Origin of the sequence: Wolbachia endosymbiont of Menacanthus eurysternus, assembly GCA_029715105.1 — a bacterium.
Taxonomy (GTDB): Bacteria; Pseudomonadota; Alphaproteobacteria; order Rickettsiales; family Anaplasmataceae; genus Wolbachia.
Genome location: CP085695.1, coordinates 403,701 through 519,043, shown reverse-complemented (window position 1 = coordinate 519,043; position 115,343 = coordinate 403,701). Strand labels below are relative to the sequence as shown.

At 29.3% G+C, this 115,343-nt stretch carries 102 protein-coding genes and 8 tRNA genes (2 of these 110 cut by a window edge); 81 read left to right on the top strand and 29 right to left on the bottom strand.

Translation table 11 applies throughout. From position 1 onward, the window contains the following. The 10 genes from fusA to LJI21_02110 form a co-directional block, all read left to right on the top strand. On the top strand, positions 1 to 383 hold the end of the coding sequence (gene fusA / locus LJI21_02155) for an elongation factor G (protein WFW29565.1). Its footprint begins 1,675 nt before the window's first position; the window shows 383 of its 2,058 coding nt (coding positions 1,676-2,058); its start codon lies off the left edge, out of view; its stop codon occupies positions 381 to 383. Between the two features lie 133 nt (positions 384 to 516). Continuing rightward, on the top strand, positions 517 to 708 hold the full coding sequence (locus tag LJI21_02150) for a hypothetical protein (GenBank protein WFW29564.1): 192 nt from the start codon (positions 517 to 519) through the stop codon (positions 706 to 708). A 90-nt stretch (positions 709 to 798) separates the two neighbouring features. Beyond that, positions 799 to 871 (top strand) — tRNA-Trp (locus tag LJI21_02145). A 22-nt stretch (positions 872 to 893) separates the two neighbouring features. Further along, the gene (gene secE / locus LJI21_02140) at positions 894 to 1,094 is read left to right on the top strand and encodes a preprotein translocase subunit SecE (GenBank protein WFW29970.1); all 201 of its coding nucleotides are present in this window, start codon (positions 894 to 896) and stop codon (positions 1,092 to 1,094) included. Beyond that, positions 1,084 to 1,920 carry a transcription termination/antitermination protein NusG gene (gene nusG, locus LJI21_02135; GenBank protein ID WFW29563.1) on the top strand — a complete coding sequence of 279 codons (837 nt, stop codon included), beginning with the start codon at positions 1,084 to 1,086 and terminating at the stop codon, positions 1,918 to 1,920. Before secE ends, nusG begins: the two co-directional genes overlap by 11 nt. A 5-nt stretch (positions 1,921 to 1,925) precedes the next feature. Next, positions 1,926 to 2,363: a 50S ribosomal protein L11 gene (locus LJI21_02130; protein ID WFW29562.1), complete on the top strand. Its 438-nt coding sequence runs from the start codon at positions 1,926 to 1,928 to the stop codon at positions 2,361 to 2,363. 23 nt (positions 2,364 to 2,386) lie between these two features. Continuing rightward, a complete protein-coding gene (rplA, locus tag LJI21_02125) occupies positions 2,387 to 3,043 on the top strand; it encodes a 50S ribosomal protein L1 (protein WFW29561.1) in 657 nt (218 codons plus the stop codon). A gap of 11 nt (positions 3,044 to 3,054) precedes the next feature. Beyond that, complete coding sequence (rplJ, locus tag LJI21_02120; GenBank protein ID WFW29560.1) at positions 3,055 to 3,597, top strand: 50S ribosomal protein L10; 543 nt, start codon at positions 3,055 to 3,057, stop codon at positions 3,595 to 3,597. Between the two features lie 10 nt (positions 3,598 to 3,607). Continuing rightward, entirely contained in the window at positions 3,608 to 4,009 is a 402-nt protein-coding gene (gene rplL / locus LJI21_02115; protein WFW29559.1) for a 50S ribosomal protein L7/L12, read from the top strand. Between the two features lie 79 nt (positions 4,010 to 4,088). Next, positions 4,089 to 12,569, top strand: coding sequence for a DNA-directed RNA polymerase subunit beta/beta' (locus LJI21_02110; GenBank protein WFW29558.1), 8,481 nt, complete (start codon positions 4,089 to 4,091; stop codon positions 12,567 to 12,569). 211 nt (positions 12,570 to 12,780) lie between these two features. On the opposite strand, the gene LJI21_02105 is transcribed toward LJI21_02110, so the two are convergent. Together LJI21_02105 and LJI21_02100 are read right to left on the bottom strand one after the other, a co-directional pair. Further along, positions 12,781 to 14,277 carry a UbiD family decarboxylase gene (locus LJI21_02105; protein WFW29969.1) on the bottom strand — a complete coding sequence of 499 codons (1,497 nt, stop codon included), beginning with the start codon at positions 14,275 to 14,277 and terminating at the stop codon, positions 12,781 to 12,783. A gap of 750 nt (positions 14,278 to 15,027) precedes the next feature. Next, positions 15,028 to 16,194: a SurA N-terminal domain-containing protein gene (locus tag LJI21_02100; GenBank protein ID WFW29557.1), complete on the bottom strand. Its 1,167-nt coding sequence runs from the start codon at positions 16,192 to 16,194 to the stop codon at positions 15,028 to 15,030. Between the two features lie 182 nt (positions 16,195 to 16,376). Between LJI21_02100 and mnmE the strand changes: the two genes are divergently transcribed. From mnmE to rplQ, 39 genes are all read left to right on the top strand, one after another. After that, positions 16,377 to 17,711, top strand: coding sequence for a tRNA uridine-5-carboxymethylaminomethyl(34) synthesis GTPase MnmE (mnmE, locus tag LJI21_02095; GenBank protein WFW29556.1), 1,335 nt, complete (start codon positions 16,377 to 16,379; stop codon positions 17,709 to 17,711). 55 nt (positions 17,712 to 17,766) lie between these two features. Next, positions 17,767 to 17,854: transfer RNA gene (locus LJI21_02090), tRNA-Ser, on the top strand. Positions 17,855 to 18,122: 268 nt separating this feature from the next. Beyond that, positions 18,123 to 18,425 (top strand): 50S ribosomal protein L21, encoded by a 303-nt coding sequence (gene rplU, locus LJI21_02085; protein ID WFW29555.1) that lies wholly within the window; start codon positions 18,123 to 18,125, stop codon positions 18,423 to 18,425. A 12-nt stretch (positions 18,426 to 18,437) separates the two neighbouring features. Continuing rightward, positions 18,438 to 18,707: a 50S ribosomal protein L27 gene (gene rpmA, locus LJI21_02080; GenBank protein WFW29554.1), complete on the top strand. Its 270-nt coding sequence runs from the start codon at positions 18,438 to 18,440 to the stop codon at positions 18,705 to 18,707. A gap of 2 nt (positions 18,708 to 18,709) precedes the next feature. Then, positions 18,710 to 18,783, top strand: a tRNA-Ile gene (locus LJI21_02075). A 66-nt stretch (positions 18,784 to 18,849) separates the two neighbouring features. After that, on the top strand, positions 18,850 to 19,992 hold the full coding sequence (gene metK / locus LJI21_02070; GenBank protein WFW29553.1) for a methionine adenosyltransferase: 1,143 nt from the start codon (positions 18,850 to 18,852) through the stop codon (positions 19,990 to 19,992). A 694-nt stretch (positions 19,993 to 20,686) separates the two neighbouring features. Then, positions 20,687 to 20,884 carry a 50S ribosomal protein L35 gene (rpmI, locus tag LJI21_02065; protein ID WFW29968.1) on the top strand — a complete coding sequence of 66 codons (198 nt, stop codon included), beginning with the start codon at positions 20,687 to 20,689 and terminating at the stop codon, positions 20,882 to 20,884. 29 nt (positions 20,885 to 20,913) lie between these two features. After that, the gene (rplT, locus tag LJI21_02060; GenBank protein WFW29552.1) at positions 20,914 to 21,303 is read left to right on the top strand and encodes a 50S ribosomal protein L20; all 390 of its coding nucleotides are present in this window, start codon (positions 20,914 to 20,916) and stop codon (positions 21,301 to 21,303) included. 1 nt (position 21,304) lies between these two features. Beyond that, positions 21,305 to 22,216 (top strand): methionyl-tRNA formyltransferase, encoded by a 912-nt coding sequence (gene fmt, locus LJI21_02055; GenBank protein ID WFW29551.1) that lies wholly within the window; start codon positions 21,305 to 21,307, stop codon positions 22,214 to 22,216. Between the two features lie 419 nt (positions 22,217 to 22,635). After that, complete coding sequence (gene carA / locus LJI21_02050; GenBank protein WFW29550.1) at positions 22,636 to 23,769, top strand: glutamine-hydrolyzing carbamoyl-phosphate synthase small subunit; 1,134 nt, start codon at positions 22,636 to 22,638, stop codon at positions 23,767 to 23,769. A gap of 148 nt (positions 23,770 to 23,917) precedes the next feature. Next, positions 23,918 to 24,000, top strand: a tRNA-Tyr gene (locus LJI21_02045). Positions 24,001 to 24,003: 3 nt separating this feature from the next. Next, positions 24,004 to 24,075 (top strand) — tRNA-Gly (locus tag LJI21_02040). A gap of 68 nt (positions 24,076 to 24,143) precedes the next feature. Beyond that, positions 24,144 to 25,319: an elongation factor Tu gene (gene tuf, locus LJI21_02035; protein WFW29549.1), complete on the top strand. Its 1,176-nt coding sequence runs from the start codon at positions 24,144 to 24,146 to the stop codon at positions 25,317 to 25,319. Positions 25,320 to 25,325: 6 nt separating this feature from the next. Beyond that, positions 25,326 to 25,691, top strand: coding sequence for a 30S ribosomal protein S10 (gene rpsJ, locus LJI21_02030; GenBank protein WFW29548.1), 366 nt, complete (start codon positions 25,326 to 25,328; stop codon positions 25,689 to 25,691). After that, on the top strand, positions 25,691 to 26,407 hold the full coding sequence (gene rplC / locus LJI21_02025; protein WFW29547.1) for a 50S ribosomal protein L3: 717 nt from the start codon (positions 25,691 to 25,693) through the stop codon (positions 26,405 to 26,407). Before rpsJ ends, rplC begins: the two co-directional genes overlap by 1 nt. An 8-nt stretch (positions 26,408 to 26,415) precedes the next feature. Next, on the top strand, positions 26,416 to 27,030 hold the full coding sequence (gene rplD / locus LJI21_02020) for a 50S ribosomal protein L4 (protein WFW29546.1): 615 nt from the start codon (positions 26,416 to 26,418) through the stop codon (positions 27,028 to 27,030). Then, positions 27,027 to 27,317, top strand: coding sequence for a 50S ribosomal protein L23 (locus LJI21_02015; GenBank protein ID WFW29545.1), 291 nt, complete (start codon positions 27,027 to 27,029; stop codon positions 27,315 to 27,317). Before rplD ends, LJI21_02015 begins: the two co-directional genes overlap by 4 nt. An 8-nt stretch (positions 27,318 to 27,325) precedes the next feature. Further along, positions 27,326 to 28,141, top strand: a complete 816-nt coding sequence (gene rplB, locus LJI21_02010) for a 50S ribosomal protein L2 (GenBank protein ID WFW29967.1) — start codon at positions 27,326 to 27,328, stop codon at positions 28,139 to 28,141. 3 nt (positions 28,142 to 28,144) lie between these two features. Beyond that, the gene (gene rpsS, locus LJI21_02005) at positions 28,145 to 28,429 is read left to right on the top strand and encodes a 30S ribosomal protein S19 (protein ID WFW29544.1); all 285 of its coding nucleotides are present in this window, start codon (positions 28,145 to 28,147) and stop codon (positions 28,427 to 28,429) included. Positions 28,430 to 28,443: 14 nt separating this feature from the next. Continuing rightward, on the top strand, positions 28,444 to 28,791 hold the full coding sequence (gene rplV, locus LJI21_02000) for a 50S ribosomal protein L22 (GenBank protein WFW29543.1): 348 nt from the start codon (positions 28,444 to 28,446) through the stop codon (positions 28,789 to 28,791). Between the two features lie 42 nt (positions 28,792 to 28,833). Further along, on the top strand, positions 28,834 to 29,457 hold the full coding sequence (gene rpsC / locus LJI21_01995) for a 30S ribosomal protein S3 (protein WFW29542.1): 624 nt from the start codon (positions 28,834 to 28,836) through the stop codon (positions 29,455 to 29,457). Between the two features lie 18 nt (positions 29,458 to 29,475). Next, positions 29,476 to 29,889, top strand: a complete 414-nt coding sequence (rplP, locus tag LJI21_01990) for a 50S ribosomal protein L16 (protein ID WFW29541.1) — start codon at positions 29,476 to 29,478, stop codon at positions 29,887 to 29,889. A 16-nt stretch (positions 29,890 to 29,905) separates the two neighbouring features. Next, positions 29,906 to 30,133: a 50S ribosomal protein L29 gene (gene rpmC, locus LJI21_01985; protein WFW29540.1), complete on the top strand. Its 228-nt coding sequence runs from the start codon at positions 29,906 to 29,908 to the stop codon at positions 30,131 to 30,133. A 2-nt stretch (positions 30,134 to 30,135) separates the two neighbouring features. Further along, complete coding sequence (rpsQ, locus tag LJI21_01980; protein ID WFW29539.1) at positions 30,136 to 30,366, top strand: 30S ribosomal protein S17; 231 nt, start codon at positions 30,136 to 30,138, stop codon at positions 30,364 to 30,366. A gap of 7 nt (positions 30,367 to 30,373) precedes the next feature. Further along, complete coding sequence (gene rplN, locus LJI21_01975) at positions 30,374 to 30,733, top strand: 50S ribosomal protein L14 (protein WFW29538.1); 360 nt, start codon at positions 30,374 to 30,376, stop codon at positions 30,731 to 30,733. Positions 30,734 to 30,741: 8 nt separating this feature from the next. Next, positions 30,742 to 31,059: a 50S ribosomal protein L24 gene (rplX, locus tag LJI21_01970; GenBank protein WFW29537.1), complete on the top strand. Its 318-nt coding sequence runs from the start codon at positions 30,742 to 30,744 to the stop codon at positions 31,057 to 31,059. Positions 31,060 to 31,068: 9 nt separating this feature from the next. Then, positions 31,069 to 31,602, top strand: coding sequence for a 50S ribosomal protein L5 (gene rplE / locus LJI21_01965; GenBank protein WFW29536.1), 534 nt, complete (start codon positions 31,069 to 31,071; stop codon positions 31,600 to 31,602). A 23-nt stretch (positions 31,603 to 31,625) separates the two neighbouring features. Beyond that, on the top strand, positions 31,626 to 31,934 hold the full coding sequence (gene rpsN / locus LJI21_01960) for a 30S ribosomal protein S14 (GenBank protein ID WFW29535.1): 309 nt from the start codon (positions 31,626 to 31,628) through the stop codon (positions 31,932 to 31,934). Between the two features lie 39 nt (positions 31,935 to 31,973). Next, on the top strand, positions 31,974 to 32,369 hold the full coding sequence (gene rpsH, locus LJI21_01955; protein WFW29534.1) for a 30S ribosomal protein S8: 396 nt from the start codon (positions 31,974 to 31,976) through the stop codon (positions 32,367 to 32,369). 36 nt (positions 32,370 to 32,405) lie between these two features. Continuing rightward, complete coding sequence (gene rplF, locus LJI21_01950) at positions 32,406 to 32,954, top strand: 50S ribosomal protein L6 (GenBank protein ID WFW29533.1); 549 nt, start codon at positions 32,406 to 32,408, stop codon at positions 32,952 to 32,954. 5 nt (positions 32,955 to 32,959) lie between these two features. Beyond that, positions 32,960 to 33,334, top strand: coding sequence for a 50S ribosomal protein L18 (locus LJI21_01945; protein WFW29532.1), 375 nt, complete (start codon positions 32,960 to 32,962; stop codon positions 33,332 to 33,334). 11 nt (positions 33,335 to 33,345) lie between these two features. After that, positions 33,346 to 33,858, top strand: coding sequence for a 30S ribosomal protein S5 (rpsE, locus tag LJI21_01940; GenBank protein ID WFW29531.1), 513 nt, complete (start codon positions 33,346 to 33,348; stop codon positions 33,856 to 33,858). Between the two features lie 7 nt (positions 33,859 to 33,865). Continuing rightward, positions 33,866 to 34,348, top strand: a complete 483-nt coding sequence (gene rplO, locus LJI21_01935; GenBank protein ID WFW29530.1) for a 50S ribosomal protein L15 — start codon at positions 33,866 to 33,868, stop codon at positions 34,346 to 34,348. A gap of 9 nt (positions 34,349 to 34,357) precedes the next feature. Then, positions 34,358 to 35,680, top strand: coding sequence for a preprotein translocase subunit SecY (gene secY, locus LJI21_01930; GenBank protein ID WFW29966.1), 1,323 nt, complete (start codon positions 34,358 to 34,360; stop codon positions 35,678 to 35,680). 1 nt (position 35,681) lies between these two features. Continuing rightward, positions 35,682 to 36,320 (top strand): nucleoside monophosphate kinase, encoded by a 639-nt coding sequence (locus tag LJI21_01925; GenBank protein WFW29529.1) that lies wholly within the window; start codon positions 35,682 to 35,684, stop codon positions 36,318 to 36,320. A 72-nt stretch (positions 36,321 to 36,392) separates the two neighbouring features. Next, positions 36,393 to 36,773, top strand: coding sequence for a 30S ribosomal protein S13 (rpsM, locus tag LJI21_01920; protein ID WFW29965.1), 381 nt, complete (start codon positions 36,393 to 36,395; stop codon positions 36,771 to 36,773). 53 nt (positions 36,774 to 36,826) lie between these two features. After that, positions 36,827 to 37,216, top strand: coding sequence for a 30S ribosomal protein S11 (gene rpsK / locus LJI21_01915; GenBank protein WFW29528.1), 390 nt, complete (start codon positions 36,827 to 36,829; stop codon positions 37,214 to 37,216). An 80-nt stretch (positions 37,217 to 37,296) separates the two neighbouring features. Continuing rightward, complete coding sequence (locus LJI21_01910) at positions 37,297 to 38,400, top strand: DNA-directed RNA polymerase subunit alpha (GenBank protein WFW29527.1); 1,104 nt, start codon at positions 37,297 to 37,299, stop codon at positions 38,398 to 38,400. 24 nt (positions 38,401 to 38,424) lie between these two features. Beyond that, positions 38,425 to 38,868 (top strand): 50S ribosomal protein L17, encoded by a 444-nt coding sequence (gene rplQ, locus LJI21_01905; GenBank protein WFW29526.1) that lies wholly within the window; start codon positions 38,425 to 38,427, stop codon positions 38,866 to 38,868. 203 nt (positions 38,869 to 39,071) lie between these two features. Here rplQ and groL read toward each other — a convergent pair whose 3' ends face one another. Further along, entirely contained in the window at positions 39,072 to 40,730 is a 1,659-nt protein-coding gene (gene groL / locus LJI21_01900) for a chaperonin GroEL (protein ID WFW29525.1), read from the bottom strand. 84 nt (positions 40,731 to 40,814) lie between these two features. Continuing rightward, positions 40,815 to 41,096: a co-chaperone GroES gene (locus tag LJI21_01895; protein ID WFW29964.1), complete on the bottom strand. Its 282-nt coding sequence runs from the start codon at positions 41,094 to 41,096 to the stop codon at positions 40,815 to 40,817. A 292-nt stretch (positions 41,097 to 41,388) separates the two neighbouring features. Here LJI21_01895 and LJI21_01890 point away from each other — a divergent pair, with 292 nt between their 5' ends. Next, a complete protein-coding gene (locus tag LJI21_01890) occupies positions 41,389 to 42,207 on the top strand; it encodes a folate-binding protein (GenBank protein ID WFW29524.1) in 819 nt (272 codons plus the stop codon). Positions 42,208 to 42,410: 203 nt separating this feature from the next. On the opposite strand, the gene guaB is transcribed toward LJI21_01890, so the two are convergent. Together guaB and LJI21_01880 are read right to left on the bottom strand one after the other, a co-directional pair. Next, positions 42,411 to 43,907 carry an IMP dehydrogenase gene (gene guaB, locus LJI21_01885; protein ID WFW29963.1) on the bottom strand — a complete coding sequence of 499 codons (1,497 nt, stop codon included), beginning with the start codon at positions 43,905 to 43,907 and terminating at the stop codon, positions 42,411 to 42,413. A gap of 577 nt (positions 43,908 to 44,484) precedes the next feature. After that, on the bottom strand, positions 44,485 to 45,687 hold the full coding sequence (locus tag LJI21_01880) for an aspartate aminotransferase family protein (GenBank protein WFW29523.1): 1,203 nt from the start codon (positions 45,685 to 45,687) through the stop codon (positions 44,485 to 44,487). A gap of 1,493 nt (positions 45,688 to 47,180) precedes the next feature. On the opposite strand from LJI21_01880, the gene LJI21_01875 reads away from it, so the two are divergent. Together LJI21_01875 and pyrF are read left to right on the top strand one after the other, a co-directional pair. After that, positions 47,181 to 49,655, top strand: a complete 2,475-nt coding sequence (locus tag LJI21_01875; GenBank protein ID WFW29522.1) for a valine--tRNA ligase — start codon at positions 47,181 to 47,183, stop codon at positions 49,653 to 49,655. Positions 49,656 to 50,311: 656 nt separating this feature from the next. Beyond that, the gene (gene pyrF / locus LJI21_01870) at positions 50,312 to 50,986 is read left to right on the top strand and encodes an orotidine-5'-phosphate decarboxylase (protein WFW29521.1); all 675 of its coding nucleotides are present in this window, start codon (positions 50,312 to 50,314) and stop codon (positions 50,984 to 50,986) included. Positions 50,987 to 51,391: 405 nt separating this feature from the next. Here the strand turns inward: pyrF and ubiG are convergent, their stop codons facing one another. Next, positions 51,392 to 52,567: a bifunctional 2-polyprenyl-6-hydroxyphenol methylase/3-demethylubiquinol 3-O-methyltransferase UbiG gene (ubiG, locus tag LJI21_01865; GenBank protein WFW29520.1), complete on the bottom strand. Its 1,176-nt coding sequence runs from the start codon at positions 52,565 to 52,567 to the stop codon at positions 51,392 to 51,394. Positions 52,568 to 52,712: 145 nt separating this feature from the next. On the opposite strand from ubiG, the gene dnaG reads away from it, so the two are divergent. The 5 genes from dnaG to glpX all read left to right on the top strand — a co-directional run bounded on the left by dnaG (position 52,713) and on the right by glpX (position 60,964). Then, the gene (gene dnaG / locus LJI21_01860) at positions 52,713 to 54,461 is read left to right on the top strand and encodes a DNA primase (GenBank protein ID WFW29519.1); all 1,749 of its coding nucleotides are present in this window, start codon (positions 52,713 to 52,715) and stop codon (positions 54,459 to 54,461) included. A gap of 492 nt (positions 54,462 to 54,953) precedes the next feature. Further along, a complete protein-coding gene (locus LJI21_01855) occupies positions 54,954 to 55,859 on the top strand; it encodes a class I fructose-bisphosphate aldolase (GenBank protein WFW29518.1) in 906 nt (301 codons plus the stop codon). 1 nt (position 55,860) lies between these two features. After that, a tRNA-Cys gene (locus LJI21_01850) sits at positions 55,861 to 55,933 on the top strand. 950 nt (positions 55,934 to 56,883) lie between these two features. Further along, a complete protein-coding gene (ppdK, locus tag LJI21_01845; GenBank protein WFW29517.1) occupies positions 56,884 to 59,556 on the top strand; it encodes a pyruvate, phosphate dikinase in 2,673 nt (890 codons plus the stop codon). A gap of 466 nt (positions 59,557 to 60,022) precedes the next feature. Continuing rightward, positions 60,023 to 60,964, top strand: coding sequence for a class II fructose-bisphosphatase (glpX, locus tag LJI21_01840; protein WFW29516.1), 942 nt, complete (start codon positions 60,023 to 60,025; stop codon positions 60,962 to 60,964). A gap of 755 nt (positions 60,965 to 61,719) precedes the next feature. Here glpX and ychF read toward each other — a convergent pair. Further along, positions 61,720 to 62,814: a redox-regulated ATPase YchF gene (ychF, locus tag LJI21_01835; protein WFW29515.1), complete on the bottom strand. Its 1,095-nt coding sequence runs from the start codon at positions 62,812 to 62,814 to the stop codon at positions 61,720 to 61,722. Between the two features lie 120 nt (positions 62,815 to 62,934). On the opposite strand from ychF, the gene LJI21_01830 reads away from it, so the two are divergent. Beyond that, positions 62,935 to 63,813 carry a hypothetical protein gene (locus LJI21_01830; protein ID WFW29514.1) on the top strand — a complete coding sequence of 293 codons (879 nt, stop codon included), beginning with the start codon at positions 62,935 to 62,937 and terminating at the stop codon, positions 63,811 to 63,813. Positions 63,814 to 63,870: 57 nt separating this feature from the next. Further along, a complete protein-coding gene (locus tag LJI21_01825) occupies positions 63,871 to 65,040 on the top strand; it encodes a CCA tRNA nucleotidyltransferase (GenBank protein WFW29513.1) in 1,170 nt (389 codons plus the stop codon). Positions 65,041 to 65,680: 640 nt separating this feature from the next. Here LJI21_01825 and LJI21_01820 read toward each other — a convergent pair. The 3 genes from LJI21_01820 to rpmB form a co-directional block, all read right to left on the bottom strand. Next, on the bottom strand, positions 65,681 to 66,703 hold the full coding sequence (locus LJI21_01820; protein WFW29512.1) for a substrate-binding domain-containing protein: 1,023 nt from the start codon (positions 66,701 to 66,703) through the stop codon (positions 65,681 to 65,683). 500 nt (positions 66,704 to 67,203) lie between these two features. Beyond that, entirely contained in the window at positions 67,204 to 68,067 is an 864-nt protein-coding gene (lipA, locus tag LJI21_01815) for a lipoyl synthase (GenBank protein WFW29511.1), read from the bottom strand. Further along, positions 68,060 to 68,374 carry a 50S ribosomal protein L28 gene (gene rpmB, locus LJI21_01810; GenBank protein ID WFW29510.1) on the bottom strand — a complete coding sequence of 105 codons (315 nt, stop codon included), beginning with the start codon at positions 68,372 to 68,374 and terminating at the stop codon, positions 68,060 to 68,062. Before rpmB ends, lipA begins: the two co-directional genes overlap by 8 nt. 582 nt (positions 68,375 to 68,956) lie before the next feature. Between rpmB and purB the strand changes: the two genes are divergently transcribed. Both purB and LJI21_01800 read left to right on the top strand, forming a co-directional pair. Next, positions 68,957 to 70,279, top strand: a complete 1,323-nt coding sequence (gene purB, locus LJI21_01805; GenBank protein WFW29509.1) for an adenylosuccinate lyase — start codon at positions 68,957 to 68,959, stop codon at positions 70,277 to 70,279. Continuing rightward, positions 70,270 to 70,342, top strand: a tRNA-Met gene (locus tag LJI21_01800). Before purB ends, LJI21_01800 begins: the two co-directional genes overlap by 10 nt. A gap of 189 nt (positions 70,343 to 70,531) precedes the next feature. Here the strand turns inward: LJI21_01800 and rpmG are convergent. Continuing rightward, positions 70,532 to 70,732 carry a 50S ribosomal protein L33 gene (gene rpmG, locus LJI21_01795; protein ID WFW29508.1) on the bottom strand — a complete coding sequence of 67 codons (201 nt, stop codon included), beginning with the start codon at positions 70,730 to 70,732 and terminating at the stop codon, positions 70,532 to 70,534. Between the two features lie 287 nt (positions 70,733 to 71,019). On the opposite strand from rpmG, the gene LJI21_01790 reads away from it, so the two are divergent. The 5 genes from LJI21_01790 to LJI21_01770 all read left to right on the top strand — a co-directional run bounded on the left by LJI21_01790 (position 71,020) and on the right by LJI21_01770 (position 77,918). Further along, positions 71,020 to 72,777 carry an Rne/Rng family ribonuclease gene (locus tag LJI21_01790; GenBank protein WFW29507.1) on the top strand — a complete coding sequence of 586 codons (1,758 nt, stop codon included), beginning with the start codon at positions 71,020 to 71,022 and terminating at the stop codon, positions 72,775 to 72,777. An 89-nt stretch (positions 72,778 to 72,866) separates the two neighbouring features. Continuing rightward, a complete protein-coding gene (dnaK, locus tag LJI21_01785) occupies positions 72,867 to 74,795 on the top strand; it encodes a molecular chaperone DnaK (protein WFW29506.1) in 1,929 nt (642 codons plus the stop codon). Between the two features lie 122 nt (positions 74,796 to 74,917). After that, positions 74,918 to 75,217, top strand: a complete 300-nt coding sequence (locus LJI21_01780) for a BolA family transcriptional regulator (protein ID WFW29505.1) — start codon at positions 74,918 to 74,920, stop codon at positions 75,215 to 75,217. A 31-nt stretch (positions 75,218 to 75,248) separates the two neighbouring features. After that, positions 75,249 to 76,439, top strand: a complete 1,191-nt coding sequence (gene metC, locus LJI21_01775; protein WFW29504.1) for a cystathionine beta-lyase — start codon at positions 75,249 to 75,251, stop codon at positions 76,437 to 76,439. 27 nt (positions 76,440 to 76,466) lie between these two features. After that, a complete protein-coding gene (locus tag LJI21_01770) occupies positions 76,467 to 77,918 on the top strand; it encodes a UDP-N-acetylmuramoyl-L-alanyl-D-glutamate--2,6-diaminopimelate ligase (GenBank protein ID WFW29503.1) in 1,452 nt (483 codons plus the stop codon). Positions 77,919 to 78,413: 495 nt separating this feature from the next. Here LJI21_01770 and LJI21_01765 read toward each other — a convergent pair whose 3' ends face one another. From LJI21_01765 to rlmB, 3 genes are all read right to left on the bottom strand, one after another. After that, positions 78,414 to 78,899 (bottom strand): cytochrome c oxidase assembly protein, encoded by a 486-nt coding sequence (locus tag LJI21_01765; GenBank protein WFW29502.1) that lies wholly within the window; start codon positions 78,897 to 78,899, stop codon positions 78,414 to 78,416. 68 nt (positions 78,900 to 78,967) lie between these two features. Further along, entirely contained in the window at positions 78,968 to 79,693 is a 726-nt protein-coding gene (locus LJI21_01760) for a Bax inhibitor-1/YccA family protein (protein ID WFW29501.1), read from the bottom strand. 96 nt (positions 79,694 to 79,789) lie between these two features. After that, on the bottom strand, positions 79,790 to 80,557 hold the full coding sequence (gene rlmB / locus LJI21_01755) for a 23S rRNA (guanosine(2251)-2'-O)-methyltransferase RlmB (GenBank protein ID WFW29962.1): 768 nt from the start codon (positions 80,555 to 80,557) through the stop codon (positions 79,790 to 79,792). A gap of 1,116 nt (positions 80,558 to 81,673) precedes the next feature. Between rlmB and mnmG the strand changes: the two genes are divergently transcribed. From mnmG to LJI21_01740, 3 genes are all read left to right on the top strand, one after another. After that, positions 81,674 to 83,578, top strand: coding sequence for a tRNA uridine-5-carboxymethylaminomethyl(34) synthesis enzyme MnmG (gene mnmG / locus LJI21_01750; GenBank protein WFW29500.1), 1,905 nt, complete (start codon positions 81,674 to 81,676; stop codon positions 83,576 to 83,578). 22 nt (positions 83,579 to 83,600) lie between these two features. Then, positions 83,601 to 85,268 carry an aminopeptidase P family protein gene (locus LJI21_01745; GenBank protein WFW29499.1) on the top strand — a complete coding sequence of 556 codons (1,668 nt, stop codon included), beginning with the start codon at positions 83,601 to 83,603 and terminating at the stop codon, positions 85,266 to 85,268. Positions 85,269 to 85,435: 167 nt separating this feature from the next. After that, positions 85,436 to 85,807 carry a hypothetical protein gene (locus LJI21_01740; GenBank protein WFW29498.1) on the top strand — a complete coding sequence of 124 codons (372 nt, stop codon included), beginning with the start codon at positions 85,436 to 85,438 and terminating at the stop codon, positions 85,805 to 85,807. Between the two features lie 75 nt (positions 85,808 to 85,882). Here the strand turns inward: LJI21_01740 and LJI21_01735 are convergent, their stop codons facing one another. The 3 genes from LJI21_01735 to rpmF are packed head-to-tail and all read right to left on the bottom strand — an operon-like array spanning position 85,883 to position 88,094. Beyond that, positions 85,883 to 86,869 carry a ketoacyl-ACP synthase III gene (locus LJI21_01735; protein WFW29497.1) on the bottom strand — a complete coding sequence of 329 codons (987 nt, stop codon included), beginning with the start codon at positions 86,867 to 86,869 and terminating at the stop codon, positions 85,883 to 85,885. Then, on the bottom strand, positions 86,862 to 87,896 hold the full coding sequence (gene plsX, locus LJI21_01730) for a phosphate acyltransferase PlsX (protein WFW29496.1): 1,035 nt from the start codon (positions 87,894 to 87,896) through the stop codon (positions 86,862 to 86,864). The genes LJI21_01735 and plsX overlap by 8 nt, the downstream gene beginning before the upstream one ends. 12 nt (positions 87,897 to 87,908) lie before the next feature. Further along, positions 87,909 to 88,094: a 50S ribosomal protein L32 gene (gene rpmF, locus LJI21_01725; protein ID WFW29961.1), complete on the bottom strand. Its 186-nt coding sequence runs from the start codon at positions 88,092 to 88,094 to the stop codon at positions 87,909 to 87,911. Between the two features lie 457 nt (positions 88,095 to 88,551). Between rpmF and LJI21_01720 the strand changes: the two genes are divergently transcribed. From LJI21_01720 to LJI21_01700, 5 genes are all read left to right on the top strand, one after another. Continuing rightward, a complete protein-coding gene (locus LJI21_01720; GenBank protein WFW29495.1) occupies positions 88,552 to 89,517 on the top strand; it encodes a D-alanine--D-alanine ligase in 966 nt (321 codons plus the stop codon). Between the two features lie 100 nt (positions 89,518 to 89,617). Then, positions 89,618 to 89,944, top strand: a complete 327-nt coding sequence (locus tag LJI21_01715; protein WFW29494.1) for an FtsQ-type POTRA domain-containing protein — start codon at positions 89,618 to 89,620, stop codon at positions 89,942 to 89,944. Positions 89,945 to 90,357: 413 nt separating this feature from the next. Next, a complete protein-coding gene (secF, locus tag LJI21_01710; protein WFW29493.1) occupies positions 90,358 to 91,230 on the top strand; it encodes a protein translocase subunit SecF in 873 nt (290 codons plus the stop codon). Between the two features lie 711 nt (positions 91,231 to 91,941). Then, positions 91,942 to 92,634, top strand: coding sequence for an outer membrane protein assembly factor BamD (gene bamD / locus LJI21_01705; GenBank protein WFW29492.1), 693 nt, complete (start codon positions 91,942 to 91,944; stop codon positions 92,632 to 92,634). A gap of 143 nt (positions 92,635 to 92,777) precedes the next feature. Beyond that, a complete protein-coding gene (locus tag LJI21_01700) occupies positions 92,778 to 93,509 on the top strand; it encodes a YebC/PmpR family DNA-binding transcriptional regulator (GenBank protein WFW29491.1) in 732 nt (243 codons plus the stop codon). A gap of 242 nt (positions 93,510 to 93,751) precedes the next feature. Here LJI21_01700 and LJI21_01695 read toward each other — a convergent pair whose 3' ends face one another. The 6 genes from LJI21_01695 to LJI21_01670 form a co-directional block, all read right to left on the bottom strand. Further along, positions 93,752 to 94,393: a hypothetical protein gene (locus LJI21_01695; GenBank protein WFW29490.1), complete on the bottom strand. Its 642-nt coding sequence runs from the start codon at positions 94,391 to 94,393 to the stop codon at positions 93,752 to 93,754. A gap of 121 nt (positions 94,394 to 94,514) precedes the next feature. Continuing rightward, entirely contained in the window at positions 94,515 to 94,979 is a 465-nt protein-coding gene (gene dut, locus LJI21_01690) for a dUTP diphosphatase (protein ID WFW29489.1), read from the bottom strand. A gap of 121 nt (positions 94,980 to 95,100) precedes the next feature. After that, positions 95,101 to 95,442 (bottom strand): hypothetical protein, encoded by a 342-nt coding sequence (locus tag LJI21_01685; protein ID WFW29488.1) that lies wholly within the window; start codon positions 95,440 to 95,442, stop codon positions 95,101 to 95,103. Positions 95,443 to 95,494: 52 nt separating this feature from the next. Beyond that, entirely contained in the window at positions 95,495 to 96,115 is a 621-nt protein-coding gene (locus LJI21_01680) for a hypothetical protein (GenBank protein ID WFW29487.1), read from the bottom strand. Positions 96,116 to 96,368: 253 nt separating this feature from the next. Beyond that, a complete protein-coding gene (locus LJI21_01675) occupies positions 96,369 to 97,178 on the bottom strand; it encodes a metal ABC transporter permease (GenBank protein ID WFW29486.1) in 810 nt (269 codons plus the stop codon). A gap of 216 nt (positions 97,179 to 97,394) precedes the next feature. After that, entirely contained in the window at positions 97,395 to 98,264 is an 870-nt protein-coding gene (locus LJI21_01670) for a 4-(cytidine 5'-diphospho)-2-C-methyl-D-erythritol kinase (GenBank protein WFW29485.1), read from the bottom strand. An 82-nt stretch (positions 98,265 to 98,346) separates the two neighbouring features. Here LJI21_01670 and LJI21_01665 point away from each other — a divergent pair, with 82 nt between their 5' ends. Continuing rightward, complete coding sequence (locus tag LJI21_01665; GenBank protein WFW29960.1) at positions 98,347 to 101,628, top strand: UvrD-helicase domain-containing protein; 3,282 nt, start codon at positions 98,347 to 98,349, stop codon at positions 101,626 to 101,628. 296 nt (positions 101,629 to 101,924) lie between these two features. Here the strand turns inward: LJI21_01665 and LJI21_01660 are convergent, their stop codons facing one another. Next, positions 101,925 to 103,742, bottom strand: coding sequence for a hypothetical protein (locus tag LJI21_01660; protein ID WFW29484.1), 1,818 nt, complete (start codon positions 103,740 to 103,742; stop codon positions 101,925 to 101,927). Between the two features lie 433 nt (positions 103,743 to 104,175). On the opposite strand from LJI21_01660, the gene LJI21_01655 reads away from it, so the two are divergent. From LJI21_01655 to lepA, 3 genes are all read left to right on the top strand, one after another. After that, positions 104,176 to 104,249 (top strand) — tRNA-Met (locus tag LJI21_01655). 434 nt (positions 104,250 to 104,683) lie between these two features. After that, positions 104,684 to 106,051, top strand: a complete 1,368-nt coding sequence (locus tag LJI21_01650; GenBank protein WFW29483.1) for a malonyl-CoA decarboxylase — start codon at positions 104,684 to 104,686, stop codon at positions 106,049 to 106,051. Between the two features lie 42 nt (positions 106,052 to 106,093). After that, positions 106,094 to 107,893, top strand: a complete 1,800-nt coding sequence (gene lepA, locus LJI21_01645; GenBank protein ID WFW29482.1) for a translation elongation factor 4 — start codon at positions 106,094 to 106,096, stop codon at positions 107,891 to 107,893. Between the two features lie 29 nt (positions 107,894 to 107,922). On the opposite strand, the gene LJI21_01640 is transcribed toward lepA, so the two are convergent. From LJI21_01640 to LJI21_01630, 3 genes are all read right to left on the bottom strand, one after another. Further along, positions 107,923 to 108,672 carry an SDR family oxidoreductase gene (locus tag LJI21_01640; protein WFW29481.1) on the bottom strand — a complete coding sequence of 250 codons (750 nt, stop codon included), beginning with the start codon at positions 108,670 to 108,672 and terminating at the stop codon, positions 107,923 to 107,925. Further along, on the bottom strand, positions 108,665 to 109,504 hold the full coding sequence (locus LJI21_01635; protein ID WFW29480.1) for a YihY/virulence factor BrkB family protein: 840 nt from the start codon (positions 109,502 to 109,504) through the stop codon (positions 108,665 to 108,667). Before LJI21_01635 ends, LJI21_01640 begins: the two co-directional genes overlap by 8 nt. A gap of 671 nt (positions 109,505 to 110,175) precedes the next feature. Further along, the gene (locus LJI21_01630) at positions 110,176 to 111,087 is read right to left on the bottom strand and encodes an FKBP-type peptidyl-prolyl cis-trans isomerase (protein ID WFW29479.1); all 912 of its coding nucleotides are present in this window, start codon (positions 111,085 to 111,087) and stop codon (positions 110,176 to 110,178) included. Positions 111,088 to 111,610: 523 nt separating this feature from the next. Here LJI21_01630 and acpP point away from each other — a divergent pair. The 3 genes from acpP to LJI21_01615 all read left to right on the top strand — a co-directional run bounded on the left by acpP (position 111,611) and on the right by LJI21_01615 (position 114,310). After that, on the top strand, positions 111,611 to 111,880 hold the full coding sequence (acpP, locus tag LJI21_01625; GenBank protein ID WFW29478.1) for an acyl carrier protein: 270 nt from the start codon (positions 111,611 to 111,613) through the stop codon (positions 111,878 to 111,880). Next, positions 111,876 to 113,144: a beta-ketoacyl-ACP synthase II gene (gene fabF, locus LJI21_01620; protein WFW29959.1), complete on the top strand. Its 1,269-nt coding sequence runs from the start codon at positions 111,876 to 111,878 to the stop codon at positions 113,142 to 113,144. The genes acpP and fabF overlap by 5 nt, the downstream gene beginning before the upstream one ends. A 212-nt stretch (positions 113,145 to 113,356) precedes the next feature. Then, positions 113,357 to 114,310 carry an AEC family transporter gene (locus tag LJI21_01615; protein WFW29477.1) on the top strand — a complete coding sequence of 318 codons (954 nt, stop codon included), beginning with the start codon at positions 113,357 to 113,359 and terminating at the stop codon, positions 114,308 to 114,310. 51 nt (positions 114,311 to 114,361) lie between these two features. Here LJI21_01615 and gatA read toward each other — a convergent pair whose 3' ends face one another. Then, positions 114,362 to 115,343: the 3' portion of an Asp-tRNA(Asn)/Glu-tRNA(Gln) amidotransferase subunit GatA gene (gene gatA, locus LJI21_01610; GenBank protein ID WFW29476.1), read on the bottom strand. 488 nt of this gene lie beyond the right edge of the window; only the last 982 of its 1,470 coding nucleotides appear in the window; its start codon lies beyond the right edge, outside the window; its stop codon occupies positions 114,362 to 114,364.

The following is a 115,343-nucleotide window of genomic DNA, read 5'->3' as shown; positions in this document are numbered from 1 at the left end:
TTAGAGCTACCCTTGTTGATGGTTCCTTTCATGAAGTTGACTCAAGTCCTTTGGCTTTTGAATTAGCAGCAAAAGGTGCTTTTAAAGAAATGGCAAACAAGGCTGGTCCGAAGATGTTAGAACCTATAATGAAAGTTGAAATTGTTACCCCTGAAGAGTATATGGGTGGTATTGTGGGTGATATAAATGGTAGAAGGGGACAAATTCTAACTATAGAAACGTGTTGTAATAATAGTGCTATAATTTCTGCTTTAATACCTCTTGCTAGTATGTTTGGTTATGTAAATGTTTTGCGTTCTGTATCTAAGGGAAGAGCTCAATATAATATGCGTTTTTCTCGTTATGAACAAGTTCCTCAGTATGTGTTTAACGAGTTAAGGTAAATTATTAGGAAAAGGATGGAATTACGTAGTAGAAAAGTGAGTTTTTATTGTGTAAAGGTTATACTAAGGAAGCGTTGTTTAATAAATAAAAATAAAGAAAATAATATGGAAAGAAATTAAGGTTTTGTAGAGAGTGACTGCATTAGTTTGCGAATTAACATCTCTTTTGTTGATTGTTATAACTGGAAAATTAATTAAGAAGTGCTGGTGTAACGAAGGTGGAATTATGGGTGCCGAGAACAAGTGGGGGGTTAACAAGAAGAGAATAAGCAGGAGATTATGTTTCTTAGTAGGCTGTTTAATTTTAGTTAATTCTAGTAATTAATTTTATGTTGTATTCGGAATTTGAGATAGCTGTTTAGCAGTAAAAGTGGTAAATTAAAATAGTGAGTGAGTTTGTGTATAGGTGATTTATAGGAGTGTAGCTCAATCGGTAGAGCACTGGTCTCCAAAACCAGAGGTTGTAGGTTCAATTCCTATTGCTCCTGCGCGTTATTTATAGTGATAGCAATGTTAAAAAATTTTGGTGTGTTTTTATATGATATTAAGCAAGAAATACGTAGAGTTGCTTGGTTGAAGAAGCAAGAGATATTGTCATCTTTATTTATTGTGATGGTTGTTATGTTATGCTTTTCGATTTTTTTTTATTTAGTGGATTTTATACTTCTTTATGTGATTAAGGCTTTATACGGAATTGTTTATGGAATATAAATGGTATATTATTAAAATTAGTTACGGATGTGAGTGGCATATGCGTGAGTTAGTAAATCGTGCTATTTATTTTAAAGAAGTATTCATTCCTTATCAGACAATAAGTAATTCGAAATCTGATGTAAATATGGGAGATTTATGTCAGGTATATGTATATATGCATTTATGTAATGAGAGTAGAGATATTTTAAATAAAATACCTGGATTCTATAACGATGAGTCTGGTGATTTTGAGGTGGTTTTAAATGATGAAATGCTTCTGAAGCGTAAAGAGTTTGATAAATATAAGTGGTATATTTTAAGAGTTGCTTCTAATTATGAGGAAAAGGTACGTCAATATGTGTTAGAGAATTCTGTTAGGTTAGGAGTTAGAAACTATTTCAAAGAAGTTTTTATTCCTTACGAAGAACCTAGTGAATCAGGATTAAGATCTAAAAAAATTATTACGCGAAGGAAGTGTTTTCCTGGTTATCTGTTTTTATATGTGAATTTATGCGATGAAGTATTAAATTTTATTAATGGTATACCAAAATCTCTTAAAGTTTATGGATTTTTAAAAGATGGTAGTCTTCCTAAGGAGATTTCAGATAGTGAAATTCGATCGATGTGTAGTGCACTTTATAATGCTCAAGAGATAAAAAAATTGAGTTGTGGTTATGAAAAAGGAGAGAAGGTAAAAATCAATGATGGTCTTTTTCAGAATTTTACTGGTAAAGTTGATATGATCGATGATGATAAAAAAGTTGTTAATGTAGAGGTGTTAATTTTGGGTAAACCAACAATAATAGAGTTAGATTTGGCTCAAGTAGAAAAAGTAGAGGATTAAATTTTATGGGTGATACTATAGTTGCTAAAATTAACTTATTAATAGAAGCTGGAAAAGCGGCTCCTGGACCTAAAATTGCTTCTGTTCTTGGCCCACGTGGTATACCTATTCCTAGGTTTTGTGAGGCCTTTAACAAAATGACTAGCATTTCCAATGCTAATTATAAGGTAGGTGATTTGGTGACAGTACGAATTTTTATAAAAGACGATCGTTCCCATAATTTTACTATTAGTGGTCCTCCAGTTGCTTATTTGCTTAAGCAAGAAGCTAAGTTAGATAAAGGTTCTGGTAGTGCAGGTAAGGAATTAGTGGCGAAGTTGTCTATGTCTGCTATAATTAGAATAGCGAAACGTAAAATGATTGATATGAAAGTTGATAATGAGAGTTCTGCTGTAAAAATGGTTGTAGGTACTGCAAGATCCATGGGTATAGAAGTTTTATAGTTTATAAAAGGGTTAGATGTACAATGAATATGTATCACGATAATTTAAGGCAATGTTTAGAAAAGGTTATTAAATTTGCTTCGGCGCGATTTGATGAATCGGTTGATATTGTAGTTAATTTAGGCGTAGATTCACGTAAATCTGAAGAACAGTTGCGTGGTACAGTGATTTTGCCTAAGGGTATTGGGAAAAATATCAAAGTAGCTGTTTTTGCTGGAGATAGGTATTTATTAGAAGCTAAGAAGGTTGGTGCTGATATTTTAGGTGGAGAAGATCTTATTGAGGAAATAAGGAATGGTAGAAAATTAGATGTTGATTGGTGTATTGCTACTCCTGATTTTATGACAAAAATTGCTCCTATTGCTAAAATATTGGGTTCTAAAGGATTGATTCCAAATTCCAAATTTGGTACTGTAACTTTTGAGGTTGCAGAAGCTATAAGAGTTATTAAATCTGGTCAAATAAAGTTTAGAACAGATAAAAACGGTATTATTCATAGTAAATTAGGAAGTGTTAAGTTTAGTGTTGATGATTTACTGGAAAATTTAAGAGCTTTTCTTGTGGCTATTAAAAATATCAAGCCTCCTTCTTTCAGGGGAGTTTATTTTAAAAGTGTTTTTTTGAATTCAACTATGGGGAAAGCTTATAAAGTAGTAAATAAAATAGAAGATATAATTTAGGAGTTAGTGTTATGGATCGTAAAAAAAAAGATGATTTTGTGCAAAATATAATGGATGTATTTATGAATAATAATTTTTTGATATTAGTAAATTTTAAGTTTATGAGTGCTGGCGATTTGCTAACTATAAGGAGCGATTTGAGAGCTATAGCAGGTGGTGGGATGCTAGTGGTTAAAAATACTTTAGTACGTTTGGCATTAAAAAAAATTAATAAATATTCTTGTTTATTAGATAAATTTTTTGGTCCTGTTGCTGTTATATATTCTAGCGCTAGTACTTTAGTAGAGACATTAAAGTTGGTAGTCAATTTTATTGATACCAATAAAAGAAAAATGTCTTTGATTTGTGTAATTTATCTAAATCAGTTACTTTCCGTGGAAGATATTAATGAGCTAGTTAAGTTGCCTTCTTTGGGTGAATTACGCATTAAAATTATATATTTAATAGTGTCTTGTATTCTTGTTAGGTTAGGATTAACAATTAGATTACCTTTCATAAAACTTGCAAGAATATTAGATTCTTATAATTCTAAGAATAATTTGATTGTTAAGTAAGGTTTGTAATATGAGTAATATGACAGATGATTTAGTTGATAAAATATTATCTCTAAATCTATTGGAAGCTTCTGAACTTGTGAAAGTTTTAGAAGAAAAAATAGGATTATCCTCTAGTTCTTTTATTAGCGGTGGAGTTGGTGCCAGTGGTGTATCTACTAACAGTAGTGGCTCCTCTGCTATTCAGGAAAAAACTGAATGTAAGGTTGTAATTAAAGAAATTGATGTGAGCAGAAAAATGGAAGTTATTAGAATGGTGCGGAAGGTTAACTCTGCACTTGGTTTAAGAGAAGCTAAGGAGCTAGTTGAATCCTTGCCTAAGGATTTAGTTACTAATATTCCTAGAGATGAAGCAGAAAAAATTAGGCAACAGCTTACTGAAGCTGGGGCAATCAAAGTGGAGCTTGAATAAGAATTCATAATAAGTTTTGATTGTATTAAGTTTCGATATTAATGTGGTGTTTTAGTTAGTTTTAATTTTGGGTATTCAGATGGTTGTTTCTTCTTATATGTTTGCTTCTAATGCTTTCGTTCCTAGGATTTCTTATTCTAAATCAATTGACTTGAAGGATTCTCTATTAGATTTAGTTAAAGTTCAAAAGGAGTCATATAAATCATTTACTCCTGGAAGAAGTGATAATGAGAAACTTGAATCTATTTTTCATTCAGTTTTTCCAGTAAATGATCCTCTACATAGAGCTACTATTGAATTTATAAATTGCAGGATAGATCATCCTAAGTATGATGAGTTTGAATGTATAAAGCGTGGTATAACATTTTCTGCTCGGGTTATTGCATTTATACGTCTTGTTATTCTGCAAGATGGTATTTCTCTTGGTGAATATAAGTCTATTAAGGGCAGTAATAATAATGAGGAGGATCGTTTTAAGTTTACAGATAATATTCTAAAGTCCGTAGAAGAACAGGAAGTTCATTTTTGTGAGTTACCGATGATGACTGATAAAGGTACTTTTATTATTAATGGAGTGGAAAAGGTTATAGTTTCACAGATGCATAGATCTCCAGGTGTATTTTTTGATAGTGATAAAGGAAAAACTTATAATTCTGGTAAGTTAATTTATTCTGCTAGAATTATTCCTTATAGAGGTTCTTGGCTTGATATTGAGTTTGATGTTAAAGATCATTTATATTTTCGCATTGATAGAAAGAGAAAATTACCAATTTCAATTTTATTAAAAGCTTTAGGTTTTTCAAATATGGATATACTTGATAAGTTCTATGAAAAAATAAAGTATATAAAATATAAAAATAGTTGGAAGGTTCCATTCATTCCTGACAAATTTAAAGGGATTAGATTACCTTTTGATTTGGTAGATGTTGAAGGTAAAATCTTACTTAAAGCTAATATTCGTATTACTTCGAGATTAGCCAAAAAACTATATAATGATGGATTAAGAGAATATTTAGTGCCTTTTAATTCTATATGTGGATTGTTTCTTGCAGAAGATCTAATAGATAGTGTTAGTTCTATGAAAATTTTATCTGCTGGTGAGTCTATAAAAGTAGAGGATGTAAAGAAGCTTGAATTGTTATCTGTGGGTGAGATATCAGTTTTAAATATTGATAATATATATGTTGGGCCTTATATATTGAACACTCTTTTCTTAGATGCAAATATGTCTCACCAGGATGCGTTATATGAGATATATAAAGTTTTACGTCCAGGTGAGGTTCCAGTTTTAGAAATAGTGGAAGAGTTTTTTCATAATCTTTTTTTTAATCCTGAATATTATGATTTATCTAATATTGGTAGATTAAAACTTAATTCTTATCTTGGATTAAATTGCAGTGAAGATTTAACTATTTTAACACATGAAGACATTATTGAAATAATAAGAAAAATAGTACTATTACGTGATGATCAAGGGTCTGTAGATGATATTGATCATCTAGGAAATAGAAGGGTAAGGTCAGTTGGAGAATTTGTAGAAAATCAGTTTAGATCTGGATTGCTGAAGTTAGAACGTGTAATAATTGATTCTATGTCTACCTCTAATTTGGAGGGAGTTTCTCCATCTGATTTTATCAATCCAAAAGTGTTAACTAATGTTTTAAGGGATTTTTTTAATTCTTCTCAACTATCTCAGTTTATGGATCAAACTAATCCATTATCTGAGATAACACATAAGAGAAGGTTATCAGCATTAGGTCCTGGTGGTTTAACTAGAGATCGTGCAGGATTTGAAGTGCGTGATGTTCATCCAACCCATTATGGAAGAATTTGTCCCATTGAAACGCCTGAGGGGCAAAATATAGGGTTAATTAATAGTTTAGCTATATATGCGCGCGTTAATAAATATGGTTTTATCGAAAGTCCTTATAGAAAAGTAGTAGATAAGGTTGTTACTAATGAAATTGAATATCTGTCTGCAATAGATGAAGGTTTGTATTATATAGCTGATACTAGCGCAAGGCTTGATGAAAATAACCGTTTTATCGATGACATGCTGTATTGTAGATATGGTGGTAGTTTTGTTATGGTAAGTAGTGATCAGGTAAGTTATATTGATGTATCTCCCAAGCAGGTCATATCGGTTGCGGCTTCATTGATACCATTTTTAGAAAATGATGATGCAAATAGAGCATTAATGGGCTCAAATATGCAACGTCAAGCTGTGCCCTTATTAAAGCCTACTGCTCCTTTAGTTGCAACTGGTATGGAATCTTTTGTTGCCTCTGGTTCTGGTGCTGTAATTTTGGCAAGACGTGATGGTGTAGTTGATAATTCTGATAGTAATTCTATAGTTATACGTGCTTTTGATGAGGAAAGAATTAATTACCTTGGTGTTGATATTTATCATTTGAAAAAATTTCAGCGTTCTAATCATAATACTTGTATAAACCAGAGACCACTAGTGTTTATAGGTGATTCTGTTAAAGAAGGTGATGTAATAGCTGATGGTCCTGCAGTTAACGTTGGCGAATTAGCGCTTGGTAAGAACTTACTGGTTGCCTTTATGTCGTGGCAAGGTTATAATTTCGAGGATTCTATTATTATTTCTAGTGAAGTTGTTAAAAAGGATTTGTTTACTTCTATTCATATAGAAGAATTTGAGTGCATTGTGCATGATACTCCTTTAGGTTCGGAAAAAATAACTCGTGCTATACCTGGCGTTAATGAAGAAAGTTTGTGTCATTTAGATAACAGTGGTATAGTAAAAATTGGCACAAGAGTAGGTCCTGGTTCTATTCTAGTTGGTAAGGTTACACCTAAACCTTCTCTTTCGCTACCTCCTGAAACAAAGTTATTAATGACGATTTTTGGTGAAAAGTCGTTTGATTGTACAGATTCTTCTTTATACACATCTCCAGATGTTGAGGGAACAGTAATTGATGTGAGAGTTTTTACTCGTAGAGGAATTGAAGAAAATGAAAGGGCGTTACTTATAAAACAGAAAGAAATAGATGATCTTAAAAAGGAGCGAGACTATGTCATTAATGTATCTAGTGATTATTTTTATGACACATTGAAAAAACTTTTCATGAGATTTGACCTTCAAGATCAAGAAAAAATTAATATTATTGAACGTGAACAATGGTGGAATATAGGATTAAAGAATAAGCATATTTCTGAACAAGTTAAAAATATAAAGAGAGATTTTGATGAAAAGGTATTGAATGCAAAAATGCAATTTAAGCAAAAAATGGAAAAATTAAATGAAGGTTATGATTTACCTCAGGGTGTTTCAATGTTAGTAAAGGTTTTTATTGCAGTAAAACATAGCTTGCAACCTGGAGATAAAATGGCTGGTAGGCATGGAAACAAGGGAGTGATTTCTCGAGTTGTGCCTGTAGAGGATATGCCGTATTTAGAAGATGGAACTCCTATTGATATTATTCTTAATCCTCTGGGTGTTCCATCAAGAATGAATGTAGGACAGATATTAGAAACTCATGTAGGTTGGGCTTGTAAGAAGTTAGGAGAAAAAGTAAAAAAGTTTCTTTACGAAATAAAGAAGGTTGAGAGTATTTTTTGTGATAAAATTAGGTCTCTTGATGAGAGTAGTTTTATAAAATTTACGGCAGTTTATCTAGATAATAATAAAAGACTTGAGGAAATTAGCGACAAAGAAATAACAGATTCTGTTCTTAATTTGCCTAAAAAATGTATATCAAATGATGATGAATTAGATGTATTGGTAGAGGCTTATTTAGATTCTTATAAAAGAGCACATAGTAATTTGCGTGATTTTCTTATTGAGGTATATAGTTGTGGTAACGATATGTCTGTTTGCGATGATATTCGTAGAATTACTAATGGTGGTTTGGTTTTATTTGCGGGAAGATTATGTGATGGTATTCCTGTTGCTGCTCCCGTGTTTGAAGGTCCAAAAGATGAAAAAATAACAAGATTATTTGAACTTGCCGGGTTAGATAGTTCCGGACAAACTGTGTTATACGATGGCTGCACTGGAGAGAGATTTGATCGCAAAATTACAGTAGGTTATATGTATATGCTTAAGTTACATCATTTAGTTGATGATAAAATTCATGCGCGTTCAGTTGGACCTTATAGTTTGGTTACTCAGCAACCCCTAGGAGGGAAATCTCATTTTGGCGGTCAGCGTTTTGGTGAAATGGAATGTTGGGCGTTACAGGCTTATGGCGCTGCCTATACTTTACAGGAAATGTTAACTGTGAAGTCTGATGATATTAATGGTAGGATTAAGATTTATGAGTCAATAATAAAAGGTGATAGTAATTTTGAGTGTGGAACTCCTGAATCTTTTAATGTGATGATAAAAGAGTTGCGTTCTTTGTGTTTAAATGTGACTTTAAAGCAAAATGAAGTAGTTGTTAAAGATATATCTTCTACTAACATTGCACAGTCTTTTGATAAAATTAGTATATCGATTGCTAGTCCCGAGAGCATTAAGTCTATGTCTTACGGAGAAATAAAGGATGTTTCAACTGCAAACTATCGTACATTTAAAGTTGAAAAAGGCGGTTTGTTCTGTCCTAAAGTTTTTGGTCCTGTTAATGACGATGAATGTTTATGTGGAAAATATAAGAAAAGGAGGCATAGAGGTCGTATATGCGAAAAGTGTGGAGTAGAAGTCACTTCTTCTAAGGTAAGGAGAGAGAGAATGGGTCATATAGAGCTTGCATCTCCTGTTGCTCATATATGGTTTTTAAAATCGCTTCCTTCAAGGATTGGGGCGTTATTAGATATGTCTTTAAGAGATATCGAAAATATTTTATATAGTGATAGTTATATTGTAATAGATCCAGTTATTTCTTCCTTTGAAAGAGGGGAGATTATTAGTGAAAAAGCTTACAATGAGGCTAAAGATAGTTATGGTATTGATGGGTTTGTTGCTATGCAGGGTGTTGAAGCTATAAGAGAATTGCTAGCTCGTCTTGATTTACATGAGATTAGAATAAGTCTGAGATCGGAATTAGAATCTGTTACTTCGGAAATAAGAAGGAAGAAGATTATAAAAAGATTACGTATTATCGAAAATTTTATTAAGTCAGGAAATAGGCCTGAGTGGATGATACTTACCACTATACCTATTTTGCCACCTGATTTGCGTCCGTTAGTCTCTCTTGAGAGTGGTCGTCCTGCAGTTTCTGATTTAAATCATCACTATAGGACTATCATTAATAGAAATAATAGATTGAGAAAATTATTAAGTTTGAATCCACCTGAAATTATGATTCGTAATGAAAAAAGAATGTTACAAGAAGCTGTTGATTCTCTTTTTGATAATAGTCGTCGTAATGCCCTTGTGAATAAGGTTGGTTCTGTTGGATATAAAAAATCTATTAGTGATATGTTAAAAGGAAAACAAGGTCGTTTTCGTCAGAATCTGTTGGGAAAAAGAGTAGATTATTCTGGGCGTTCTGTAATAGTTGTTGGTCCAACTCTAAAGTTAAATCAATGTGGATTACCAAAAAGAATGGCTCTTGAATTATTTAAACCTTTTGTTTATTCAAAGCTTAAGATGTACGGTGTGGCTCCGACAATTAAATTTGCTAGCAAGTTAATAAGAGCTGAAAAACCAGAAGTTTGGGATATGCTTGAGGAGGTAATAAAGGAACATCCTGTATTGTTAAATAGGGCACCTACCCTGCATAGGCTTGGTATACAAGCCTTTGAACCTATTTTGATTGAAGGTAAAGCAATACAATTGCATCCGCTTGTTTGTACGGCATTCAATGCTGATTTTGATGGTGATCAAATGGCTGTACATGTACCAATTTCATTGGAAGCTCAGCTTGAAGCTAGAATATTGATGATGTCTACTAATAATGTTTTAAGTCCTTCTAATGGTAGACCAATTATAGTTCCTAGTAAAGATATAGTACTTGGTATACATTATTTAACTCTACAAGAACAGACTGATGAAGAAAATAGTAATTTGCCGTTTTCGAGTACTTTTGGTGAAATTGAACATTCTTTAAGTAACGGTATTTTACATATTCATTCTAAAATAAGGTATAGAATAGAGTATATGAATAGTGATTATAAAATTGTTTACACGACTCCAGGTCGTTTGATACTATGGCAGATCTTTCCTAAGCATGAGAATTTAAGTTTTGATATTGTAAATCAAGTTTTGACAGTTAAGGAGATAACTAATATAGTTGATTTAGTATATCGTAATTGTGGTCAGAGTGCTACAGTAGAATTTTCTGATAAATTAATGGTATTAGGTTTTGAGTATGCTACATTTTCTGGTACTTCTTTTAGTCGCTGTGATTTGGTTATACCAAAAACCAAGGCTATACATGTTAATCATGCTAGAAACGAAATTAAGAAATTTTCCGTCCAATATCAAGATGGGCTAATTACTAGAAGTGAAAGATATAATAAGGTTATAGATGAATGGTCAAAATGTACGGATATGATAGCAAGTGATATGTTAAAAGCGATATCTATATACGACAGAGAGAGTAAATATAATTCGGTATATATGATGGTTAATTCTGGTGCAAGGGGTTCTACTTCTCAGATGAAACAATTAGCTGGGATGCGTGGACTTATGACTAAACCTTCTGGTGAGATTATAGAAACACCTATAATTTCTAATTTTCGTGAAGGATTAAATGTGTTTGAGTATTTTAATTCTACTCACGGTGCACGTAAAGGTCTTGCTGATACTGCGCTTAAAACTGCAAATTCTGGATATTTAACTCGTCGTTTGGTTGATGTCTCTCAGAATTGCATAGTTATTAAATATGATTGCAAAACACAAGATGGGTTAACTATGAGAGCTACAATTGAGAGAGGTACGATAGTTGCATCTTTGGAGAGTATCGTGCTTGGGAGAGTAGCCGCAAATAATATATATGATCCAGGAACGAATGAGTTATTGATAAAAGCAGGGGAATTGATTGATGAAAACAAGGCAAGGCAAATTAGTATTGCAGGCCTTGATACTGTAAAGATTAGATCTCCTTTAACTTGTAAATTAAATCCAGGTGTATGTGCTCTTTGTTATGGGAGAGACCTTGCGACTGGCAGAGTTGTTTCGATAGGTGAGGCAGTTGGTGTAATAGCTGCTCAGTCTGTTGGAGAGCCTGGTACTCAATTAACAATGCGTACTTTCCATATAGGTGGAGTAATGACTAGAGGAGTTGAATCTTCAAATATTGTAGCTTCTATTAATGCTAGAGTAAAATTGAACAATATTAATATAATTACAGATAAAAATGGAGATAAAATTGTAATAAGTCGTTCTTGTGAAGTTGTGTTGATTGACAGTTTTGGTAGTGAAAAATTAAAGCACAGTGTGCCTTATGGTGCTACTCTTTATGTAAATGAAGGTCAGCTAATAAAAGTTGGTGATAGAATTGCAGAATGGGATCCTTATACGTTACCTATTATTACTGAAAAGACTGGTATAGTATCTTATCGAGATTTAAAAGATGGGATATCAATCACTGAGGTTATGGATGAATCTACTGGTATATCAAGTAAAGTAGTGAAGGATTGGAAATTACATTCTGGTGGAATAAATTTGCGTCCTAGAATAGTGCTACTTGATGACAATGGTGAAGTAATAACACTTGCAAGTGGTGTTGAGGCATGCTATTTTATACCGATTGGTGCAGTGCTTAATGTACAAGATGGTCAAAAAATTCATGCAGGTGATATTATAACAAGAACACCAAGAGAATCGGTTAAAACTCGGGATATTACCGGCGGTTTACCTAGAGTTATAGAATTATTCGAAGCACGTTGCCCTAGAGAGCATGCAATTGTTAGTGAAGTAGATGGTTATGTAGCATTTTCTGAGAAAGATCGCAGGGGGAAACGTAGTATATTAATTAAGCCTGTGGACGATAAGATTTCTCCTATTGAGTATCTTGTTTCAAGGAGTAAGCATGTGATAGTTAATGAAGGTGATTTTGTGCGTAAGGGTGATTTATTAATGGATGGTGATCCTGATCTTCATGATATTTTACGTGTACTTGGACTTGAGGCTTTAGCACATTATATGATTTCCGAGATACAGCAGGTCTATAGGTTGCAGGGTGTTCGTATCGATAATAAGCATCTGGAGGTGATATTGAAACAGATGTTACAGAAAGTAGAGATTACTGATCCTGGTGATACTATGTATTTGATTGGTGAGAGTATTGATAAGTCAGAAGTTGATAGAGAGAATAATGCTATGAATAATTCCGGTAAACGACCTGCTAGTTATCTTTCTATTTTGCAGGGGATTACTAGAGCTAGTCTCGAAACTCATTCTTTTATTTCTGCTGCTTCTTTTCAAGAGACAACAAAAGTATTAACGGAAGCAGCGTTTTGCGGAAAAGAGGATTCTTTAAGTGGGTTGAAGGAAAATGTTATAGTAGGTAGATTGATTCCTGCTGGTACAGGTTTGATTATGAGCAAGATTAGGGCACTTTCGCTTTGTAGTAACGTAGATAAATATGAAAAGTATTTTGATATTGAAACTTATGATGAAAAACTATTAGAAAATAGCTTTTCATAGTTTATATGGATAAATAAACAATAAAAAGAGTGTCTTTTGTAGTAAAGATAGAAGTTAAAAAAGTTAAAATGGAGAAAAATGTGAGGGTTTTGCGTTTAGATTGTTATTCTCTAATTATTTAAATAATAGAAAGTAACTGTTAATTTTATTATTTATATTATTTGGTAAACAGTGCTTTCTTGGTGTGCTTACTTTTTAAGTAGTGTGACAACTAATTTTTAATGTTAAATCCGTATTTTTCCCATTTTTCTGTAACTTTTTTTATTATTTCTTGGCTCATTTCGATTTTTTTTCCCCATTTTCGTTTAGTTTCGGGAAAAATTTTATTTGTTGCGTCAAGTCCTATTTTACCTCCAAGTCCTTTTTCTGGAGAAGCAAAATCTAAGTAATCAATCGGCGTGTTTTTTATTGGAATTATATCTCGTATGGGGTCCATTCTTGTTGATATTGCCCACATTACTTCTTTCCAATTGCGTATATTTATATCGTCATCTACAATTATAATAAACTTTGTGTATAGAAATTGTTTAAGAAAGGAAAGTATACCCATAACGATTCTTTTTGCATGTCCAGGGTAGGATTTTTTAATTGATATTATTGCTATTCTGTAAGAACATCCTTCCGGTGGGAGATAAAAATCTACTATTTCTGGAAATTGATTGATAAGAATTGGTATGAAGATTTCATTAAGTGCTTCGCCGAGTATCGATGGTTCATCTGGAGGTTTGCCTGTAAAAGTACTAAGATATATTGGATTTTTGCGCATTGTAATTGCAGTAATATTGAATTCTGGAAATTTTTCGATAGAATTATAGTAACCAGTGTGATCTCCGTATGGTCCTTCGTTTTGATATTTATATAAGCTTACATAACCTTCTAAAACTATTTCTGCGTGAGCTGGTACTTGAAGTGGTATAGTTCTACATTTTACAAGTTCAAGAGGTTTTTTACGTAGTAATCCAGCAAATTGATATTCTGATAATGTTTCTGGAATTGGAGTTGCTGCAGCTATAAGTGTTGCAGGATCAATGCCTATTACAGCAGCAGCAGGAAAATTTATATTTTGCTTTTTATTTTTTTTCTTCCATTGTATATAATGGTTTGCTCCTCCTCGGTTTGCAAGCCAACGGATTAGAGTTGTTTTTTTATTTATAACTTGCATACGATATATTCCAAGATTAAAATTATCTTGTTCGTTCTCTGTTGATCCTTTTGTTACTATAATTGGCCAGGTAATGAGTGGTGCTGGTTCATTTGGCCAGCATGTTTGGATTGGTAGTAAGTTAAGGTCTATTTCATCGCCGGTTAATATTACTTCTTGACATGGAGCTTTACTTATAATTTTATTACGCATTGATAATATAATTTGTAATGTAGGAAATATTTTTATAGCATCTTTTAAATTTTTTGGTGGCTTTGGTGATTGTAAAAATGCTAGAAATTTACCGAGATCTTTCATTTTATTGCGATCTATATTTAATCCTAAGGCTATTCTATCAATAGTGCCAAATAGATTCACTAAAACTGAGATTGGATTTTTTCCGTTTTCTGTTATAACATTTTCAAAAATTATGGCTGATCCTTTATTCAAAAGAACTCTACGATGAATTTCTGTTATTTCAAGAATCGTTGAAACTTCTTCTTTAATTCTAATTAGGTCTTTTTTTTCTTCTAAAATAGATATAAAGTCACGTAAGTTGTTATATATCATCATATGATTCGAAATACAAATTTTTATGTGCGATTAAAATAGTGTAATTATACTTTTAAAATGCTGATTTTGAAACTTTTTGTTTTATTATGGCAGTAGTTAAAATATTTAGAAGTATTTATTTTTTGGTTTATAAATTGCTTTTTAATATTGTAGTTTAGAATTCATTCTTAATCTATATAAAAAAGTTAGAAGAGATACACTTATTAAGTTATTGTATTTAAGTTTAAAACTTTTACTAAATGATGGTTGCGTAAACTTTTATAAAAAGTTTGTTCAATTTTGAGTATTTCTAATTGAGATTAGACTGTTTTATTAATTGTGAAAATAATGTTCAATGATTCATTATTTTATATTTTGTGTTTTAGTTCTCTTATTTTTAGGTTATCTTCGATTATTGAATAATATATATAATATGATATATCAATTTTCTATATGAAATATTAAATGTTTTTAATTTTAATTTTATTTAAAAAACAAAGTAGAGATATTATTAAATATAATATTTTAGGTTGAATATTTAATTCAATTTCTAGAATAGAGATTTTATAGAAATTATATTTTAATTTTGATTAATTTTTAGTTAAAACGTCAGCTCTTAGTTAAGAAACATTTGTTGATTTTTAGCAATTTGTACTTTTGGAGCATTTTATATGAAAATAGAGTTTAAAAGGAAGAGATAAAGAGATAGAGATTTTAATCCTTCAAAATGGAAAATTTTAATAAAAAAAGCAAATTTAAGTAAATTTAATTAAAATAACTGATAGCTGTGCTTTTACGTATATTATCTAATAGTGAGTTACTTTGTATTAAAACTTTTTGTTGATATATTTGTTGCTTAATATCCTCTATAATATTTGATGTATTTTTTATGTCACATAGTAACATTAGTCTTATAGTGTCATCTTTTTTAAGCTCTATTAAGTCGTTTATTTTAGCGTTTTTAAATGAAATTTGTAAACTGGGGTTTAAATTTTGTATTTTCATTTCAAATTCTTTTATGTTCTTTAATTTAAAATTATTTACGATTTTATCGAAATTCAAGCAATCAACTTTTTGTTTTTTGAATTCATTTAATAAATTTTTATAATTTTTAATTATAACTTGTTTTACTTTTAAGGTACTTTTCAAAAATGAATAACTAAGTTGCACTTTATCTGTTATCCTTATAACGGAATAGTAATTTTTATTAAGTTTAATTGGACCTATTATATCACCAATTTTTGCATTCTCTAAAACATTCTTAAGATTTCTTTTTAGTTGGCTTAGATTAACTGTTAATTTATGTATTTTTATTGCAGGTTCTAAAATAAAATTGTTATCATTATTCAATAATCTTTCTGCAAAATTTTTAGCTGTCTCGTAAATATCCCAATTTTCTTGGTTAGAGTTAGGAATAAATTCTTCAAACGTGACAAGCCAATTTAGTTCTTCCATTTGTTTTTTTACATTGCAAATTTCTTCATCGCTTATTTTAATAAACGGTATGACTTTTGTTTCAATAATTTTAATCCATAATAGTTGGCATTTTATATGCCTTTTTAAGGCATTAAGGTCTATATTTTGTTTTTCTATATATTTAGAAACTTCATTATTTTTAATCTTAAAGTTCTTTGTCATAAATGATATGATGGCATCATTTAGATCCTTATCACTGAGTTTTATGTTTAAATTTTGTGCTTCATTTACAATGATGATTTCATCAATTAGCTGTTTTAGGGTTTGAAATTTTAATGTCTCGTTATTTTGGAGATAGAATAGCGAATTTATTAAACTAATACGTTTTTCAACATCTAAATTTGAAATCGGTTCACCATTTACATCTGCAAGAATTTCAATTTTATTTGCAAGTAACCTGACTGGTATTATTACTATTATCAATAGTAAAATCACTATTTTACATGGGTAGGTCATTATCCCTTAGTTTTAACATACTTCTTGGTGAGAATTACAAATTTTTTTATTTTGTCATATGTTATATATTAAATAATTAGTCAGTATACCATAATATTTATGGTAAAATATTTTTTTAGTGAACCCTAGTATAGGGGAAAAATTAAGAAATTCTATTAATAAATATAGATAGGTGATAGGAGATGTATGCGAGAACAAATGAAACTATTTTTGCTTTATCAACTGCATTTGGTAAATCAGGAATTGCAATAATTAGAGTTTCAGGTAATCATGCTCTTAAGACTTTAAATCATTTTTATATTAAAAAATATATTAAACCCAGATTTGCTACTTTAGTTAATTTATATGATGATGTAGGTCAACTTATAGATAATGGAGTAGTTATTTATTTTCCTGCTCCAAATAGTTTTACAGGTGAAGACATTGTAGAATTACAAGTACATGGAAGTAAAGCAGTTATAAATATTATTTTAGAAAAATTATCAGAAATTTTTGTTATGGCTAAACCTGGAGAGTTTTCACTCAGAGCATTTTTAAATGGTAAGTTTGATTTAACACAAATAGAAGGAATTGCTGATTTAATTGATGCTGAAACAAAAATGCAAGCTAAACAGGCAATTAGGCAAGTTTCAGGAGAATTGGAGAAGTTATATAATGATTGGAGGAGGAAATTAATAACAGTACAGTCTAAAATTGAAGCATATATAAATTTTCCAGAAGATATTTTAATAGAAAAAAATGAATTAGAAAAGATAAGTAGTGAAGTACAAATTCTTATACAGTCAATACAAGATCATTTAAATGATAATAGATGCGGTGAAAGACTACGTGAGGGTTTACATGTTGTTATAACTGGTAAACCTAATGTTGGTAAATCAACATTGTTTAATTTTCTTGCTAAACGTGATATAGCTATTGTTTCCAAATATGCAGGTACAACTAGAGATATACTTGAGGCTCATATTGATATTTGTGGATATCCTGTTATTCTTTTTGATACTGCTGGAATTTGTGAAAGCTTGGATCCTATAGAGTCTGAAGGTATAAGTCGTGCAAAAAAGAAGCATTGCGAAGCTGATTTAAGAATAGAGCTATTTTCTTTTGAAGAAAGAAGTAATATCAGCTGTGATACTGCGGATATTAATACTATTTATGTTTTGAGCAAAGCTGATGATGTGAATGATGATTATATTGTGAAGATTAATAACATAGATTTTTTACCTATTTCTATTTTAAAGGGAATAGGTTTAAAAAAACTTTTTTCTTCAATTGAAAAAAGGGTAGAAGAAAAGTTTTATTGCAGCAAAAATGTTCCTTTAATTACTCGACAAAGACATAGAAATTGCATGCAAAGAGCTATAAAGTATTTGCAATGTTTTAATAATATAGAGAATCCAATTGAGTTAATGTCTGAAGATTTAAAACTTGCAATAGTTGAACTTAGTGAAATAACAGGTATCATTAACGTTGAAGAGGTGTTAGATGAAATATTCAGTAATTTTTGTATTGGTAAGTAAATTTTATAGATTGTTCGAGATTAAATGTTGTGGTAAGAGTAATTAAAAATAGGGTGGACGGATGGCCGAGCGGTTTAAGGCATCAGTCTTGAAAACTGACGTACATAGTGAATGTACCATGGGTTCGAATCCCATTCCGTCCGTTTTGTGTTTGTAACTTTATTTTATAGTATATATCATAAGATTCTGTATCTCTTATAAAGATTTAATTGTTTTGTTTGTTTTGTGTTCTATTCTATACTTATAGAGCTGAGCTTATTTATAATGGAAAATATGCTTTCTATATTTTCAGTATTATATAATCTGTATTGTTATTGTTATTATATGTATTTTCTTCTAAAGAAGGGGGTTATCTTGACATTAATACGTTAGTTTTTTATACTTAAGGGGCTAAATAGTGGGAGTGCGTTTGTGTTTGCGGTAATTGAAACGGGTGGAAAGCAATATTTGGTGAAAGAGGGTAGTATTTTGAAAGTGGAGAGATTGAATGCTGAAGAAGGAAAAGAGGTAAAGATTGATAAAATTATTTATTTTTCCGGTAGTGGTTTATCTTGTTTACCTAATATTGCTGTTGAAGCTTGTGTACTTGAACAATGTAAGGGGAAGAAAATTTTAGTTTTCAAGAAAAAGAGGAGGAAAAATTATCGCAGGAAAATTGCTCATAGGCAGTGTATAACTGTTCTTCGTATTAATAAAATTAATATTCAAAATTAATGGTGACAAGGTATGGCAACTAAAAAATCTGGTGGTAGTTCTTGTAATGGAAGAGATTCAGTAGGTCGTAGACTAGGAATAAAGAAGAATGGGAAGGTTATTCCTGGAAATATAATTGTTCGTCAAAGAGGAACAAAATTTCTTCCCGGAAGGAATGTTGGTATCGGTAGAGATCATACTATTTTTGCTAAAGTAAAAGGTTGGGTTAAATTTAGAAGGTCAGTTAACAATAGGATTTTCATTGATGTTTTACCTATGGAGGATATACAAGTTTCAGTTTAGAAGGGTCTGTAGCTCAGGTGGTTAGAGTACACGCCTGATAAGCGTGAGGTCGGAGGTTCGATTCTTCCCAGGCCCACTCTCTCTATATTGATAATTATATCGTGTATATTTTATAAAAAGTTTTGAAACGAAAGATTAAAGCATGAATTTATATAAAAGCTTAATTACCAGCGAGTCTGTTGCAGCCGGTCATTCAGATAAAGTAGCAGATCAAATTTCTGATGCAGTGCTTGATGAATATCTTTTTGTTAATCCGTTTTCGAGAACTGCAATAGAAACTTTGGTTACTAAAGATAATGTTATTGTAGCTGGGGAAATATTTGGTTCCGATATAAAAAACGATAGAATTGAGAATATTGTGCGAAATGTAATAAGAAATATTGGTTATAATAAATGTGATGATTTTCACTGGAAAAAAGTAAAAGTAAATATATTGTTACATGAACAATCGCATGACATTGCATTAGGAGTGGATCAGGGTGCGGGAGATCAGGGAATTGTGTATGGCTATGCGACAATAGAGACGGAGAGTTTTATGCCAGCACCAATTTTTTATGCACATTTAATTTTAAGAAATATTATGGGTATAGCCAAAGAGGTAAAACTTGGTCCGGATGCAAAGTTACAAATTACTTTAAAATATGAAGGCAATTTACCGGTATATGCTGAAAGCATTGTTATTTCAATACAACATCCGGAAGATTTTGACAGATTTAAAGTGAAAGAAATAATTTATCCATGTATAGTTTCTTCTTTGCCTGAAGGATGGATGTGTTCTGAGGAGAATCTTTTAATTAATCCTGCTGGTAGATTTATAGTTGGTGGACCTGTTAGTGATTGTGGGTTAACTGGGAGAAAAATTATGGTTGATACTTATGGAGGTTATATTCCACATGGAGGGGGGGCATTTTCTGGAAAAGATGCAACAAAGGTTGATAGATCTGCAGCTTATATGGCGAGGTATCTTAGTAAAAATATTGTTTCTGCAGGTTTAGCTAAACGCTGTTTAGTACAGCTTTCTTATGCAATTGGTGTATCAAAGCCTACTTCATTTTACGTTAATACGTTTGGTACAAATATAGTAGATGAGAAGAGAGTTAAGAGGTTTATTGAAAATAATATAGATTTATCAATTAAAGGTATTATTAAATATTTATCGCTTAATCGTCCTATATATAAACGTACATCTTGTTATGGCCATTTTGGTAAGAAATTAGAAGAAGACGGTGGATTTTCTTGGGAAAATACAGATTTATCTGATGTTCTTGTAAAGACTTTATTATAAAGTAAAAGTTTAGTATAAGAGTAATTGAATAGTTTCGAATTGTTAGGGTTATGTTATTAATAAAGTTATAATAATAGTTTTTTGAATAAGCTTTATCGCTTAAAATAGTTACAGATGAATTGTAACGATAGGTGGAATTAGAATATAATAAAGGTGATGAGAGAGTTCAGATAAGAGATATTTTTTGATATTTCAAAATAAAATAAAGATAAAGAAAAGTTTCAAATAAAGAACAAGAACTATTATTATTCTAAATAATGTTGGAAAATATTTCATAGTTTTATAAAATAGTTTTTAAGCCTTAAAATAAGTGTAAGTTTAGTTATTGAATTTTATAATATACATGGGGAGGTTGAAATGGTGGCGAATATGTGCTGTTATCGAAATAAATTCAATGGAATTTAAAAGATGGTTAATATTAAAGTGTGTTTAAGTATACTTTAATTATATAATGTGAATGCATTCATATCAGAGAAAGGTAATAATATAATATTAAAGTGTGGATGTTGTTTATATATGTGTATAATGATATATGTTATGTATATAAATATTTTAAATTAGATATATGAGTTGCAATAAAAGTATCTTCAATCAAGTAGAGAGGTTATGATGCACATTTTAGTTTTATGTTTAAGTTAACTCTTTGTTATATTAGAGATATAACGTGGTTTATGGGATTATTTTATATGGTAATATGAAGTTAAAAACTAAGTCTTCTGTTAAAAAGCGCTTTAGTCTTACATCCAGAGGTAAAGTAATTTCTACTCAGTCTGGTAAAAGACATGGTATGATAAAAAGAAGTAAGTCTAATATTCGTAATCAGCGTGGTACGACTATTCTTGGTAAGTCTAGTTCGCGTATAGTTAAACTTTATATGCCTTATGGTGTTTAACATGATAAAATGAGGAGGTGAAATAAGGAATGACTCGAGTGAAACGTGGAGTAACTACTCGTGCTCGTCATAAAAAATTGTTGAAGTTATCAAAGGGATATAGGGGGCGTGCAAAAAATTGTTATAGAATTGCTTTACAGAGAGTTGAAAAGGCGCTTCTGTATGCTTACAGAGATAGAAGAAACCGTAAGCGTCATTTTCGTAGTTTGTGGATAATGCGTATTAATGCAGCAGCAAGAGAGCATGGGCTCACTTATAGTAAGTTAATGTACGGCCTTAATCTTATGGGGATTAGCTTAAATAGGAAAATTCTTGCAGAAATGGCTGTTAATTATAAAGATGCTTTTGTAAAGTTGATAGGATTTATTAATAATGATAGGAGGGTTGATGACAGAAAGTTGATTGTTAAAACGATATGAGATGAGAATTGTTTTTATGGGGTCGTCAAAATTTGCTGTCAGTGCGTTGAATTTATTGTTAAAATCTGAAAACAAAGTAGTAGCAGTATATACTAAAATCCCAAAGCCTTCGGGACGTGGGTATAAATTAGGAAAGTCTCCGATACATGTTATTGCTGAAGAAAATGGTGTGGAGGTGCGTATTCCTATATCTTTAAAAACTTCTTTAGAAGAAAGACGGTTTAAAGAATTAAAGCCAGATATTGCAGTTATTGCTGCGTATGGGTTAATAATTCCGAAAGAAATTTTATATATTCCTAGATATGGCTGTATCAATATTCATCCTTCACTCTTGCCTAGATGGCGAGGTGCAGCTCCAATACAACATACAATTTTAGCTGGAGATTATGAAACTGGAGTTAGTATTATGCGTCTGAACGAAAAATTAGATTCTGGTCCAATTTTAAAACAAGAAAAATTTCTTATTGAAAAAAGTGATAATTATAAAACTTTACATGATAGATTATCTATATTAGGTAGCTATCTATTGATAGAGGTATTAAATAATATTGAAAAACAAGTTCCCTTAGAGCAAAATGATAATAATGCTTGTTATGCTAATAAAGTAGAAGATTATAGAATTTATGCTAATGATACTTGTGAAGTTGCTTATAGAAAGGTTAAAGCTTTTTATCCTAAGGCATTTATTAAGATATGGAATAAACGCATTAGAGTACTGGATGCAGATTTTAAATTGGATTCTTCTTTAGTTCCTTTGATACGAGGCGAGATTATTAATAATGATATGCATATAAGTTTTACAGGTGGTACTTTAATCCCTAAAATTGTTCAAATGGAAGGAAGAAGTCCTTCTAATATTAAGGATTTTATTTGCGGATTAAGGTTTAATATATTAAAGAAGTTTATAGAGTAGGGTTGTATTGTATTTTCAGTAGTAAAAGAAGGTACACGGTAAAACGCAGCATATTTTATTAGTATGGGTTTTATATGAGTTTTTATATTTGCATATAATTAAGGATATCTATTTTTGTTCTAAAATATTATTGCGAATATATGTTGATTTGTTATATAGGTTTTGTTTCTTTTAAGAAGAGGATATTTAGTTTGGTTTGTTCAGATTTATTTCTCAAGTTTGATTCGGTTAAATTATAGAAATAAATATTATACTTTTCATTTTAAAGAGGAGAGATAGTATATTAAAAATTTTGTGTTATTTTCTATGATTCGCATTTGTTCAGGATAAAATTTAAAGTTTTAAATAGGTAGGGGTTTGTTATTAAAATTTTGTGTACTGCTATTTTAATAGAGAGAGGGGGAGGATATATATTTATAGTGCAAGATGCAATTTTAGTCTTACAAGATGGCAAATATTTTCTAGGAAGGTCAATAGGTAAAGAAGGTAAATGTATAGGTGAAATTTGTTTTACTACTGGTATTACTGGCTATCAGCATACTATAACTGATCCTTCTTTTGCCAATCAAATTATAATGTTTACTTTTCCTCATATTGGTAATATTGGGATAAATAAGAAAGATAATGAGGGAGGAAGAAAAATTGTTGCAAGTGGTATAATTGTACGTGAGCTTTCTTATGCATCTCATCCTTCATCGTGTATTAGTTTAGATGATTGGTTAAAGAGAAATGATGTAGTTGGAATATCAGGAGTTGATACAAGAGCCTTGACAAGGCATTTACAAAAGTACAGACCACAAAGTGGTATTATATGTAAATTTTCAGTATCTGATGCAGAAAGGATTTACAGTGATCGAATGACTTTTGTGATTAAATCTCTTTTAAATGAGTTAAGGGGATATAAACCATTAAATGGAATAGAGATAATTAATAAAGTTAGTTTGAGTAATAATATCATTAAAAATGATCTTAATGCAAAATATAAAGTTGTAGTAGTTGATTTTGGTGTAAAGACTAGTATAATTTCGCGTTTAATAGAACTTGGTTGTGCAATCGAACTAATTAAACCTGATGAAGGTCTTGCGAAAAAAGTATTGAGTATGAATCCAGATGGAGTAGTACTTTCAAATGGCCCAGGAAATCCACAAGAAATAGGAAAAAATGTGATTTCAGAGATAGATATTATTGTAAAATCTAAAGTACCAATTTTTGGTATATGTATGGGTCATCAATTACTTGCAATTACTTTTGGGGCAAAAACATTTAAAATGAAAGTTGGTCATCGAGGAAACAATCATCCAGTTTATAACATAAATAATAGAAGAATTGAAATTACCAGTCAAAATCATGGATTTGTTGTTGATCCTTCCTCTTTGCCAAGTGAAGTTGAGATTACTCATATTTCTTTATTTGATAATAGTGTAGAAGGAATTATGGTAAAAAATTATCCTGTTTTTTCTGTACAATATCATCCAGAGGAAGCTCCAGGTACGCATGATTCGCATTATTTATTTAGGGATTTTATTAAAAATATTGAGTTATATAAAATGTGATTTTATGGGATTTTATTTTAAATTTTTATTGCTTGATTTTTTAGTTTTAGATGCATATAATGCAACGATATTAGTTTTATATGATGATATCGAAATATTGGGTTTGTAAATTGGGTTGAGTAGTATTTATGTCTCGACTAGTTTTTGTGGAGGAGTGACCGAGTGGTTAAAGGTAACAGACTGTAAATCTGTCCGCTAATGCGTACGTAGGTTCGAATCCTACCTCCTTCATCTGCGGGTATAGCTCAATTGGTAGAGTTCTAGCCTTCCAAGCTAGCGAAGTGGGTTCGAATCCCACTATCCGCTCTTTTTTGTTGTATTTTGATAAAATCGTTTTAATATTAAGTATTGGGTTTTAGGTAGAATTTTTAGTTATGGCACGAGTAGTAGAAGCATTTGGTAAGCCGCATATAAATGTGGGAACGATAGGACATGTAGATCATGGAAAGACTACGTTGACAGCGGCAATAACGAAGTATTATGGGAGTTTTGTACCGTATGATCAAATAGATAAAGCACCGGAGGAAAGGAAAAGAGGAATAACGATAGCAACAGCGCACGTTGAATATCATACAGAGAAGAGACATTATGCGCACGTTGATTGTCCAGGACATGCTGATTATGTAAAAAATATGATAGTTGGTGCGGCACAAATGGATGCTGCAATATTAGTTGTGTCTGGTGTTGATGGTCCTATGCCGCAAACAAGAGAACATATATTGCTAGCGAAGCAGGTTGGTGTTAGAAATATTGTAGTGTATATTAATAAGGCTGATGTTGCTGATCATGATATGATTGGTTTAGTAGAAATGGAAATTAGAGAGTTATTAACGAAGTACGGTTTTCACGGAGATGAAGTGCCATTTGTTGTAGGTTCTGCGTTGAAAGTATTAGAAGGTGATGAAAGTGGTGAGTATGGAAAGAAATCAGTGGATAAATTGATGAGTGCATTGGATGAATATGTACCGGATCAACCAAGACCTGTAGATTTGCCATTTTTGATGCCAATAGAGGATGTGTTTTCGATATCTGGTCGTGGAACGGTAGTAACGGGGAGAATAGAAAAGGGAGAAATAAAGACTGGAGAGGAGGTGGAAATAATAGGATTAAAGACAACACAGAAAACCATATGTACAGGTGTTGAGATGTTTAAGAAGCTATTAGATAAAGGATGTGCAGGGTTGAATGTAGGGATATTGCTAAGAGGGACAAAAAGAGAAGAAGTTGAAAGGGGACAGGTATTAGCAAAACCAGGGACTATAACGCCTCACAGGAAGTTTAAGGCTGAGATATATGTCTTAAAGAAGGAGGAAGGAGGTAGACATACGCCGTTTTTTGCAAATTATCAACCTCAGTTTTATATAAGAACGACTGATGTAACTGGAAGTATAAGATTATTGGAGGGAAAAGAGATGGTAATGCCCGGGGATGATGTAAGAATAGAAGTAGAATTACAGGCACCGATAGCGATGGATAAGGGTTTACGTTTTGCGATAAGGGAGGGTGGTAAAACTGTTGGCTCTGGTATTGTATCTGAAATTTTGGAGTAAAGAGTTGTGGTAGATGAAGTAGAACAAGTTGCTTACATCGTAAGCAAGGCTTTCGATTGTTCAAAATTAGAGAAATATGTTAGGGAGTTTGTATGTGGATTTAAGGATAAGTTTAAACACTCTGATGCAAAGTTATCAGGTCCTGTTGCGCTTCCGAGAAGTGATTTTAAGTTTGATGTTGGTAGGTCTCCCCACGTTGATAAAAAGTCTCATGAGCAATTTGAAAAGAGGACTTCTGAGCGTTTGGTTGTTTTATATGGCCTTACTCCTGCTATGATGCAGATGCTTGGAGATTCGTCATTTTTTCCACCCCCACCTCCAGGTGTAGAGATTTATTTAAAGATTAAAAAAATTCTTAAAAAGGGAAAATGATGAGAAGAGTGGGTTCATCGAGAAGAATTGGTTTGCTGATGAGGAATGTTGGTCATACTTCTTTGTATTTTAATTTTAGTCGTATAGCTGTAACTTTATTATATCTTGATGAGACATATATTCTAGATATAAAGAAGCAGGACAAATGCGGTTATAATTCAGTCATTTTAGGTACAGGAGATTTGCAAAAAATTGCAAAACCTCAATTAGGATTCTTAAAGAAGAATGGGATAAGTGGTAAATATAAGTTATATGAATCTAGATTAAATGATCTTTCTGGAATAGAATGCGGTAAAAGAGTTGGGGTTAATCATTTTGTGATTGGTCAGTATCTTGATATTATTGGTTATTCTATAGGTAAGGGGTTTGCTGGTGTAATAAAGAGGCATGGTTTTAGTGGTCTTAGAGCGTCTCATGGTGTTTCTATTTCTCATAGAACGCAAGGTTCTACTGGTCAATGTCAAGATCCTGGTAGGGTGTTTAAGGGAAAGAAGATGGCTGGTCATTTAGGTAGCAGTAGGGTAACTGTTCATAACATGAAAGTGTTGTTTATCGATTATGAGGATAGCTTAATTGCTGTAAGAGGTAATAATATTCCTGGATTTAAAAACTCGTATGTTTTCGTGAGAGATGCAATTAAAAAACCATTACATAAAGATATTTGTTTTTCTATTGGTTTGTTTTCAGATGCAAATAATAATAGTATTAATGGGTGAATAGTTCTATGGAGTGTAAATTAGTAAATTTGTTTAATGATGATTTGGGTACTGTTAAGCTTAATCCTATGATTTTTTCTGTTAAACAGAAGTTGATCATTTTATATGATATAGTTAAATGGCAGTTATCGAAAAGAAGGGCTGGTACTCGTAAAGTTAAAGGGATTAGTGATGTTTCCGGTACTACGGCTAAGCCTTATAGTCAAAAGCGTACTGGTAGGGCGAGACATGGGAGTTTGCGTTCTCCTCAATTTAGAGGAGGTGGAATTGTTTTTGGTCCTGTTGTTAGGAGCCATGCTTATTTTCTTAATAAAAAGGTACGTAAATTTGGTTTAAAGATCGCTTTATCTTTAAAGTATTCTATTAATCAATTAGTAATTCTTGATAGTTTGAATGTTGATGTAAAAAAAACGTCTGAGATGCGCAAATATATTGAAAATTTTAAGTTTTCTTCTTTTTTAATAGTTGGTAACTATGGGGATAGTTTGTTACGTGCTACTAGAAATTTGAGCAATATAAGTTTAATCAAGCCTATTGGGTTAAATGTTTTTGATATATTAAATCATGAGTGTGTGATGTTGACAAATGATACTTTAAAGTATCTTGAAGGTAGGTTATTATGATTAAATATAATAGCGTGATAAAGTATCCTATAGTTACAGAAAAGTCTTCTTTTTTGAGAGAGAAGTTTAATAGGTATTCTTTGTATGTTTCTGTAAATGTAAATAAATATAAGATAAGGTTAACGATAGAATCTTTGTTTGGCGCTAAGGTTTCTTCTCTAAATGTTATTAGAGTTAAACCTAAACGTAGCTGCTTTAAGGGTATAATTGGTTATGAGAAACGAAGAAAAAAGGTCTATTTTTCTTTAATGAATCATCAAAAATTAGATATAATGGGTGGTGTTTAGCCATGGATATGATGAAATGTTTTAATCCCACTACTCCTTCCTCTCGTGGAACTGTATTGGTGAATAGGACTGGTTTATCAAAATATAAACCAGAGAAGCTTCTTACGTTTGGTAAAAAATCTAGTGGTGGGAGGAATAGTTATGGTAGAATTACAACTCGTCATAGAGGTGGTGGTCATAAAAGGAAATATAGAATTATAGATTTTAAACGTAACAGAGACGATCAGGGAATAATTGAGAAAATAGAGTATGATCCAAATAGGAGTGGTTTTTTAGCGCTGGTATCATATAGTGGTGTTAAGTCTTATATACTTGCACCACAGAATGTTAAGCCTGGTGATATTGTAGTGTCAGGTAATAATGCTGATATATTACCTGGTAATTGTTTACCATTAAGGTATATACCCGTTGGATCTTTCGTTCATGGTGTTGAGTTAAAACCCGGTAATGGTGCTGTAATCGCTAGGGCTGCTGGTTGTTATGCACAAATTGTAGGTCGTGATGGTGATTATGTTTTATTGCACCTGAGATCTGGTCAAGTTAGATTGGTTTTGTCTTCTTGTAAAGCTACTGTTGGTATGATGTCTAATCCTAATCATAAGAATAAAAAATTGGGTAAAGCGGGAAGAAATAGATGGTTAGGAATTAGGCCTACTGTTCGTGGTGTTGCTATGAATCCCGTTGATCATCCTCATGGTGGTGGAGAGGGAAGAACTTCTGGTGGTCGTCATCCTGTTACTCTTTGGGGAGTTGCAACAAAAGGAAAGAAAACTAGAAATAAAAATAAACTTAGTAATAAATATATAAAACAATTGAAAGGTTAAATTATGAGTAGATCTGTATGGAAGCCACCTTTTTGTCATCCATCTGTGTTAAAATTAGTAAATAGAGTTTTAAGAGAGGGTTCTATTAATAAGGTTATTAAGATTCACTCTAGAGCCTCTGTGATTCTTCCTAGCTGTTTAGGTTTGAAGTTTGCTGTTTATAATGGTAAAGATTATATTCCGGTTAATGTTAATAATCAAAATATGATAGGTCATAAGTTTGGTGAATTTTCTCCTACTCGTAAATTTATTGGACATAATAGCGATAAAAAAGTAGTGAGAAGGTAAAAATAGGGGTTAGTATGAAAGATAAATGTGCAGTGATTAAAGCTGGTTCTGAAGTATTAAAATCTACTCCTCGCAAGTTGAATTTGGTTGCTAATTTAATACGTAATAAGGATGTTTCTTTCGCTGTTATGCAGTTAAAGTTTTGTGAAAAGAAAGCTGCTGGTCTCATAGAGAAAGTACTGAATGCTGCAATTGCTAATGCTCAGTATAATTATGGATTAGATATTGATAATTTATATATAAAAGAAATTTTAATAGGTAAGTCTTTTACTTTGCGTAGAGTGCTGCCAAGGGCAATGGGCAGAACTAATAGGATTGTTAAGCGTTATAGTAATATAACTATAAAATTAGGAGAATTATAAAATTTCGAGGAACGAGGTTAATGGGGAGGAAAGTTTAGAGATATGGGGCAAAAAGTTAATCCTATAGGGTTTAGATTAAAGATAAATACTAGTAATACCTGGGATTCTATTTGGTATGCTACTAATAAAGATTATAAGGTAAAATTACATCAGGATTTGTATATACGTAGTTATATAAATGAATCCTTTAGAAATACTAGTCTTTCTAGGATAATCATAGAACGTAAGATTGATTTAGTATCTGTAACGATATATTCTTCTAGACCAGGAATAATAATAGGTAAGAAAGGTTTAGATGTTGAAAAGATAAAACGAAAGATAGCAGAAGAGATAAAGAATAATGTGGAAATAAATGTAGTAGGAATAAAAAGACCTGAAATAGATGCATCTTTAATATCGAGTAATATAGCGCAACAATTAGAGAAACGTATTTCATTTAGAAGAGCAATGAAGAAGGCTATTCAGAGTTGCTTGAGAATGGGAGGTGGTGGCATTAAAGTAAGTTGTTCTGGACGTCTAGGTGGAGTTGAAATAGCTCGTACTGAATGGTATAAAGAGGGTCGTTTGCCATTGCATACTTTACGTGCTAATATAGATTATGCCTTTTGCAAGGCAAAAACTATATATGGTATTATAGGAGTTAAGGTCTGGGTTTATGTTGTTTAATTGAGGAGGTAGTGTTAGATGTTTATCCCTAAAAAGAGTAAGTATAGAAAGGCATTTAAGGGAAGAGTTAGTGGCAATACAAAGGGTGGTAATGTTTTGTCTTTTGGTAGTTATGGATTAAAGGCTGTAGAAGCAGGTAGAGTTCAATCTAAACACATTGAAACTGTAAGGCGCGTGATATCTAGGACATTAAAGCGTTCTGGTAAAATATGGATAAGAATTTTTCCGGGTATTCCTGTTAGTAAAAAGCCTGCAGATGTACGTATGGGTAAGGGGAAGGGTAGTGTTGAATTTTGGATATTTAGAGTAAAGCCTGGCCGGGTGTTATTTGAGATTAGTGGTGATGTTTCAATGCATTTGGCAAAATTAGCGCTTGAGAAGGCAACTGCAAAGCTTCCTCTAAAATGTAGGTTTATATCTCATAGTTGTTGAGTATAGTGTTATTGTGATGGATATAAATGATATTAGATTAAAGTCTTCGCAAGAGTTATATGAAATTCTTATAAATTTGAGAAAAGAATTTGTTAATTTAGTTTTTCAAAAAAAAATAGGACAGTGTAATAATATTTTACGTTTTATTTTAATAAAAAAAAGTATAGCTCGTGTTTTAACTATTTTAAACGAGAGGAGAGTAGTAGAGAAAGAAAGAGCAAGGAGTAAAAGGAGAAAGAAATAAATATGTCTAGGAAATTTTATGGTATTGTAACTAGGGTTAAGTGTAATAAAACTATAAAGGTTTCTTTATTGCGTGTTTATAGGAATAAATTTTACAAGAAAATTATAAAGAGATATAAAAAGTATACCGTTCATGATGAAAATAACGTATGTAGAGAAGGAGATAGAGTTCTTATACAAGAACATAAACCCGTTTCTGCTACTAAAAAGTGGATTGCTACTCGAATTGAATGAGGTTGAAATGATTCAAAAAAATACATTATTAGATGTAGCAGATAATTCTGGTGCACGTGAAGCGCTTTGTATTGGTTTATTAGGTGGAAGAAGATTTGCATCCATAGGTGATATAATTGTTGTATCCGTTAAATCCATCAACCCGAAAGGGAAAGTAGAGAAGGGAGGAGTATACAGAGCTGTTGTTGTTAGAGTAAGAAGTCGTGTTAGAAAATTTGATAGCTCTGTAATTTATTTTTCTAGTAATGCTGTAGTTTTAATTGATAATCAGGGCGAGCCTATTGGTACTCGAGTATTTGGTCCAATTAAAAAGTTACAATCTAGTTTTTTTATGAAAATAATGTCATTAGCTGTTGAGGTTTTATAAAGGTATATATGAGCGCAAAAATAAGAAGCGGTGACGATGTTGTAATTTTAGTTGGTAAAGATAGGGGAAGAACTGGTAAGATAGTTAAGATCATTGTATGTGATTCTAAGAAAAAAGCTATTGTTTCTGGAATTAATATATGTAAGAGACATACAAAACCGAAAGCTGGTAGTAGTGGTGGTATAATTAGTAAAGAGTTAGCTATTGATGTATCTAATATTGCAATATTAGATCCTAGATATAAAGCTCCAACTAGGGTTGGATTTAAAATTTTAAATGGTAAAAAAGTGCGTTTTGCAAAGATTTCCGGGGATCTTTTAGATTAGGGGTTATAAATGTTTAAAGAATTATATAAAGATAATATAGTGAAGTGTTTAAAAAATAAGTTTAGTTATAGTAATTTGATGCAAGTACCTAAACTTGTTAAGATATGTATTAATATGGGTATTGGAGATGCTGCAATGAATAATAAAGTGATAAATGAGCCTTTTGATAATTTATATCTAATTGCAGGACAAAAGCCTGTATTAACATTTGCAAAAAAATCTATTTCTGGTTTTAAAATAAGAAAGGGTGTTGTAGTAGGCTGCAAGGTTACTTTGCGTAGAAATAGAATGTATGAATTTTTAGAAAGGTTAGTGTATATTGCTTTACCAAGAGAAAAAGATTTTAGAGGATTTAGCATGAAACAGTTTGACGGCAATGGTAATTTTTCCTTCGGAATAAAGGAATATATTTCATTTTTAGAAGTAGATTATGATAAAGTAAGTAAAATTAGAGGTATGGATATTAATATTGTAACAAGTACAACTAATGATAAAGAAGCAAAAGAGCTGTTGTTAGCTTTTAATTTTCCATTTTTTGATTAATTGATTGGAGTGTTTATAAAAATATGGCAAAAAAATCTATAGTACAAAGAAACCTCCGTAGAGTGAGATTATGTTCTCAGTATAAAGAACAAAGAAAAAGGTTGAAGTCTATAATAAATGATAGAAATATATCGATAAGTGAGAGGTTTGCGGCTCAGAATAAATTAGTTAAGAAATTACCTAGGGACTCCTCCCAAACAAGAATAAGAAATAGGTGTGCATTAACTGGGAGATCAAGAGGAGTATATAGAAAATTTGGTTTATGTAGGATTGTTTTGCGTGATTTGTGTTCTTTTGGGAAGATTCCAGGGGTTATAAAATCTAGTTGGTAGAAAATTTATATGTGATTAAGTATTTTAGGAGTGTGAATTGTGTCATTATCTGATAGTGTTGGTGATTTTTTAACAAGAATACGTAATGCTCAGTTGGCGATGCATAGAACAACAAGAGTTTTGTTTTCTAATATAAATTTTTCTATACTGAAAATTTTAAAAGATGAAGGATATATTCTTAGTTATAAGAAGGATATTGTGCGTGGTATGTCTACTTTTATAGTAGAGTTGAAGTATCATGAAAAGTTACCTGTAATTCATGATATAACGAGGATATCAAAACCAGGTTGTCGTAGTTATTTTAAATATAAGAATCTTGCTAAGGCGTATAATGGTCTTGGTATATATATTATATCTACTTCTAAGGGAGTAATGACTGATTATAATGCACATAAATTGAAAATCGGTGGAGAAGTATTATGTCGTGTATTTTAAAAATAAGTAAAATAAGTTGGAGTTAGAAGAAAAATTATGTCTCGTATTGGTGCTGCGCCTATTAATATTCCTGTTGGTATTTCAGTTGAGTGTAGTGATAATGGTAACGTATTGATAAAAAATGATAAAGTGGAAAAAAGAATTAGATTATGTAGTGGTATTATTTGTAATATTGTTAATAATCAATTGTTACTTTCCGTTGATCAAAATAAAGTCAATCTTAGTAAGGTAAAGTCTATATGGGGTGCTTATAGGAGTAATATTAAGAATATTATTAATGGTATGATTAATAATTTTTCTGTTGATCTTGAAGTTAGTGGTATTGGATATAAGGCAGAATGTAATGACAAGTATTTGACTTTATATCTTGGTTATAGTCATAATGTGAAATATAAAATACCTAGGGATATCGAGATTAAATGTATAAAACCAACTCAGTTAATAGTAAGCAGTATGGATAAACAAAAGGCCTATATGATAGCATCTGATATATGTAGAATTAGAAAATATGATCCATATAAGGGAAAAGGTATTACTATAAAAGGTAGATTTATATTACGTAAAGTTGTAACTAAGAAGAAGTAATTGGTATGAGAAAAAGAAAATTATTTAATTTTTTAGATAGTTTTGAAAAAAGAAAGCTACGTAATAGAAAGAAGTTGAATTATTCTAAATGTTTGCGTATATCTATATTTAAGTCTAACAGGCATTTTTATGTTCAATTAATTAATGATGAAAAAGGAGCGACTCTTGTTTCAGCTTCTACCTTGGATCCTGCGATTAGGAGTGTATGTAATGGTAGAATTAATTCTGAAGCTATAAAGCATGTTTCACATTTAATGATTGAACGTTTATCTAATATAAAATTGGAACAGAGATTAGTGTTAGATTGTGGGGCATATAAGTATTCTGGATTAATTTCTCAGTTTACTGAGAATTTGAGGAAATCTGGATTTATTTTTTAGAGATTTTAAATATGGCTGTAAAAAATTTACAAAATAATAGTGATTTATCAGAACTTTTGGTTTCAGTGCGAAGAGTGACAACTGTTACTAAAGGTGGTAGGAGATTTTCGTTTTCTATTTTAGTTGTTGTTGGAGATGAAAGAGGTAGAGTTGGATGTGGAATGGGAAAACACGCGGAAGTTGCTGAGGCAAGAATGAAAGCTGTGAGTGCTGCAAAAAAATCAATGATAAGGGTATATTTACGTGAAGGTAGAACTTTGCATCATGATATTAAAGCTAAATTTTGCTCTGGTGAAATAGTTTTAAGATCAGCTAAAGCTGGAACAGGTATTATTGCTGGTGGAGCAATTAGATCACTTTTTGAAGTGCTTGGTATAAAAGACGTAGTAGCCAAATCTACAAGATCAAATAATCCGCATAATGTTATATGTGCAGTATTTAAGGCTTTTGGTAGTATGTTGTCTCCTCGCCAAATAGCGGGAAAGAGGGGTAAGAAAGTCAGTGAAATAATTGGAAATAGGTAAAAATATTATGAGTAATATTGAAAAATTAAATTTTATATTTACTGGATTATCAAAAAAGAAGAAGTCTAAATTATTAGGTAGGGGTATTGGTTGCGGAAAAGGTAAAACATCTGGTAGAGGACATAAGGGACAAAAGGCTAGAAGTGGTGTTTCTATAAATGGATTTGAAGGAGGGCAGCAATCTATATATACTCGATTGCCTAAAAGGGGTTTTAATTCTATGCATAAAAAAGATATGCATTCTATTATTAATATTGGTGATATTCAACGTTTGATAGAAACCAAGAAAATAATAGTGAATGGCGATTCTATTATAATAGATAAGGTAATATTACATAAATTAGGTTTAATAAAGTCTATTAAAAGTAGAATTAAACTTCTTAATAGAGGTAAGTTGAATGAAAAGTGTATATTTTATGTTGATTCTGCATCGAGAGCTGCAAAAAATTCTGTAGTTTCAGTTAATGGTAGCGTGAATATTTTATTATAAAAATATATGGTGAGTAATAAATCTATATTTGGTAGCTTAGATTCTACTTTCTTGTATAAGAGTGATTTGTTAAAACGCATATTTTTTACGTTAATTGCTTTGATTTGTTATCGTATAGGTACTTATGTACCTATTCCAGGAATTAACCTTGATATAATTAATGATATATTTCCCAAGAGGGGTTTTGGTGTTTTTGGAGTATTTAATTTATTTTCCGGTGGTGCGTTAGCAAGAATTACAATTTTAGCTTTAAGTGTTATGCCATATATAGTTGCGTCTATAGTTATGCAATTGTTATCTTCTATTACTAAGGGGATTAATGAGGTAAAAAATGATGGTGAATTAGGGCGTCGGAGAATGAATTCTTATATACGATGTGTGACTATATTATTTTGTATATTTCAATCAATTCCTATCTTAATAGGATTAGAAAAAATGAATAGAGAGGGTGTATTAGTTGTAGTTGAACCTGGTTTTGTATTTCGTATAGTTGGTGTTTTTAGCCTTTTAGGTGGAACTATGTTTTTAATATGGTTAGGAGAACAAATTAGTATTAATGGCATAGGCAATGGTATTTCATTAATTATATTTACTGGTATAATATCTGAATTACATAGTGCTTTTTCATCTTTGTTAACATTAAACAAAAGCGGTAGTATATCGTTGCTTGTTATTCTTTTTATTTTATTAGTGTTTTTTTTATTATTGCTTTTAGTTATTTTTGTAGAGTCTTCTTATAGAAAAGTTATAGTTCAATATCCTAAAAGGCAGTTTAAAAAATTACATAATGATGATTTTACTTACATTCCATTAAAGATTAATTTATCTGGTGTAATACCAACTATTTTTGCTAATGCAATTTTACTTACACCTATTTCAATTGCAAATTTTTATAAGGGGAATGTTTTTTCTGATTTTATTTTGAATTTTTTTATGACGAATAAAGTAGTTTATATTGTAGTTTATTTAATACTTATAGTATTTTTTAATTTTTTTTATACTAATTTTGTATTTAGTCCAGAAGAAAATGCTGATTTTCTTAAGAAGAATGGTGGTTTTATACCTGGTAGGAGACCTGGAAAACATACTTCTAATTATCTTCAGGATATAGTTTTTAAATTGACTTTTATTGGTTCTGCATATTTAGTACTTATATGTGCTATACCTGAGGTTATAAGATATTGTTATGATATACCGTTTATTTTTGGTGGAACTAGTTTATTGATTATAGTTAATGTTATCACTGATACTATTATTCAAGTACAGTCTTATATTTTTTCAAGTAGATATGATAGTTGGATAAAAAAGTATGAGTCTAAAAAATTAAAGTGAGATGATTATTGTAATTTTTGGTCCTCCTGGTTCTGGTAAGGGTACTCAATCAAGTTTATTATCAGCGAGGTATAATTTGAAGTTGGTTTCAGTTGGAGATTTGTTGAGGGATATTATATCTAGTAATAGTGAATTAGGTAGGGAAATAAGGAATATTGTAGAATTAGGTAGCTTAGTTCAGGATAGAATTATGTATAGATTATTGTATAATCAACTTATGTTAGTGGATGATAATTTTTTACTGGATGGTTTTCCTAGAAATTTAAATCAAGCTCGTTTTTTGACTCGATTTCTTTTGAAAAAATACAATAGAGATGTAGATATTGTTATTGAATTGCAGCTTGATAATGAAGTTGTATCTAAAAGATTGAGGGATCGTTTTATATGTTTAAGTTGCAAAAGTATATATAGTATATCTTCATTTAAGAATGATTATTTTATTTGTGTAAAATGTGGAAGTACAAGATTAAAAAAGAGAATTGATGATTCCAATTTATTTTCAATTAATAAAAGAATTAGTGAATATCATATTCAAATAAAAAATTTGCGTGAGTATTATAAAGATAAATTGTTAATTGTTGATGCTAGTTTTAATATTGATCAAGTAAGACGAGAAATAGAAAGTAAAATATTTTTATAATTTAAGCTTGACTCTATTCTGTTTTATGATATGAATTAGGTTATTATTTTAAAATAAAGAGTGTTTTAGAATATTGGGGTACTAGTAGTGCGTATTGCGGGTGTAAATATTCCAACAAAGAAATGTATTCCTTTTGCGTTAACTTATATATATGGCATAGGTATTGCTACCGCAAATAAGATTTGTTGCATTTGTAAAGTAGATAAAAATAAGCGTGTTTCACACTTACAAGATAAAGATATAGAGAATATTAATAGTTTTATTAGGCAAAATTACTCTGTAGAAGGCGAGCTTAGAAAGGAAGTGGCTATGAACGTAAAGTTTTTGGTAGAAATGGGATGTTACAGAGGGATAAGACATAGGAGGAGTTTGCCTGTAAGAGGACAAAGAACTCACACTAATGCTAAAACGATTCGTAAAAGTAAGCTTTACTCTACTTCTGAAAGAAGGTAGGAGGTGGTGGTATAGTACACCTTTTAAAAAGGGAAAAGAAGGTATAAATTAAAATGAAAAGGATTAGAACAATCGATAAAAAAGATGTAAAGAAAAATGTTACTGGAGTTATTCGTATCCGTGCAACTTTTAATAATACATTTATAAATGTAACTGATGTTCAGGGTAATACTTTATATCAAACATCTGTAGGTGCACATGGTTTTTCGGGTTCAAGTAAGTCTACACCTTATGCTGCCGGTAAAGCTTCAGAATTTGCTGCAAAGGTTGCAGTAGAGAAATTTGGAATGAAAGTTGTTTCTGTAATTATTTGTGGTCCAGGTTTTGGCGCTGAAGCAGCGGTTAAGGCCCTTCAGATTTGTGGATTAACAGTAACATCAATTGCAGACAAGACCGCAATTCCTCATAATGGGTGTAGATTGAGAAAAAAAAGAAGAGTATGACAGAGTATATAGTAGAGGGTTGTGAATTTTTATATATGTGTGTGTGATAATAATGTGTTTTTGGGGGATTAGTTTTGTATATGCGTGATGATAGTGCTTCTATTTTTAGTAGTTCAAATAGATTAATTAAGCCTACTTCAGTTAAAGTAATACCTGGTGATTCAGATAAAAAAGGAGATATAGTATTGGAGCCATTGGAGAGTGGTTTTGCTTTGACGCTTGGTAATGCATTGAGACGGGTTATGTTGTCTTCTCTTATAGGTAGCGCTGTTTATGGAATAAAAATTGAAGGTATAACACATGAGTTTACTTCGATTAAAGGAGTAAGAGAAGATGTAACCGATATAGTGTTAAACATGAGTATGTTGAGGTGTAAATTAAATGGTGTCTCAAATAAATGTTTGAGTTTGAATGTTAAGGGACCTTGTCAAGTGTTTGCTGAAATGATAGAAACTGATGATCAGTGTTTTATTATTAACAAAGATTTATTGATATGTACACTTGGACAGAATGTAGAGCTTAATATGATTATATATATTGCCAGTGGAAAGGGATATCTTCCAGTTGCTAAGTATAAAGAAAATGAATTTTTAAAATTAATGAGCGAGCAAGATCTTGTTGGGTTCATTCCAGTTAATGCTTTGTATAGTCCTATTAATAGAGTTTCATATAAAGTAGAGAATAGTCGTGTTGGTCAAGTTACTGATAAGGATAGATTAGTATTATCGATTGAAACTGATGGTACACTTTCTCCAAGTCATGCTGTTGATTTTGCTGCAAGAATATTACAGGAGCAACTTCAGCCTTTTATTAGTAGTAGTTGTTCTGATATGGATCATAGAAGATCATCTCAATCTTTATCTAGTAGTAGTAGTGGTAGTTATTATAGTAATAATAAGGGAAGAGATTTGGGTTATGACCCTATATTATTACGTAAAGTAGATGAAATGGAACTTTCTGTTAGATCGCATAATTGTTTAAAAAATGAAAATATTATTTATATAGGTGATCTTGTACAGAGAACAGAAAGCGAAATGCTTAGGACTGCTAATTTTGGTAGAAAGTCTTTGAATGAAATTAAAGCGGTTTTAAATAATTTTGGTTTGTTTTTAGGGATGTCTATTCCTGATTGGCCTCCTAAAAATATAGATGAATTAGCTAGACATCATATTGATGAGGATTAAAATAATAAAAAATTGTAAAAAAATATGAAACATAGAATAAAAAAGCGTAAATTGTCCCGTTGTACAGGGCATAGATTATCGATGTTAAAGAATTTGTCTATTTCATTGATTAATCATGAACAAATTGTAACAACTTTAGCAAAAGCTAAAGAGCTTCGTCCATATGTAGAAAGACTTATTACGATTGCTAAAAAAAATAGTAATAAGAATAATGTTTTGTATGCTAGAAGGGTATTGCTTTCGCGTCTTTATAATAATAATCTAGTAGTTAATAAGTTATTGAATGTTTTAGTCGATCGTTATTGTAGTCGCAATGGTGGATATTCTAGAATAATAAGGCTTAACCCTAGGAGGGGGGATTGTGCTTCTATGGCAGTGATAGAATTAGTTGATAGAGATATTAAGGCAAAAGGATCATCATCCAAAAATGCGGATGTTGTAGAGAAGAAGAAGGAAATTCCTTCTTAAAAAAAGAACAAAAGAAAGAAAAAGGGGGGAATACTAGTTTTGATTCAATCAACCCGTTTTTATCGCATTCATGATGCATAGAGATATATTCAAAAAAATCACACTTCCAAAAGGTTAGGGAGGGCAAAGCCAAAGTGGGGAGGCCCCTTCCATTGGCTTTGCCTTGAGGCTCTTATTTGCTTTTAACAGAGAACGCTCACCTTTTAAAACCCGTTCATTCCTCCCATGCTGCCAGCACCTCCACCCATAGGAGATGAAGAACTTTCATCTTTACTTGGTAGATCAACTATCATGGATTCTGTGGTAATCAGTACACTTGCAACAGATATCGCTGTTTCAAAAGCAATACGGATTACTTTTGCTGGGTCAATAACACCTGCAGTAAATGCATTAGCATAGTTCATAGCTTCAACATTATATATAAGTTCCTTATCATTTTGTTTAACTAAATGATCAATTATAACAGCAGATTCAAGACCAGCATTTTTAACTAACCTATTAATAGGAGTGCTTAGAACTTTTTTAATAATATTTATACCTATTTGTTCTTCGTCACTTCCTCCTTTCAGCTTATCAAGAGCAGATGAGGTATAAAGAAGTGCAACTCCACCACCTGGGACTATACCTTCTTCAATTGCAGCTCTAGTCGCATGAAGCGCATCTTCAACTCTATCTCTACGCTCTTTAACCTCTACTTCAGTAGCACCACCAACTTTCAGAACCGCAACACCGCCTGATAATTTTGCTAAACGTTCTCTTAATTTTTCTTTATCGTAATCAGAAGTTGAGGTCTCGATTTGAGACTTAATTTGCTCAATTCTAGCTTTTACTCTTTCAGAATCACTATTTTCACTAACAATTGTAGTATTATCTTTAGTGATTTTAACATTTTTAGCAGTGCCTAAATCTTCTAGGGAAAGGTCTTCCATTTTAATTCCAAGCTCATCTTTTATAACATATTTAGCATTTGTCAAAGTCGCTATATCTTCAAGCATTTCTTTTCTTCTATCTCCGAAACCTGGAGCTTTTACTGCTGCAACTTTCAGCCCACCACGCAACTTGTTGATAACTAATGTGCTCAACGCTTCACCTTCAATATCTTCTGCAATGATAAGTAAGGATTTACCAGATTTAACAATAGCTTCAAGAATAGGAAGCAGTGGCTGAATAATATTCAGCTTTTTCTCAGTAATTAAGAGATATGGATCGTCAAGCTCTACGATCATTTTTTCGTTATTTGTAATAAAGTAAGGAGAAAGATAGCCACGATCAAATTGCATACCAGTAGTAAGTTCAACCTCCAATTCTTTTGAACCTTTACTTTCTTCAACAGTAATTACACCTTCCTTCCCAACTTTTTTAACAGCATCAGCAATGCTACTACCAATATCTCTATCGCCATTTGCGGAAATAATAGCAACTTGCGCTACTTCATCCATCTTTTCCAGAGAAATTGTACGAGACATTGATGAGATTTGTTTCAATACCAATTCTTTTGCTTTCTGCATTCCATTTTTAATACTGACACGATCATTTCCAGCAGCTATAGATTTTGAAGCCTCCATTACCATGCTACTAGTTAGTATTGAGCATGTTGTTGTACCGTCACCAACTTTATCATTACATTGGGAACAACTTTGAGCAAAGATACTTGTTATTGCAGCATTTAAAGGCTTTTCGGGTTTAATACCCTTCATTACTTTATAACCATCCTTTGTGATTTCAGGAGCTCCGTAAGGCTTATTAATTCCAACTGTTTTTCCCCTAGGTCCTGCAGTTACTGCTACTGTTGAATCTACTATCGATGCAACTTCACGGAAAGCCTCTTGCAACTGCTCGCCTGATACTACTACATTAGCCATTTTATCACCTCTCAAAAATAATAAAACTAAAACAAAATACAAATTAAAACATTTAAACAAAAACTTGAATTATAAACTATAAAACTACCTAACGATAGCAAGTATATCAGATTCTTTCATCACTATAAACTTTTCATCGCGGTGTTCTATTTCTGTGCCAGCCCATTGTCTGTAAAATACCTTATCGCCAATCTTTACAGTTAAAGCTACGCGCTCACCACTTGAATTACGTGAACCCTCACCGATTGCTATAACTTCACCTTTAGTAGGTTTTTTTTCGGCACTCGATGGGAGTACAATTCCACCTTGTTTTTCTTCAGTGATAGGTTTAATTAAAACACTATCATCTAATACACTTAAGTTTATACTTGACATTGCTCTCCCTCCAATAAATAGATCTAGGATCTATGTATGTATTTTTAAGTTTGATTTCAAGGGTTGGTTTTAAAAGAACTGGTGTATTAAAAGCAATATAAAATAATATGTTTGTGTACAACATGTTAGTTAAGGGTGTCCCACCTATATAGCGTTATAAATCAAATAAAAATGTTAAAAATATTAAAAATTAGTCAGAGAACATTTCTAGATAATACCTAAATAATATTTTGACAAATGGTGTATATATTTGCCATACTCAAGATTTTTATATAATTTGGTAGTGAGCTACTTGCCATTAGAGAGCCGCGGTGTAATAGCTTTATACGGTCCGGATACCGCAGATTTTTTACAGGGTATTATAACGAATGACATCAATAAATTGAATAATCAAAAAGCGATTTACTCCTTATTGCTTAGTCCTTACGGAAGGTACTTATATGATTTTTTTTTAATTAGATATGGTGAGTTTATTTTTTTGGAATGTGAAAATATATATTTACAACAAATAATTGAAAAATTAGTTCTACTTAAAACTTATTTGAGAGTGGAAGTCAAAGATGTTAGCACGATATATAAAGTGGGGATTTCACTTAGAGGTTCAGATGAGCCAGAAATATGCGATGAATCACAAGTTATTTTCCAAGATCCACGAAGTAAATCTCTTGGAATAAGAATTATATATAAACATAAAGATAATAAGGTGAAGCGGATTATTGGAGATTTCATTGAGTATGAGGAAATTAGAATTCAGAATCTTATTCCCGATGGGGCAAGGGATATGATACAGAACTTGTCGTTTCCTTTACAGTATTTGATTGATAAGGCTAATGGGATGAGCTTTAATAAAGGGTGTTATATAGGTCAAGAGATTGTAAATCGAATGAGAAGGCAAAAGGTACTTAGAAAAAGAATTTATTTTATTGAGGGAGATAGTAATATACTTCCAAATATTGGAACTAAGATAATAAATGAAAATAACAATAAAGAGGTAGGTGAGTTGCGCTCTAGTATAGGTAACATTGGGCTTGCATTGCTTTGCTCTGGAGAGAATTATAATAATTTATATGCTAATGGAGTTAAAATAATTGTTGTGCATTAGAGGGAGATGTAATTGCAAAATTACAGAAATTGTGGCGTTATTTTTAGTTAATTTATTTAATTAAGGCTTAAACTTTTTAATAATTTTTGGTATTGATTTTTATATTCCTCAAGAGTAAATGGGGGGGGATTTTGATTATATATTTTTATTTATTTGTTTAATGGAGGATATATTAAAAATATATTAACTAAGAGATGGGTTATTTACTTATTTTCGTCAGGATCGCTTGGTAAGCTGCTGCATATTTGAGAATAATTTGGTGCTTCTTGTGTGATGATTATGTCATGAGCATGGCTCTCTCTAAATCCGGATGCGGTAATAGTAATAAATTTACAGTTTTTCTTCATTTCCTCTATATTTCTATTTCCGGTATATCCCATTGCAGCCTGTAATCCTCCAATTAATTGGTGAATTACTCCCGAAGCTGGTCCTTTAAATGGAACTCTTCCTTCTACCCCTTGCGGTACTAATTTAGGTTTTGAGTTTTTATTTTGAAAGTAACGACTTGCTGAGCCTGATTTCATTGCGCTGATGGATCCCATTCCTCGGTAGCTTTTATATGCTCTACCTTTATACATTATTGTCTCACCTGGACTTTCGTCAGTACCCGCAAAGAGCGAACCAATCATTACAGAATCAGCACCTGCTGCTATAGCTTTTGCAACGTCTCCTGAGTACTTTATTCCACCGTCAGCAATTAATCTTACTTTTTTTACCTTACATACTTCTGCAACATTTTGAATTGCAGAAAATTGCGGTACACCAACACCTGTAACTATTCTAGTAGTGCAAATTGATCCGGGTCCTATACCGACCTTTACTGCATCAACGCCCGCATCGATTAATGCTTCAGCAGCTTCTTTTGTTGCAATATTACCACCTACTAGTTGTATATTTGGGTACATTGTTTTTATTTTTTTGATGGTATTAATAACATTTTCAGAATGACCATGAGCAGTATCAATAATAATTGCGTCAATTTCTTCTTGAATTAAAGCCTTACATCTTTCTATACCATCTTTCTTACCAATTCCAACTGCAGCAGCAACTCTAAGGCGTCCCTTATTATCTTTACATGAGTTTGGGTATTTATTATAATACTTTTCAATATCCTTGACGGTAATTAAACCTATACAACAAGAGTTTTCATCTACAACTAAAAGTTTTTCTATTTTATTTTTATGTAGTAATTTCATAGCTGATACGCTATTTACTTCATGCTCTCGTACAGTAATTAATTTACTTTTTGTCATTATTTCAGAAACTTTTATATTCATGTTTTTATTTTCAATAAATCTTACATCACGATTGGTTAAAATTCCTACTAATTTAGATTGATCGACTACAGGAATACCTGAGTAATTATATTTATTCATTAATGAAATTGCTTCTGCGATTGTTTTATTTGGAGAAATTGTAATTGGGTTATATACAATCCAGCTTTCATATTTTTTTACTTTTCTAACTTCTAAAACTTGCTCATCTATTGATAAGTTTTTATGTATACAACCTATTCCACCATGTTGTGCGATAGTTATTGCGAAATTTGATTTAGTGACAGTATCCATTGCAGAAGATATGAGGGGAATATTAAGCTTTATACTATTTGTTAGATAAGTTTTCGTGTCTGTATCGGAAGGTAGTATATCAGAGTGAGCTGGTAAGAGTAGTATGTCATCAAACGAATAACAAGCTTTCATTCTCATAAACGCTTTTATTTAGAGCTTATATACATCTCAATTGATTGAATTGCAACAGTGAATAATTGCAAAATTTAGCTAGTAGTTTTATTAAGGTATGTTTTTTTATGAAAATAATATGTGTTTTAATTACTTTTATAATTAATTTCAGTAGTAAGGCAAAAGGAAAAGCAAATTTATCAGTATATAATTTTTGTTCATAGTATGAAATATAAGTTTTATAAATCAGATAAAATTTTAAAATGGGCTTATTGAGCAAATTATTTAAGTTTATAATATAATAAGGTAAAAGGTCTCTTGTCGTGGGGATATTAATTCTAATTATCTTAAAAGATTTGCAATCTTTTATAAAAGTTTTATGATTATGAAATTTGGTTTTGCTTTTTATGAAGGTGATAAGTCTGTTTTATATTTTAAAATTACCAGAATAGGTTTTTGGTAGTTTTAAGTATAAAATTGTAGCTGGATTTCGGGGTAAAATTTTAATATCTTCTATATAGTAAAAAGTGAGTGAGGCTTTTTATATTAGAAGAAATTTTATCTACTTATCTGTTCAATAGATATTCCCTTAAATAAATTAGAAGGTTGTTCCATTAACATGAGAATTGATACTAGATAAACTAGATAAGTACTGAATTAGTATTTCAATTCCTTCGTCGATTTCTTTTTCTGTGATAGTGAGTGGAGGTAAAATTCTTACAACATTATCTAATGTTGCTCCTACAGTAAGTAGACCTCGGTAGCTTAATTCTTCTGAAAATTTTTTGCTATCCATTTTTACTTTTATTCCGAGCATTAGCCCTTTTCCTCTTACTTTTTCTATTATTGAAAATTTGTTTGCTAAATTTTCTAATTTATTTTTTAAATATTTACCTCTAATTTCAACTTTTTTTAGAAAGTTATAACTTAGTAATTCGTCTATAACAGTGTTACCTATTGAGGTTGCAAGTGGATTACCGCCAAAAGTAGAACCGTGCATACCAACCTTCATATATTTAGCAGCTTTTTTAGTTGCGAGACAAATTCCCAACGGGAATCCACCTCCTATTCCTTTCGCGAGAGCGCATATATCAGGTTCTATTCCTATATGTTCATATGCGAATAATTTTCCAGTTCTACCAGAGCCACATTGTACACAGTCAAAAAACAGTAATATGTCATGTTCATTGCATAGTTTTCTTAATTCTTTTATAAAGGTTTTGTCCATTATTTTAATACCACCTTGTCCTTGTATTGGTTCTATTAATATAACACATGTTTTATTAGAAATTGTTTCTTTTACGCTTTCGATGTTAGGTTCAACATTGTCACACCAATCAATATAGGGATTAATTAAACTAGAAAATTTTTGTTTGCTATTTATAGCACAGGTTATAAATGTTCTTCCATGAAATGCACCATAAAATGTTATAATTCTATGACGGTTTTTATTACCTTTTCCATTTTGATAAGCCATAGCAATTTTAAGTCCACACTCTACTGCCTCTGATCCAGAATTTGTAAAAAATACAGTATCTGCAAAACTATTATTTTTTAATTTTTTTGCAAAATTATTAGCAGTAGGTATGTTATAGGTGTTTGATATGTGCCATAATTTTTCTCCTTGTAGCTTAAGGGTGTTAATTAATTGTGGATTGGAGTGACCCAAACTATTAACTGCTATTCCAGAATGAAAATCTATGTAACGTTTATTATTAATGTCATATAAGTAGATACCTTTGCCATAAGAAAAATTTATGTTAATAGGAGAGTAAACTGGTAAGATATGAGAGATAGTCATGTAGATAATTAATTCTTAATTCAAAATGTAAAATTAATAATATAAAAAGTTATCGTCCCAATCAAAGATTTTTGTATTTTGGATATAATTTGTTTGTTTTAGATAGAACAGATAATAGCATAGAGTTATGTCAAATTTTAAGATTTTTAAAAATTAAAACTTTGTTAGTTTTATTGTGATTTTAGTTTTGAACAAAAGTAAATATAGATATGCGTAAGAAGCATTAAGAAAATATGTTTTAGCGTTAAGTAAAATATAAAAAATATTAGGGTAATTTAAGATATTTTGGTTGGGAGATGTTTGAAATGAAGTGCAATAAATTTATTTATAAATAAGCTTTTATAAAAAAGAAGTTGGTTACAAATTAAAGATTTTATAAGAAATATAGATAAATGAAAGTAAGTGAAGCAAATGAATAAGAAATTTCAATTTTAGATATTATTTTGTGAATAAGAAACTTATATATTGCTAGCATAATATTCTTGTAATTCAAGTGTTAAAAGAGGTATGTAGACTGATATGGGATTGCTAATTAAATGAGACTTTTTCCGATATGTATTAAATCTATATTGGATTAGAGTTATTGGGGCGTTGTCCCTTTCAGGAGGAAGGTTTATTATTCAATTAATAGATTTATATTTGGAATAAAAAGTAGGAATTAATTAAGAGAAAAAGAAGTATTTAATAGTGGTATATATATTTAAATTTCTTTTAAAATATTGAAGATTTAGTCGATTTTAGATTCTTGCAAGAACTTTTAATTTATATTAACTCATGTTTTTGTGTGATAAAAGTATGATAAAATAATAAAAATTTTTAAGAATTTAGTGAAGAATTGAGATTTAGTAAGAGTAGATGAATGATGCAAGGGTGGGGTATTATGTTTTATAAATTTAATAAAATAAGGATAATGTTAAAGGAATTTATTTTTGTGAATACGATAAAATCACTGCTGTGATATTTGTTAACAATTAGATTGTCTAGATTGACCTATCGATTAAAATTTTGAGAAAAACTTTAAGTTTCATATATTTATAGTTTTATTTTAGTTTTTATGTTCACTTAGATGATTTTCTTTGGATGATTTCATAAAAATTTTTAATTTTATTTACCTCTTTGTATCTAATTAGAGTACAAAATCATTTGTATTTAAAGTTATAGCAGAATATGTTATTTTAGTTATTATTAAATTATAAGTATAAATGTTAAATTTTGCTTCACAGTTAGGATAGTAAAGGGAGTATGTATTTATTGTTACAGCTTTTGTTTGTAAAACAAGAAGAAGATTTTATTAGAATTTATTAAGTTTATGTTTAATACGGGGCATGCTTATTGATTTCTAAGGGATAGTCTCATTGATGAACAATTTTGATGATGTTTATTAGTTTAAGCTTAAAGCTTAGCAAATTAAATAAATGTATAAATTTTAATAGAGTTTTTATTAGTTGTTTTTCATTTTATAATCTATTAATTAAAAATTAAATGAAAAGTTTATGTTAGAAGGAAAGTATAGTTTTCATGAAATTGAAAATAGACATAATGCATTATGGGAAGATAACAATATTTATAGATGGAGCGGTGGGAGTAACACTTTTGTTATAGATACACCTCCTCCGACAATATCAGGAGAGTTGCATATTGGTCATGTATTTAGTTATTGTCATACGGATTTTATTGCAAGATTTCAGCGTATGATAGGAAGAGACGTATTTTATCCAATAGGATTTGATGGTAATGGACTTCCAACTGAAAGGTTGGTTGAACAAGTTTATAAAATACGCGCAAAAGAGGTTAAAAGGGAAGAATTTATAGAGATGTGTTATGGGGTAATTAAAAAATTAAAGCAAAAATTCAAGAATTTATTTAGGTCTATTGGTATTAGTTATGATTGGAATTTAGAGTATCATACTTTAAGCAGGGATGCTATAACGCTTTCTCAAATGTCGTTTATTGACCTGTACAATAGGGGGTATGCATATAGAAAAATGCAACCTATTTTTTGGGATCCTGTTGACAAAACTGCAATTTCTTATGCAGAAATAGATAACAAAATTTGTGAGTCACTTTTAAACACAATAATTTTCTCTACTCAAGAAAATGAGCAGATCAAGATTACAACTACAAGACCTGAATTACTTCCTGCATGTGTTGCAGTTTTTTGTCATCCGGAAGATATACGTTATACTCATTTAATTGGGAAGATGGCTATAGTATCAGTAACAGAGGAAAAAGTTCCAATTATGGCTGATAATAGAGTTAAAATAAATAAGGGTACTGGATTAGTCATGTGTTGTACGTTTGGTGATGAACTTGATGTGTATTGGCAACAAAAATATAATTTACCGATGAAGATTATTATTAACAGTGATGGTAAGATAAGTTTAAATTCAATTTATCATAGTAAATATAGATGTCGAGGCGTTGAAATAATATGTAGTGCATTGGAAGGGTTAAGGATTAAAGAAGCAAGAAAAAAAATGATTGAAATATTGAGTAAAAGTGGATCTCTTGTAAAGAGTACTAATGTTTTTCATTCTGTTAAATGCGCAGAAAGATCTGGTGCACAGCTTGAAATATTTTCTACATATCAATGGTTCATTAAGACTTTAAATGAAAAGGCTAAAGTTTTAGATAGGGTTAAAAAATGCAATTGGTATCCAGATTTTATGAGAAAGCGTATGGAAGTATGGATAAGGGGACTAAGTTGGGACTGGTGTATTTCAAGACAACGTTATTTTGGGGTACCATTTCCAATATGGTATTCAAGGCGCAAAGGAGAGGAAGGCAAAATTATTTTGGCTGAAGTAAAAAATCTTCCTGTAGATCCGTTTAAAGATCTACCAACTGGGTATAGTAGAAAAGAAGTTATTCCAGATCAAGATGTAATGGATACTTGGGCTACGAGCGCTATTACCCCTCAACTAAATGCATTAGCAATAAACAATAAATTTTATTTGCGAGATCATCGTTATGATAAAATATTTCCTGCAGATTTACGTACTCAAAGTCACGAAATAATAAGAACTTGGGCTTTTTATACGATTTTAAAGGCACATTATCATGCAAATTCTTTGCCATGGAAGAACATTATGATTAGCGGTTGGTGTTTAGCTGATAATAAAAAAAAGATGAGTAAATCAAAAGGTAATATTATTACTCCCAACGTAGTGCTTAACATCTATGGGGCTGATGTAGTGCGTTATTGGGCAGCAAATTCAAAACTTGGAATTGATACAGTTTATTCTGAGAACACATTAAAAACTGGCAAGCGTTTTATTATAAAGCTTTGGAATGCTAGTAAATTTGTTTCCATGTTTATAAAAAAGTATCAAATAGTAAAGATAAATTCTATTAGTGAAACAATAGATAAATGGATACTGTCTAAGTTATATAAAGTTATAGACAGAGCAACGAATGATTTATTGCAATTTGAATATTATAAAGCTTTAAGAGTTGTGGAGGATTTTTTTTGGAAAGATTTTTGTGATAATTACTTGGAATTAGTAAAAAAACGTGTGTATGGGGATAGAGTTGGTGGTGATAAAGCTTCGAGCGCAAAACAGGGTTTAATATGTGCATTAAATGTTATTTTGAGATTATTTGCGCCTTTCTTCCCATATATTACAGAAGAAATATATTATCAATTATATAGTTGTAATTCTATACATCGTAAGAACAATTGGCCAATTAAAGAAGAGCTTATTTATGATGAATGTTCTAAAGAAATGGGGGATAATTCTGTACAGATATTGAATCTTGTAAGAAAAATAAAAGCTGATAATAATGTATCATTAAAACATTTAATAAAAAAATTGACGATAAAAGTGAATGTACAAGAAAATAGATTAAATTTATCTACGCAGAACGATTTACAAACAGTTTGTAATGCTAAATTGATACAATGGAGTGAAGATGTGACTGGATTTGTAGCATCGAATGAAAAGTTTACTGTAGGTGCGGAATTATAATAGTTATGTTTTAATGTGTAAAGAATGAATAGCTAGAGTGTTGTTGACCATGAATAAGGTTCTGAAGATAAAATGTGGTGTGATTAAGTAATGTGAGTTTTAATAATAATTAGAAAAGAAATAAGTATTGAATTTTATTTTTAAATCTAATAAAGAATTTTTAATGGGAGTTCTTAAAAGAAAGTAATAGTTATTATAACCTATTAGCAAAATAATAATAATTTTGTTAGTAAGAAGTTTTATTAAAGGTAAAATTGTATAATTTCTCTTGTTAAATAGGGTGGGTTCGGCAAAATTTAAATTTAATTAAAATTAAAATATGAAAATTAGATTAAAAGGGTAGAATAAGGATAGAATTGGTTTCTATATTTATTTTAATAAAATATGTTTAATTTATATGAAGTTATTAGTAGTGAAATTCACGTGTAAAATATTCTGTAAAATTTTACTAATATATAAAAGTATATAGATATTATTAGTTTTAAATAAAAATAAAAGTGAAATTACGGAGTTGGGCATTATAATATATAATATATGAATGTGGATGAAAAGTTTTAATTGATAATAATATTTATTGGAAATATTAAGTTCTGCTTAAGAAGCAGAGATATAAGACAAATAATGAAGAATATTTATAAAGGGAAAAGGATGCATGTATGAATCCAATAATATGTGCGTTGGATACACAAGATTTGAACAAGGCTATATCTTTAGCTAGTGTCTTATATGGTAAGGTTGGTATGATAAAGCTCGGGTTGGAATTTTTTATTGCTCATGGACCACTTGGAATTAAAGAACTTGCAAGATATAATATACCAATATTTTTGGATTTAAAGTTATTTGATATTACAAGTATTGTATCTAAAACAGTTAAGGTAATTAAAGAATTAGGTGTTGAAATATTAACGTTGCATATAAATGGTGGAGTAAGAATGTTGAGGGAAGCTATAAATGTAGTAAAAGGTACAAAAATGAAGTTAGTTGGGGTGACTGTATTAACTAGTATGGATGATGAAGATTTGAATGAGCTCGGAGTGATAAGAGATGTGAAATCACAGGTAGTTTTGTTTGCAAAACTTGCAAAAAAGATTGGTTTACATGGAATAGTATGTTCTGCATTGGAAGCGCGGGAGGTACGCAAGGAATGTGGTAACGGAATTATAATTATTACTCCTGGAATTCGTATATGCGATGATTATAACGATCAAAAAAGAATAGTAACACCAAAAAAAGCAATAAATCTGGGAGCTGATTATATTGTGATTGGTAGACCTATTACAAAAAGTGATAGTCCTGCAAATGTTGCAGAGTTAATATGGAAATCCCTTTGAGAAAAATAAAATAAAAAGTTTTGATCATTTTCTCGATAATGAGAAGTCATTTGTTTGATAATTTAAAAATTTTATTTAATGATATTGTGTTATACAGTAATGTTGTGGGTTTCAAAATTTGTATAATTTAGGGGGGGGGGCTGAATTCTGTTTCATTAATTTTATTTTAAGTTATTTGTTTGGTAGAGAATTTTGTAAATAGATGATAATTTCATATCTTGTAAGAAGAGAGCTTTGTATTCTTTTTAGTTTTAAACTATTAATTTTTTATACTTAAAGTTTTAAGTTTTTCTAATTTATTGTTAGGAAGATATCTTTATTTTAATAAGCAAAAAAAAAGATAGGATTGTCTTTTTTTTTGCGAGATCAAAAAATTTTATTTGTATTTATTGAGAGATCTCTCTTCTATAGAACCTTTAATAAGCCACAGAGTATATAATTAACATCTATACCATCTGTTAACCTCCATTCACGTTTTATTATATTAAATTCCATGCCAGTTATGTTCTGTAACGTGATATTATTTTCTCTCAAATAATTTGTAATTTCTGATGGTTTGAGGAATTTATTCCAATTATGTGTGCCTCTTGGCAGCCATTTTAGTATAAATTCTGCAGCAATTATTGCGAGGCAGAAAGATTTGATAGTTCTATTAATTGTTGATATGAATATCAGCCCTCCTGGTTTTAGTAGCTTTATTGTTTTTTTCATAAAAAGTTCTAAATTATCTACATGTTCTACCACTTCCATAAGTAAGATTATGTCGTATTTTTTATCATTTTTTAGTTTTTCAACGGAAGTATTTTTGTATTTTATACTTAATCCTACTTTTTTTGCATGTGATTTTGCTATTTTTAAGTTTTCTTTACATATATCTATTCCTACAACACTAATTCCAACTCTAGCCATTGATTCTGATAAAATTCCACTACCGCATCCAATATCAAGCAATGACAGTTCTTTTAAAGAACATTTTTTAAATTCTTTTATTTTTTCAATAATATACAGTGCTCTTATTGGATTCATCATATGTAGTGATTTAAATTTTCCATTTTCATTCCACCATTCTTCTGCTGTTTTATTGAATTTTAATATTTCGTTATTATTGTAAGTTTGTACTTTTTCTTTCTTTCTATAAGAAGTTATATTATTTAGTTTGTTAAGACGTTTTTTGTGTCTACTTTCTTTTGAAAATTCTGTCTCAAGGAATTGTTTGATTACATCTTTTGCTAATGTACTTGTAGTAAACTCTGCGCCAATACAAAGTATGTTTGCATTGCCATGTTTACGAGCTAATCTAGCAATTTCGATGTTATTACATAAAGCGGCATAGATTCCCTCAAAGCGATTTGCTACGATGCTCATACCAAGACCTGTACCGCAAATTAGTATTCCGTAATTTGCTTTTTTGTTTGTTATATCTTTTACAACCTTAATAGCGTAGTCAGGATAATCTACACTTTTTTGCTCAACAGTACAGCCGTGATCTATTACTATATAACCTAAAGTTTCTAAATATGGTCTTATTTCTGATTTTAATTCATAGCCAGAATGATCTGAAGCTATTGATACAACATTCATATTAAAAATTATGATTTATCAAGAGTATATTTAATATGGATAATTTATTCTATTTTGTTTGTCAACATATCCTCTTAAGGCATAGACTCGAAATTTATTTCGAGTTATTAATTAATTACCAATTAGAATTATTATTTTAAGTAAAGTGAGTTATATAGATACTATAAAATCAAGACTTTTAATATCTGATATAATAGGTAAAAAGATAAAATTAATAAAAAGCGGGAATAATTTTGTTGGAATTTGTCCATTTCATAATGAAAAAACTCCATCATTTTTTGTAAATGACATTAAGGGATCGTATTATTGTTTTGGTTGTTTTGCTCATGGTGATGTATTTGAATTTATTTCACAAACTGAAAGTTTAAGTTTTCAAGAGGTTTTAAAAAGATTAGCATTAGTTACAGGTGTTGATTTATTTAAGAGTACTGATATTTCCGCTAAAAATAACAAATTGTTTTTAGCATTAAGTTTAACTACAAAGTGGTTTATACAAAAAAAAAAGAGTGTTATTACTTACTTAAATCAGCGTAAAATCTCGCTCAAAGTTATAGATAAATTTAAAGTGGGTTACGCGCCATATTGTGGTCTAAGAGAATATTTAAATTCTTTTGGTATCGAAGATGAGATTTTAATTCATATTGGTTTAATAAATAAAAGTTTTCGTGACTACTTTTATAACCGTCTTATGTTCCCTATACATGATATTACAGGTAAGGTTATTGGTTTCGGAGGGCGCGCACTTAGCGCAAATCAATATCCAAAATATTTAAATAGTTCAGAGAGTAAACTTTTTAAAAAAAGGAAAAATTTATATGGATTAGATCTTGCTTTGAGTGAAATACGTAAAAAGCAACATGTATTTATCGTTGAGGGATATATGGATGTAATAGCATTACATCAAGCCGGAATTAACAATGTAGTTGCTTCTCTTGGTACTATGATTTCAGTAGAACAAATACAAAGTTTATGGAGATTTACTAAAGAAATTTCTATTTGTATGGATGGTGATAACTCTGGACGTTATGCCACCACTAGAATTGCTAAATTTATTCTTCCGATACTTAAGTTAGGATATACATTAAAATTTATAATTTTACCAAAGGAAAAAGATCCATACGATATATGTAATGAGTTGGAATATAAAAAAGAAGATATACTTTTTTGTTTTAATCGTTATACAGAGTTACACTCTGAGTATTTGTGGAAATATATAGTTAATAGTAGTAACTTTCAAAATTATGAAAATTCTATTCCAGAAAAATATTCAGTTCTTGAGTGTAGATTTATGGAATATGTTAATACTATAAGTAATAGCAGTATTAAGAGATATTATAGGGATTATTTTTATACTAAAATTAGCGATTTAAAAAAAACTAGAAGTTTGCCTATCAAAATAATAGAGACTAGATATTTTTACGATAAGTCTTCAGATGCAATTGAAGCAGAGCAAAATCAGGCTATAATTTTACGTATAGTGATAGAGTTTCCTGAGATTTTAAATCATGCCATATTTTTAGAGCAGTTTTCTTATTTTGAGTTTACGGATATTGGGATGAGAAAATTACAAATGTATATAATTGATTTGATAAATAATAGAAATAAGTTTGATAGAAGGGTTTTGTTGCAGGAGTTATATCAATTTGATAGTAAAGTTATAAAGCTCATTTTTGAGAAAACTAATACGTTAAATAGTCAATTAAATGAGAAAAAGTCGGCGGAGATTGTGTGGAATAATGTGATATTGTTAAAAGAGTTAAATGTATTGCAAAAGGAAAAATTTAAAGCAAGATTGGGAGGTAATTTCAATTTAGAAAAAAGATTAATAGAGCAGATAAGACAAATAGAGCATAGTATACAGAAAATACAAATGATGTTTGTTAAAAATAGATAAAATTGCAAGTTTTGCTAATTTTATTGATATAAAAGTTCGATTTCAGCTATTGAAATGATAAGATTTGATAAAATATCTATGTAATAACTTTTGTTTTAGCAGAGATAGTTCTTCTATTCAAGATGTATGTGTTTTTAGAATAAAATTATTATGGGGGTATATTAGAAATTATTAGATTAGTATTAAATGATGAGAAAGTAAATTTGAATTTGTGCAGTAAAATATCAAGGGGCATACATGTTAACAAAAGTATAAAATGCAGATGTAAGTTGAGAAATAAATGAGTTCAATTGATATTGAAAGATTTGTTTGTGAGCTGATTTTATTTTAAGTTTTTAAGGAAGTACTTTCGAATAGATGCGTTTTATAATAGGATTTTAGATTTAAAAAAATCTAGAAATGTAAAGAGTTTTAGAATAAATTAAAATTTCTTGTATTGAGTTTTTATTTGATTACAATTTAGAAATTAAATTGTAAGTTTACTTTTAATTTATGACGATATTAAGCAATAAAGTAAGGCAAATTTTAAATTATTATGATAATGAAAATCTTGGAGTAAAAACAAGTCTTGCACGTATCCTCATGCATGGAAAACTTGGTGGTACTGGGAAATTATTGATCTTTCCTGTTGATCAAGGATTTGAACATGGACCAGTGAAGAGTTTTGAAGTTAATCAGGATGCTTATGACCCAAATTATCATTTTCAACTTGCACTTGACTCAGACGTGAGTGCATATGCTGCTCCGCTTGGAATGATTGAGGCTGGTATCTCGTCTTATGACGGGATACTTCCTCTAATTTTAAAACTTAACAGTTTTAATTCTTTACATCTAAAAAGTTTAACTCCTGACCAAGCTATAACAGCTTCTGTAAAAGATGCGCTGCGTTTGGGCTGTACAGGTATTGGGTTTACTATTTATCCTGGTTCTGCTAAGTGTTTTGATATGATAGAAGAAGCACGTGAAATTATAGCTGAGGCTAAGTCCTATGGACTTGTAGTAGTATTATGGTCTTATCCACGAGGTGAAGGAATTTCCAAAGAATTTGAAACAGCAGTTGATGTAGTCTCCTATGCCGCGCATATAGCAGCTTTGCTTGGTGCTACTATAATAAAAGTGAAACTTCCTACAAATCAATTAATGAAAGAAAAAGTAGAAATAGAGAATATTGAGTTGCTGTCTAGAAGAATTTCTTTTATTAAGAAATCTTGTTTTGCAGGAAGAAGGATAGTGGTTTTTTCTGGTGGGAATTCGAAATCTATAAATGATATATATAATGATATAAAAGAGATTAAAAAAGGTGGTGGTGATGGTTCAATTATTGGACGTAATACTTTTCAGAGGAAAAGAGAAGAAGCTTTATCTATGTTAAAGGATATTATGCATATTTATTCATAATGGCTGGGTGGCAGAATGGTTTATGCGAAGGACTGCAAATCCTTTTTATATCGGTTCGATTCCGGTTCCAGCCTTTCTGGATTATAGAAAATTTGAATCTTAATAAAAAATTGGTGTTTTATATTTTCTAATAATATTGGAAAGTGTATTGTTATTGGAATAATACTAAGGTGTAAATTATAGTAACTTACCATATTCTAAAAAGAGTTTAGTTGTTGTTTTGTTATATTATGAAAACTTGTAAATTTGGTTTTTGTATAAAATAATTTTGTTTATGTAAGATGATTTTATACAGTTTTGTTGTTGTTTTATATTTAAAAAAATATAATTTTGGAATTTAGCTTTATTTTAGTTATTTTCTTTTGGTGAGGAGTTTATGTTGAGTTGAATTTTAACTTTTCTTTAAATATTTATGAATTTTTTAAAACTGAAATTTTTGTTTTAATTTTAGATTTTGTAGTCAACTCCTTACTAGGAGTGTTATGGGGAAAAATAATATGTAGTTGTTAACTTAATATTTATATAAAGATGTATAAACTGTATATGATGTTGAGTTAAGAAAATCTTTTCTGGATAAGAAATGTTTTTTAATATACATAAAGAGTAATGTAAAATACAGTAAGGAAATTTTATATGTTTTGTTAGAAATAACTAAAGAGTGATGGTTGTTATTTGAAAATTGGTAAAACATATAGGCGATAATTAGGAAAATAAGTTTTGTAACATTTTGTTTATTTCGAGTATCCATATTTAGTACGCTTTAATTGAAAAATTAAAAGAAATAATTTTATTATTGAATGAATTAAAAAAAGTTAATTAGTGCGTGTCATGATATATGAATTTCACGAAGAGTTTCAATTTTATACTTATATTATAATAATGCGCATTTATAATAACATAACTTGTCATCAGGCGATTATGTTATACATATTATTGTCAAACTTTATAAAATTTGTTACTCTAACCGCTTCATGGGAAGTCTGTACCGAAATTATATGTATGATTTATAAAAAAATTCAAAAAAATGAAAGAAAAATTAATATATTATTTTAGCCAAAAAAAATGCGATGGCAACGCAAAAATGAAAAATTTGCTTGGTGAAAAGGGTGCAAATTTAGCGGAAATGTGTAATATTGGTGTTCCTGTTCCACCTGGTTTTACGATTTCAACCTCTGTTTTTAACAATTATTGTAGGAGTAATAGACTACTATCTAGTAATTTATGTAATGAAATTAAAAAGTATATGGAGATGCTAGAAAATGATATAGGTTCCAAATTTGGAGATTCGAATAATCCGTTATTGGTTTCAGTACGTTCTAGTGGATCTAATTCTATGCCTGGTATGCTTGATACAATTTTAAATGTCGGCTTAAATGATGTAACTGTTACTGGACTTGCAAAAAGAAATGGAGAAAGTTTTGCTTATAATAGCTATTGTCGTTTTATTATGATGTATTCCAATGTTGTTTTACAATTTAATCATCATCTTTTTCAAGTTATTATAAATGACGAGCAACATAAAAATAGAGCGAAAAGTTTAGCTGATCTTGATGTTTGTATTCTAAAAAAAATTGTTGATAGCTTTAAAAGTATAATTTATGAAAAAACTGCAAAACATTTTCCACAAAATGTTGAAGAACAGCTGTCAAGTTCGATAAAGGCAGTGTTTGATTCTTGGAAGAATGACAGAGCTATTTTTTATAGAAAAATAAATAATATTTCTGAGACTTTCGGTACTGCTATTAATGTACAAGCAATGGTTTTTGGAAATTTAAATAATAATTCTGCAACTGGTGTGGTGTTTACACGTAATCCTATAACTGGAGAAAAAAAATGTTTTGGGGAATTTTTAGTTAATGCTCAGGGCGAAGATATTGTTTCAGGAATTTGTACTCCTATGCCGGTAGATGGAGATAAAAGTAATACCATGGAGAAATTGATGCCAGGCGCATATAAAGAATTATGTGATATATGTGAGAAGCTTGAAATCTGCTATAAGGATATGCAGGATATTGAATTTACTGTGCAAGATGGCAGGTTATGGATTTTGCAAACTAGATCTGGTAAGCGTACAGCTGAGGCTACTATACGTATAATAGTCGATATGGTCAATGATGGAATAATTACAAAAGAAGAAGGAATATTAAGAATTGACCCAAAAATTTTTGATGGTTTATTGTATCCAGTTCTCAAAATCAATGATTTTGATCAAAAAATAATAGGAAAAGGACTTCCAGCTTCTCCAGGTGTTGTTTCTGGATATGTGGTATTTAGTGCAAGCGATGCGGAAAAGGCAGTAGAACAAGGTAAGAAAGTGATTTTAGTGAGACCAGAGACGAGTTCTGAGGATATTAATGGGATAAGTGCTGCAAATGGTATAATAACTGCACGAGGAGGAATGACTTCGCATGCTGCTGTTATAACTCGTGGAATGGGTAAGCCGTGCATTTGTAGTGTAGGCGGATTATACATAGATAAAGACAGGAATTTTTTTTCTATAGGAAATATAAAGGTAAATAGTAATGAACCAATTACAATTAATGGAGGGACTGGTGAGGTTATGCTTGGTATTCTTCCTACGGTTTTACCCAAATTATCACACGAGCTTAAGACTATAATTAATTGGATAGATGAAATTAAAACAATTAAAGTGAAAGCAAATGCTGATACCCCTAGAGATGCCAGGATTGCTAAAAAGTTTGGCGCAGAGGGTATAGGATTATGTCGTACAGAGCATATGTTTTTTTCTAATGATAGGATTGAATTTATTCAAAAATTGATAATAGCTGATGATAAATTTGAAAGAGCAGATGTATTGAATAAATTAGAACAAATGCAAAAATCTGATTTTAAAGAAATATTTTCTATTATGGAGGAGAATGCGGAGATTACGATACGTTTACTTGATCCACCTTTACATGAGTTTTTACCAAATAGTCAATTTAGTATAGAGAAAATTGCTAATTCACTTAATAAATCAGTTGAATCTGTGAAAAATAAGGTAGCTCAATTATCAGAAAAAAATCCAATGCTTGGTCATAGAGGTTGTAGACTTGCTATTTCTTATCCTGAGATATATTTAATGCAAATTAGAGCAATACTTAGTGCTGCAGATGAGCTAAGAAAGGAAAAAAAAGCAAAAATTAAACCTGAAATTATGATTCCTCTTATTATGAATGAAAACGAACTTGCAATGATATGTGAGCTGATAAATAAAGAATCTTCTATTATTACAGGAATGATGTCTGGTAAAACTTATTCAGTTGGAGCAATGATAGAATTACCGAGAGCAGCATTAATTACAGATAAATTGGCAAAATATGTAGAGTTTTTTAGTTTTGGTACTAATGATTTGACGCAGACAACTATGGGTCTCTCGAGAGATGATTCAATTAGTTTTCTTAATTCATATAAAGAAAATGATATATTAGAAAACGATCCGTTCGAAGTATTAGATGTTGAGGGAGTAGGTGAATTGATTAAAATAGCTATTGAAAAAGGTAAGAGAACAAGAAAAGAGATGAAGTTTGGCATTTGTGGAGAACATGGAGCAGATCCGAGATCTATAGAATTTCTTATTAGATCTGGGATTGACTATATTTCATGTTCACCATATAGAGTGATGATCGCAAAACTAGTAGCAGCACAGTTTAATGTCAAATTCTCTAAAGAAGGGAGAGGAAATTACAGATTATAGCTATGCGAGCAATGTTATATTTTCCAATTTTTATTGGAAAAGAGGCCTTATAAGAGATGTTAGAATTGTTGTGTGTTTTAATTTTATTAAATTAGTTATATTACTCATCACAATATAATGTGTAGTCAACAATAGTCAATTAAATAATATGAGGTTATTTCAATGATAGTGATGCTACGTTTATTTTTTGATTTAGTGTTTTAGTGGTTAGTGAATGTTGTTATTTGAACTTTCTATTTTATTATGGAGTTTGAGATGTTTATATATTGAAATGAAATATTTGTTTTTAGTTTCCTTTCTACTTAAAGAAGAAGGACCCCATAATAGTTTATGTTGTTGAGTTTGAATAAATATTTAAGAATTTGTTGTGTTCAATGTATAAGAATTAGTTTTATTGTTTTTTATTTGTGATTTAAATAATAAAATTATATATTATTCATGAGTACTTTAAATTTTTAATTAAAAGATGTTAGAAGATTTGGCTTATAAATTAGTGAAAGCAACTGAATCTACGGCATTTGCTACGTATAAGTTATTGGGTTTTGGTGACGAAAAGAGAGTCGATCAAATTGCTGTTGATGTGATGCGCACCGTGTTAAATTCAATGGAAATAAGTGGTAGAATTGTGATTGGCGAAGGAGAAAGAGATGAAGCACCAATGCTCTGTATTGGAGAAAAGGTTGGTACAGGTAGAGGGCCGGAAATTGATATTGCCGTAGATCCTATTGAAGGTACTACAGCTTGTGCTCATTATAAGCAAGGAGCAATGTCTGTTATTGCCGCAACAAAAATGGGTAGTTTTTTGTATGCACCTGATGTCTATATGGAAAAAATAGCAATAGGAAAAAATATTCCAGAAGGTGTAATTACATTAAAAAATAGTGTTGAAGAAAATTTAAGTAATTTGATCCAATTGAAAGGATGTAGAATAAGTGATTTGATAGTAACTATACTCAGGCGTAAAAGACACGAAGAATTAATAGCAAGAATTAGAGGATTAGGTGCTAAAGTTAAACTTATAGACGATGGTGATATTGCTGCTGTAGTTTCATTAGTAAATAGTAATTGTGATATGTATATTGGAATAGGAGGAGCGCCAGAAGGAGTACTTGCGGCTGCAGCATTAAATTCGATTAATGGAAAGATGGAAGGAAAGTTAATATTCGATACTGATCAATTAAAAGAAAAAGCAAAGAGTTTAGATATCAGTGATTTAGAAAAAATTTATACTGTAAGAGATATGGTAAGGTCTGAATCAGTATTTATTGCAACTGGAATAACAGATGGAGAACTTATAAATGGGATTAGTTTTAATTATAATAATAATACTTATTTAATAAGTTCTTTAGTTATTTTACCTAATAAAATAATGAAAATACAGACGACGCGGAGTTTACACACCTGTTGATAATAGAGTTTTAATTATATTAAGATAGTAAATTTTTAGAATATAGTTGTTATTGAAAAATCCTTGTATTTTACGTAGTGTTTCTATTTTTCTAATATAAATAAGGATTATTATGGTGAAGTAAAAAAAAAAAGAGGGAGCGATGGAAAATTATTACGAAAAATGTTAATTTAAATTAATTTAAAATGTGTTGTTCGGTTTTTAATAAAAAAAGTAAAAACATTATGAAATATTGGTTGATTTGATAAAGTTAAAGGAAAATTTACATATAATAAATTTTGATGAGATTTTTAAAATTGGTTTGTTTCTTAACAAATTTTTATATCTGATAAATATACAGAATGTATAAATAAAGTATTTTTGGATCATGATAATTTTGTCATATTTAGAGATTTAGTAGATTTTGGGTATTGATTTATTTTAAATTAAGATACCAATATGAGGTGCTCTTGAAATATAATGTAAGTAAGAAAACTATCATTAAATATGATCTAAATATTAGGAAAGTAAATTTCCTTTGTAAAACAAAAGAAAAAAAGGGGGGTAGCGCTATAGTTGAGAATATAATTTTTATTATAGAGTTAAAGCAGTTATTTTATAACGAATTCTTTTTAATAAAATTTTAGAAGAGATTGTTTAGATATTTTATAATAATACATCATTATTGCTGGTGAGAAGCTTATCTCTATTTTTAGAGATAAAAATCAGGATATTTAATGTGTAAGAAGAGGTGTTTAAAAATACGTTATTTTTGATCATACGCGAAATTTAAAATGCATTATATCGCCATCCTGTACGACATAATTTTTACCTTCAAAACGAATCTTCCCCGCGTTTCTACAGGCTAATTCACTTCCGTATTGAAGGTAGTCTGTAAGGCTTATTTTCTCTGCCTTTATAAAGCCTTTTTCAAAGTCTGTGTGAATTATACTAGCTGCTTTACTAGCTGTCGATCCTGCTTTTATTGGCCATGCACTTGCTTCTTCTTGCCCCACAGTAAAAAAAGTTATCATATTTAATGTCTCATACATAGTACGTATTATTTTATCAAGACCTGACTCTTGTAAGCCAAATTCTAACATGAAGTTCTGCTTTTCTTCTTCATTTTTAAGATTTGCGATGTCTTCTTCAAGTTTCGCTGAAATACAAAAAGATTTGTTTTTATTTTTTTTTGCCATTTTTTCTACTTTTTTGGATAGTTTATTACCAATTAAAACATCCATATCTTTGACATTACATACATATATTACAGGTTTCGTTGTTAGTAGTTGAAGCAATTTAATTTCATTATCGTTAATATATTTTAATTTCCTTACAGGATTGCCATCTTTTAAGGTAGATAAGACTTCATGCATCAGATCAAATTGTCTTTTAAATTTTTTATCACCTTGTTTTATTTTTTTTTCTAATCTCGGTAATCTTTTTTCTATACTATTGATATCTGCTAATATTAATTCCATTTCTACTGTTTCAATATCTAGTATTGGGTCTACTTTATTATGTACATGTTTAATATTATCATCTTCAAAACATCTAATTAAGTGAATAATAGCATCAACTTCTCTGATATGACTTAGAAATTTGTTACCGAGTCCTTCACCTTTATTTGCGCCCTTTATTAGACCAGCAACGTCTATAATCTCTAATTTGTTATAGATTATTTTTTTTGATCCGGCAAGTTTTGCAATTTGCTTTAAACGTTGGTCTTTTATTAGTGTTTTACCAATATTAGGTTCAATTGTACAAAAAGGATGATTTGCAACTTCGGCTAAATATGTATGTGTAAGCGCGTTAAATAAAGTTGATTTCCCTATGTTTGGTAAACCTATTATACCACAGTTAAATTTCATATATATTATTCATATATAAATTCTCAATTTTTGCAAAATTTGAAATTTTTGATACACTTAATAATATGATCGTTACGATATTCAGAGTATATAACTATGATTATAAATAGTAAACGAGAGATGTCAAATTTTCAGAATTCTAGGAATTCTAATAAAGATAATAAAATAATAGCCTTAGAGTGTACTCCTTATCCTGATAATTTTTATATAGGAAAAGCAATTAGTAATGGAAGTTGTTTTTTTGATTCATTTAGACAAGGTTTAAGGTATCAAAAAGGAATAGAGGTTACTATTGAGAAATTACGAAGAAATTGTAAGGAATTTGCACAAAATAGTCCACCAGAATGGTTTATAAAAGCAATTGCCAATAATTGCGATAGTGATGGTAAGTGTTATAGTGAGACTTTAGACGCTTATATAGCAAATATTATGTATGATAATAAATGGGGAAATCCGGATATTGAAGGGAGAATACTCTGTAGAGAGTACAATGTAATGTTACATGTTATTGAAAAATATAACGTAGAGGGGCAAGAAATATGGACTAATCAAATTGTAAATGAGTTAGAATCTGAATCTGTAAATGATGTAAAATATGATGAAATCAATATAATACATATGATAAATAAAGGTAACGCTCATTTTGAGCCGTTGTTTAATAAAACAAAAAATTTTGAAGAGCAATTATGTGAAGGAATCAAGTTAAAGCAAGAACAAAAAGATTTTTTATTAGCAAGACGCTTTCAGATAGATGAAATCGTAAAATATTGTAATAATTCAATGAATTTTTTCAAAAGAAAAGAAGTTGAAGAAAGGTTTGATGAATTATCAAAAAATAATTTTAAGAAAGGAATTAGTGATGTTGTAAATCAGTGTATTTATAACGTAAAATATTGTGTTCAGTATTATGAAAAGAAAAGTGTTTTTGGTCTGTTGTATGATATAAAAGAAGTAAAAATAGAAAAATTATTTAATCGACAATATGAAAGTAAGCCTTAGAGTTTTGTTATACTTTTGTAAGGTTTTATATAATAAAAATGTGATTAGGTAGTCAATATGCAAATTGATTATGAAACTGGTTTGATTATTGATGCGATGGAGGAGTTTTGTGGTGAGATTAAACTTGTCGGTGGATGCGTAAGGGATTTTATATTGCAGCGTGAAGTTCGTGATATTGATCTTGCTACTAACCTTCTTCCAAATCAGATAATTAAGGCACTTAGATTTTGTGGTATAAAATCTATTCCAACTGGTTTAAATCATGGAACTATTACTGCAGTTTTAAATAATAGATCTTTTGAAATTACAACGTTGAGGTATGATACTCAATGTAATGGTAGACATGCGAAAGTAGAATTTACAAACAATTGGGAAATTGATGCTTCAAGGCGTGATTTTACTTTTAATGCTTTATACGCAGATAAATATGGTAATATATACGATTACTTTAATGGTATTAAAGATTTAAGATTAAGGAGATTAAATTTTATAGGTAATCCTGAAGATAGAATTAAAGAAGATTATTTACGTATTTTAAGGGCATTTCGGTTTCATGCAAAGATATGTATTGGGGATTTGAGTTGTAGGATATTAGAGGTATGTAAAAAGTATTCACATATGATTCAAAGTCTCTCTGGAGAGAGAATAAGAGATGAGATATTTAAATTGTTAGAGTGCAATAATCCAGTTTTAACGCTTAAAAATATGCAAAAGTCTGAAGTTTTACAAAAAATTATTCCAAGAGAAGTAAAATGTGAAATTTTGTCTTCACCTTTTCTTTTTGATGCTGATGCACTAATAAAGTTAGCATTACTTCTTAGAACAGCAGGAGATACGCTGAATCTTGGAAAATATATGGGAAGATTTTTATGTCTTTCAAATAAACAGAAGAAAAAATTATTGTTTTATTTATCAAATGATATTAAAATAGGGATGTCAAAAAAAGAACAGAAAAAATATATATCTTTGTTCGGTAAGGAGTTATATTGTGATTTAGTAAAGATTTGTGGCGTTGAATCTGAAGTAGATGTTAGTGAATATATTTTGTTTGCTAAGGCTTTTAATATTATTAAGTTTCCATTGTCTGGTAGTGATTTAATGAATATAGGCTATCAGCCAGGGAAGAGTTTGAGTAACAATTTGGAGTTGTTAAGACGACATTGGGAGGACAATTCTTATTCTTTAACAAAAGAAGAGTTGTTACTTTATGCTAAAAATATGCTTTAATTTTTATTTATTATGGCATTTGAAATAATAAAGATACTTGTATTTTGTGTATAATATTATTTAATATTTTAAATATTATGCTCTAATATATGGAATTTTGTTTTATAATTTTTAATAAGTGAAATTGTATATAAATGGGTTAGATAGGGGAAAATTTTTAAAAATCTTTTATTTTAAAGTGGTAACTTAATAGGGTTTGGATTTAGGATAAGTCTTTCTTATTATTTATGATGTTTCCCTTTTTTAATTTTATTATGATATATGTTTGGTTTTAGTGTATTTCGTAGTTTTGTAGTAAAAATTTTTTACTAAAAAATATAGGGGTTTTGTCTATATACATAATAAATATTATAGAATTAAAGAAGGGAAACATGTATAAAATGATTACTGGGAAAATATAAGTTAATATAATTTTGTATTGAAGTTTAATTTTTTGTTTTTTAATAGAAAGATGTACCTAAATTTTTAGTAGAGGTAGGTAGTATTTTTGAATAAAAATATATGTAGTATTATTTTATTCCCTTATTTATATTAATTTCATCTTATAATTAAGTTTTATGAACAATTTAGAGTGGTGTACTTTATATCGGAATATGGTGGCATTGTTGTCATATAGATCTGTAAGTACAATTACAAAATTTTACATTATTATATTATGAATTTTTGTTAGAACTTTTTTCATATCTTCATTTAAAAGTGGGATTAAACCTAGCTTAGATAAGTAATTGTCTTCGCTGATAGAGTTAACAATTTCTTTAATAAATTCTTTTAATCCATCAACACTATTTAGATGTTCTTTTTTTATATAGAGATATAGTGGTCTCGCTAATATATATTTTCCAGACGATATACTTTCGTAAGTTGGTTCAATTCCTGCAATCGTACTTCCTTGAATTTTATCTTGATTCCTCATCAAAAAACTAAAACTAAGTATTCCAAAAGCATTTTTATTACTTTTTAATTTTTGTATCACTATATTCTCATTAATTCCAACTTCTTTATATTTTCCATCGTCCCTTATATTACTACAAGCTTTCTTTCTCTCTTCTTGATTTCTATAATGTTCTTTAAAAATCTTTGAATTCATACATGAGTATTGATCGAGCATAATAGAATTAATTAAAGTCTCATATGTTCCTGTGTTTTGATGTGGACCATAGATTTCAATTTCTATTTTTGGTAAGGTTTGATTTATATCAGACCAAAATTTGGTATCATTTTTTACAAGTTTATCATTCTTTTGAGAATATGCAGATAGAGTTTTGAATAGATCTTTTTTTGAAAAATCAAATCTATTATTTTGATTAGAATTTGCAATGATAATTCCATCGTAGCCAATGATAATTTCTATTGTTTCGTCAACTTTATTTTTTTTGCACAGTTCTATTTCCGTGTTTTTTATAGAACGAGATGAAATAGCAATATCTGGTGTATCTTTTCCTATCCCTGAGCAAAACATTTTAAATCCTGCTCCACTTCCTATTGATTCTACAATTGGAGTTCTAAAAGGGAATATACGACTGAAGTCTTCAGCTATATATGAAATAAAAGGAAAGACAGTTGAGGATCCAACAATTCTAATATACTTTCTTGCACTGGTATCCAATAAAGGTATAAAAATCATGGATATAAATATAAAAATTAATACAAAGCTTTTGATCATTTTGGTGAAGATGCAATAAACACATTATTTATCTATATTATAATAATTTCGGATTTTTCAATTATCAACAAAAGTTGAATTTTTTAGAATTAAATATTCAATTTATTTTATTGATTTAATATTTTCTTCAAATTAATTTTGAAATTATTTTATTTATATTGACTTTTAGTTTTATTAAAAGTTATAGGATTGTATGGTATGTTATGTATTACAATTTATAAACATATCATCGAAAATATCTATTAGAGATATTTAGTATTATTTATTAAAATTCGATTCTTGAATTTTTAATTTGTTGTTCTATGTAATAAAATTATTTATAATTTAACCATGTGTTTTAAATTTTTGTTTATTTTGTATTACAATGCTTTAATATAATATTGTATGATGTTTCTTCTTAGAGTCTTCTTTTGAAGAGTTGAGTTTTATTTCAACAAAAAATTAGAAAGATAAATTTTCAGATTTCAAATTTTTTGAGTAACAATTCCAGTTATATAAAATCAGCGGTATATTTTGAGTTTGTTAAAAGCTTTTTCAGCATGATATGATGATCTAGTCAATGGGCTTGATGCAACCATTAGAAATCCCTTGGAATAAGCAATATGTTTATATTGCTCAAATTCTTCTGGGGTAATATATCTATCAATTTTTACATGTTTTTGAGTTGGTTGCAGGTATTGGCCGATTGTTATAAAATCGACTTCAGCACTGCGTAAGTCGTCCATAACTTGGAGTATTTCTTCTTTTGTTTCTCCTAGACCAACCATAAGTCCTGATTTAGTGAAAAGCTTAGGGTTAATTTGTTTTACCATTTTTAGTAGATACAATGAATGAAAATATCGAGCTTTTGGTCTTATTTTTGCATATAATCTCGGTACTGTTTCAATGTTATGATTATAGACGTCAGGTGAAGCGATAGCAATTGCTTCAAATGCTCCATTCTTATTTAAGAAATCAGGAGTTAAAATTTCTATTGTTGTTTTTTCAACTGTTTTTCTAATTTCCTTTATACAATTTATAAATTGGCTCGCCCCTCCATCTGGTAAATCATCACGATTAACAGAAGTGATAACAATATGTTTTAGATTTAATTCTTTCACTGCTTTTGCTAAATTGTTTGGCTCATATGGATCTAGTTTATTGGGAATACCAGTTACAACGTTACAAAATGTACAAGCACGTGTACAAATGGAGCCAAGAATCATTATAGCAGCATGATATTTATTCCAACATTCACCAATGTTAGGACATGCGGCCTCTTCGCATACTGTGTGTAGATTATATGATTTAACAGTGTTTAAAGTTTTACTGAATATTTTACCAGTGGGAACTTTTGACTTGAGCCAAGTAGGCTTACTATACATCTGAATGACCGACTTTATTTTTTTGTTCTATTAAGATTTTCTTCAATTTTCTTTTTATTTTTTGTGCTTTTTTACTTAATTTAAACGTTTTTGTATTAAGTAAAAAATTATCAAGACTACCCTTATAGTCTATAGTTCTTAAGGTTCTAGATGATATGCGAAATTTAAATTTTTTATTTAAAATGTCACTTATTAGTGTAACATTGCACAAATTTAAATGAAAAGTACGTTTTGTTTTATGATTTGAATGTGATACATTATTACCGAAGGATTTTTTTCTATTTGTCAGTTCACAAATTCTGCTCATTATAACTGTTTAACTTTTTTATTCCTAAAAGGGGTTATTATCAGATATAGATAAATAGTCAAGATTTTTCTAATTTTCTCAATTTAACACAACATATTTTAGCACGAAATATAAATTATATAAATTTAAAATAGAAGAAAGAAATTGATAAAAAACGGGATCTTTTTTCATTTATTTATAATTTTTATTATAGATCTTAATTATATTTTATTTTAGATATTTTTAATTTACTAGATTTGGTCTTTAACTATATACAGGGGGTAGTAAAACAAATTTTTTGTTGTAAATCTAAGAATTAGAATAATGGTTTAAAATCCAAAATTTACTATTATAAATAGTTGGTATAACTGATATAATATTGATGGGATCAAATATGTATTTTCTTCAAATATTTGTCATAACTTATTTCATATTTTGCATATTTTAGTATTCTAGTGCTTATTGCTAACTTGGTGTCGGTTTTGTGTTTATTATGGTTTTAAAATAATTTTATAATGCTATTATAGTGAATTTAATTTTGTTTTATGAGAACATTTTATATACTGATAAGTAGTAGAAATAGAAAGATGATAGGTTAGTTTAATGATTTCTCGTTATAGACGCAAAGAAATGTCTCTAATCTGGGAAGAGAGTAATAAGTTTAATATTTGGTTTAGAATAGAAAAGCTGGCATGTGAAGCTCAAGTAAAATTAGGTACTATTTCAAATGATGTTATTGAGAAACTTTCTAATACTATCGAATTTAATATTAATGATATTGAACAAATTAGCAGAATTGAGTCTGTTGTAAAACATGATGTTGTAGCTTTTCTTACGTATATTTCTAAAAAAGTTGGAGTGGATATCCGTTATTTTCACTATGGAATGACAAGTTCTGATGTTTTAGATACGTGTCTTGCTGTACGAATAAAAGAATCTTGTGATATTCTACTTAAAAATATGAAGAACTTGCTTAGGATTTTAAAAAAGAAGGCCGATGATTACAAAGATGTTATATGTATTGGACGCAGCCATGGAATTCACGCAGAGCCGATTACGCTTGGATTAAAATTTGCAAGATTTTATGCAGAATTTAAACGAGGTTATCAAAGATTGATTAACGCTCAAAAAGAGATTTCAGTTTGCAAGATATCAGGTGCCGTAGGTAATTTTGCGAATGTGCATCCGTTTGTTGAGGAATATGTAGCAGAAAAAATGGGACTTATACCTGAGACTATATCTTCTCAAGTAATTCCTCGTGATAGACATGCCATATTTTTCTCAATTTTAGGAGTTATTGCAAGTTCAATAGAAAATGTTGCTGTTGAAATTCGCAATCTACAAAGAACCGAGATTTGTGAAGTTTCAGAATATTTTTCTACCGAACAAAAAGGAAGCTCTTCTATGCCACATAAGTGTAATCCTATTTTAAGTGAAAATCTTACTGGACTTTCGCGATTATTACGTAGTTATATATTTCCTGCATTAGAAAATGTTATATTATGGCACGAACGAGACATATCACATTCTTCTGTAGAAAGATGTATTATTCCTGATGCTTGTATAATAATGGATTTTGCTTTAGTACGATTAATGAATTTAATAGATGAGTTAGTGATTAATAGAGAGAATATTGAGAAGAATTTAAATTCCACAAAAGGTTTAATTTTTTCACAACGTATATTGTTAGAATTGGTAAATAGTGGTTTAACTAGAGAAGAAGCGTATGAAATTGTTCAGAAAAGTGCAATGAAAGTAAAACAAGACAACGGAGATTTTTTATTAGAACTGAAACGAAATAGATCTTTGCTTGAAATTATTAATTCTAAAAAACTTGAATCTTTGTTTAATTTTACATATTATACAAAACATGTGAATTATATCTATGACAGAGTTTTTAATATACTAGAGTTAGAGGCTGAGTAGCTCAGTTGGTAGAGCAGGAGGATCATAATCTCTTGGTCGTGGGTTCGATTCCCTCCTCAGCCATTAAGAGCGGTATTTATGTCTTATAACGTACTATGATAGATTAAATGTAAATTCTCTGGAGGAAAATTTTGATCACTATCTTAAATATTTAAGTTGGTCAACTTCAGAGTTATGGATTTTATATTTATTAATATGTGTAAACGTATGGTACTGTGTTTTATTTTATTATAGAAGTCAAAAATTAATTTTTCATTTTAATTTTTCTTCTTTAAATAACACATGTTTTCTAACTATTGGATCATATTTTCTAAATTCTAATTTTTTAGTAAGTCTTTTAGGATTACGTTTCTTTATGTAAAAATAACCAGTTGGTTTTCTTTCACCAGTGCTCGTTGTCTTGGTTGCACTGCTAACTAATTTGACGAGTAAAGAGGTACTTTTTTTTGCCATATAATATTCCTTTTATATATATATTTTATATTACCTTTTATTATTACTATTTTATTTATAAATTGTATATAATATAATACTCTTATTGTGTGATCTTAATCATCATTAAAATTCGTTTATAAATGAAGATTAATTTTTATTGAAGTTGAAGCTTTCATGTAGAAAATTATTTCTTGTTTCAAGTTAAATATCATTTTATATGATAAAATTTATTGTAAAATTCTTGACAATAGGTAATGTGTTGAGTAGCATGAAATCATTTTTAAAATGAATGGCAACGGCGGAAAGTGACAAGTGGTGGTAGAAGATTGCTGTTAATAGAGAGTTCTGTTTGTTCTGATGAGGTAAGGGTTGCTTTATCGGTAGATAGTAAGGTTGTAGAATTTGAGCAAGAGTTCAAAGAAAGGAGACAGCTAAGGGGTAATATATATGTTGCTTATGTAAAACGTATAGAGCCTTCTTTACAAGCTGTATTTATTGAATATGGGGGGAATAAGCACGGTTTTTTATCATTTTTAGAAATATCTCCAGATTATTTTGATATTTCAGAAAAGGAGAAAGAGGCTTTTTTTGAAAGTTGTCTTGTATCTAATAATACAGAAGAAGATAATAATGATTTAGATGTTTCTTCAGATGATTCTATAGTTAGTAAGGGTATTAATGGATCTAATGAAATATCTTTATATAAAAGATATAAATTACAAGATGTTATTTCTATTAATCAAAAGATGTTAGTCCAACTCACTAAAGAGGAACGAGGTAGTAAAGGTGCTTCATTTACAACGTACATTACTTTAGTGGGTAGATATTGTGTTTTCATGCCAAATTCCGTAACTAAAGGTGGTATATCTCGTAAAATTGAAGATGTTAATATTAGAAAACAACTAAAAGATATATTGAATTCGATAGAGTTGCCAAAAAGATCAGGTTTAATAATAAGAACTATTGGTTCCGGAAAGAGTAAAAGAGAAATAGAGCAAGATTACAATTATTTGTTTTTTTTGTGGCAAAATATTCAAAAAAGTGCTTCCGCCGTAAATATTCCATCTTTGATTTATAATGAAGCAGACTTGGTTATGAAGTCTATCCGTGATTTTTGCAATAATAATAATATAGAAGTTGTAATCTCTGGAAAAGAAGTATTTGAGTCTATAAAACAATACGTTAAAAACGTATTAAAAGGTAGTAAGTTACGGTATAGATTATATAAGGGTTTTATTCCAATATTTACTTATTATGGAATTGAAGATCAAATTTCTGAGTTGTATAATAATAGGGTTAAATTGCCATCCGGAGGATCCTTAGTGATAACTCTAACTGAAGCGTTTGTTTCAATAGATGTAAATTCAGGAAAAATGAAAGGAGAGGATAGTATAGAAGAAACAGCTTACAAGACAAATATGGAAGCAGTACCAGAAATATCAAGACAAGTAAGTTTGAGAGGATTGTCAGGATTAATAGTAGTTGATTTCATTGATATGGTAAGCTATCACTATTGTAGATCTGTTGAATCTGCTATTAGACAAGCATTTAAATTTGATAAAGCTAAGGTTCAGTTCAGTTATATAAACGATTTTGGTTTGATGGTATTTTCGAGACAGAGAATTAAACCCAGTATACAAGAGATTAATACTACAGAATGTTTGTATTGTAAGGGAGTTGGGAAAGTAAAATCTTATGAAGTAATTGTTGCATCGATATTTAGAAATTTACAGCATGCTGCAGTTAAAAATAGGAATAAATTTTTTGATTTGATAGTACACAGTTCGATTGTAGCACATATTTTTAATAATAAACGTGATACAATCTCTACAATTGAAAAAGAATTTAATATAAAATTAAATGTTAGTATTGATAATAGTTTAAGTTTAGATACTTTTATTTTGAAACATGGTAATGATATTAGTTTAAATAATTATTATAATAAACCACTGCAAAATTCTGGTTGGGTTGTAAAGAGTAATAGTGGTGAAGCTAGCAGTTCATGTAATTTACAAAGCAATTTTTGGTTAACTAAGTGGTTTTCACGTCTTTTAGGTTCTTAAAATAGCTAGTTAGAAATTTCGAGTAGGACTTGTAATCAGCAGGTTTCATACTTATATGTATTTTACATCGGGTAAATTGGGGTATTTATATGGGAAGAGCAATAGGTATAGATCTTGGTACAACAAATTCTTGTGTTGCGATAATGCATGGCAAGGATACGAAAGTTATAGAAAATAAGGAGGGAGCAAGGACTACTCCATCTGTAGTTACTTTTACTTCATCGGGGGAAATGTTAGTTGGTGCTCCAGCAAAAAGGCAGGCAACTACTAATGCGAGTAATACTTTTTTCGCTACTAAGAGATTAATAGGTCGTCAGTACAGCGATCCTGAAATAAAAAATTTGAATGTGCCATATAGGGTGTTTCCAGCAAAAAATGGTGATGTTTGGGTTAAAGCAACTAACGGTAAAGAGTATTCTCCTAGTCAAATTGGTGCGTTCATACTACGAAATATGAAAGAGGCTGCTGAAGCTTATCTTGGGGAGGAAGTAAAGGATGCAGTAATAACAGTTCCAGCATATTTTAATGATTCTCAGCGTCAAGCCACAAAAGATGCTGGTAAAATTGCCGGATTAAATGTACTAAGAATAATTAATGAACCAACTGCAGCAGCTCTTGCTTATGGTCTCGATAAAAAGCATGGACACACTATAGTTGTATACGATCTTGGTGGTGGTACGTTTGATGTTTCAATACTTGAAATAAGTGATGGAGTTTTTGAAGTAAAAGCTACTAACGGAGATACCCATCTTGGGGGTGAGGATTTTGATAATGCAGTAGTAAATTATTTACTTGGTGAATTTAAAAGAAGTAGTGGTATTAATTTAAAGAATGATCCGATGGCTATGCAGAGGATTAAAGAGGCTGCTGAAAAAGCTAAGATTGAATTGTCGAGTGCAATGGAAACAGAAATAAATCTTCCGTTTATCACGGCTGATGCAGGTGGTCCAAAGCACTTGAATATGAAATTGACAAGAGCCAAATTCGAGAGTTTGGTAGATGATTTGATTGAGAGAACCATGGCTCCTTGCAGAAAGGCTCTTGAAGATGCTTGTTTATCTGCTAGTCAAATTGGTGAGGTTGTTCTCGTTGGTGGTATGACTCGTATGCCAAAAGTAATAGAAAAGGTTAAGCAATTTTTTGGTAAAGATTCACATAGGGGTGTAAATCCAGATGAAGTTGTGGCAGTTGGAGCTGCGATACAAGCCGGAATTGTTCAAGGTGATGTAAGAGATGTGTTGTTACTTGACGTAACTCCACTTTCTCTTGGTATTGAAACGTTAGGTGGAGTGTTCACACCGCTTATTGAGCGCAATACTACTATTCCCACTAAAAAATCTCAAGTGTTTTCTACAGCAGAAGATAATCAAACGGCTGTTAACATTAAAGTGCATCAAGGTGAAAGAAAATTAGCAGTTGATAATAAGTTGCTTGGTCAGTTTAGTTTAGAAGGAATACCACCTGCTCCTCGTGGGGTACCTCAGATCGAGGTAACGTTTGATATAGATGCAAACGGAATAGTGCATGTTTCTGCGAAAGATAAAGCTACCGGAAGAGAACAGAAAATACGTATTCAGTCTTCAGGTGGTTTATCTAATGATGAAATAAATCGAATGGTAAGGGAGGCTGAAGAGAAAGCGCAGGAGGATGAAAAACGTAAGAAGTTTATTGAAATAAAGAATCAAGCAGATAGTTTGATTCATTCCACAGAGAGTTCATTGAATAAATATGGTGATAAAATCTCGCCAAAAGATAGATCTGCTATTGAGAGCGCAATGAACAATTTGAAAGAAGCTAGTAAGTCTAATAATGTTGATGATGTTAGTTTAATACAGCAAAGAATCGTTGATCTTTCTCAATTGTCTATGAAACTTGGAGAGGTTATGTATAGGGAATCTCAACAAGGTGGTAATACAAAAAATAATGATACTTCATCAGAGAATTCTGGTGATAAGGGAGAGAAGATAGTAGATTCTGATTATCGAGATGTAGTAGATAATAAAGAAGAAAATAAATAGAAGTATTATTAGGTTTTAGAGGGTTTTTAAAAGTTTTATGGAAAAAGGGGGGATAGGTTTATTTCTCGAGAGAGTTTTTATTTGTGTTAAATTAAAATTGTTAAGGCTAGCTCTTGGTGTGTATGGATATTGTTAGTTTGATAAATAAGAAAATACGTGCTGTGATCAATGTGATTAATATTGATATTATTGACGAGTCTTCTGAACATGAAAGTCATTATTTCTCTCCTCGTTCTTCGGTGTTTTCACATATCAGATTAGTATTGATATCTGATGATTTTATTGGAATGAATACTTTAAAAAGACATAGGTTGATTTATGGATTATTAAAAAATGAGATAAAACAAGTGCATGCGATTTCTTTTCGGTTATATACAAGCAATGAATATAATTTAAGAAAGGTGAGTAGTAGTGATAAGTAGAGTAAAAGTTTTTTAGAGATTAAACGGTATAATGAGAGAGGAATCTTTATTAATTAAGGCTGGAAGAAGAAGGTACGTTGATTATAATGGTTCTATGAATCCGCCTATTTATCATTCTTCTACTATATTATTTCCTACATATAGGGACTATCTAAATGCTGTAAGTGGGAAAAACGTGTACGATGTAGTTAATGACGGAATTAGGGATTATAGTTATAGCAGTGTAGGTACTCCTACTGCTCATTATTTTTCAGAAGCTCTGGCTGAAATTGAGGGTAGTGGACGTGCATTAATATATCCTTCTGGATTATTTGCGCTCACTTTCGCTATATTAACTTTTACTAAAATAGGTTCTCATGTTTTAATTCAAGATAATAGTTATTATAGACTTAGAAGATTTGCGGAAAATGAATTGATAAAAAGAGGAATAGAGATAACTTTTTATGATCCAACGCGAAATATATCTAATTTAGTTCGTGATAATACTTCGCTTATTATGATTGAAACTCCTGGCTCTATAACGTTTGAGATTTCAGATATAGAACATATAATAAAAGTTGCTAAGAAATACGGAATTATAACTATTTGTGATAATTCATGGGCTACTCCTTTATTATTTAAACCTTTGGAACATGGAGTGGATATTGCATTATATGCAGTTACAAAATATTTAGCTGGTCATTCGGATTTACTAATGGGAGCTATTATTACTAAAGAAGAAGAATATTTTAAGTTACTTTATAAAAATTATATGAATTATGGAATTACTATTCAACCACAAGATTGTTATCTTGCGCATAGAGGACTTAGAACATTACATACACGTATGAAAAAACATCAAAGCACAGCGATAGCAGTGGCAAAATGGTTAGAGAAACATCCGAAAATTAGAAAAGTTTTGTATCCGGCTCTTCCTTCACATCCTCAGTATGAGTTGTGGAAAAGTTATTTTAAGGGAGCAAGTAGTGTGTTTAGTATAGTATTAGATAGGGAGTATTCGTGTGAGGAATTAGGCTATACTGTTGATCATATGGAAATTTTTGGAATTGGTGCTTCTTGGGGAGGATGTGATAGTTTAATACTACCAATAGATCGTAAATTTATATCAAGATCTGTAATGAATTTAGATTACGGTGGAAGTTTTATACGAATATTTTGTGGACTTGAAAGCCTTGAAGATATAATTTCTGATTTAGATACCGCATTGACAAGATTGTTTTAATTTTAAAAATAAAAATATAAAATAAATGTGAAATTAGTAGACTTATTCAACATCGTTGATATTAATTTCAATGTAAAAATCAAGGGTATTACGTGTAATCCAAAAAAGATTAAGAAAAATTATGTTTTTGTTTGCCCCTCTAGGGAGTATAAAAAGTATTTGAATGAATCTGTCCAAGTAAATAATACTGGTTTTTATATTAAAAAAGAAAATATATGTGTTATAATATCGCAAACAATGAAAAGAGTTTTAATTTTTCATCGCAATCCTCAAGAAATATATAAAAAAATAGTTAGTAAATTTTATAAATTTAAATATCCAAAATATATTGCTGCCATAACTGGTACAAATGGTAAAACTTCAGTAGTAGAGTTTTGTCGTCAAATTTGGCAAAGCGTAGATTATAGCGCTATATCTGTTGGAACGCTCGGAATAAGTATTAATAACAACAATAGTAGAAAATATAATAGTAGTTTTCTTACTACTCCAAATGAAGAGGATCTTTATACAATATTACGTGATATAAATAATAATAATAATAAAGATATAGAACATTACTTAGCGTTAGAAGCTTCAAGTCATGGAATTGATCAATATAGAATTCATGGACTTGAAGTAACTTCCGCAGCTTTTACAAATTTTTCACAGGACCATTTAGATTATCATCAAAATATTAGTGAATATTTTGAAACTAAGAAAAGATTATTTTATGAGATTCTTTCAAGGGAAAGAACAGTAATTTTAAATGCAGATATAGGTAAATATTACGATGAATTATTTAAAATAGCTAAAGAACGTAGTAACAAAATTATAACTTATGGAAGAAAAATAGATTCCTGTATTGCCTTGATAAGACAAATACCAACACAAAATGGTCAATATTTAACAATTAAAATTTACGATAAACTATATGAGAACATATTTTTCCCCGTTTTGGGAAAATTTCAAGCACATAATTTATTATGTGCGATTGGTATAGTTATTTCATCTGGAGTGAAGTTTCAAAGGATATGTATAGATAAACTTGCTTCACCTCCAGGAAGAATGCAAAAGGTTTTACCTTTTGCATTTGTAGATTATGCGCATACTCCGTGTGCACTTAGGCAAGCTTTATTATCATTAAAGTGGCATTTTATTAAAAAAAAAATAATCTTAGTTTTTGGTTGTGGAGGAGATCGTGATAAAAAGAAACGTATAGAAATGGGTAAAATAGCAAAAAGATATGCAGATAAAGTAATAGTTACAGATGATAATCCACGCAATGAAGATCCGGCAAAAATTCGCTACGATATTTTATTACATTGTTCTAATGCAATAGAAATAGGAAATAGAAGAGAGGCTATAAAGAAAGGTGTAGATATTGCTAGTAATGAAAATATGATTTTGTTAGTTGCTGGGAGAGGACATGAAAAGTTTCAAATAATAAAAAATAAAACTTTTGCATTAAGTGATGTTGAAATGTTAAAAGAAGTTGAATAAGAGATATTTCAATTTGAAATTGTGGATTTACATAAAATCCTCGATTTTTATAAAATTTTATTACGAAGAGGAAGATGATCGTTTTATTTTAACACATAATTTTTATTAGAGCTTTATGTTAAAAAAGTATTTATGATTCACGAATATTTTAAAGTATGGTTTTAACTGAAAGTACCCTTTAGTTTTTTTTATGTTAATTTTTATATGATGAAATTTTTAGGTTTAAAATGTGGGTAGAGTCTTATTATAAGAGAGGTGTTTAACGGTTAATAATTAAATATTACTTTATGAGATAAATTTTTCATAAAAATGAAATAAAAATATATACGTGTAATAATTTAATAATTAATTTTGATATCCTCGTAAGAGGAGGAAATTGCGTTGTATCTTTTACAATCGTTTGTAAAGTGGGAAAAGAGGAAAAATAGAAAAGGGGAAGGAGAAGATTTATTAGGAAATCCTCTTCTCTTCTTATAAAATAAGAGGGTGTTCATATTATTTGAGTTTAAAAAACGTATATGATAAAGTTATTTCATTTAAGTCTTTTGTATCATCATTATACATTATCTCAGGATCTATGTAAAATGATATAGGCATTGCAGCTATTTGTTTTGGTAGTAGTACTTGCTTCTCGAAGCAAAAGCATGCAATTTTATTAAAATATTTTCCAGCTTTAAAGGGTGTAACATTATATATAGCCATGCCAAACGAAGGCTTATCAGATAGATTTTTTGCATAGTAGAAAGCTAAACTTTGTTCCCCTATATTTATGTCCATAAAGCCAATTTCCGGATTAAATTCCCACGGCAAATCAGGCATCACCTCAGCGTTGAATCTGACTCTAATTTTTTGATTAAATATGATGTTATCATTTACTATATCATTTATTTTTTTTATTGTACCTCCATATCCAGTGACTCTACAGAAAACCCTATATAACGGTACCGATGCATATGTAAGACATAGCATCGATACTACCAAAGATATTAAAAAAAAAAGCTACGGATCCCTTCTTTCTCCTGATTTCCATTTTTAATAGGAAAGGCATCTTAGTCTTTACTATTATTAAATAAATTAACCAGCCTAAGCAAGTTCAGGAATATATTGATAAAATCAAAATAAAGGTTAGTTGCACCAAGTATAGCCAATTTAGTTGTTGCAACTTCTGAACCATCATTGTACTTATAATAGACATCCTTAATTCTTTGAGAATCATATGCAGTTAACAATGTGAACAATACCACGGATATGAACGATATTGCAAAATATACGGGATTACTTCCAAGAAACAGATTTATCACTGACGCAATGATCAACCCCCAAATCCCCATCATTAAGAAGGAACCCATACTTGTCAGATCTCTTCTTGTGGTATTACCGTACAGGGCCATAGATCCAAACATGATAGACGTAATAAAAAATGCTCTTGCTATATTTTCGGCAGTATAAATTACAAAGATATGGGACAGAGAAAGACCCATCAGAGCCGAGAACAGAAAAAATACAGCAATTGTAGACTGAGCACTTAGATATTGAAGTCTATAAGACATATAGAATACTAAAGCAACAGGAGACAGCGCTACTATAAGCGAGAGAAACGGATTCGAATAAATTATTCGAAAAAGTCCAGAGAACACCGTTAGAAACGCAATAAGTCCAGTAACGCCTAAGGCTAAAGCCATATAATTATATACTTTGACTAAGTAATCCCTAAGTCCAGTACTATAATAAACGCCACGAGAGCGAATATCTTGTTCATTTCTCATATAAGACATAACAACACTCCTTTATGGAAAGGTATATCATAATATTATATCTTTATCAAGTACAAAATTGTTTTGTTATAAATTAATTTTTATATTGTAGCAAATTTATGTTTTGATTATGCTTTGGTATATATAGAATAACCCTATTGCCACTGCATTAGAGATGTTTAAGCTGTTAATTGTATTTGAGATTGGAATCTTTACAAGATAATCGCAACTTTTTTTAACTAATTGACGCATACCTTTCTCTTCAGAACCGAAGATGATTGCTATCTTTTTTTCAAAATTATTTATTTCATTTATGTATTTTTTAGTAGTGCTATTATCAAATCCGTAGCACCAATAGCCTAATTTTTTTAAGTATTTCATGGTTTTTACTATATTTGTGACACGTATTAGTGGTATCATATCTAGTGCTCCACTTGCTACTTTTGCGATGGATGCGTTTTCATTTGGTGAATGATTACACGGTAAAACTATTGCATCAACATTAAAACAAACTGATGTTCTAAGAATTGACCCTATATTGTTTATATCAGTGATTTGATCTAAAATTACTAGAGTAGAATTATTATTTGAATTTGCTATATTTTCAATATTCAGATTCTGAAAAATGGGAAGAACTTTTAAAGCAATTCCTTGATGATTGACATAAATTGGTAAAGTGTTATCAAGTACTTTGTTCCTTATTAATTCAGCTTCAACATTTTTTTTGTTTATGTATTGGTCAATTTCTTTTTTATTCCTTTTATAGAAGTTATGTGTCATTAGTAATTTTAAGCATCGCCTGTTTTTATTTTTTAATGCAGATATACATGTGTGTTTTCCATATAGCCAAAAGCTTTTTTTATTAGTTTTAAGAAATTTTTTCATCTGAAGATCGTAAATTTTAAAGTGAAGCTTAACAAAATGTTCCATATTATATGATAATATGACATATTTATTATATATTTCATAATAGTTCATAGTAGCTTTTAACAAAAATAGTTACATAATAACTAAGCTTAATTAGATAAAGTTTTTATATAGGTATAATAATATGGCGTTTTAGAATAAATGTAATTTTATAGATAAAAATCTATTATTGATTAGAGACATAATATTGTGAAGCTTATTTTGATTAGTTAGGGGTTTGTTATGCGATATTAGTAAAATAGTAAAGAAATGTTAAGTCAATAAAATCTGAAATATTTTATTTAAGAGTTAGATTGTAATCTACTGACTTACATATAAGGATTTCAGTTAGTGAGAGAGATATATTTTGATTTATTGAAGAATTTTTCTATTAATAGCTATTAGTAGTATTAATGATCTTTTTTTTTTTTTTTGAAAAATGTATGACTTAAATTAAGAGCTAATTTTGGTAAAATAATACCAGTGAATTTTATATATTTTATAAACGATAATTTGATTATATGGGGTATCATAGAATGAATGTGTTTAATTAAAATTGATAGGATTTATTTATTAATTTGATGATTATTATCATGTAGGAAGAAAAGGTGTTTAATTGGTAAATTAATTGGGGGTCATAGTAATGTATAATGATAAGGATAAAGTAGACAATAATAACTATAAGAAATGGTTTTGTTTTAAGTAGATTAGACAAATATATAATATTATATATTAAAATTTAACATGTAGTTTTATGTTATCAATAAAGTTATAAAACATGGTAATAGAGAAGGTGCGTTTTATATTTCTTAAGAGCAGAAATAGCTTTGAGAGCTTGAATTTGTAATTGAGAATTGTGTTTGTGTACTAAATTGTATATATATTATATTAATATTGCTAAATTTTATGATAAATTATCATAATTAATATATTCAAGATGTTAGGTGTTGTATCATTTAATGATATTATGGGTTTTATAAAAATGAGTTTGATTAAACATGATGTTTCCCCTGTAACAGTGTTATAATCGTCAATATAATAAGCTTTAATCCTTTTTAAAGGTATTTTAACATAAAATAAAGGTGTTGATTAAATATGTACAGGTATGATGTAGTAGTGGTAGGTGGGGGTCACGCGGGTTGTGAAGCAGCTTCAGCTGCTGCTCGCCTCGGCGCAAATACTTTACTTATAACTCATAAAATTTCAACTATAGGGGAAATGCCGTGCAATCCAGCAATTGGAGGAGTTGCGAAAGGTGTTGTAGTTAGAGAATTAGATGCTTTGGACGGCATAATGGGAAAGGCGATTGATCAAGCGAGTATACATTCAGTTATTTTGAACAGTAGTAGAGGTGCAGCAGTATGGGGACCACGCGCACAGGCAGATCGAAAATTGTATAAGATAGCGATGCAAGATATTATTCTAAATTATAAAAATTTAACGATAAAAGAAGAGTCGGTCAGTGATTTTCTTATTGAAAATAATGATGGTGAAAAACCATATATTAAGGCTGTGATAACTAGCTCTGGGGAGCATATATTAACTGGCAAAGTAGTTTTAACTGCTGGAACATTCTTATGTGGTGTTATTCATATAGGAGAGAGGAAAATTAATTCAGGGAAAATTGGAGATAAACCTGCAATAGGACTTACAAATATACTTAAGAAATACAATTTTAGATTGGGTAGACTTCGAACTGGAACTCCACCTAGACTAGATCGTAACACCATAAATTGGACAGTATTACAAGAACAAGTTGGCGACGATCCGCCTATACCATTTTCCTATCTCACAGAAAGAATTAATCAACCTCAAGTTTCATGTTTCATTACTCATACTAATGAGTATACACATAAAATAGTTCAAGAGAATCTTCATAGATCAGCTTCGTCGTATTTATATAATGTTGTTGCGCCAAGATATTGTCCATCTATCGAAACTAAAATTAAAAAATTTTCAAAAAAAAATACTCATCAGATTTTTTTAGAACCAGAAGGACTTAATAGTAATGTTATATATCCAAATGGGATTTCAAATTCGTTACCAATTGATATACAAAGTAAGATGATAAATAGTATTAAAGGACTTGAGAGTACAAAAATGTTAAAGCCTGGGTACATAGTTGAATATGATTATATTGATCCACAAGAACTATTTCATACTCTTGAAACTAAGAAAATTAAAGGTCTATACTTTGCAGGTCAAATTAATGGTACTACAGGATATGAAGAAGCAGCAGGACAAGGTATTGTTGCTGGGATTAATTCAGCGCTTTCTGCTTCTGGAAGAAAAGAAAATTTTGTTTTTCAACGTACAGATTCTTACATTGGTGTAATGATAGATGATTTAGTTACTAAAGGAGTAACAGAACCATATAGATTATTTACTTCACGTGCAGAATATAGGCTAGCAATTAGATCAGATAATGCAGATAGAAGGCTTACACAAAAAGGTTATAACATTTCTCTTGTATCACATGAAAGGTACTACGCTTTAGAATGTAAATTAAGATTGATTAAGCAACTTAAAAATAAATTGGAGAATTTAAAAATTTCTCCTGAGCAGCTTAGATTTCATGATATAAAAGTATCTTGTGATGGAATAAAAAAAACAGCATTGGATTTGCTTGGTTATCCTAATATTAATTGGAATAAATTACAAGAAATTTGGCCGGAGTTAAACGTAATGGCATATCAGAATATTGGAATGAATAATGCAATTAGAAATGATGTACGTGAAGCTATTGCGATTGAAGCAAAATATAAGCCTTATTTAACAAGACAAGAAACAGATATAAGATTCTTATGTGAAAAAATTAATACCCAAATTCCAATTAATTTTAATTATTCACAGATTAAATGTTTATCGAGCGAAGTAATTGAAAAATTGCAAACAGTAAAACCAGCAACAATAGAAATTGCAAGACAAATACAAGGAGTCACTCCAGCAGCAATAATCAGTATATTGATATATTTAAAAAACAGAAAAATTAAAATGTAATGCCCGTTTTGGCAAATAATTTATGTTAAAACTTCAGGAGTTTCGTGCTTTTATGCGCAAAATAAATGTTGATGCATTTATTTTGCATACTAGGGATGAGTATTTGAATGAGTATTCAGAAAATTTAGTAAAACTGCTATGTGGTTTTAGCGGAGAGAATGGTTTACTTATTATTACAAAAAATGATAAGTGTCCATTTTTCACAGATATACGTTATATTATACAAGCTTATGATCAGCTCGATCAAGATACTTTCCAAATATATGATGTACAAGAATATGATCCAAGTGAGTGGATAAAAGAAAATTTAACATTAACCGTCTCAGTAGGTTATTATTTGCAATATCTTACTCTTAAAGAGATAAGAAAATATAAGGATGTTTGTAAGTTAGTACCTTTTAAAAGAAAAGAAGTTGATTATAAGAAACAAAAGATAGTCTCACATATGTTTGGTGAAAGTAGCAGAAATAAATGTAATAAAATTATTAAGAATATTTCAGATGAAAAAGTAGATGCAGTATTTTTAACTGATCCGAATTCAATCTCATGGTTATTAAATTTAAGAAATGAAAATGCTAAATATACACCATGTGTATTAGGTCGTGCTATTCTATACAAGAATGGTAATGTTGATTTATTTGTTCATAATAAAAACTGTTCAAGTGTAGAGGCAAATATAGAAAGTCATATAAATATTTTTGATCTTAGTGAATTAGAAAAATTTTTGTGCAAGTTAGACTTGATAATGATAGATCCTACCATAACTCCAGCAAGTATGATCAAAGATAAAAAAATAATTGAAAGAGAAGATCCTTGTTTGCTTTATAAAGCAGTAAAAAACCAAATTGAAGTAACCGGATCTATAAATGCACATATCCGTGATGGAGCTGCAGTTACAAATTTTCTATGTTGGCTTGAAGCTAATATTAATAACAAAATTACAGAGCTTGATGCTGAGGAAAAACTTTTAGAATATAGAAAGAAGCAGTATTTGTTCAAACAACCAAGTTTTCCAACAATTTCTGCATTTAATGAAAATGGAGCGATTATTCATTATAATGCAAATAGTCAGACTAATAAAATAATTCAGAGGGATGGGCTATATTTAATTGATTCTGGTGGCCAATACCTTGATGGTACAACTGATGTTACGAGAACTATAGCAATCGGGAATCCAACAAACGAACAAATAAATTATTATACAGTAGTACTTAAGGCTCATATTGCTTTAGCAAACGCTGTTTTTCCCCTTGGTACTACTGGTGGAGAATTAGATATTTTAGCACGTATTCATTTGTGGAAACTTGGAATAGATTATATGCATAGTACAGGACACGGAGTGGGAAGTTACCTATCTGTACACGAAGGACCGCAAGCAATATCAAAAGGAAATAATGTAAAACTTATTCCAGGAATGATACTTTCTAATGAACCTGGGTATTACATTCCAAGAATGTATGGAATAAGGATTGAAAATCTGATGTGTATTAAAGAACAAAAAAATGGTTTTTTGAGTTTTAAGCAATTAACTTCTATCCCGTATGATAAAAAATTAATTGATGTACGAATACTTACTAGAGATGAAATTAGTTGGATAGATAGCTATCATCAATTTGTTTATAAAAATTTGAAGGATAGTATTAAAAATAAAAAATGGCTAAAGAAAATGTGTAGTTCTCTTTATATGTAGTGTAGCTTTGTAGAGAATAATAGCTAATTTTTTAATTTTATAAGTGTATTAATAAATAGAGCTGGTATATGGAGATATGAAAAGATAAATATGGGCATTTTATGTTGTTTTTAATTTAGGAACTATATACAATATAGGAGATGAGTATTTAAAGTAGGTATAAAATTATGGCATGTGAAATGCAAGGTGATGAATTTATGAAGCAATATATGGATACTTGCAAAGAACAAATAGAAAAGCTAGCGAAGGATCCTGAATTGCTTAATCAAACCTTGAAACCGTTTATGCAAATGTCCCAACAGCTTATGGCTGGTGGTATGCTAGATAAATCGGTTATGTCTAGCGTTGCGCCTAGTTTAGGTAATATAGATATTGATAAGATGATCACCCAGATGAAAGAGATGATTGATTATATTAAGAGTAATTATAAGGAGCTTATGAAGAAAGATGATTCGCAAATTCGGAATCTTGACGAATTTAGTAGAAAACTTAGAGGTTTAGTCAAAAAATTAATAGAAAAAATTGAAAGCAAAAAATAATTAATAGTAATTGATTTTAGGATGAGTAGAGTTTGGCATTTAGCATAAAAGTTAAGAGTTAGTTGGTGTGTAATATTAGTAGCGTAGTAGTATAGAACCCCAGGTTAGTCCTGCACCTATTGCAGTCAATAATCCAAGACTATCCGGTTTTATTCTTGATTTTTGTATCGCGTAATCTAGTGCTAGTGGAATTGACGCTGCTGAAGTATTTGCATGTTGATCTACAGTATTAGCTACTTTTTCTATTGGAAAGTCTAATTTTTTAACTATAGCTTCAGTAATGCGTATATTTGCTTGATGTGGGATCATCCAGTCGACATCAGTAATTTTTAAATTGTTGAATCTTAATGTTTCTTCTATTGAAGTTGCTAACTTATCAATTGCATATCTAAATAATTCTCTTCCGTTCATACATATTTTTCCAGAATTTCCAGTTGAAGATACTCCTCCATTTGTATACAATACATCTATATTTCCATCAGAATGTAGATTAGCTGATATTATACTTCTTTCAGAATAACTATTTGTTTTTTCATTACAATGATGTGTTACAGATTTTATAATAACAGAACCAGCTCCATCCCCAAATAGTACACAGGTTGATCTGTCTTTCCAATTAACAATTCTAGACATTATTTCAGCACCTATAACTAATGCATATTTGATTTTATTATTATTTTTTATCAATGAGTCAGCAATTGTAATTGCATATATAAAACCAGAACATGCTGCTTGTACATCAAAGGCAAATGCATTTTTGCATTTTAGTTTACCTTGTACAATAGTTGCGCAACTAGGAAAAGTTTTATCTGGTGTCGTTGTTGCTACTATAATTAGGCCGATCTCATCTACTGAAATTTGAGCTTTTTCTATAGCATCTTTTGCAGCATTTACAGCTAAATCTGATGTCGACTCTCCTTCTTCTGCTATGTGTCTCTGAGTTATTCCAGTTCTTTGTCTAATCCATTCGTCACTTGTTTTAACCATTAGTGCAATTTCCTGATTATTCAATATTTTTTTTGGTAAGCAAGATCCGGTGCTCAATATAAAACTTTTATTCAATGTTAGCCACCTCTCTAATTATTTTCTGATTTAAATTTTCATTGATAACATTTACTGCAAATTTTATAGCATGAGCAAAAGAAATAGCATCAGAATTTCCATGGCTCTTAATAACAGTACCATTCAATCCTAAAAACACCGCACCATTTCTGATTTTGGGGCTAAAATGCATTAGTGTTTTACTTAATTTTGGTTTTGACATTTTAACAAGGATTTTTATTATCCATGAGCTGAATATTTCTTGTTTTATTAGGTTAATGAAAGTAGTAGCAGTTGCTTCAGCGGTTTTAAGCATTACATTACCAACAAAACCATCGGTAACGATTACATCTACATTACCTTCTAAAAATTCACTTGCTTCCACATGTCCTTTAAAATTAATATCTGAAATATTTTTTAGTAATTTAAATGCACCACGTACTGAATTATTACCTTTAGCTTCTTCTGTGCCAATATTTAATAAAGCAATTTCTGGCTTATCAATTTTTAATACTATTTTTGCAAAAGTATTTCCCATTAATGCAAATTGAAATAATGAATCAGCGTTACAATCAACATTTGCACCAAGATCAAGTAGTACAAAGTTTTTTGTTTTAGTTGGACAAATAGATGCGATAGCAGGACGATAGATATTCGGTAATGTTCCTAAAATGAATCTAGAAATTGCCATTAATGCTCCGGTGTTGCCAGAAGATATTATTCCAGATGCCTTACCTCTTTTTACCGCTTCAATGGCACTCTTCATGCTTGAATTTTTGCGGTGTTTTAGAGCAAAAGATGGTTTATCATTTTCAAGAATGTTATCAGAGCAGTGAATAAGTTCAGAATTGTTGCTTACCTTTTTATATTGCGAGAGTAAAGGAGATATTTCTTTTTGATCTCCATAGATACGAAAAAAAACTTTAGTATTTGAATCTATAAGATTATCTAGAAAAAAACTGGCAGCTTTAATTACTGAAAGTGGTGCAAAATCACCTCCCATGGCATCAAGTGCTATAATTATATTATGGTTAATTGTAGATAACATTACATTAGTACTCTAATTATTTGAATGTTGTTTAATAAAAACCCTTTTTCCCTTATAAGTGCCACCAACTGCCATACTATGGGACAACATAAACTCTCCTGTTGTTGGGCACAATACAATATTTTTAGGATATATAAAGTTATGAGAACGATGCATGTTACGTTTTGATTTCGACTTTTTTCTTTTTGGAACTGCCAAAACTTCCTCCAATTACCTACTGAAAACTCTACATCACTAAATAACATATTCTTTATAAGAAGTAAATAGTTGATAGTAAATTAGCTTAAACGTGATTTAGATAAAATCTAAATTTAGTAAGTTTGATTTTGATAATAATTGCTATATAAATTTTTCATGTGCATTTATAAAATGTATAAAATATGAAACAAAATAGTGTGAAAATATGTGCATTGAAAAGTAATTAATTTTATATATTGAGTTTTATAAAATAATGTTAACTGCTACTTTACATATAAAATCTCTGTGAAAATATTAATTTATTATTTGTTTATATTGTACATAATATATAAGCAAACAATTTTTCATTAAATTTTAATAGTAACTTTTTATTAGTTATAAAATTTTAGAATAATTTCTTTCTCTATTTATATAATTTATTAAAATACAAAGGGTATAATACTTTTATTAAAGTGATATGTTTCCAACTGTAGTAGTTTTGAGTGGTGGACTTTCCCGTGAGAGAGAAATATCAATCATGAGTGGAGAAGCAGTAAAAAAAGCACTTTATAGACTTTCATATAATGTGATAAAAATAGATGTTGATAACAACGTTGTTGAGAAGCTTAAAAAAGTTAATCCAGATCTTATTTTTATTGCTTTACATGGACCCTATGGTGAGGACGGATGTATTCAAGGTTTATTGGAGATTTTAGGTATGAGATATACGCACTCAGGAGTTATGGCCTCAGCTATTGCTATGAATAAAGTGATGTCCAAACATATATTTCAATATCTCGATATTGATACTCCGAAATGGTACGTAACCAATAAGGAAGATATATTAAAAAATACAATTAATATTGGATATCCTTATATTTTAAAACCTATTAATGAAGGTTCAAGCATCGGGATACATGCAATTTTTTCTTATGAAGATTACTTAAAATTTAAAAAGGTGTTTGGTGCTATTTCAACACATAATCATGGAGAGAAGTATATTCCAATTTCTCAAACAATAAAAAGTTATTTAGAAGATTTAATGATTGTAGAGGAATATATACCTGGTATAGAATTACAGACAGCTGTGTTGCTAAATGAAGCAATTGGCACTATAGAAATAAAATCAAAAAATAAGTTTTATAATTATGAGGCTAAATATACAAGTGAACTTGCAGAGTATGTATTTCCAACTAGTATTCCTGATACTATATATAATGCAACTTTAGAGTGTGCATTTAAAGTTCACAAATTTTTGGGATGTAAAACTGTTTCTCGTTCAGATTTTCGTTATAATTGCAATAATAACTCTTTAAAAATGCTTGAAATTAATACGCATCCTGGTTTGACTGAATTATCAGTATTTCCAAGAATTGCGAAGTTAATAAAGGGAATTAACTTTGACGAGTTAATTAAAACTATTGTTGATGATGGTTTGCAATAAGTGTAAAGGCTTAAGAGCTCCTAAGGATGCAAGAAATGAATATTATTTTGTTAGAAGTCGAAAAAGTTTTTTGTGTAAATGTACTTTAATCATTATAATGATGTTCATTATTATATTGATAACATTCCATAATTCGTTCAATAAAATTGATTATTGTGTTACTCGGTGTAGGATATATATATCAGATTTATTGCTTGATAGTGGATTTTCAATTGATAAAATAGTCATAACTGGCAATAAATTTACAAATGAAAATGATATTTTGAGTCTAATAGATAGAACGCAACCTATTGTATATATATCTCTTTCAAAACTTGTTAATAGTATATATTCCATGAACGGGTGGATAAAAGATGTAAAAATCTATAGAATTTTACCAAACACTTTGTATATTAATATAGATGAATATAAAATATTTATTCTTTGATATAAAATTTTTAAGAGAAATTGTGCTATTGTTTTTGATATATAATTCGTATTAAACAGTTTTTCTCTAGGGAGAGAAGACCTACCCATTATTATAATGGGAGAAGATAAGTTTTTTATTAAAGGATATTAAAAATTAGTTTATGAGGTGGGGCTAATACGTTTTTATATAAGTTATGTGCAAAAGTTTTTTTATAGAAGGACTTTTAACTAAAATTTAAGTGATTTTATTTTGATTTTACGATTAATGTAAATGTTATTTACTGAAGCTTTTATTTAACGTAATATGAGATTATTTCCGATTTTTAGTTAAAATATAGTTTTACGTGTTGGTGAAATTTTTCATGGATTTTCATATTTTCCTAATAAATTTTTAAAATGGGTAACTTTAGGGAGTAATATAGATTGTTGCCTATGAATACTACTAATATAGTAATTTTAGATAATCTGAATATTAAATTTAGCAAATATAAGAAGTGGATTGCGTTTATTAGTACTATTCTAGTAATGTTTTCTATATTATTTATTGCTATATGGAAAGTAAATTTAGGTATAGATTTTACTGGTGGGATTTTGGTAGAAATAAAGTTTTTAGATAAAGAGAATTATATTATTCCTGAATTCAGAGTGAATGGGTTAATACAAGATTTTAAAAAAATAGGTGATAATTTAATTATACGCTTCAAAGAAAATGGAGATAAGGACGAAATTAAAAAGATAAAAAAGATATTAGAAGAAAAATTAGGTACTTCAATAAATTATCGAAAAATGGACTATATTGGTCCACAAATAGGACCAACTCAAGTATTCGAGGGAATAATATCTATATTGATTGCCGTTATTGGAATATTTTTTTATATTTGGCTAAGATTTAATTGGCGATGCGGATTTGGCGGAATAGTAGCATTATTTCATGATATAGTTTTAACTGTTGGTTTTATTAGTTTAACTGGAATTGAATTTAATATTTCGTCGGTTATGGCTCTTTTTACTATAATTGGATATTCAATTAATAATTCAATAGTTATATATGATAGAATTCGAGAATTTCAAAGAAATGGTAAGAATAGATGTATGAATGAAGTAATAGATATAAGCATTAATGCTACATTATTTCGTACTGTTTTAACTTCTGGTACTACCTTGCTTGCTACTCTTCCTTTAGTATTGATTTGTACTGGTACGGTTAAAAATTTTAGTTTAATCATTTTTTTTGGTATAGCAATTGGTACTTGTTCTGCAATATTTATTTCTGCCCCTATATTAACTTTTAGAATTTTAAAATAATTGAGTTTCTAGCATAGAAAATTTCTATGGAGAAGAATTTCTGATAATCAATAAATATTATACGTTATTAATAATTAATGTTTCTGTGGACGTGTTTAATAAAATTAGGGAAGAGTTTAATTTCTACTTTCTTATTTTAGAGTTCATAAATTTTAAAAATTTTAAATAAGTTTTATAGACTGTTTAATTTTACTTGATATCAAATGTATGTTGAGGAGAGAGAGGGTTAGGTGTATAAACATATTTCTATTTTTTGTTAAAATAGAAAATAGGTCTCAAAACAGACATATCCTTACTCTTCTTGTAAAGAATATATTTTAAAATAAATTAAATTATAATTTAAATTATATATTATGTTATTTTTAGTTATATTTTATATATATTAAAGGTTTCTAAATTAGAATGTTTTTAACATCGAGGTATTTAAAAATATATTTCTATTATCTCTTTTTATTTTAAATAATTTTTCTGATTTTGTTTAAAGTGAATTTAAAAATAATTAAAATTAATTGAGTAAATATATCGTCATGTTATGAAAGAATGTTTTTGTTTGGCAATTTTAATACGTTTATTTTAAATAATGATGAAGTTAGTTTTTCCTAATATTAAATTATATAAGAGATAATATGACTATTATAAAGATGCCTATTAAATGAAAGAGATATTATATTTTGAGCTTAGAGGGATTTTTAATTTAAACAAGAGGATTTCATGTATAAAGCTTTAATTGTATATTTTGTTTTTATAATTTGCAATTTTATGCAATTATATGCGAGTACTAGCATTAGTTTTGAAAAAAGTGAAATTGAGTTGTATGAAAAAGCTATTAAGATTTTTAATCAAAAAAAATACAAACAATCCATTATAATGTTTCAAAAAGTTGAGGATTTATATCCTTTTTCTTATTGGGCAATAAAAGCAAAATTATTATCTGGTATTTCTAATTATAATATAGGTAATTATGATAGCGTTATAAGTGATATGGATGATTACATAGAACTCTGTTCAGACAGTAATGAAGAAGATTTATCGTATGCATATTATTTAAGAATAATGTCTTATTATATGCAAATTGATAAATTACAGTTTGGACAACAAAAAGCATATAGGACTTTAGAATTAGCTGGTGAATATATTGATCTTTTTCCGCAGAGCGAATATATAAACGAAATAAAAGAAAGAGCAAGAATAGTTACAGAACATGTACTAGCAAAAGAATATTTTATTGGTAAATTTTATTTGAAAGGTGGTAAATATTTAGCAGCAATTAAGCGTTTTCAAAATGTAATAAACAATAAAAATTCTAAATATTTTTCTAAATCTATTAGGTATTTGATAAAAGCCTATTTAGCTCTTGGTCTTGATTTTGAAGCTCAGCAGTATGAAACTCTATATTCTAAATAGTAGGAAATTTTAACTTTTAATATGAAGTTTGTTGGTGAAGTGGTATTTCATGATGCATTAAAAAATAGTAAGGGGTTTTCTAAGAATTCGTTATATTAATAATATTTAGTTTAAAAAATTTACATGAATTGATAAATATATGTATGGCTGGTCATTCACAATTTTCAAATATAAAGTATCGAAAAGACGCTCAAGATATAAAGCGTTCTCAAAAATTTACAAAATTTATTAGAGAAATAACAGTTGCTGTAAAGCAAGGTAAGTCTGCTTATCCTGAATTTAACCCACGTCTTCGTTCTGCTATATTTACTGCACGTAAATGGAATTTACCAAAAAGTAAAATAGAGACAGCAATAAAAAACGTGTTTGCTAATATTGGAGAAGAAGATTACGAAGAAGTACAATATGAAGGTAGGGGACCTTCTAATACTGCATTTATTATTCATGCTATAACAAATAATCGAAATAGAACTGCTTCTGAGATGCGTTATATATTCTTTCGAAACGGTGGAGATTTTGGAGAAATGGGGAGTGTTAATTATCTTTTTAATCATGTAGGAATGATTGCTTATAAAACAAAGGTTGTAAATCTTGAAGATTTGTTCAATTATGGAATTGAATTAGAAATATTAGATATTGAATGCAAAGAAGGATTGTATATTATAATTTGTGATGTAAAAGATTTTGGTAAAGTGCGTGATGCTTTTTATATAAGATTTGGTAATCCAGAATTTGCCCGTCTTTCATGGAGGGCTAAAGAATTGATTAAAATCAGTGATAGAAAATTGATTGATAAATTATCTTTGTTAATTACGAATCTTGAAGAGAATATTGATATTCAATACTATGAAAGTAACTTCGTTCTTGATATTTAAAACACAGCTTATATTTTTTTTGATTTCATTTTTTTAACAAACTTATGTGGTATTTGCGCCTCTTAAATAGCTAGTTTGGGAACATTTCTCACAAATTTCATCTTAAAATGACACCAATTTCTTTCTTATATTATTTTCTAGATACTTCCATTTTTGTTTAAAGCGATTAAAAAGTCATGATAAACTTTTTAAAAGAGGGTGGACTAACTTAGCTCCACCTCTCTTTTTCATTTAGAAGTTATTTAGAGGAGGCCTAATACTTTTCTTTGCTCTTGTTGAACAGGCGCAATAGAAGAAAGTCCGTCCAAACAAGTGTTGATTTTTTCAGTACTCTTCTCGCTTGAATTTAATTCTTCTAATGATTTCTTCTCTTTTAGAAAAGATTCATTTTTACTATTTTTTATTTCTGATTGGAGTACTTTGAAAAGCAAAGTGTTACCTTCTTCATTAAATTTATTATCGATAGTAATACGATAATCTTTATTATTCAAGTTAAGATGATCTATGCAATACTGATTTTCTATAAATTCATTGTAGTTATTTTTGTTATTTTCTTTTATGTCCTCAAATACATCTCTTGTTAAGAGTAACATTGTTTGACCATCATAATTAATAAGTTTAGGAGTTTTTAACTCAGACACTTCGTTATTCTTACTAATAGCGTATAGTGCTAAACCAGTTAGTATAACAACAGAAGTAGCCAACATGAACATTCCAAGCGATGTAGCTGTGAAAGCCACAAGTGGGGCTAGGATTGGATACGAAGAAGCCCAATGCGGTGACGAGAACGCTACCGCTGCAATTACAGCATAAGTGGCGGTAAGTGTAGCAAGTGCAGTGTTCATTTTGTGGAATTGACCACGATGATCCTTGAAAATTGGCATAACCACCTCTCTGAATAAATTGTTAATATAGCTAAACTATAGGTAAATTTTTTTTTAGTCAAGGATTTTTTAATTTAAAATAACTCACTTTTATAAATGAACTTTCTGTGCTTGCTGTTTATTATCTTCCGCTTGACCCAAAACCTTTTATATCTCGATTAGTTTCAGTTTTCTCTATGTAGGCTTTATCGTCCCAAATTATTTGGAATACAGGGTTGATAATAATTTGTGCAATTCTATCCCCTCTTTTTATTTCATATGATTGATCGCCTAAATTAATCAAGCAAATTTTTATTTCACCTCTATAATCGGAATCTATAGTACCAGGAGAATTTAATACGGTTATTCCATATTTGATAGATAGTCCAGAACGCGGGCGAATTTGTCCCTCAAAACCATTTGGTATTGCAATTATGATACCAGTTGGGATGATTAATCTTTCAAGAGGATTTAAAATAGCAAAATTATTTAAAGCTGCATAAAGATCCATACCAGCGCTTTCTGTAGTTGCATAATACGGAAGGGGTAAATCATTTCCATGTGGCAATTTTTTTATTTTTACTTTTATATTATTTTTTTTACACATCAACTAATACTAATATAGTTTTATATAAATAAATTATACTTATTAAGTAGATATAAACAACATTTTTGATTGGGATATGATTTTATAGTTTAGTGAAGATATACGACATGTATTCGGAATATTAAATATCTATTATTTGTAATAATAATATATGCTGAAAAATTAACTTATGATCTAAATTATTTTTTTTACAGAAAATTTCTAACTTTATTAAAGTTCTCAGAATTTTCTTAAGCTTTGAAAGCTGAAAAGTTTTTAAGTGAAGTTTAAAATTTTGTAGTTGCTTAAAAAGTAATGGAGTGTCTAATTGGCTGATTGCGATATGTTCGCTTATTCCACTTTGTATTAGCAGTAAGATTTTTTCAAGACATAAAAAATAATTTGACATAACTCGAATTAATGCTATTGGAGAAAAATTTTCTTGTGATATTAATATGTCGGAAATTTTTATAAAATTTACCATATCCTTATTTATTAAAGCAGAACAAAGGTTATCAGTTGTAACATAATTATCGCTAGGGGATATGTGGAAAACACAGTTCTATGTCAGAAGATTTAAGGTTTTTCCTTTTCCCTAGGTACAAAACCAATTTTTTAAGTTCTGAATACATGGATAATTTACTATGATTGAAATAAGATTGTAAATGATAAATTATTTCATTTGTACATTTTATTTTATTTTGCTCTAAATAATTAGATAAAATATGATAAAGATCATCATTACTGCTATCTTTATAGCAAGCTATTGTACCAAAACTTTTTAAATTTTCTATATAGCTTCTAATTGTAGACTTATATGGTAAATTGTTTGCTATCATTATCAAGTAATTATTATCATTCATAATATGATTTAATAAGTATTTAAATTCTTTAGATATACTTCCGCTTACGTTTATTAGTTTAATTAATTTTTTATTATAAAACATTGAAATGTTTTCTAATTCAGAGAATAATAAGTCTGGTGATTTATTTATTGTTACGAAATCTACTATTTGAATTGAATATTCATATAAAACAGATGTTATCTTTTGTATAAAGAAATCAATTTTACTATTATCATTTCCATAAATTAATACACCTTTCAATAAATTGGGTCTTTCTAGGAATTTTTGAATTTTAGATTGTGTAATTCTCATATATTTTACTTTGTATAAATAAATAAATATACCAATATATTATATGAATTGTATTTGATAATTTAGTAAAATTGTTATTAGGCATCCAATTTCATTATTTTATATATATATTTCCATATATCTTATCTAGGACAAGGGGATCTCCCCCCTATAGAGATTTTATTTATTATTTGTTATGAAATTTTTATTTTTTGGTTTATATCAACACATTAATTTAATTTCTAAGATAGGGATAAAGAGTTTTATTAGGAATTTAAATTGATAATTTATTTAATATCAGTTTAGTAAAAAAAGTTATAATTAAATATATTGCTGCTATGAGTATGATTGCAGGACCTGCTAATAAATCTAAACTTGCAGATAATATAAGACCTGATATTCCGGAAATTACAGAAAAAATTGTGGAAATTATAATCATTTGTGTTGGAGTTTTTGAAATAAGTCTTGCAGATGCAGAAGGTATTAATAAAAATGCAGCAATGAGTAATATTCCTATTAATTGGGAGGAAATTGCTATAAATATAGCAAGAGTAATTAAAAATTCTAACCTAACTAAATTCACGTTAATTTTTTCAACTATTGCTAAATCTTGGTTAATTGAGATTATTAACCAATGGCGCCACCTAAATATTAATATTAAAATAACTACCGCTGAAATTAAAAAAATTAATATTATATCATTATATTTTAGAGTTAATACATCACCAAATAATGAGTTAATAATATTGTTTCCTGACGGAAGAAAAGACATTAATATTAAACTTAATGATAAAATTACATTAGTAATAATATTTAATATTACATCGATGGAATATAATTTATTATAGTTAAGAGAAAGCAACATTGCGAAAATAATTGCTATAAATATTATAGTAATTGAGGGAGTAGTTTTAAAAATTAAAGCGAGTGCGATGCCCAATAAAGAAGAATGAGATAAACTATCACCAAGATATGATAATTTTTGCCATATCATGAACGAACCAAGTGCACCAGTTACAAGACCAATTATTACTATTGTAATCAGACTGTTGACAAAAAAGTACTGTGAAAAGATCTCAAGCATGCTATTTTATACTTATTATTTTATTATTTTAAAATAAAAGCGGCAAAATTCTTTTCGTATATAATTGTACATTGGTTTCTAGAAGTAGAATTTTATCAATAAAAGATTGAATATTCCATTAAAATCATGGAAAGCTTTTTTCTTTTTATAAGAATTTTGTTTTAATTAAATTCCATAAAATTTTTACTAATAACTGGAGGAATCTGTGTTTAATAATTAAATTATTAATTGGGTATTATGTACCCACCATTCTGGTTGTATTCCTTTAATATTTCTTGCAGCAATTTCTGCACTTTTCTCACTATTAAATATTCCAAAGCATGCTACACCGCTTCCTGACATACGAGATAATATAGAACCTTGTAATTTTAGTGCTGATATTATATTTTCGATTTCTGGTACTAGGTTCATCGCTATTTCTTGGAGATCGTTTTTTGCCTCTTTGAGAAAATTTAATAAATCTTTTTTATTATAATCGTTATTCCATTCAATTGGTTTTGAGAAATCTTTATTATATTTAGAAAATACTTCTGGTGTGCTCAAAAATTTTTTCTTGGGTTTAATAAGTACTATGTTGGTTGGTAAAGATAATTTCTGTACGGAACATAATTCTTCACCGATACCTTTTACTAAAACTGGTTTATTATCTATACTTGCAGGGACATCAACTCCAACATTTAAAGCTATTTCATTTAAAATTGATCTATCAATCTTCCATAATTTTCCTAATGTACGTATTACGGCTCCAGCATCAGAAGAACCGCTACCTAAACCAGCAGCTATTGGTATGTTTTTTATAACTTTTACAATGACTTTAGTTCGTGCAGGAGCATGTCTAAGTAATAGATTGATTGCTTTTATGACGGTGTTATATTTATTGCTTATTTTAAGTTCAGAATTCACAAATTCAACTATAGATGATTTATCATATCTGAAATCTTTTTCACCTACTTTTATTTCTAAGTAATTAGAAAGATTAGCAAAAACGAATAAACCTTCAATCAGATGATAACCTATTTTTTCTTTTCCTATAATATGCAAAAAAAGATTAATTTTTGCGGGAGCCCTTACACAAAAACTTTTCATATGTAAAATCTTCACTAATATTACTTTATGAAGTATATTTTGTAATGTTACTTTAGTCAACTTTTATAGAGTTTTACTTTTGATAAGATTAAAAGCAATTAATCCTAGTTTTTCTGTATGGGTAAGTGCATCCGCCGGTACCGGTAAAACAAAGATTCTAATAGATAGAGTATTAAAGTTATTACTAGAAAATAAAAAGAATATTCTTTGTTTAACATTTACCGATGCTGCGGCAAAAGAAATAGAAGATCGTATCTATAATACACTTAAAAAGTGGATGACATGTTCAGAAAATATATTGATAACTGATTTAAGGGAATTGGACTTTTCCTTGGGGTCGTCACCCAATATATCTTCTTCTGATACTCATGGTTTATCATTTCAATCTAGAAAAAATGAAATTAAAGCAAGAAAACTTTTTTTTAATTTAGAAAGTCTTGGTCTAACTGTTCAGACTATACATTCTTTTTGTCATAAATTAATTTCTAAATTTCCTATAGAGGCGGGCATTTCTCCAAATTACTCACTTAGCGAGTGTAAGGAATTACATTCCATTGTATTTGATAAAATGCTTCATAATAAAATCATACAAGATGATATTAATTTTATTGCAGCTAGAATTGATGAAAATAGACTACGTGATTTGCTTTATATTTTATATACGAAAAGATTGTTTTTAACAGATGACTTAGAATATATTAAAAATAGGCTGAATGTTTCAAATAAAATTTCTAATTTGGAAAATGAAATAGTTATTTATGTAAAAAAATTAGCTGAGATTTTAAGTAAAGGTGGTAAAAGGGATCAAGATTATAGTGCAATGCTTACTAATTTGTGTAATCTACTTAACATTCAAGTATGTGAAAGTGAAAGTCAAAATGATTCTGATGTTAGTTATTTGGATGAAATTGATGTTAATACGAAGAATATAATGGAATTTTTTTTAAAATCAAGATTAAATGAAAAAAAAAATATATCATCTATTATAACAAAAGGAACCTTAAAAAGATTTAAAGATTCAGTACGAATTATAGAAAATATCCAAAATAAGGCGCTCTCTTATATAAGAAACATAAATTCTTATCAGATATTTAGAAGAACTAGTAGTTTGCTAAAAATATTTAAAATATATATTAATTTATATAATGATGAAAAATCAAAGAAAGCATTGCTTGATTACGATGATATAATTCGTTTAGCAAAAAATCTTATAAATAACTCGGAATATAAAAATTGGATATCTGAATCAGATCAAGAAATAAATCATATCCTTATTGATGAGGCACAAGATAATAGTATTGATCAATGGGAAATAATAACGAGTCTTTGCGATAAATTTTTTACTGATAATAAGGATAAGAGAACTCTATTTGTTGTTGGTGATATAAAGCAATCTATTTATAGATTTCAAGGAGCAAACCCACATTTATTTAATCGAATGCAACGATATTTATATACAAAAATCGGTAGTAGAGATTGGATATTATGTCAGCTTGAAAAATCGTTTCGCTCTGCTCCACACATTTTGGCATTTGTAGACAAATTATTTAATAATTTTCGTAAAGAGATAACTTTTACTAACAACGAAATAAAGCATATTCCACATAGAAAAAATGATCAAGGATATCTTGAAATTTGGCCGCCAATACCAAGGTACAAAGAAAAAAAGCTACAAGCTTTACAAATTCATTTAGTAAAGGAAGAAAACTATATAACAACAGCAGAGCAATTGTTATCTCAAGCAATAGCACGTAAAATTTTTAATTGGTTGAGCGAAGGGCGAATTTTATCTTCTAAAAACCGCCATATAGAACCAAGAGACATCATGATTTTAGTAAGACAAAGAAATATGTTGGTCAATTGTATAGTAAATGAATTTAAAAAAGCTAATATATCGATTATAGGACAGAACTATCATAGGATTATGGACTATATAGTAGTACAGGATCTAGTGGCTTTAGCTGAATTTTTACTTTTACCAACAAACGATTTTGCCCTTGCAAATGTTTTAAAATCTCCACTGTTTAATTTTACTGATGATGACTTATTTAATATTGCATATAATCGTGAAAAACATTCTTTGTGGGAAAGACTTGAAAAGTATAACAATGCTGTTTTTAATGAACTAAATGATCTTATTAATTTATCTCATATAAATTCTTTCGTCTCACTATTTGCACAAGTGCTGCATACTGGTAAAAAAAAATTTGCTACAAGGTTAGGTCTTGAATGTTTTGAAATTTTAGATGAATTTATGAATCTTGTACTTCAATTTGAAAATTTATCTCTTCAAGCATTTATTCAGTGGATTAAAGAAAATAATCCTGAAATTAAAATAGACATGCAATCAAGAGGTGACAATGCTATACGGATAATGACAGTTCATAAATCGAAAGGCTTACAAGCTCCTATAGTATTTTTGGTTGATACAAATACAGTTCCAAAAAATACTGGTGGTAGTATTATTTTTGATACAATGATGGCACCATTTTGGTATGAAAAGAATGATAATGCTTATTGCAAAAAGATAAAGAAAGATGCAAAATTAGAGGATTATAATGAATATTTGCGCTTATTGTATGTAGCATTAACTCGAGCAGAAGATGAATTATATATTTTAAGTAAAGATCCAGTGCAAAAAGGTTCTTGGTATGACTTAATCATTAAGTATGGAGAACCATATAAAAAAAAGAAAGTGGATTTATATCCAATATTTAAAAAAGAAATTGAAGTGCTATGTACAAATATGAATTATTTATATGTTTATAAAAAACGTGATTGTTCTCTTAGTGATTCGATAATTTTATCTTCTCAAAATTCGGAATTCAATACTCCTCTCAATCAGTGTTTAGTATTTGGATCTAATGAGAAGAGAAACATAGATTTTAATGCTACAGAAGAAAGAATAACGAGTAATAGTAATTATTATGAGAGGGGACGGATAATTCATGATATATTGCGTTACATGCCTAAAATAGAAAGGAATAGAAGAAAAAGTTGGATAAAAGGATATCTTGATGATTTAAATACTAAAGAAGATAAAAGAGAAATTTATAATAAAATATCGGCTTTTAGTGAGAGATATGATTATCTCTTTAGCTTAAAAGGTAGGTCAGAAATTATATTAAGTGGAGTAATTAATGGAAAATCGATATTAGTACAGTTAGATAGATTATGTATAACGAAAAATAAGGTAATTATAATTGATTATAAATCACATCGTAGTGTTTCTACTTCAGTATTAAATGAAATAAAAAAGCAAATGTTGATTTATAAAGCTTTGGTAAAAAAAATCTATCCAGATAAGAAAGTGGAATGTATAGTTATTTGGATAGAAAATCTAACACTGCAATTTATTTTTTAGTATAAATTATTAAAAATTTATTAAATGAGGAGTAATACAATACGACTGTGGTTGTGGACCTATTTACACAAAATAAATAATCAAAGTCAAATCTTTTAATCCTATTAATTAAATTATTAAAATTTTTAATTTTAACACTGTAATATTTAGTGTTATTTTGCAGTTAAAGCATAAGAATTTAGAGGTTGTCAAAATTTTGTTTTAATTTTATTGAATCAAAAAGTGCCTTTGTAATAAAAGTAAATATTAAATTTTATTTCTATTGTCATATTAGATTTTATAACGATCAGTTAAGCTTATTTTACGTATGCTGCTGTTGTTTCGAATGCAGATTGAATATTCTGATCTATAAAATCAACCCATGTAGCAGAAAAGTTACCTTGTTTTTTAGTATTACAGATTGTTTGAGAACCGTCTTTCCAGTGAATTATTATTTCATTATTAAAATTTCGTAATGTCATCTTAACTTTATTACTTTTTTCTTTATCGTTTTTTTCTTTAAGTTTGACAGATTCCAATATATAATATAAGAACTCGCTTGGTTTGCCATTAATTTTTTCTTTTCGTTCATTCAATTTTTCCAATTCAGATTTTTTTTTCTCTAATTTTTCTCTTTTCTGCTTTAGTTCATTTTGTTTGGTTTCCAGTTCTAGTTTTTTAACTGTATTGTTCAGTTCTTTTACTCTATCTTCCAATTTTAATAAATTATCAGTATAATCCAATTTTTTAATTCCTAAATCAATATAATTTAATTGGGTTTGTTTATCTTTTAATATTAATTGATCGTTTACAATTTTTAATTGTTTTTGCCATTTTTTTTTCCTTTCTTCTGTATCTTCCGTACAAATTTCAAATTTATTTAATACATTAGAATATCTGTTACCATTATAGGGTGTAGTTGACTTAAATTTTCCTATAATCCAATTTGGTTCAAATTGTTCAATTTTACTTTGAATAGTTTCAATAGTGCCTTCTAGTTTAGAGAAGGTGTTTTTAATGTCAAGTGAATTTACTTTTTTTGTTAATTCTTTGGTATTACCTAATATTTCTAAAATTTCTGTATGTAATAAATCTAAATCCTTTCTGACATCTCCTTTAATTTCTTTAAAATTACTAAAAGTTTTTTGAATTTTTTCACATATAGGTTCTAAAAACTTTTCATCAATAGATGATTTAGCATCAATTAAAAAATTATTAAATAAAATATTTATTTTTCCTATAAGTTCGGTGAGTTGATTATCAAATAATTTTATCAATTTAGATAGTGGATTATTTTCTTCATTGTTTTCAAATTTATTTTCCATTACTGAAATAATGCCTCCCCCCTCTCTAAGAGGGAATAAAATATCTATATTATTAAATTTTTTAACTGTATTAAATACATTGTCTATTTCATTGCCTTTTAATTTATTTAGTGTTAAACATATTTCAATTATAATTATCAAAGCTACTTCTACAACAAAACTCCATTGTTTCAAACTTTGAGAATTGACGAGGCCAAACTTTGTCAATGCGATAATTATAGTTAAACCATTTGTTATGTAAGGTATAGCAAATAAAATAATTTTATTTCTATTTTCTTGTCTTTTATTTTCTAATATTTCTCCTTGTTTTCCAGAGATTGGAAAAATTATAGAAAATTTTTTTCTCTTTCTTTCTTCCATAAAATGGATATCTGGAACAATTTCTATTGTTGATGCATTTTCAGCGATTTCATTTATTTTATCACTTTTTCCACCTCTAATTTTTATATCTATTAAATTTCTACCATTTTTTAACGTTTCATATTTTATTTTTTGTCTATATGCTTGCTTTATGACAAGAGAAGTTAATAAGATAGTTCCAAGAATAACAGAAGTAAAAGCATAAACTTGCATTTTTTTTGAATGTGATATATTAGTAATGAAATTTACGTTGTTGCTAGTTGCTATAATTGTAGCAATACATGTTAAGGAAAATTGAAGCCACGTATTTATAGCTACTATAGGTAGGGTGTTATTTACAGAGTATTTTTTTATTGCATTCCATATTTTGGTTGGATAGCCTGTAACAGCTACATCATGATTTATTTTAAAATTAAAAAAATTCTCTTTATTTGTAGTACCTGAGTTCATGAACTTTATTTTTGATTGGTTTTAATTGTATTTATTAAATTTCACAAGGGCAAGTTCTTTAATAGAACTTTAATTATTTAATAATGATAAAATATTTAATTTTAGGATATTGTTGAATTTTATGATAAAAATTATCAACTACTATGTGAGGTGAAATTAATTGAGTTTATTACTATGTGATGCTAAAGTTTATTTATTTAATATGAGACTTGGTAAAATAGAAGGAAAGATGGCTATAGACATTATATCTATTTGTGTATATTGTTTTTAGTTATAGTTTTTGTAGTGTTATTTATGTTTTGATTATTCAAGTATTGTATAAAAATTTACATTTTGTATATTTCAAAGAAAATTAAAAAGTACAGTAATAATTGTAAAATTAAAATTTTATTCTTTTGTTTTTGTGAGTTTCGTGTATAATCGGAAGCAATAGCGCGGGGTGGAGCAGTTCGGTAGCTCGTCAGGCTCATAACCTGAAGGTCATAGGTTCAAATCCTGTCCCCGCAACTTATTTTATCTGCAAAAGTTTACAAAAGACAGGTTTGGAGTTATCACGTGGCGACTTTATGTTGTTGATAGTGTAGGGCTTGTGGGTCTGATGTTTTGATGTTTAGTCATTTTGTTTTGTTCCGGTGCAACAAGTAATGCAATTTTATTTTAATTTTAAATTAATTTATAAAAGTAGAGTTTAAAAAATATAAGATTTTGCTCTTCCAACTTAGCAAGGATGATAATGTTTGTTGCTGTGTATTTTAAATATAAAAATTAGAAAATCTAGAGTTATGGAGAAAAATTTTTTTAAGATTATTTTTTATTTTCTACAAGAAAATTGATTGCATTGATAAATAATATGGTAATTAAATTAAGATTTTATTTTAGATTATACTGTGTAATAATATCAAGATCTCTAATTAAAAGAGTTGCTGATTAAAATTGATATAGTGCAAATTAAAAATAAGAAAACAGTAAAAGATTTTTTAAGAATATTTGGTGAAGTTACAGATGTGATAAAATCGTGGATTGGTAATATCAACCCCGATTTAAGTAATAATCGTGATATTGATAGTTTAATTTTAAAAATGAACGAATGTTTAAACCCAAAAGGTGGGGAAATTTTAGCACGTAAAAATACTGTATCTCTTGGTAATTTATATTTAAATTTATCCGAAAAAGGAAAAATAAAATTTTTACAGATTTTAGCAAAAAAATTTAATTTAAATAAAGCAAGAGTAAATGAAAAAATAAATGAATATAAAAAAAATCAAAATTCTGAATCAAATTATAAATTTGAACAAGACCTAATAAAAGCTCTTGAGTCACCACGTTTTAAAATATTGAAACAATTTATTTCTCTGCCGGAAGGCCTTAAATTTATTGTTGATATGCGATCTGATGTACTTAGGTTAAAAAATCAATATAAAGAATTTAATCGATTGGCAAACGAATTAAAGAATATACTTCTTTCTTGGGTTGATGTTGATTTACTTGATCTTCGACAGATTACTTGGGATTCACCAGCATCGTTATTAGAAAAACTCATAAAATATGAAGCTGTACATAAAATTTCTTCTTGGGGTGATTTGAAAAATAGACTTGATTCTGATCGTTTATGTTTTGCTTTTTTTCATTACAAAATATTAAATGAACCTTTAATTTTTGTAGAAGTTGCGTTAATGAATAGAATTGCAAGTAATATTCAACATCTATTAGATGAATCGATACCCTCGGGTGATCCTAGTAGTGCTAGTACTGCTATATTTTATTCGATATCTAATACCAAGGTAGGATTATCCGGAATTAGTTTAGGTAGCTTTTTAATCAAAAGAGTTGTAGAAAAATTATCGCAAGATTTTAAAAGTATAAAAATATATGCAACTCTTTCTCCAATACCGGGCTTCATAAGCTGGTTAAAAAAAAGTTTAATTCAAGAAAATATTAATTTATTAAACAAATTGAATATAAAACAATCTAGTGTAGAAATACTAGAAAGTATAGAACAATTAAGAGTTAATAGTGAATATAAAAAACAGTGTTTATTAAAGCTTTGTGCATATTATCTATTGAAAGTTAAAAATAGTAGTGGTGGTGCTTATGATACAGTAGCACATTTTCATCTAAGTAACGGTGCATCAATAAAACAATTGAACTGGATGGCAGATATTTCCGAAAAAGGTATTAGTCAGTCAGCGGGGATAATGGTAAATTATGTGTATGAATTGTCTAAAATAGATAATAATCATGAAGGTTATATGGTTGATAAAATAGTTTTTCATTCTAAACAGATGCTTTCTCTGCTGAGAACAAAATAGATGTGATTTTGTCTATGAGTATAATAATTGGTTAAAATTATAATGAATAATATAAGAAATTTTGCAATAATAGCACATATAGATCATGGAAAATCAACGCTTGCTGATCGTCTAATGGAAGAGTGTGGCGCACTTGAATCAAGAGAAATGGTTAATCAAGTGTTAGATTCAATGGAAATAGAGCGTGAGCGCGGGATTACGATTAAAGCACAAACAGTAAGGCTTAGCTATATTGCGAATGATGGAAATCAATATTTTTTAAATCTTATAGACACTCCAGGTCATGCTGATTTTTTATACGAAGTTAATAGGAGTCTTATTGCATGTGAGGGTTCACTTTTAGTAGTGGATAGCAGTAAGGGAGTTGAAGCTCAAACTATTGCAAATTTATACGAAGCTATTGGTAATAACCATGAGATAATAATTGTACTTAATAAAATTGATCTTCCTACAGCAGATCCCCAAAAAGTAAAGTTTCAGATTGAAGAAATGGTTGGTATTGATGTTGATGTAAGCGAATCAGTTTTAATATCAGCAAAAACTGGATTTGGAGTAAGGGATGTACTTGAAGCAATAGTAACAAAATTTCCGGCACCAAAAGGTGATATAAATGCTCCATTACAAGCAGTTTTGATTGATAGTTGGTATGATTCTTATTTAGGAGTAGTAATTTTAGTACGAGTTAAAAATGGAGTACTGAAAAGGGGAATGAAAATTATTATGATGTCAAATAATACTACATATCAAGTAAACAATATTGGTATTTTTACTCCTAAAAAAGTGATGAAATGTAAACTTTCAATAGGTGAAGTTGGCTTTATAACCGTTTCAACGAAAGTAATAGTAAATTGTAAAATAGGTGACACTATAACTGAGGAAAAGAGACCTTGTAGGCAACAATCATTTAGATTTAAGGAAATACACCATGTAGTGTTCTGTAGTATTTTTCCCAGTAAAACAGATGATTTTAAATTTTTAAAAGAAGCACTTAGAAAATTACATTTAAATGACTCAAGTTTTATTTTTGAAACTGAGGTGTCAAATTCGTTTGGTTATGGATTTCGTTGTGGTTTTTTAGGGATGCTTCATCTTGAAGTTATCCAGGAAAGGCTTAAAAAGGAATTTGGTTTAAATTTAATAACAATTGCACCAAGTGTTATGTACAAAGTTACTATGCAAGGCGGTAATATTTTAAATATTAATAATCCAAACGATATGCCAAACTTTACAAAAGTTAACATGGTAGCAGAACCATGGATTATTGCAACTATAATAACACCTAGTCAATATTTAGGAGAAATTTTATTTTTATGTAAAGAAAGAAGAGGAGAACAAATAGACTTATCCTATTTAAGTAGCATGACTAAAGTACTAATAAAATATGAATTACCACTGTCTGAAGTTATTTTCAATTTTTACGATAGATTGAAGTCAATTTCTAAGGGATATGCGAGTCTAAATTGGAAGATTTCAAATTACAAAGAAAGTCAGATAAGTAAGTTAAGTATTTTAATTAATGGAGAATATGTTAGTCCATTAACATGTATTGTTCACAAAAGTAAAGCAGAAAAAAGAGGACGTGAAATGTGTAAACGTTTAAAGGATTTGATACCTCGCCAACAATATAAAATTGCGATTCAAGCAGTAGTAAATAATAAAATTATTGCTAGGGAAACAATTAATCCCTATAGAAAGGATGTAACTGCAAAACTATATGGGGGGGATGTAACGCGAAAAATGAAACTTCTAGAAAAACAAAAAAGGGGCAAAAAAAAATTGTATTCTATTGGAAACATTAACATTTCACATAATATTTTTATTCAAGTTTTGAAGATTAATTGATTAATAATTTTTAATTTAGGTAATAAAAACTATTTAAAGGATTTATTTAATGGTAAAATCTGCCCAGATATATTGCAATTTTCGGAAGCTAGTTCTACAAATTTATCTGTTAATCTATCTGGTAGTACCAGTTTAGGTGCATCTCTTCCAGGAAAGGCTTGTTTATACATTTCGCTATCAATAGGCCCCTCTGGATATACAGCGTTTACACATAATTTTGTATGTTTTGTTTCAGATGCATATATCTTTACCATAATTTCTAATGCAGCTTTACTTGCAGCATAAGGTACCCAATATGGATAAGAAGAAGGAGAAAATGTTACTTCTGAAGTTATAAATATTACCCTTCCAGAATTAGATTTTTTTAACATTTGATCTAAATTTTTTATCAAATACCAATTTGCAATGAAATTTGTATTCATTACATTTTGCAGCTCTTCAAGCTCACAATCATGAATAGGATTTAATTTACCTAAAATTCCAGTACATGCAATTAATATATCAAGTGTTCCAGAATCTGATAACTTTAAGCTTTCTATAATATTTGTTAACATTTTTACATTTTTAAAGTCTAAAAGATTAAGTTGAACTAGTTTGACAGAATTTTGTTTAAACTTTTCAAATTTTAAAATTTCATTGTAAAGTGGTTTAAGATGATCAATAGATCTTGAAATTAATATGACATAAGCACCTTCTTTTATAAATCTCTTTGCAACAGCAGATCCAATTCTGCCTGAAGCTCCTGTAATTAATGCTATCCTACCCTTTAATTTACACATCTTTCTGACGAAATTTGTTCAAATATTTTAGCTGAAAATTAAACTTTGCTCCATATATAAAAGCTAAACTCATTATATAGAAAAATAGTAATGACACTACTATACTACCTAAACTTCCATATATTAAGTTTTTTTGACCAAAAGAAGTTTTTAAATATTGTTTAAAAACTGAGGCAGAAATCGTCCATAGAATAACAGTAATACAAGATCCAGGAAGAACATCTAATATATTTTGTTTTATATTAGGTAGTGTAAAATACAACCAAAAAACTTCTACAAAGAGTATAAATTCGATTAGAAGATGTTTAGCGTAATTCAATCTCCGATATGAAAAATCAGTCAGTAATTGTATTAATGTAGAAAATTCTATAGCTAGAGTCATGATAAGCGTAATTATTAAAAATTGTAATATACTTAATATTCTTCTCAAGATATAATGAGATGAAACTGAAACTTTGTAAACTTTATTTAAAATTGTTCTCATCCCCTCAATAGTTGATGAAGCTGTCCAAATTGCCCCCATAATTGCTAAAGTTAATAAGCTTCGTGGTGGATTAGATGTTATCTCTTTAATGCTTGGCATTAATGATGCTAAAATATCTTGTGGTATATAATCAATTATGAATGCAAAGTTGATGATGCTATATCGGTCCAAAAAATTTGCAAGTGTTGATGCTAAAGCTATTAAAACAATAAGAGATGGAAATATTGATAATATTATTAAAAATGACAGATATCCAGCATATTCTATTCCATCATTGTAAATTGTATCAATAAGAGCGCAGTAAAGACAATAAAGAACACTATAAAATTTATGTAGTAATTTATTCATATTAGTAATATAAATTAAATCAGAGATTTCATTTTAAATGAAATTATTTTATTTTAAACGAGGCTTTTTAGTGGAGTTTAAATTATCATATTCTATTATTAATATAATTTTGTTAAATTTACTTCAATTTGTTGTTTTAAATTTATGTTTTTATTCATATTTTAATTTTTATTTCGGATTTGTTATTATTTAAGTTCGTTTGTAGTAATCACTACAAGTATTTTTTATAAAACTTCTATATATTAAGTTAATTTTATTTATTAAATATAAAAAATTGTTTTATTTACCATACTAAAAGAGTTAAAGAAAGGATTTATTAGTTAACTTTATAAAAAGTTTGTTTTAAATTTAGTTATTTCAATTCTATTCTGAATAAATAGTAATAGGAAGAAGTATAATAAATTATAGTTTCCTTATTGGAAATATTCTAAATTAGAATCGAAAATAAACAAAATAGAACAATCAAAGTATTTTTAATAAAAATTATGATATAATCTTTAGGTGATAATTAGATTATAAATCTAAGTCAAAAAGTGTGGTTTTATCTTATAAAACTTATGTGGATTTCAATTTTTGGTATTACAAATATTATTGTTGTTATATTTAATATATAATTGATACTCTTATTTATTTAGATAAGGAGATAATGTATTTATATGTACATTATTTTATCAAGTTTTTAAACTTAAGCTGAGTTTAATTATAAAAGCGTCTTTTTTATCGGTGTCTATACTTGGAATTAACATTTCATTATTAACATTCAAAAGTTCTGGTGGAGAAATGATAGTTCTACTATCGCCGATTCTCATTCCAATTACTCCAAGCTCTATAGCAAGTGGCATCATTTTACTACCAACTTTAAGTTGTATTGTCTGATTTTTGATTACATATCTACCATTATGATCTATTATACTATACTTAATTGATATTTCATCGCCACATTTTACTTGTTTCCCAATTTTATTAACTAAATCGTCGAAGATAATCATATTATTTACTGAATCTGGGTATTTATCTTTTATTTCGATTAATTTAATATAATAAGAGTTATAAGTTATTTTATTATTATTAGTAATTTTTACAATAATTATGCGTTCTCCTCCTTCTTTCATACCAATTATTCCTAAGCTTAGTTCCTTCAAATCATCTTGACCTATTTTTAAAGTAATATTAGAAGTAACTTGATTTTGACTTAAGAATGATGTTAATAAATTACCGGATATTTTGTATATTTGTAGTGAAACTATTTGACCGCACATAGATTTTATACCACTACCTTCCGTAATTTCATAAAAGTTTATTGAATTTTCTTCTTTTTCTTGATGTATTGTTTTTTTTAAGTATTCTTTTAATCCATATTTTTCAATACAGTAATCAAATATTGATTCAAATATCGGTTTCATTAAGTGATATGTTATTGTTTGCATTAAGTTATTATTAGTGGTACTTCTTAATTCATAAAACTTATCTTTCTTTTCTGGTCTGCTTTTATTTATTTGAATAATTATGAATATAAAAGTAGAAGTTAGAATGATAATTATCATTATAGAAATAAATATTTGTAGAAAAATTTTTCTAATCATTAAATTAGTGAATTTGTTCTATTTTAATAAATTTTTAATTTTGCTAAAAATCTTTTATTTATTTTACAGTTTTCTTTTTATTATAAAAGCTTTGTGCACGTGTTATATAACGTTTAAATGATAAAATTGTCTTAAGGAGGATAATATCTAGAAAATAAAATGAGCATTAAATAATATTAGAGAACTGTAAATGATAATAATAAATTAAAAGTTTTATTTGGTTTTAAAATATATAAAATAATTCACTAAGACCAACGGTAAGATAATATTTTATTACAGGAATGAAACTTGTTTTTTATAAAATGCTCTAGCTAAATTATATTAATTTCCCAGATAAGTTCTTTTAATTTTAAATTATTTAATTTACTAATTTAGAGTATATTGTATAATGTTTTTTCAGAGCTTTCTAATTGCAAAAGAAAATTTCTTACAAAGGTGTTTTCTATATAATTAGAAAGGTATTGCAAATATATAAATATTATATATAAGATCAGATAAGTTAATTTATTTTAATTTTATTTAAATGAGTAGTGAATTAATAAAAAACACCAGAAAGAACATAGAAGAGAAAGTAAGAAAGATTGTATTAGGACATATTAGTAAAGATATAGAAAAACTTAGTAACTCTTCAAAACTTTCGGATCATGGCGCAGATAGTCTAGATGCCGTTGAAATAATTATGCTAGCAGAAGAAGAATTTGGTATAGAAATACCTGATGAGGATGCGCAGAAAATGGAAACTGTAGAGCAAATAGTTGAGTATATCTATAACAAAAAAAAAGTTAGTGATTAATAATAGAAGAGTTGTAGTTACTGGTATTGGTTTAATTACTCCGTTAGCAGCAGATGTAAAAAATACTTGGATTAGGCTAATAGATGGTAAGTCTGGTATAAGGAAAATAAATAGATTTGATGTATCAGATCTTGCAAGTAAAGTTGCAGGACAGGTTCCATTGCGGGGTAATGATATTAAACATTATTTTAATCCACTGGATTATTTTTCTGAAAAAGATTTAAAAAGAGCAGATCTTTTTATCCATTATGGTGTTGCGGCTGCTGTTCAAGCAGTGAATGATTCATTCATTTTAGAAAATAAAAACATTAATCGTGAACGGGTTGGTGTAATTATTGGTTCCGGTATAGGTGGCCTTTCTTTAATTCAAGAAAACGTGATTATTATGCAAAAGAAAGGCCCTAAACGTGTTAGTCCGTTTTTTGTTCCAGCAAGCTTAATAAATCTAATATCTGGTCATGTCTCTATTAAATATAAGTTTACAGGCCCAAATGATTCAAGCGCAACAGCTTGTGCAACAGGTGCACATGCAATTATAAATTCAGTAAAAACTATAAAACTTAATGAAGCAGATATAATGATTGCAGGTGGTGCGGAAAGTGCACTTTGTAGGGTTGGAATTGCAGGTTTTACGTCTATGAAAGCATTATCAATTAAATTTAATGATAATCCTGAAGAAGCTTCAAGGCCATGGGACGAAGAACGTGATGGATTTGTTATGGGCGAAGGAGCTGGCGTATTAGTATTGGAAGAATATAAACATGCAAAAAAAAGAGGAGCAAAAATATATGCAGAACTTGTTGGATATGGATTGACTGGGGATGCTTATCATATTACTGCTCCACATAAGAGTGGAAAGGGTGCGTTAAAATCAATACAACTTGCTTTGCAAAGTGCACAAATTAATCCAAATCAAATTGGATATATCAATGCTCATGGAACTTCAACATTACTTGGAGATAAAATTGAAGTAATAGCAATAAAACAATTATTCGGTGATTATGCTTATAAAATACCAATTTCTTCAACAAAATCCTCTATAGGACATTTACTTGGTGCTGCAGGTAGCGTTGAGGCAATATTTAGTATTCTTGCGTTAAATGAAGGAATTATTCCTCCAACTTTAAATTTATATAATCCTTCAGAGGGATGTGACTTAAATTTTGTGCCTTTTAAGGCTCAAGAACATAAGATTAAATGTGTACTTTCTAATTCGTTTGGTTTCGGCGGTACTAATGCGTCACTTATCTTTAAAAAGATGTAAAGCTTGAATTCCTTTGTTTATGTTCTATGACATCAATTCTTAAATAAGAAAATTTTTGCAAAAAAAATGTTTAAGAGGTGCCCCATTTTAGGGGAGAGGTTTCATTAAAATATGGGTTAAGATAAACTAAAAAATTGTGTTTACTTTTACAGTGTCTTGAGATCTAATGTCAATTTATCAGTTGAAGGTATAAAATTTGCAGTTAATCTAATATGTTCTTTATTCTTTTTTTTAAAGTATTGCCAATTTATGTTACAATACTTATTGGTTACTTATCTGGAAAATTCCTTAAAATTGATAGGGATACTATATCTCAAATATTATTTTATATAGCTAATCCAATAGTGATTTTATATGGAATATCTAATACAAATGTTACCATAAAAGTAGTTTCTTTACCAATTTTAATATGGTTTATAGGTAGCACTATTTCTTTATTGGTATATTATCTTTCTTCTTTTTTATTTAAAGACAATACAAAAAATATATTAGCATTTAGTTCAGGAAGTACAAGTATGGGTTATTTTGGTCTACCGATTGCTATGACTCTATTTAACGAAAGCTCGGTATCTGTTTATGTTATATGTTATATAGGAATGGTATTGTTTGAAAATAGTTTGGGATTCTATATAGCTGCAAATGGTATATATACAGCAAGAGAATGTATGTTAAGACTTTTCAAGCTTCCTTCTTCTTATGCAATGATTATAGGCTTCTCTTTAAGAATATGTAATATACAAATACCAATATTTTTGATGGATACTATGGTAAACGTTAGAAGTACTTTTATTACATTAGGAATGATGCTACTTGGAATTAGTATTGCGCAGATTACAAATTTTAAAATAGATTGGAAACTTGCCTTAGCTACTATTATAGCAAAGTATATATTTTGGCCAATATTTGTTTTGGGAATTGTTTTAATAGATAAATATATTACAAACATATATGATGAGAGTATATATAAGGCGCTGATATTATTAGCTATCATTCCAGTTTCTGGATCCAGTGTAATACTTGCTAATATTTTAAATTATCAACCAGATAGAGCTACTTTATTGCTTTTTATAAGTACTGCTGTAGGTTTATTTTATGTTCCACTAGTAATAACACTGTTTTTTCCAAACTTCTTTCCATTTAATTCAGTAAATATTTATGCCTACTAATTATTTCTAATGAAGGCATTTTGTTATTAATAACAACTTTCTTTTTAATTGTTATAAATTATCATTTAATTCAATTACCTTGCCACAATTTTGTTCTATTATATTTGCTATATTTAATATTCCAGCTTCATCATAATAGTTTCCAATTACTTGTAAACCAAGTGGTAAACCTTCATTAGAAAGCCCAACTGGAACTGAAACAGCTGGTAATCCAGCTAAGCTAGCTGGTATAGTAAAAATATCATTGATACACATGATTAATGGATCTGGCTTTTCATTTAATCCGAAAGCTTCTGTTGGAGCAGATGGAACGAGTATATAATCTATTTTTTCAAATGCCTTTATAAAATCATTTCTAATTAACGCTCTAATACGTTGTGCTTTCTCGTAGTATTCATTATAGTAATGCGAAGAAAGTGCATAACCACCAATTAATATTCTTCTTTTTACTTCTCTTCCAAAACCTTCTGCTCTTGTTAGCGAATACATCTCTTCAAGAGAGTCAGCACTAGCTCTAAATCCGTAACGTATACCGTCATAACGGGCAAGATTAGATGAAGCTTCAGCAGAACAAATTAAATAATAAACTGGTATTGCATATTTAGTATGTGGTAATGTAATATCAAATACTTCAGCTCCATTTTTCTCTAAATCAGAGGAAACTTTTTCCCAGTGGTAAAATATTTCCTCTGAAATTCCATTCATTCTATATTCTTTTGGAATGCCAATACGTTTGCCTTTGATATCACTGTGTATAAGGTCAGAAAATTTAGGAACTGGCCTTTTACTAGATGTTGAATCTTTACTATCATATCCACAAATTACTTCTAGTGTTAGTGCTGAATCAGAAACAGAGCGAGTAATAACACCAGCCTGGTCCATAGAGCTTGCAAATGCAATCATACCAAAACGTGAACACCTTCCATAAGTTGGCCTTGTACCAACTACTCCACAATATGCTGCTGGTTGTCGTACAGATCCGCCTGTATCGCTGCCTAAAGCTCCAGCACATAAAAATCCTGCAACAGACGCC

Coding starts and splice junctions, on each gene's coding strand:
- mnmE (WFW29556.1), top strand. CDS start 16,377: ATGTATGCGAGAACAAATGAAACTATTTTTGCTTTATCAACTGCATTT.
- rpsQ (WFW29539.1), top strand. CDS start 30,136: ATGTCTAGGAAATTTTATGGTATTGTAACTAGGGTTAAGTGTAATAAA.
- rplD (WFW29546.1), top strand. CDS start 26,416: ATGGAGTGTAAATTAGTAAATTTGTTTAATGATGATTTGGGTACTGTT.
- LJI21_01875 (WFW29522.1), top strand. CDS start 47,181: ATGTTAGAAGGAAAGTATAGTTTTCATGAAATTGAAAATAGACATAAT.
- lipA (WFW29511.1), bottom strand. CDS start 68,067: ATGTATAGTAAGCCTACTTGGCTCAAGTCAAAAGTTCCCACTGGTAAA.
- LJI21_01825 (WFW29513.1), top strand. CDS start 63,871: ATGCAAATTGATTATGAAACTGGTTTGATTATTGATGCGATGGAGGAG.
- LJI21_01700 (WFW29491.1), top strand. CDS start 92,778: ATGGCTGGTCATTCACAATTTTCAAATATAAAGTATCGAAAAGACGCT.
- LJI21_01720 (WFW29495.1), top strand. CDS start 88,552: ATGTTTCCAACTGTAGTAGTTTTGAGTGGTGGACTTTCCCGTGAGAGA.
- LJI21_01760 (WFW29501.1), bottom strand. CDS start 79,693: ATGTCTTATATGAGAAATGAACAAGATATTCGCTCTCGTGGCGTTTAT.
- secF (WFW29493.1), top strand. CDS start 90,358: ATGAATACTACTAATATAGTAATTTTAGATAATCTGAATATTAAATTT.
- rpmG (WFW29508.1), bottom strand. CDS start 70,732: ATGGCAAAAAAAAGTACCTCTTTACTCGTCAAATTAGTTAGCAGTGCA.
- mnmG (WFW29500.1), top strand. CDS start 81,674: ATGTACAGGTATGATGTAGTAGTGGTAGGTGGGGGTCACGCGGGTTGT.
- purB (WFW29509.1), top strand. CDS start 68,957: ATGATTTCTCGTTATAGACGCAAAGAAATGTCTCTAATCTGGGAAGAG.
- acpP (WFW29478.1), top strand. CDS start 111,611: ATGAGTAGTGAATTAATAAAAAACACCAGAAAGAACATAGAAGAGAAA.
- rplV (WFW29543.1), top strand. CDS start 28,444: ATGAAAGATAAATGTGCAGTGATTAAAGCTGGTTCTGAAGTATTAAAA.
- ychF (WFW29515.1), bottom strand. CDS start 62,814: ATGAAATTTAACTGTGGTATAATAGGTTTACCAAACATAGGGAAATCA.
- rplE (WFW29536.1), top strand. CDS start 31,069: ATGTTTAAAGAATTATATAAAGATAATATAGTGAAGTGTTTAAAAAAT.
- LJI21_01670 (WFW29485.1), bottom strand. CDS start 98,264: ATGAAAAGTTTTTGTGTAAGGGCTCCCGCAAAAATTAATCTTTTTTTG.
- dnaK (WFW29506.1), top strand. CDS start 72,867: ATGGGAAGAGCAATAGGTATAGATCTTGGTACAACAAATTCTTGTGTT.
- ppdK (WFW29517.1), top strand. CDS start 56,884: ATGAAAGAAAAATTAATATATTATTTTAGCCAAAAAAAATGCGATGGC.
- LJI21_01660 (WFW29484.1), bottom strand. CDS start 103,742: ATGAACTCAGGTACTACAAATAAAGAGAATTTTTTTAATTTTAAAATA.
- LJI21_01945 (WFW29532.1), top strand. CDS start 32,960: ATGAGAAAAAGAAAATTATTTAATTTTTTAGATAGTTTTGAAAAAAGA.
- LJI21_01715 (WFW29494.1), top strand. CDS start 89,618: ATGTTCATTATTATATTGATAACATTCCATAATTCGTTCAATAAAATT.
- rplL (WFW29559.1), top strand. CDS start 3,608: ATGAGTAATATGACAGATGATTTAGTTGATAAAATATTATCTCTAAAT.
- rplB (WFW29967.1), top strand. CDS start 27,326: ATGATGAAATGTTTTAATCCCACTACTCCTTCCTCTCGTGGAACTGTA.
- LJI21_01695 (WFW29490.1), bottom strand. CDS start 94,393: ATGCCAATTTTCAAGGATCATCGTGGTCAATTCCACAAAATGAACACT.
- plsX (WFW29496.1), bottom strand. CDS start 87,896: ATGTTATCTACAATTAACCATAATATAATTATAGCACTTGATGCCATG.
- ubiG (WFW29520.1), bottom strand. CDS start 52,567: ATGAATGTTGTATCAATAGCTTCAGATCATTCTGGCTATGAATTAAAA.
- LJI21_01740 (WFW29498.1), top strand. CDS start 85,436: ATGGCATGTGAAATGCAAGGTGATGAATTTATGAAGCAATATATGGAT.
- LJI21_01685 (WFW29488.1), bottom strand. CDS start 95,442: ATGGTAAATTTTATAAAAATTTCCGACATATTAATATCACAAGAAAAT.
- rplN (WFW29538.1), top strand. CDS start 30,374: ATGATTCAAAAAAATACATTATTAGATGTAGCAGATAATTCTGGTGCA.
- rpmI (WFW29968.1), top strand. CDS start 20,687: ATGAAGTTAAAAACTAAGTCTTCTGTTAAAAAGCGCTTTAGTCTTACA.
- rplO (WFW29530.1), top strand. CDS start 33,866: ATGAGTAATATTGAAAAATTAAATTTTATATTTACTGGATTATCAAAA.
- tuf (WFW29549.1), top strand. CDS start 24,144: ATGGCACGAGTAGTAGAAGCATTTGGTAAGCCGCATATAAATGTGGGA.
- rplT (WFW29552.1), top strand. CDS start 20,914: ATGACTCGAGTGAAACGTGGAGTAACTACTCGTGCTCGTCATAAAAAA.
- glpX (WFW29516.1), top strand. CDS start 60,023: ATGTTAGAAGATTTGGCTTATAAATTAGTGAAAGCAACTGAATCTACG.
- rpmC (WFW29540.1), top strand. CDS start 29,906: ATGGATATAAATGATATTAGATTAAAGTCTTCGCAAGAGTTATATGAA.
- rplC (WFW29547.1), top strand. CDS start 25,691: ATGAGAAGAGTGGGTTCATCGAGAAGAATTGGTTTGCTGATGAGGAAT.
- LJI21_01855 (WFW29518.1), top strand. CDS start 54,954: ATGACGATATTAAGCAATAAAGTAAGGCAAATTTTAAATTATTATGAT.
- rplX (WFW29537.1), top strand. CDS start 30,742: ATGAGCGCAAAAATAAGAAGCGGTGACGATGTTGTAATTTTAGTTGGT.
- LJI21_01675 (WFW29486.1), bottom strand. CDS start 97,178: ATGCTTGAGATCTTTTCACAGTACTTTTTTGTCAACAGTCTGATTACA.
- LJI21_01630 (WFW29479.1), bottom strand. CDS start 111,087: ATGATTAGAAAAATTTTTCTACAAATATTTATTTCTATAATGATAATT.
- LJI21_01640 (WFW29481.1), bottom strand. CDS start 108,672: ATGTGTAAATTAAAGGGTAGGATAGCATTAATTACAGGAGCTTCAGGC.
- LJI21_02130 (WFW29562.1), top strand. CDS start 1,926: ATGGGTGATACTATAGTTGCTAAAATTAACTTATTAATAGAAGCTGGA.
- rplP (WFW29541.1), top strand. CDS start 29,476: ATGTTTATCCCTAAAAAGAGTAAGTATAGAAAGGCATTTAAGGGAAGA.
- LJI21_02100 (WFW29557.1), bottom strand. CDS start 16,194: ATGACCTACCCATGTAAAATAGTGATTTTACTATTGATAATAGTAATA.
- bamD (WFW29492.1), top strand. CDS start 91,942: ATGTATAAAGCTTTAATTGTATATTTTGTTTTTATAATTTGCAATTTT.
- rpmB (WFW29510.1), bottom strand. CDS start 68,374: ATGAGCAGAATTTGTGAACTGACAAATAGAAAAAAATCCTTCGGTAAT.
- rlmB (WFW29962.1), bottom strand. CDS start 80,557: ATGAAAAAATTTCTTAAAACTAATAAAAAAAGCTTTTGGCTATATGGA.
- nusG (WFW29563.1), top strand. CDS start 1,084: ATGGAATATAAATGGTATATTATTAAAATTAGTTACGGATGTGAGTGG.
- LJI21_01680 (WFW29487.1), bottom strand. CDS start 96,115: ATGAGAATTACACAATCTAAAATTCAAAAATTCCTAGAAAGACCCAAT.
- LJI21_01830 (WFW29514.1), top strand. CDS start 62,935: ATGTCAAATTTTCAGAATTCTAGGAATTCTAATAAAGATAATAAAATA.
- metC (WFW29504.1), top strand. CDS start 75,249: ATGAGAGAGGAATCTTTATTAATTAAGGCTGGAAGAAGAAGGTACGTT.
- LJI21_01745 (WFW29499.1), top strand. CDS start 83,601: ATGTTAAAACTTCAGGAGTTTCGTGCTTTTATGCGCAAAATAAATGTT.
- secE (WFW29970.1), top strand. CDS start 894: ATGTTAAAAAATTTTGGTGTGTTTTTATATGATATTAAGCAAGAAATA.
- lepA (WFW29482.1), top strand. CDS start 106,094: ATGAATAATATAAGAAATTTTGCAATAATAGCACATATAGATCATGGA.
- metK (WFW29553.1), top strand. CDS start 18,850: ATGAATTTATATAAAAGCTTAATTACCAGCGAGTCTGTTGCAGCCGGT.
- LJI21_01880 (WFW29523.1), bottom strand. CDS start 45,687: ATGACTATCTCTCATATCTTACCAGTTTACTCTCCTATTAACATAAAT.
- rplQ (WFW29526.1), top strand. CDS start 38,425: ATGAAACATAGAATAAAAAAGCGTAAATTGTCCCGTTGTACAGGGCAT.
- rpsC (WFW29542.1), top strand. CDS start 28,834: ATGGGGCAAAAAGTTAATCCTATAGGGTTTAGATTAAAGATAAATACT.
- LJI21_01780 (WFW29505.1), top strand. CDS start 74,918: ATGGATATTGTTAGTTTGATAAATAAGAAAATACGTGCTGTGATCAAT.
- groL (WFW29525.1), bottom strand. CDS start 40,730: ATGGCTAATGTAGTAGTATCAGGCGAGCAGTTGCAAGAGGCTTTCCGT.
- rplF (WFW29533.1), top strand. CDS start 32,406: ATGTCTCGTATTGGTGCTGCGCCTATTAATATTCCTGTTGGTATTTCA.
- dut (WFW29489.1), bottom strand. CDS start 94,979: ATGTGTAAAAAAAATAATATAAAAGTAAAAATAAAAAAATTGCCACAT.
- LJI21_02110 (WFW29558.1), top strand. CDS start 4,089: ATGGTTGTTTCTTCTTATATGTTTGCTTCTAATGCTTTCGTTCCTAGG.
- pyrF (WFW29521.1), top strand. CDS start 50,312: ATGAATCCAATAATATGTGCGTTGGATACACAAGATTTGAACAAGGCT.
- LJI21_01925 (WFW29529.1), top strand. CDS start 35,682: ATGATTATTGTAATTTTTGGTCCTCCTGGTTCTGGTAAGGGTACTCAA.
- LJI21_02015 (WFW29545.1), top strand. CDS start 27,027: ATGATTAAATATAATAGCGTGATAAAGTATCCTATAGTTACAGAAAAG.
- rplA (WFW29561.1), top strand. CDS start 2,387: ATGAATATGTATCACGATAATTTAAGGCAATGTTTAGAAAAGGTTATT.
- LJI21_01910 (WFW29527.1), top strand. CDS start 37,297: ATGCGTGATGATAGTGCTTCTATTTTTAGTAGTTCAAATAGATTAATT.
- rpmA (WFW29554.1), top strand. CDS start 18,438: ATGGCAACTAAAAAATCTGGTGGTAGTTCTTGTAATGGAAGAGATTCA.
- LJI21_01820 (WFW29512.1), bottom strand. CDS start 66,703: ATGATCAAAAGCTTTGTATTAATTTTTATATTTATATCCATGATTTTT.
- rplJ (WFW29560.1), top strand. CDS start 3,055: ATGGATCGTAAAAAAAAAGATGATTTTGTGCAAAATATAATGGATGTA.
- fmt (WFW29551.1), top strand. CDS start 21,305: ATGAGAATTGTTTTTATGGGGTCGTCAAAATTTGCTGTCAGTGCGTTG.
- LJI21_01635 (WFW29480.1), bottom strand. CDS start 109,504: ATGAATAAATTACTACATAAATTTTATAGTGTTCTTTATTGTCTTTAC.
- rpsK (WFW29528.1), top strand. CDS start 36,827: ATGAAAAGGATTAGAACAATCGATAAAAAAGATGTAAAGAAAAATGTT.
- rpsN (WFW29535.1), top strand. CDS start 31,626: ATGGCAAAAAAATCTATAGTACAAAGAAACCTCCGTAGAGTGAGATTA.
- rpsS (WFW29544.1), top strand. CDS start 28,145: ATGAGTAGATCTGTATGGAAGCCACCTTTTTGTCATCCATCTGTGTTA.
- guaB (WFW29963.1), bottom strand. CDS start 43,907: ATGAAAGCTTGTTATTCGTTTGATGACATACTACTCTTACCAGCTCAC.
- rpsE (WFW29531.1), top strand. CDS start 33,346: ATGGCTGTAAAAAATTTACAAAATAATAGTGATTTATCAGAACTTTTG.
- LJI21_01615 (WFW29477.1), top strand. CDS start 113,357: ATGTTCTTTATTCTTTTTTTTAAAGTATTGCCAATTTATGTTACAATA.